The sequence below is a fragment of the Paraburkholderia sediminicola genome (assembly GCF_046030555.1).
GTDB classification, from domain to species: domain Bacteria; phylum Pseudomonadota; class Gammaproteobacteria; order Burkholderiales; family Burkholderiaceae; genus Paraburkholderia; species Paraburkholderia sediminicola_E.
In genome coordinates, this window is the sequence record NZ_JAQQCH010000004.1 from 282,818 (window position 1) to 382,258 (window position 99,441).

Here is a 99,441-nt window from a genome sequence, read left to right on the forward strand (position 1 = left end):
CAACGCGCAGTTCGCGCGGCTCCCGCACTACCATGGCCAGCACCCGCGGGTGAGCGGCTGCGCCAGGATGGCGGAAAGCTTCTGTCTTCGACGTCATAGGAGGGTCAGGTAAATTACGACACCTCACATGAGCAACTTCAATGCCATCCGCACGCAATGCATGGAGCGCCAGGCGCAGCAAGCCTGAGCGTGCATCACTCAGCTGCTGCGCGCGAGACATCTGTCGCGCGCGGTGCTACAGGTGTAGTGCATGTGCGGTGCGGATTCAATACGAGTCGACGCCAGTCCCCTGCGCAACGCGATCGCGCCGGTAACGGCACTCGGGCAGCCGCGTGCGCGTTAACTTCCGTGCCGCGTGCCGGCAAGGCCAATTTGCGCGGCGATATCGACAAACCGCGCGACGCACGGATTCAACGTATCGGGACTCCACACCAACGCGACATCGACATAGGGCGCATGCTGCAGCGGCACGAACTTGACGTTATCCGCATGCGTGCTACGCATCGAGCTATGCACGAGCGCAACGCCGAGCTGCTGCGCGACGAGATTCACGATGGTCTGCTGGAAATTGGTCTCGAGGCGGATACGTGGCGTAAACCCCGAGCGACGGCAGTGCTCGACGATCGTGTTGTAGATGAACGGTGACGCCGCATGCGGCGAGATGATGAACCATTCGTCGCGCAACTCGGCAATCGAAATCTCCGCTCGCGTGGCGAGCCGGTGTCCTTCGGGCAGCACCGCGACCAGTTGCTCGCTGAAGATCGTGCGGGTCTCGAGTTCCACCGCCGAATCGGATGGATACATGATGCCGACGTCGGCCTTGCCGGCGCGGATCTCGGCCACCAGTAACGTTGGGATGCTTTCGCTCAGCTTCAGTTCGACGCGTGGAAACGCCGACGCATACGCACGTGTCAGCGCCGGCACGATGCTGTACGCGGCGGCGAACATGAAGCCTGCCATTAGCGTGCCCTCTTCGCCGAGATCGGCGGCGCGCGCATGGCCGCGTGCCTGGTCGACGGTGGCCATCACCGTCTTGGCATCGCGATAGAAGCGATGCCCCGCTGCCGAGAGCCGCACGCTGCGGCGCGTGCGATCCAGCAGCACAACACCCAGTTCCGCTTCGAGCAACGCGATCTGCCGCGACAACGGCGGCTGCGAAATATTAAGGAGCGCCGCCGCTCGTCCGAAGTGCAAGGTCTCCGCCAGCACGACGAAATAGCGTAATTGCCTCAGCTCCATGCCTGCCCCTGAGTGTGCAAATAGAAGTCCGACTTATACCTTATCGGTATCAGTCGACGCATCATAATGTATTGGAGACTATTAATGAATCGCACTATGCTTGGTTTCGGAGACAAACCGCTGGCAGCTTTTTCGATTCGCCGGGCCACAAGCCGGGCCGATCCTGCCAATCAAATAGACAAAGAGAGATGCCATGACCGCCCACGACCCGTTGGACCGCGCCCGTGCAGACTCATCTCGCTCATCCGGGCTACCGCTTAGCCGACTATGTGGCGACGATCCGACGATGCTGGCCACGCTCTCGCGTGCCCGCCTGCTCATCGACCGGCAACTTCCCATTCTCATCCTTGGTGAAACCGGCACCGGTAAGGAATATCTCGCTCGTGCGTTGCACAACTACAGTAGCCGCCGGCAGGCCGCGCTGGTGTCGGTGAATTGCGGCTCGATTCCCGAGAATCTGATTGAGAGCGAACTCTTCGGCTATGCACGCGGCGCGTTCTCCGGCGCGCTCTCGACCGGCATGAAAGGCAAGGTCGTGCTCGCCCATCGCGGCACCCTGTTCCTCGACGAAATCGGCGATATGCCCGCCGCGCAGCAAACCCGCTTGCTGCGCGCGCTGTCCGAACGCGAAGTGACACCGATCGGTTCGGCCGCACCGATCGCGGTCGATCTGCAATTGATCTGTGCAACGCATCAGAACATCGAATCGCATGTCGAGGCGGGGACCTTCCGTGAAGATCTCTATTACCGCATCGCCGTGGGCATCGTGCACCTGCCGCCCGTGCGCGAACGGCACGACCGCGAATGGCTTTTGCAATCGATCCTCGAATGCGAAGCGCCGGGCATGACACTCGACGCCAACGTCGACCGCGAAGCCCGTGAGATTCTGCTCCACTGCAAATGGCCGGGCAATCTGCGGCAAATGCGTGCGGCACTTCAGTATGCGTGCGCGGTGAAGAGCGGTGAGCTGATCCGCGCCGGCGATCTGCCGGCCAACGTGCATCCGGGTAAAGGCGTAGGCGCACAAGCGAGTTCGCGCTCGACGCTTCATGCAGCGTTGGAGACGGCGCCGCATCCGTATGCCGCGTCACATGACACCCGATACGCGCCCATGCATGACGCCATGAGCGGCGCACCGCACGCTGCGCGTCATGCTGAAGCGTCCCGCTTGCCGGTCGCGCCGCCGAGCGAGCGCGACAACATTCTGCGGGCGCTGTCCGCGAGCCGCTGGAATATCTCTGCCGCGTCGCGTGACCTCGGTATTTGCCGCGCGTCGCTGTATCGCAAGCTCAGGCAGTTTCGCATTCCGCACGTACGCGACCTTGGCAGCAATATGTTGATGGCGGATCACGGCTGAGTTCTTTTTTCAAACGCGGTGACGTGCTTGCCAGGACACGTGCCTCGTCGGTACCGATATCCATCGAGGCTGACTTATTCATGCACCGTGGCCGCTGACGCCGGCCGGCGTGTCTTCCGCTGGCGCTCAAACGCCTCGCGAACGCCTCGCGCATGGCGAGACGTCGTCGCGGCCGGTACACGGCGTCACGCAACCCGAAGCGTCAGCGGCTGCTCACTATCCCCTCCGTCGTAACTACCTCTTGCGGCCCAACCAGCAACGCCCTGATATCTTTCTTGACGATCTTGCCGTAAGCGGACTTTGGCAACGCGTCCCAGAACACGCAGCGTTTCGGCCACTTGTAGCGCGCGAGATGCGGTTCGAGATGCGTGAGTAAGGCTTCCTCCTCCAGCGCCCAGCCTTCGCGTCGTACCACCACCGCGACACCGATTTCGCCCCACTTCGGATCGGGCATGCCGACCACCGCGACTTCCTGCACGGCCTTGTGCGTGAGAATCGCTTCTTCGACTTCGCGCGGGTAGACGTTCGAGCCGCCGGAGATGTACATGTCCGACGAACGCCCGGTGATGTACAGAAAGCCCTGTTCGTCGAGGTGGCCCAGATCGCCGGTATGGAACCAGCCGTGACGGAAAGCCTTCTCGTTCGCCTCGACGTTGTTGAAATAGCCGATGAACACCGCCGGTCCGCGCACGCAAATTTCGCCGCTCGCGCCCGCCGCGAGGCGATGGCCTTCGTCGTCGAGAATACCGATTTCGATGCCGGTGCGCGCATAGCCGCAGGTGCCGACGCGACTGTTGGCGGCCTCGTCGTCGGCGGTGTGCAGCGCGGGCGGCAGCACCGTGATGTTGCCGGTCACTTCGCCCAGGCCGTAGTACTGCACCAGCACGTTGCCGAGCTTGCGCAGCGCATGTTTCTGATCCTCGCGATACATCGGCGCGCCGGCGTAGATCACATACTTCAGCGAACTGTGATCGTAACGGTCGACCGATTCATGCTCGGTCAGCATTTTGACGATCGTCGGCACGGTGAACATATTGTCGACGCGATATTTTTGCACCAGCGCCCACGCTTCTTCCGCATCGAGCTTCTCCGAGGCTGGCAGGATGCTGGCCGCCGCACGCGCCACATTGACCATCGCGTGAATACCCGCGCCGTGCGAGAGCGGCGCCACCACGAGCGAGCGCGATTCGTGCGTCAAACCGGGCATCAGATCGGCAATGTGGTTGGTCAGCACGAAGGCCATTTGCCCATGCGTGAGCACGCCGGCTTTCGGGCGCCCGGTAGTGCCGGACGTATAGAAGAACCACAGCGGATCGTCGCGGTCCACGTCCACTGCAGCGAACGGCGGCGCGTCCATCTGCTGCGCGAGTGTTTCGTAGGCGAGTTCGCCCACCCGTGGCTTGCCGATTGCGATCACATGCTGCAATGCGGGCGACGCCGCGCGCACCGCGTCGACGTGGGCGTCGAAGCCGGCCTCGTAGATCATCGCCTTCGCACCGCTCGATTCGCCGAGATACGCAGCTTCCGCTGCGGTAATCCGGCAGTTGGTCGGCACCCACACCGCACCGAGTTTGAAGGCGACCCACGCACTTTCGAAGAGCGGCAGGTTGTTGCGTGAATGCACGAGAATCTTGTCACCCTTGCCAATGCCGAGCCGGCTCAAACCGTGCGCGACTGCGTCGACACGCGCGTTGATGTTGCGCCAGCTCGTGCTGCGCTCGGCGTGGATGAAGCCGGGGCGATCGGCGTGGCGTCGGGCTGCATCGGTCAGCAGATTCCCGAGGTTCATGACGGTGGTCAGCATAAGCAAGTGCTTTGAAGAAAGAGAAATGAAGAGACGCGCATCGTGGGTCCGGGCTAATTGATGTCTCTCAGCGGCGTGCCTCGAGAATGCTCAGGTAGTTGGTCACGGCCGCGCCGCCCATGTTGAAGACGCCAGCCGTGCGCGCATTCGGAATCTGCATCGCGCCCGCCTGGCCGCTCACCTGCATCGCCGCCATCACGTGCATCGACACGCCGGTCGCGCCGACCGGATGTCCCTTCGCCTTCAGGCCGCCCGATGCATTGACCGGCAAACGCCCCTCTTTTGTGGTCACACCGTCGAGAATCACGCGTGCACCCTGTCCCGGTTCGGCCAGACCCATTGCTTCGTATTCGATCAGCTCGGCAATCGTGAAACAGTCATGCGTTTCGACCAGCGACAGATCGTCGAGCGTCATGCCTGCTTGCGCCAGGCCTTGCTTCCACGCGAGCCGCGCGCCGTCGAACGCGATCGGATCGCGCCGCGACAGCGGCAGGTAGTCGCTCACCTGCACCGTCGCGCGAAAGTCGACCGCGTGACGCGCGCGCCGCGCGATGTCCGGCGATGCAATGATCAACGCGGCCGCGCCGTCCGAGATCATCGAGCAGTCGGTGCGCTTGAGCGGCCCGGCGACGAACGGATTTTTCTCCGATGGCGTGCGGCAGAAGTCATAGCCAAAATCTCGCCGCATATGCGCATACGGATTCGACACGCCGTTGTGATGATTCTTCGCGGCAATCGCCGCCAATGCGTCCGACTGATCGCCATAGCGGTCGAAATACGTTTGCGCGAGCTGGCCGAAAATTCCCGCGAAGCCGCCCGGCACGTCCGCCTCTTCGACCGCGTACGAGCACTTTTGCAGCACCTTGCCGACTTCGGCGGTCGGCAGGCTCGTCATCTTTTCGTAGCCGATCACCAGCGCGCAGGCCGAGCGGCCCGAGCGGACTGCGTCGAGTGCGGAATACACCGCGGCCGAACCGGTCGAGCATGCGTTTTCGCAACGCACGGTCGAGGTGAAGCGCAATTCAGGAATCGCGTTGAAGACCAGTGCCGACGGAAAGTCCTGATAGACAAAACCGCCGTTGAAGGTGCCCACGTGAATCGAATCGATCTGACTGGCTTCGACGCCGGCGTGATCGAGCGCGCCGAGCGCGGTATCGGCAATCATGCGTTCAATGTCTAACGCGTCGAGTTTGCCGAACGGGATATGGCTCCATCCGATGATGCTGGGTTGCATTGCGATCGACTCCTTGGCGTGGTGATGGCAGCTCTCTATGCAAGAGCCAGGCCAATCGATCACGGCCACGATGCAGCGGGCTCGCCGCGTTTGCCGCAGCGCGCCGCACCAACGCTCGCCAGGCAAGGCGACAGCGTGCAAGGCCGTTCGCGCATGGCGCGTGAGCACATCGCTCGCCGCCGCCAACGCGTGCGACACAAAGCATGCGACAGGTGTCGCATTCGCTCGACACCTGCACGGCTTATGCCGCCTGGCAATAACCCTCATTCACTGCGCCAACGCCAACGCCCGCGCGGCTCGCCCCAAATGGCATCCAATTTGCTTTTAGCTGGGCGCCGGCCTTCGATACGGCAAACATAAAACTCAGGAGACAAACGATGAGCGTTACCACCCGGCGCGACTTTCTTAAATGTGCCTCTCTTGCCGCCGCCGCGTCGTTTGCCGGCTTGCATGGCCGCTCTGCGCGCGCTGCCGAATTCACTCTCAAGTACGCGAACAACCTGCCCGCCACCCATCCGATGAATATCCGCGCGAAAGAAGCTGCCGCGTGTATCGCATCGGAAAGCAAAGGACGGGTCGACTTCCAGGTGTATTCGAACAACCAGTTGGGCAGCGACACCGACATGCTGTCGCAGGTCCGCTCGGGTGCAATCGACTACTTCACGCTGTCGCCGCTGATTCTCGGCACGCTCGTGCCGGCCGCGCAGATTACCGGCGTCGGCTTCGCGTTCAAGGATTACGACCAGGTGTGGGGCGCGCTCGACGGCGCACTCGGGGCGCGCGTGCGCCAGGAGATCGCAAAGACCTCGGTGTTCGCATTCGAGAAAATCTGGGACAACGGCTACCGCCAAACCACCACCAGCACCAGGGCGATCCACGTGCCGGGCGACCTGAAAGGTATCAAGCTGCGCGTGCCGATGAGTCCGATCTGGACGTCGATGTTCCAGGCGCTCGGTGCGTCGCCGGCAAGCATCAATTTCTCCGAGGTGTATTCATCACTGCAAACGCGCGTGGTCGAAGGCCAGGAGAATCCGCTCGCCACCATTACCGCGGCCAAGCTTTACGAAGTGCAGAAGTTTTGCTCGCTGACCAATCACATGTGGGACGGCTTCTGGTTCCTCGCGAACAAGCAATCGTTCGCGCGTCTGCCGAAGGACCTGCAGACCATCGTGCAGAACGCCGTCAACGATGCCGCCGTGCAGGAACGCGTGGACGTCGCGAAGTTGAATGCGTCACTGATGCCGGAGCTGAAAACGAAGGGCCTGCAATTCAACGACGTCGATATCAATGCGTTCCGCCACCAGCTGACCACGACGGGCTTCTACGCCGACTGGCACAAAAAGTTCGGCGACGACGCATGGAGCGCCCTCGAAAAATACACCGGCAAACTCGCCTGACGCGCCATGCATCTAACCTTGACGAAGAAACTGGAAAACGACGGCTGGCTCGCGCGCGGTCTGACCACGGCCGTCGATTGGGTCATGCACGGCGTAGGCGCGATGGCGGCCTGCCTTGTGGTTGCAGAAACGGTGATCCTGCTATGCGGCGTGATCTTTCGTTATGGGTTAGACCAGCCGCTGATCTGGTCAGACGAACTCGCGTCGATCCTGTTCAGCTGGCTGGCGATGCTGGGCGCCGTGCTCGCCTTGCATCGCGGCGCGCATATGCGTCTCACCGCGATCGTCACGCGCTTGCCGGAGAAATGGCGCGGCTGGCTGGAAGCAGTCAGCGCGCTCACCGTCTGTACCTTCGTTGCGCTGATCATCACGCCGGCCATCGAGCACATGAACCTGCAGATGCCGGTCAGTACGCCCGCGTTGCAGTTGCCGGACGGCTGGCGTTGCGCTGCGTTGCCCGTCGGCGCGGCCTTGATGCTGATGGCGGCGCTCGCCCGCATCGCGCGTGAGGTGAGCCCGGGACAGTTCGTCGGCGCCTTGCTCACCGCAGGGGCGATCGCTGCCGCATTGTGGATCGCACAACCTTATCTGCTCGCGCTCGGCAACCTGAACCTGATCGTGTTCTTCGTCGTGCTGGTGGGATTGTGCGTGGCGGGCGGCGTGCCGATTGCGTTCAGCTTCGGCACCGCCACGCTCGCCTATCTGGTGCTGATGACGCATGCGCCGCTCGGCATCGTCGTGAGCCGGATGGATGAAGGGATGGCGAATCTGGTGTTGCTGTCGGTGCCGCTGTTCGTTCTGCTCGGTGCATTGCTGGAATTGAGCGGGCTTGCACGTTGCCTGATCGACTTCATGGCTGCGCTGCTTGGCCACGTGCGCGGCGGTCTGCAGTATGTGCTGCTCGGCGCGATGTTTCTGGTGTCGGGCATCTCCGGCGCGAAAGCCGCCGACATGGCGGCGATAGCGCCCGCGCTCTTTCCTGAAATGCAGCGGCGCGGCGCGAAGCCCGAGGAACTGGTCGCACTGCTCTCATCAACCGGCGCGATGACCGAAACGATTCCGCCGAGTCTTGTGCTGATCACGATCGGTGCGGTGTGCGGCGTGTCGATCACCGCGCTGTTCGTCGGCGGGATCATGCCGGCCGTGGTCGCGACGATCGCGATCGGTTTCGTCTGCTGGCGGCGCGCGCGGCACGAACCGCCGAGCAACAGCACGCGCGCGCCATTGCGCACTATCCTGCGCACCTTTGTGATCGCACTGCCCGCGCTCGCGTTGCCGATGCTGATTCGCGCGGTGGTGATCGAAGGCGCGGCCACCGCCACCGAAGTGTCGACTATCGGTATCGCGTACACGCTGATTGCGGGCGTGTTGCTGCATCTGTGCGGACGCCGGATCGAATGGCGCCGCTTCTATTCGCTGCTGCTCGACACCGCAAGTCTGTCGGGCGCAATTCTGCTGATCATCGGTTTGGCCACCGCGATGGCGTGGGCGCTCACGCAATCGGGTTTCTCCGCGTCGTTGGTGTCGGCGATGGAACAGATACCCGGCGGTCCGCGCGCGTTTCTGTGCGTGTCGATCGTGTTGTTCGTGGTGCTCGGCAGTGTGCTCGAAGGCATCCCCGCGATCGTGCTGTTCGGCCCACTGCTGTTTCCCGTGGCCCGGGCGCTCGGCATTCATGACGTGCACTACGCGATGGTCGTGATCCTGTCGATGGGCCTGGGTCTGTTCGCGCCGCCCATGGGCGTCGGCTTCTATGCCGCGTGCGCGATCGGCAAGGTGTCTCCGGATCGGGTTGTGAGCCGCGTGTGGGGTTATCTCGGCGCGCTGTTCATCGCGCTGCTGGTGGTCGCGTTCGTGCCGTGGCTGTCGATCGGTTTCTTGAAGTGAATGCGTTTTGACGCCTGCGCTTTGAAGTCTTTTTTCAAACCCGTTTCTTTCCGCTGTTTCCAATCATTCGAGAGTTCGCAGTGAATCTGATTACTGAAACTTCCCGCCGTAGCCAGTCTTCCCTCACTCATCCGCGCGTCGCGCTCGTCACCGGCGGCGGCGCCGGCATCGGTGCGGCCATTTCGCAGCAGCTTGCTGAATCCGGGCACATCGTCTTCATTGGCGACATCAACGGGCATGCTGCGAACGATCTCGCCGGCTCACTGTGCGCAGCCGGGCACGAAGCGTATGCCATGCAGCTTGACGTGTCGGCGCCAGCGTCGATCGATGCGGCGTTTAGCACGATCGAGAGCCAGTTCGGCCGCTGCGACATCCTGGTGAACAATGCCGGCATCGCGAAGACATTTCCGTTTCTCGACTATCCGGTCGAACATTGGCGCAAGGTCTTCGAGGTGAACGTCACTGGGCCGATGCTGTGCGGCCAGCACGCTGCGCGGCTGATGCGCAAGAACGGCTGGGGACGGATTGTGAATATCGCGTCCGTCAGCGGACTGCGGGCGAGTTCGGGACGCACCGCCTACGGCACGTCGAAGGCCGCGGTGGTCGGCCTGACGCGACAGATGGCGATCGAGCTCGCCGAATACGGCATCACGACCAACGGCGTCGCGCCGGGGCCGATCGACACGCCGATGACCCTCGATCTGCATTCGCAAGTCGCGCGCGACAATTACACGCGCGCGGTGCCAGCGAAGCGCTATGGCGTCCCTGCGGAAATCGCCGCGGTGGTCCAATTCCTGTGCTCCGAACAGGCGTCGTATGTGAATGGCCAGACGGTGCCGGTGGATGGTGGCTTCATGGCGGCCGGGGTATTGGAGATCTAAGGGGCCGCCATCACCGGCGGCAAACACACGCCAACCGGTGATGGACTATCCGTCATAGCGTGGATCGCAACGGAGGCGGCAGCCCAGCCAGCCGCAAATGTTCGACACCCTCCGCAAGCGCAAGCGTCGACTGCTGCCCGTCGCGCATACGGATGCTGATCGTCCGGTCGCGCTCATCGCGCGAACCTACCGCCACAAAAATCGGCACCTGCTTTTCGCGTGCGTCGACGATCTTCTTCTCCAATCGTTCCGGTCGACCGTCGAGTAGCACTCTGATGCCGGCGTCGTCGAGCGCTTGCATCACTTCTTGCGCGTAGGCCGCGTTCGCATCGCTGATCGTCGCCACCGCGACCTGCTCGGGCGCGAGCCAGACCGGCAACCATCCTTCGTGGTGTTCGAGCAGCATCGCGATGAAACGCTCCATACTGCCGAGCACGGCGTGATGAATCATCACGCCGTGCTCGCGTTCGTTGCGCTCGTTGACGAACTCCGCGTCGAGCCGCTCGGGCAGCACAAAATCGAGCTGGATCGTGCCGCATTGCCAACTGCGTTCGCGGCTGTCCTTCAGATGAAACTCCAGTTTCGGGCCGTAAAAAGCGCCCTCGCCTTCGAGTACGTCGAATTCGAGGCCCGCCGCACGCGCAGCATTGGCGAGCGCCTCTTCCGCGCGATCCCACGTTTGATCGTTGCCCGCGCGCATCGCGGGCCGCGTGGCGAGCGCTACTTTGAAGTCAGGGAAACCGAGGTCCGCATAGACAGCACGCAACAGCGAACAGAAGCGGCCAACTTCGGCCTCGATATGCGCCTCCGTGCAGAACACATGCGCATCGTCCTGCACGAACGCACGCGTACGCTTGAGCCCTTCAAGCGACCCGGAAGGTTCATCACGATGACATGCGCCAAACTCGCTATAGCGAACTGGTAACTCGCGATACGACCGCACGCGCTGGTTGAACACTTGCACGTGACACGGACAACTCATCGGCTTCAGACACAACACGCGCCCCTCTTCCGTATCGCATGGTTCCGCGGCGCCTTGTTCCACCGGGCCTTGTTGCGCGTCGGCAAACGAATACATCGCCGCACCGAACTTCTCCCAATGGCCGCTTTTCTCCCACAACGAGCGCGCCAGCAATTGCGGCGTACGGATCTCGCGAAAACCCGCGCGCCGCATGCGGGCGCGAATATAGTCTTCCAGCAAGCGGTACAGCTCCCAGCCGCGTGGGTGCCAGAAAACCATGCCGGGACCTTCTTCCTGCTGATGGAAGAGGTCGAGTTTATTGCCCAGTACACGATGATCGATGTCGTTCACAGTCACGCTCCGTTTGGTTTGATGTTGCAAATGCTGCAGATCGATGCCGCAAACGGAGGTCCAGAAACGCCAAAGGCCCCGTCCGTTTCCGGCGGGGCCTTTGGTGGTCTGCCACTGCTTCGTACTTCTAGCGTGCGCAACCTCCAGACGACCCGCCGGTGAAGGTGGTCGTCGTGGTGGTGACGGCAGCGAAGGGAATCGAGTGGAAGTCCATGGATCGACAGTAAACGATTTTGCGAGGGGACGTCAATCGTAATTTCGACGAACGAATGTGCGCGCTGTTATTGCTGGCCGCAGCCGATATCGCCTTCTACGCAGTGCAATTGTTCGTCTAGTAGTTTGGTTTGTGCTTCTGTGAGGCGACTCAGGCAATATGCATGAATCATCGGCTGGGCGCTGTACGGTGTCGACGACGAAGTCAGGAACTCGCATTGCGCGTCGCGATAGGTAACCCCCTGCCGGCGCTCGCTGGCCTGGGCAGTAGAATAAACGACACGAAGCATGTTTGATCCGATGCGTACGCGTACTCGCCAAACTTCGATCCGCACCATAAACCGACCGAGCACCTCATCTTGACCATCCACATTCGCCCCGCCCACGCACCCGACGCCGCCCTGATTCTCCGCTTCATCACCGAACTCGCGGTGTATGAAAAAGCGGAACACGAAGTTGTGGCTACCGTTAGCGACATCGAAGCGAGCCTGTTCTCCGCCACGTCCGCCGCGAAGGCTTTGATCTGCGAAATAAACGGTGAGCCGATCGGCTTCTGCGTGTACTTCTTTTCCTATTCGACGTGGCTCGGCAAACAAGGGCTTTATCTGGAAGACCTGTATATATCGCCGACATCGCGTGGCAGCGGCGCCGGCAAACAGATGCTTCGCCACCTCGCGCAAATTGCATGCGAAACAGGCTGTGGGCGCTTCGAATGGAGCGTGCTCGACTGGAACGAGCCGGCAATCGGCTTCTACGAATCAATCGGCGCGAGCGCGCAAAGCGAATGGGTCCGCTACCGGCTGGCGGGCGATGCGCTCACGGCGTTTGCCGATGGGAATACGTGAGACGCGTTTGCCCCCGAACGGAAACCTGGCCAGGTAGTCAGTGATGCGCGCTTTGTTTGTCTGTAGCAAGAACCGCCTGCGCAGCCCGACGGCCGAGCAGGTATTCGCTGCCTGGCCCAACGTCGAAACCGATTCGGCCGGACTCGGTGCGGATGCCGACGTGCCGCTTTCGTCCGAGCAGCTTCGCTGGGCCGACGTCGTCTTCGTCATGGAGAAAGCGCATCGAGCGCGGCTATCGGCGAAATTCCGTGCGTGTCTGAATGGCAAAAAAGTGATTTGCCTCGACATCCCCGACGACTATGCGTTCATGCAGCCCGAACTCGTCGCGCTGCTGGAACAGAAAGCCGGTAAATTTCTGCGACAGAAATAGCGGGCGTAGCGAGTGGGTGCAGCGGGCACCCGCAACATGCTGGCGCGCCGCCACAGACCTATTAATCTGCCGCGCCGTTCACTACCGGGTCAACCTCAAACGCGTCGCCGGTGGCGAAGAACGTCCCGCCCGCCACGTAGTGGCACGTGCGCAGATCAGGGTCGTCGCCGAAGTGCCAGCGATTGTTCGAATACACGCGGCTGTCCGCGTAGGCCGCGACCACTTCGCCGATGATCAGATCGTGCCGTTGGCTATCGTCCGGAATGACCTTGCATTCCATCCACGTGATGCAGCCGGCTAGCATTGGCACATCGATTTCTTGTGCGGGGAACGTCTCGAGGTCGAAGGCCGAAAACTTGTCGATTTCGGCGCCTGCGTTCGAGCCCACCGCCAGCGTCTGCGCGGCGAACCCGCGGCTCGGCAATTGGAGCCCGAACACGCCGCTCGCTTCGATCAGTTGCCGCGTGAGCGTGCGGCTGTCTACCACCACAACGACTTTCGGCGGGGTGAAATCGAGCGGCATCGCCCACGATGCCGCCATCACGTTCGAGCGGCCGCCATGCGCGCTGGTGATGATCGTGACCGGCCCATGATTCAGTAACTGCGTTGCCCGCGACAAGGCCACGGGTTCTCGTGTGACTTTCATACGTGCTTTTCCGCTTCGAATGGATCAGGCAGATTGTAGCGGGGACGCGCAAGCCGCCGCACATACCACCGCAGAGGTCGAGGGTCGTCAAGTGGGATTTGCTGCCGGTAGGCCAACATGGCGTATCGACAATACTGGCAGAGATCGCTGGGCGGCAGCGGGTAAGCCGCCGCCCAGGCATTCAGTCAGTCAATGTGGGGCTTTGCCGTTCGGGATGGCGTCCAGCGGTTTGTGCTGTTCCTCGCCGAGCCCTGGGAAAAATGCGTTCCATGCGGCGCGCACGCCCTGAGCGGCGGTGGCCTCCGCGGCGATCGATTCGGTCTCGCCTTCGGCAGCCTTCGCTGGATCGGCGGACAGGCCACGCCAGTGTGTGAAGACCAGCAGCGGTTTCTCAGTCCATATCCCGTCGCCGTACTTCGCAAATGCCGTGTCCCCGCTCGTCAACTGCACTTCGTACCAGCCTTCACGGACAGGCGTGTGAGCGGCGAGCTCAAACCACGCAGTCGGTTCGATTTCCTTCATGTCGTCTCCGGTCGGATAGATCGTCATAGATAACCACAACAAAGGCATTCTTCATGCCCGAACTCGATAGCGGCCCGGCGGGCGAACGCCGCACGTCACGCGATGTTGCACGCCTGCAGGCTGGGCATGACCTGCGGGCGATTCGTCGATATCGCGTACTTCCAAATCGCCGCGCATAAATGACACGATAGCGCGACATGGGTCACGCGGACAAACGTAAAAACTTACACGGCGCGTCTGGCGGCCGCCAGCCTTACCGACCGCTGCCCGACTCGCACGCCATCTCGCGCACCAGCTCGGCCAGAACGCGGACAGCGAGCGTCAGTTGCTCGGCCGGCGTGCTGCCGTAGCCGATCACCAGGCCGTTCGCCTCCTCGCGCTGCTGCAACGCAAAACCCGAAAGCGCACGCGGGTTCAGCCGCCTGGCAAGCGCGCGTTCAGCGAGGGTCCGATCGGAAATGTGCGGCGGCAAGCGAAGCGTCAGATGCATGCCGCAATTGCCGCCCAGAATCTGCGACGGCGCGAAATGTGCGGCGAGCGCATCGCGCAACGCTTGCTGGCGCTCACGATACAAACGCCGCATGCGACCCAGATGCCGTCCAAACTCGCCGTTGTCGATGAAATGCGCCAGCGCCAACTGCTCCAGCCGATGCCCGCCGCGCAGCATTTCCTGCATCGCAACTGCCGTGTGCGCCGCGATGACGCGCGGCAGCACCACGAAACCGATGCGCAGCGCCGGAAACATCGTTTTGCTGAATGAGCCGACGTACAACACCGGCGCATCCTCCACCAAGCCTTGCATGCTGGCGATCGGCTCGCCGGTATGACGGAATTCGCCGTCGTAGTCGTCTTCGATCAGCCAGGCGCCGCAGCGCCGCGCCTGCGCGATCAGCTCCAGGCGGCGCGCCACCGACAACACCGAACCGGTCGGATACTGATGCGCGGGGGAGGTGTAGATCAGCTTCGGCGTATGCGTCTGCCACGCGTCGGGCGGTACGGCGATACCCTCGGGATCGACCGGTATCGGCACCATGGTCAAGTCGCCAAGATTGAACGCGGCCTTGGCGCCGCGATAGCCCGGATCTTCGACCCAGGCGATGTCGCCAGGATTCGTGAACAGCCGCACGCACAGGTTCAGCGCTTCCTGGGCGCCTTCGGTGATCACGACCTGCGAGCCCTCGCAGCGCACGCCGCGCGCCATCCGCAGATGCGCGGCGATCGCGTCGCGCAACGCCGGTTCGCCCGTCGGTGCGCCGTAGCCAAGCGCGAGGGGCAACGCGTGTTCCATCGAACGTTCTAGCGCGCGCCGCCAGGCGGCCAGCGGAAAGCGGTCCAGCGCGGGCGTGCCCGGTGTGAGCGGCAAGGTGTCGTCGGCGTGGGTGCGCGTCGCCGCAAACTGCTCGACGCGCGCCGCGTAGGCAACCTCTGGCGCGGCCGACGGCGTCTGCGGCTCACCCCGTGCGGCGGGGCTGGAGAGCGGACTCACGCGCGTGCCCTTTTTTTCGGCCACCACATAGCCGACCGCGGCCAGATGCTCGTAAGCGATCACCACCGTGTTTCGTGATACGCCCATCTCGGCAGCCAGCAAGCGCGACGAAGGCAGCAGCGAGCCTGCCGGCAAACGGCCTGCGAGAATCGCCTGCTGCAAACGCTCGATCAGTTGTTTTTGCAGCGGCGCGGACTTTTCGCCGTTCCTGGCAGCAGCCGCGGCGGCCGGGGTGGTAAGGGGGCCAATGATCTCGATCATGTCGGCTGGACCTATCAAATACTCTTCCCGTGGATCTTTTTAACATACCACGTTTGCCGTATTGTTCTCCATAACCGACGATCGTCCACGACTAACAGGAGAGCAGGCATGGAACCCAGACGCAACGCATTCGAGCAGCCGATCGGCGCTCCCGTCCCGGGCTGGAAAGGCGCCCAGGCACCCGGCCGCGAGCCGCTGGTGGGCAGCTATTGCCGGATCGAACCGGTGGATGTCGAACGCCATGCGGCCGACCTGTACGAAGCCTACAGTTCGGCGCCCGATGGCCGCGACTGGACCTACCTGAACGTCGGGCCGTTCGAGAGCCTCGCCGCATATCGCGAGCATCTGACGCGCATGGCCGCGTCGCCTGATCCGTTGCACCACGCGGTGATCGATCTGGCGACCGGCAAGGCAGTCGGCACGCTGGCGTTGATGCGCATCGACCGCACGAACGGCGTGATCGAAGTCGGGCACGTCACCTATTCGCCGCGCCTGAAGCGCACGCGCATCGCCACCGAAGCGATGTTCCTGCTGATGAACCACGTGTTCGACGACCTCGGCTATCGCCGCTTCGAATGGAAGTGCGATTCGCTGAATGGACCGTCACGCACAGCAGCATTGCGCTATGGCTTTACGTTCGAGGGGATCTTCCGGCAAGCGATCGTGTATCACGACCGCAATCGCGATACCGCGTGGTTTTCGATCATCGACAGCGAATGGCCCGCGCTACGTCCGAGCTATGTGCGCTGGCTCGATGCTGGCAACTTCGACGCGCAGGGCAAGCAGGTTGAGCGGCTGGTGGACCTGATCGCACGGCAGCGGGCGGCGGCGAGCGAGAGCGGTCAATAAGGCAGCCGGGGTGCGCGGGTCGGTTGCAGGTTGGTGCGCGGGTCGGTTGCATGCCGGCGAGCGGGCCAGCCTGCAACCGGCTCGACAATTTCGAGGCTTCGCAGGCTGACGAGACTTAAGCGACTTAAGCGACTTCAGATGACGACGTGCCGCGCGGCGAATCAGGCAACGCTTGCCGCTCGCCGCAGCACGATGGTCGGCTTGCCTTTGTATGTCGTGCGGTGCTGTTCGCGGTAACCGCACTTGTGCGCGACATTCAGTGACGGCTGGTTTTCCGGCGCGATGATGCAGGCGGTGTCGCCGTACGGCCAATGCGCATCGGCCCAAATGAGTGCGGCGCGCACCGCTTCGGTCGCATAGCCGCGGTTGTGCATGGCGGGGTCCAGTGCCCAGCCGATTTCTGGTGTATCCATCAACGAAGGCTCGATCTCACGGTGATAGTCGGCGAAGCCGACTTCGCCCAGGAAGCGGCCGCTATCCTTTTCCCGTACCACCCAGTAACCGTATCCCAGCATCGCCCAATGTCCGGCGTAGCGCAGCAGGCGCGCCCAGACTTCTTCGCGCGTGAACGGCTTGCCGCCGATATAGCGGATCACCTCGGGATCGGACCACATCGCATAGCTCTCGAGGAAATCGTCGCGCGTATGTGGACGCATGATCAGGCGGTCGGTGGTGAGGAGCGTGGGGTGGGTGGGCATAGGCGGGCTGATGGTTGGCGCAAACGCTTGGGGTTAAGAGGCGTCGAAGCGTGCCTGGGATGATCGCAGATTTTTTGCGCGCCAGGTTCGATGCCAAAATCCTGGCGGCGCTCGCGCCGCGCATCAATGCTTCCCCCCTCACGCCAGCTCAAGAAACCGCGCCAGACACGGGTTACGATTCGCCGGCGACCACGCCAGCACCTGCTCGATCAGCGGCGCATCGATCAGCGGCCGGAACACCACACCCGCGAGTTGTGCCTTGCGCATTGAGGCCGGCACCAGCGCCACCCCCACGTCTTCATCGACAAGACTGAGCACGGTCTGCTGCAACTGCACTTCGAAGCGGATATCCGGTTCGAAGCCGCCCGAACGGCAATGCTCAAGGATCGTCGCGCGCAACGTGGGAGCGACTTCTTCGGACGCCAGCACGAACGGCTCGCCCGCCAGTTGCGCGATCTTCAACCGCCGCGCGCGTGCACGCGGATGGCTGCGCGACAACGCAACACACAGCGGTTCGCGCAGGATTGTCCGCGTCGCGATGCCCTTGTCGGGCACGTTCGGAAACATGATCGCCGCGTCGATCTGGCCGGCCAGCAGTTGCGCGGCCAGGTCGTTCGAGACGACCTCGCGCAGATTCAATGCGACCTCGGGAAACACGGCGCCGAAAACACGCGCATAGCCGGGCACGACGTTGTACGCGGCACACATCGTGAAGCCGATAGTGAGCTTGCCGGCATCTCCGTGCGCGGCGGCTCGCGCGTTGCTGACCGCCTGCTCCACCGACGCGAGGATGGCCTTCGCATCGACGTAAAAGCGCTCGCCTGCCGCGGTCAGCGTGACGCTGCGTGGACTGCGTTCGAGCAACGTCACGCCCAGGCTCGCCTCCAGTGCCGCCAGTTGCCGGCTCAACGGCGGCTGCGATAGATTCAGGCGTGCCGCCGCGCGGCCAAAATGGCGCATCTCGGCGAGTGTCACGAAGTAGCGTAGCGGCTTGATATCGATCACGACGCCCTCAGGCTGAATGATGATGCAAAAAAGGTATTGTTGAAGGCGAAAAACAGTATTGGATTGTATCAACGCGAGCCACTACGCTGGCGCATTGCTCTGTCCGCCCACGCCTTTTGCACCGATGTTAGCCACTCTTGAGATTCTGCTTCCCGTATTCGGCCTGATTGTCGCGGGCTTTGCATGCCGCCGGCGCGGCGTGCTCGGACCGAACTGCGCGTCCGAGCTGAACCGCTTCGTGGTCTGGCTGGCGCTGCCGGCCCTGCTGTTCGACACGATGGCGCATGCCACGTGGCAGCAGCTCTATCAGCCGGCCTTCGTCGCGGCATTTTCGATCGGGTGCATCGGCGTGTTTCTGCCGATTCTCGTCGTACGCATGATGAGCGGCCGGCATCTGGCCGATGCGAGCGTCGACGCGATTGCGGCCTCGTATCCGAACACCGGCTACATCGGTTTTCCGCTTGGCGTGATCGCGTTTGGCTCAGCCAGCCTGACGCCGACCACGATCGCCACGATCCTCGTCGCGTGCGTGCTGTTTGCGCTTGCCATTGTGCTGATCGAAGTCGGCTTACAGACCGAACGCACGCCGCACAAGCTGGGTTTGAAAGTGCTGGGTTCGCTGGCGCGCAATCCGCTGATCGTGTCGCCGATCGCGGGCGTGCTGTTCGCGAGCACCCACGTCGCGTTGCCGCACAGTGCGGAGACCTTTCTGAAACTGTTGAGCGGCGCCGCGAGTCCCTGCGCACTGGTGAGCCTCGGTTTGTTCCTCGCGGAAAAGCGTCCATCCGAAGCCGGCGCGCACGGCATCTCGTTGCTGCTGACCGGCGTCAAGCTGCTGGCGCAGCCGGCGCTGACCTGGTGGCTCGCGGCGCGCGTGTTCGGGCTCTCTCCCGCGCTGGTCGAGATGGCCGTCGTGCTGGCCGCGCTGCCCACCGGCACCGGCCCGTTCATGCTGGCTGAGTTTTACCAGCGTGAGGCGCACATCACGTCGCGCACGATTTTGCTGTCGACGGTCGGGTCGGTGGTGACCCTGTCGTTACTGCTGATGGTGATGGGACATCGCACGTAAGCGGGCCGGGGCACCGTGCCCCTAAACACCCTCAGCGCTGTTGCACGCACCTGAGCCGGCGTCGCCGCCGCCCGGCAGCCGACCGCTCATCCGGTTGCGGAACGTGGCAATATCCACCGCCCCACGCCTCGCGCTATGCTTTGCACACGGACCGCCAAGGTCCGCAATCTCCATGCGCGACCGCGAACAGCGAGCCGAACCGCCGTGCCCAAAGCCCGCCCACCCGAACTCCACGACGACGACAACGCCCGCTCGCTCGCGCGGCGCTACCCGCGTGGGCTGCGCATCGACCCGCATTCGCATACGTGGGCGCAAGTGCTGTATGCGGTATCGGGCGTGATGTGGGTAGAAACCGGCCGCGAAGCGCTGGTCGTGCCGCCTCAGCGTGCGGTCTGGCTTCCAGCCGGCACGGTCCACTCTATCCACATGATGAGCGAAGTGGAGATGCGCAATATCTATCTCCACGAGCGCAACGTCGGCCATCTGAGCCGGCGCAGCGACGTGTTCGAGATCAACGGCCTGCTGCGCGAACTCATCACATCGATTGCGGAATACGAGCACACCCATGCTCGCGACGAAACCTATCTCGAAGCCGCGTATCGCCTCGCGATGCTGGAGCTGGCGCACGCGCCGCGCTCGTCGCTACGCATCGCGCTGCCCGATGCGTCGGACCGGCGGCTCGATGCACTGTGTCGTGCGGTGATCGACAACCCATCGAACGCGATCAGCTTCGAGCAGCATGCAGCATCGGTCGGCGCCAGCGTGCGCACACTGGCGCGTCTCTTCACGCGGGAGTTGGGCGTCGGCTTTGCCGAATGGCGGCGCCAGGTGCAACTGGCGGTGGCCGTGTCCGGCCTCGCCGAAGGACGCCCGGTCAGCAACATCGCGCACTCGCTCGGTTTCCGGCCGAGCAGCTTCAGCGACATGTTCAGGCGCGAGTTAGGGGCGGCGCCAAGCGGCTTCGACCCGAGCGCGACCCTCAACGAGGCAGTTTCCGAAGCTTCGCTGGAGCAGGCGCAAGACAAACTGCACCCTGAAAGGTGAGCCCTTCGCGCTGACGGCCAAACGGCGACTGGCGCGGTCGGTAAGCTAACCCACAGCACGTTTTGTCCGAAATTCGAAAGTCTTTGTCTCAACGCCTTCGTACCCGCCATCTAGACTACGGTCATTGGCTGCACGACGCAGCGAACGACCCGACAGGAGTGACACGCAATGAAAGCGATCCAGTTCAAGACTTTTGGCAATCCCGACGTGCTCGAGTACATCGATCTGCCGACGCCCCAAGCCGACGCGGACAGCGCCGTCGTGCAGGTCAAGGCGGCTTCGGTGAATCCGAGCGACGTCAAGAACGTGGCCGGCCACTTCGACCATACGGCACTGCCGCGCACGCCTGGCCGCGACTTCAGCGGCGTCGTGGTGGACGGCCCACAGGCATGGCTCGGCGCCGAAGTCTGGGGCACCGGCGGCGACATCGGCTTCACACGCGACGGCACGCACGCCGGGTTCATCAAGATTCCGCTCGCCGCCCTGTCGCGCAAACCGGCCACGCTCAGTCATGCCGAAGCCTCCGCGATCGGCGTGAACTTCGTGGTCGCGTGGCTCGGCACAATCGAGTACGCGCACCTGCAAGCGGGCGAAACGATTGCTGTGATTGGTGCAGGCGGTGGCGTCGGCGGCGCGGTGGTGCAGATCGCGAAAGCGCGGGGCGCTCGCGTGATCGCCATCGACCGTCATCCGCTTTCTGCCGATACGCCCGCGGGCCGCCTGATCGACGACTACGTTCCCTTCGACGAAAACGTCACCGCGCGCCTGAAGGCATTGACCGGCGGCGCCGGCGCGGACGTGGTGTACGACTCGGTCGGCGGCGTCGCGTTCGAGACCGCGCTGAGCCTCGCCAAACGCCGTGGCCGGGTGCTGGAAATCAGCGCCACGGCTAAGCGCCGCGTGGAATTCGACCTGATCGACTTCTATCACAACGAAACGCAACTGCTCGGCGTGGACAGCGCCAAGCTGGGCGTCGCCGAATCGGCACCGTTGATGACGGCGCTAGTGGAAGGCTTCGAAAGCGGCAAGCTGCAAGCGCCGGCCATCGCGCAGGCATTCCCGCTCGAACGGGCACGCGAAGCCTACGAGGCGGTGGCCGCCGGCACGCGCGGCCGCGTCGTCATCACGATGTAATTGCCGAAACGACCGGCGGGCGTGGCAGCCCGCATTTCAGATGGGTAGGACAAACATGAAAGCGTATTTGATCTCGCTCGTTGCCGGCGTCGTGGTCGGTTTGGTCTACAGCGTGATGCAGGTGAAATCGCCCGCGCCGCCGACGGTTGCTCTGGTCGGGTTGCTCGGCATGCTCGCCGGCGAGCACGTGATCCCGTTCGTACGGACATGGCTGGCCGCAGGCATTCATTGACGTCGCTCGTTGGCGTCTCCTCCCGCGATACCTTTTCCATCACCGGGCACCTCACGCTAAGATTGAGCCCGCCGGGCCGGCGCCCCGCGTAAGCAGCGCTGCCCGCGCATGTGTCGTCATCATGCGCGCCGCCCGAAAGACCACAAGAAAAGCTTCGCTCGGAGAATCAGATGTCTGAAGAATATGAAGTGCATGGTCCGCACGACCATGCGGTTGAACACGCCGGCCACCACGACGCCGATCCCTTTGCGAGCCGCATGGCCGTGATGACGGCGATCCTCGCGACGATCGGCGCGCTGTGCGCCTACCAGAGCGGCAACAGCGAAAATCTGGCGCTGTACTACAAGAACGAAGCCGCCATCAAGAAGACCGAGGCGTCCAATCAATGGAACTACTACCAGGCCAAGGGCGAGAAAGAAAATCTCGCGGAACTCGGCGCTGCGCTGTCGCTCGGCAATGCCGATGCACATGCAAAATTCCTCGCCGACGTCGACAAATACAAGCAGCAAAAAGAGCCGATCCGCACGAAGGCTGAAGCAATCGAAAAGGACGTCGTGGACAACGACGCTAAAAGTGAAGCGCTGCTGCACGGCCATCATCGCTGGGCGCAGGCCACGACCTTGATTCAGGTTGCGATCGCCTTGTCCGCGATCACATTGCTGACCCGCAAGAAATGGCTGCGCAATCTCTCGTTCGGTATTGCGGCGGCGGGCGTGGTCACTGCGGCTGTGGCGTTCTTTTCGGCTTGATCGTCGAGTTGGGCAGGCATAGATGAATCGGCAGGTCTTTTATCTCGGATACGCTTCGCGTCGCTCCTAAAACCCTCCGCCCGCCACCTTGTCGTAGATCAAAGACACACGGATTGGATGCTCGCCAGTCCAACTTTCATGACATTAATTAAGGACGTCGCGACCTCACGTCGCGCATCCGCGCCGCTGCATCTGGCGCAACCTGTCATGGAAGATTCAACATGAATGCATCCCCGGACGCAGCAGGCGAGCTCGTCGCCAATCTCGACGAAAGTGTTCTGCTTCCGCAACTCGCCTGCCCGTCAGGCGAGATCGGCGTGGCAGTCGGCGACATGCTCGAGCGCACAAACCTGGCTATCATCGACGCGTCTTTCGACCTGCTCGACCTGCACGCGAATGAGCGGATTCTCGAGATCGGCCTGGGCAACGGCGGTCATATCGCATCGGTATTGGATCAGGCGGCAGGGCTCCGCTACACCGGCATCGATCTATCGCCGACCATGATCGCCGAAGCGCGCCGCCGCAACGCGGCCTTCGTCCGCGATGGCCGCGCGTGGCTCGAAACGGCCGACGTCATGTCCTTGCCCTTCGCCGCCGGCTTATTCGACAAAGCCATTGCGATCAACACGACGTATTTTTGGCCCGATCTGATCGCCAGCCTGAAGGAAACGCGTCGCGTGTTGCGCGCGGGCGGCGTGCTGGTGATCGCGGCCGTCACACCCGAGGCCGCCGCAGAGATGCCGTTCGCCAAATATGGCTTCACCGTCGACAATGCCGCCGCACTGGAAGCGGCCTGCATCGCCGCCGGCTTCGGGCAGGTAGGCATCACGCGTTACGTCGAGCCGTTGCTCGATCCGCCGCAAGAGTTCGGCGCACGCGAGTTTTATCTGCTGTGGGCCTGCGCCGACTGAGGCGGCGCTAAACCGCGCAGAGTCGGCGTCCGGCAGCCCTCAATGTGCAATGCCGCGAGCGGCACGCTCGAGCAACAGCTCGCGCTCGCGCGCGTTGCGCGTCATGGCGGCCGCGCGTTCGAATTCGGCGCGCGCCTCTTCCACGCGGCCTAGTTTCTCCAACAGATCGCCGCGCACGCTCGGCAACCAGTGATAATTGGCGAGCGCGGCATCGGCTGCTAGCGCGTCGACGATTTCCAGACCGGCGGCCGGTCCGAATGCCATGCCGACTGCCACGGCCCGGTTCAGCTCGACCACCGGCGAAGGCGCCACCTGCGCCAGCGCGTCGTACAAGGCGACGATCTGCGCCCAGTCGGTCTCTTCAGCGCGGCGAGCGCGCGCATGACACGCGGCCAGCGCCGCCTGCAATGCATACGCGCCGCTCGCGCCGCCCAACGCATGCGAGGCGCCGAGCGCGGCCAGCCCGCGGCGGATCAGCAGCGGGTCCCAGCGGCTGCGGTCCTGATCGAGCAGCAGCACCGGCCTGCCTTCGGCATCCGTGCGCGCATGCGTGCGCGACGCCTGGATTTCCATCAACGCGACGAGACCATGCACTTCGCTTTCGTCAGGCACGAGCCCGCTCAGCACGCGTCCAAGCCGCAGCGCTTCCTCACACAATGCCGGGCGCATCCAGTCGTCGCCGCCGGTGGCCGAATAGCCTTCGTTGAAAATCAGATAGATCACCTGCAGCACCGATGCGAGCCGCGGCGCACGCGCATCCGCTTGCGGCACCTCGAACGGCACCTTGGCCGCCGACAGCGTGCGCTTGGCCCGCACGATGCGCTGCGCGATGGTCGGCTCGGGCACGAGAAACGCGCGGGCGATTTCGTCCGTGGTGAGGCCACCGAGCAAACGTAGCGTCAGCGCGACGCGTGCGTCGGTGGACAGCACCGGATGGCACGCCGTGAACACCAGCCGCAGCAGATCGTCGCCGATATCGTCGGCACGCGCGGCATCGAGGGTATCGACGAAATCCGGCACGAGGTGCGCCTCCTGTGCGTCGAGATCGTGGCCTAGTTCCTCGCGCTTGCGGGCATGCAACGCTTCCTGGCGCAAGCGGTCGAGGGCACGGTTCTTCGCGGTCGCCATCAGCCACGCTCCCGGATTGTCGGGTACGCCCGCGTCCGGCCAATGTTCCAGCGCCGACACCAGCGCGTCCTGCGCCAGTTCTTCGGCGAGCCCCACGTCGCGCACGATCCGTGCGACGTGGGCGATGACCTTGGCGGATTCGATCCGCCAGACTGCCTCGATGGCACGATGGATGGCCGGTGTCGTCACGGGATCAGCCCGCTGCCTTGGCGTTCGGATCCATGTAGATCAGCTCCCAGATGTGTCCGTCGATATCTTCGAAGCCGTGTCCGTACATGAAGCCGTAGTCCTGGGGCGCGCGCGGCACCGTGCCGCCGGCGGCAAGCGCCTTCGCCACCAGCGCATCCACCTCGCCCCGGCTCTCGCACGACAGGCCCAACAGCGCCTCCGTGCTTTCCTTCGGATTGCAGAGCGACTTGCGCGTGAAGGATTTGAACAGGTCCTTGACCAGCAGCATCGCGAACAGATTCTCGCCGAGGACCAGACACGCGGCCTGCTCGTTGGTAAATTGCGGCTCGAAGCTGAAACCGATCGTGCTGAAGAATGCCTTCGACCGTTCGAGATTGTCGACCGCGAGATTGACGTAGATCTGCTTATGCATGACGAAATCCATTGATCCAGTTGTCTGCTCGCTGGGGCAGCGCATTGCGTCGCGATGTGCCGCCCTGGCAGCGATCCAGCGTGCTCAGTTCGCCTCGGCAAGCGTCTTCAGATTGCTCAGGCCATCTTCAAAATCCTTGCCGACCATCTTGTCCATGCTGACGAACACCTGCATCAGCTTCGACAGAAACGGCGCGGGCCCATGCATCGCCCACGTGACTTGCGTTGCGCCCGCCTCCGGCTTCAACTCGAATTCGGCCATGTTATGCGCTTCGAACGGCTTGAGGAAATCGAGCTTCATCGTCACGCTCGACGGCGCCGTCGTATCCACGATCTCCATTTGCCCCACGCCGATCTTTTCGCTTTGCCATCCATAACGCGCGCCCTTCCCGCTTGGCGCGCCGCTATAGGTGCCTTGCGTCGCCGGATCTTTGCGCAGGAATGGATTCCAGCGATTGAATTGATGCATGTCGTCGATCAACGCGTAGACCCGCTCCGGCGGCGCCGCGATGCGCACGCTGCGTTCAATGCGAAAGTTGTCGGGCCGCGTCGCCGCATAGATGAGCAGCAGCGCTACCGCCGCGACGACGGTAATCAGAATGGTTTTGAGCATGACAAGTCCTTTCGATGTAGCCGGATCGACGCCTCGTTCGGCGTTCGGGTCGGCCTCGGGATCAATGTTTGGCCGCGGTCAGTTTATGGGAACGGTCCAGTTCCCCGCCCGGCTCGAAGTCCTCGAGTTCATAGAGTTGCCGCACTTCGATTTCGCCGTCGACCTGCTCGCCGAACGGAGACGGAAACCGTCGCGCCCATTCCATGGCTTCTTCGCGGGAGCGAACCTGAATCAGCGTGTAGCCGGCGATCAGCTCCTTGGTTTCCGCGAACGGACCGTCGAGCACCGTGCGCTTGTCGCCGCTGTAGTGGATGCGCCAGCCTTTCGAACTCGGTTGCAAGCCGGTTGCGTCGAGTAGCACGCCGGCCTTGGCCAGTTCTTCGTGGTAGGTGCCCATCGTAGCCATCAGGGCGTCGTCCGGCCGGCCGCCGGCTTCACTGGCGGCAGTCGCCTTCACTATGATCATGAATCGCATCGCGATCGCTCCTTGGGTGGTGTGGTAGGCGGCGAGCCGTTCTCTGTTTGCTGGCTCCTTACTCACACGACGAGCGATACGCGACCGGATCGACATACTTGTTGTTGGTCCAGGGAAAACCCTAGGCAAATAGTCCCGACGGGGCGAACCCGCTTACAGGAAACACGGTCCGAGCTTGCGGACTTCGACGGTGCACCACGTGGCCGCCGGGCAGGTTTGCGCGATCGCCACCGCTTCTTCACGGGTTTCGCAATCGAGCAGATAGAAGCCGCCGATCATTTCCTTGGCTTCGGCGAACGGGCCGTCGAGCAGTTTCGGCTGTCCGTCGCGCACCTGCACGCGCACAGCGTCACTGGAGGAGGTCAGCGCTTCGGCGGCGACCAGCTTACCGCGCTCCTTGAGGTCGGCTGCGAAACGCAGCATCTGGTCGTAGACCTCGCGCCCGGCCTGTTCGCCGCGTTCGATGCGCTGATTCGGGGGTTCGACGATAAGCAGCATATAGGACATGACGTCTCCGATTTATCGCGCCGTGGACGTGAACGCCAGGCGGGCGTACGACGGCAAAAACGCGCTGACAGTTAGGTAGCGAAAGGCAGTCTAGCAAGCGCGGATGAGTCCAGCAAACCCGTTTCACCGCCCCGGCGCCGATGGCGCGCAAGCCCTACGGACACTCGTAATACAAGCGTGGCATATGGATTGCTCCTCCGCTTGTATGGACACACATCCGAGGTGACATCATGCGAAATCGATCTGGTCTGGGCATCATCGCAATGTTATTGACGCTACTGACATTGACAGCCGGGTGCACGCTTGGCGGCGCGGCGGCGGGCGGCGTTATCGGCAACGAGGCGACCGATCACAGCGCGGTCGGCACGGTGGGCGGCGCGGTAGCCGGCGGGATTATCGGGCACGAATTGGGCAAGTAACTGAAGCGCTGAACTGCTTCCTGACACGCGACACGAAACCGCCGCTTTAAAGTATTCCCCGAGCGCGCTAAAGCTCGTCATGAATTTGCTGTGTATCGATTAATCGCAGTAGATAATCCGGGTTCAATCCGGCGATACTGCGCGGCACACTGAGCCAGGCTCATGGCATAGTTTGCCGGCATAACAAGCGAATCATATAAACAGAGCATCGGGGAAATTCATGCATCGATCTTTAGTGCGCACCGGCGTCGCGGCTGCCGTGGCCTGTGCCTTGATTCAGCTGAGCGGTTGCGGCGGCGGCAGTTCCGGCTCGACGTCATCGAGCACGCCGGCTGTCACGGCCACCTCGGTGAATGGCACCGTCGCCGCCGGTACCGCCGTGGTGGGCGCGAGCGTTACGCTGACCGACGCGACCGGCGCTCAGGCCACCGCAACCACTGATACTCAGGGCGCGTACACGATTTCGGTAAAGGGCATGACCCTGCCGTTCCTGATCGTCGCCGCGGATGCCAGCGGCGTCTCCGGCCCGCTCGTTTCCGTGCTCGCCAGGCTGCCGGGCGGCACGGCACCGGCTGTCGCGAACGTCACGACGCTGACCACCGCGATTGCCGCCATGCTGACGGCCTCGGGCAATCCGATCGACCTCGCGTCCACCACGGCACTGTCCAAGGTGACGCTGCCGTCCGTGCAGATCGCCACCATCACGCTCGACACGATGCTGGCAAAAATCCTCGCGCAGAACGGCATCCAGACGGCGGGCTTCGATCCCATCGGCATGGCCTTTACGCCGAACCACACCGGCGCCGATGCGGTAATCGACGCGGTGTCGGTGGTGTCGGCGGCCAACGGTGGCTTGTTGCTGGTGTCGAACGCGGCGCCAGGCACGACCGTCGCGCTGAACAACCAGACTGCCCAGTCGGTCACACTGGCCGCACCGTCCGCCGCGGCGAATTATCTGGAACCGCTTGCGTCCCTGCTGACTGCCTGCGCGGCGAGTGGCACGCTTAACACGTCATGCTCGCCGGCAATCGACACGACGTTCCTCGAAAACGGTTCGTCCGATCTGGCCGTTGGCCACGGTCTGACCGATGCGAACTTGAGTGGCGCCGTGTTCGGTTCGCCGAAGACGCTCGCGTTCTTCACGCGCAATGGCAAGCAGCTTGCGCTCGTACAGTTGCCGGTCACGCTGGCGAGCGGCGCAGCAGCGGGTGTGCTCTACACTATCGCGCAACAGCTCCCCACGCCCGTCACGCTCACCAACGGCACGCAGCTCGGCTGGGATCTGATCGGCAATCAGTCGCAATTTGCTGTTTCGATCATGTCGCAAATCCAGCGTCGCACCTTCCTCGACACGAAGCTGAACGATGTGAACCGTTACGAGTCGGGTCTCACGATTGCGATTCCGACCGCTTCGAATCCAACGGTATATTCGGCTTCCGTCACGGGACCCGGACTTGCTGCGCCGGTCTGGCTGATGCAGCGAAATGCGCTCGGCAGCAGCACGCTGGGCTTGTCGGATCTGACGATGAGCGCGGCACCGGTCTCGCCCGCTATCACCAATAGCAACACGTCGCTGTATCGCTGGTCATGGCAATCGTTGTCGTCGACCGCGAACTTCACGCCGACGGCTTCGAGCGGCGACTACTCGGCGCAGTCGATCGACGCCAGCACCGTGCCGCTCTACGCGACCTATACCGTGACGTTCTACGACAAGACCGGCGCACAGCTTGGCCAGTCATCGATCATCAATCCGGGCAGCCCGTTGAACGCGGCGGCGGGCAGCACGGTCGCATGGCCGACGTTGCTGCCGGACTTCGCGACGCAATTCCTGACACCGGGCGGCTCGCTGGCGAGCGCGCAGTACGCGATGAGCGTGACGTGGTCGAGCCTCGTGAACGGACAGAATCTCGCCTATCCGGTCACGTCCGTACAGATTCAGGCTTACCCCGGAACTGCCACCGGTTCGACGACGGAAGTGGATGGGTTCTCGACCGGCGCACCGAACAACACCACGTTTGGTCAGTATCAAACGACGGTCTATGCGGGCGTCAATGCCCTGGGCGTGCAGACTTGCGCGAACTGCCCGTTCCCGGCGTTGACGTCGGGTGGTTCGCGGCTCGTGCAGTTGAGTGGTGGGCGTAATGGGACCGCGTACTTCGATATTACGAAGTACAACGATTAGAACCAGGTAAACGGATATTTGACCATGTCGCACGCATCCAGATCTGAAAAACAACCTGTCATTCTCACCGGAGATCGCACCACCGGCCCGCTTCACCTGGGCCATTACATCGGCTCGTTGCGCTCGCGCGTGCAACTCCAGCACGAAGCGCAGCAATTCCTCCTGCTTGCCGACGCGCAGGCCATGACCGATAACGTCGGTCGGCACCAGAAGGTCACTGAAAACGTCATCGAGGTGGCGCTCGACTATCTCGCGGTCGGCATCGATCCGGCGAAATCGACCATCTTTATCCAGTCGCAAGTGCCGGAGCTGGCGGAACTGACTCAGTATCTGCTCAACCTTGTGACGGTCGCGCGCCTCGAACGCAACCCGACTATCAAGGCGGAAATCGTGCTTCGCGGTTTCGAGCGGGATATCCCCGCCGGCTTCCTGATGTATCCGGTCAGCCAGGCCGCCGACATCACTGCGTTCAAGGCGACCCGCGTACCTGTTGGTGACGACCAGTTGCCGATGATTGAACAAACCAATGAACTGGTGCGCCGTTTCAACTACACGGTCGACAAGCAGGTGCTGGTGGAATGCGAAGCGGTGCTCTCGCACGTGGCGCGGCTGCCCGGCATCGATGGCAAAACCAAGATGAGCAAGTCACTGGGCAACGCTATTACGCTGGGCGCGAGCCCGGACGACATCACCAAGGCGGTGAACAACATGTACACCGACCCTAAGCATCTGCGCGTCAGCGACCCAGGCCAGGTCGAAGGCAACGTTGTGTTCGCGTTTCTCGACGCGTTCGAGCCGGACGTGCCGATGGTCGACGAACTCAAAGCGCACTATCGCCGCGGTGGTCTTGGCGACAGCGTGGTCAAGCGCGCGCTCAACGACCGTCTGCAGGCGATGCTCGCACCCATTCGCACACGCCGCCTCGAGTTGGCCACTGATCGTGCGGAGGTACTGAATGTTTTGCGTCGCGGGACCCTGCGCGCGCGGGAAGTAGCAGGTGCGACGGTATCGGAGGTGAAAGGTGCGCTCGGTTTGAACTACTTTCAAGACTGAGCGGCCGGTAGTCTTCGGCGCTTCCTGACACCATGGTGCTGATGGAAAATTTCATTGCATCTTTCTGGATGCTCGCAATAACACTTGCGCCCAGTGTAGGTGTTCGCGGACTCGCTCCCTGTCCGGAGCGTATGTCATCCGGAGGCAGGGGACCCTCTGGCTCGCCAAAGCGTGCCGCAGCGCCTTTCACCTTGCAGGCAAAAGCGACCGTGCCTGCTCAAGAAGCGCGTGCGAGGCCAGAAATTCGTTACGCCCCGCCATCGTAAGCGCAGCCTGCGCAGTAAGAGCGAACAGCTCGTCATTCGACACCGCGACCGCCTCCAAACCAGAACCAACCTGGTCGTATCGGCGAAAGAACGCGAGCATTTCGAACGCGTCGAACCGGCGGTCCTGCGGACCGGCCTTGGCTAAAAGCTCGGCCGCAGCGGCCAGTTGTCGAGCCGCCGCGAGGAAATCAGAGGGCTCCATGACATCAACCTCCTTATAAATCACCATCGCCGTATGTTCGTGGAGTTTAGCCCAGGTCTTTGACAGCGCCGGAGATGCAGCGCGCGGGCACTAAAGGGATGCGGTTCGGCCGGATTAGTGGTTCATGACGCCGGTGCCGCCGAAAAACATCAACTTCGATTTCCCGATGAGTGACGCCATGCACAAGCTCTATGTGTCACCGAACCACAAGGCTTTCGATTAAGGAAATGAACACTGAAATAGCAAAACGCCCCATGCGGGGCGTTTTTCGTTTCAGCGTGCTCGCGTAGATTTGCGCGTTCCCGACATGAAAAACAGACGTGGGTTTTAAACCACCGCTTCGACGATCGCTTGCGTATGGGCAGATCTCATCAGCCCTTCGATCATCTTCGCTTCCGCGTTCGCGATCTCGCTCAACGACGCGACGGATAGTTGCCCATCCAGAATCGCCAGCCCTGTGCAAAGGCGGGCGTATTCGCTGTCCTCGAGAATCCAGCCGCCGTCGTGATGCTCACGCGCGTCGAGCTGCACCATCGCCGCATGGGCGCTTTCGATATCGGCAAGAACGTCTTCGCCAAGACCGAGACGCGCCAACTCTTGCGACACCAGCAAATGCCGGCTCAGAGTTAGGTGCAAATCCCGTGAGCCTTGCCGGCGCCGGAATGCATCGAGGGCGGTGTAGCACTGCAGGAGCATCGCCGCGGTGACCGGCTCGTGGGCGGTGCGGCTAAAGGTCAGCGCCCGCAATAGCGGGGACATGGCCGGCTGGGTGTGCTTGCGGACTCGCGATTTACTGGACATATCGATTCAACCTCCTTCGCTAACTCTCGGCTTTGCCACCGAATGCTGTGCTCTCCGGTGGCAAACGCCGCCGATGTGCCGGCGGCTTGACAGGCCCCTAACGTGAGTCTGTATAACCATCATGGCAAGCAACTATTAAGACAGACTTAAACGAACCAAAGTCTCGATTGCGGGGCATCTCGCCATGCCCGAGCAGATTTTCCGCTAGGGCGCACCCGACATGCAACGCTGCCATATAAGTTCGGACCGGCTAAATACAAGTCGCATTTGCCGCACTAACGAAAAAAAACCCTGTTCCCGCGAGGGAACAGGGCCAGACAGGATGGAAGAGCCGTACAGGCGCGTGGATGCTTGCCGGCCTTATAACCATCACAAACTAATAAAGCTGTTGCTACCTGAACTGCTACTGCCTTACAGCTCGGTCCCTCGTATTCAACCTCACCTCGCTGCAACCCCTGCTGATTCGCGCGCATAGTTGCTTTGATCGCGCGCTATGTATTGCTTCGACTTCCTACTGCTTTACCGCCCTGCCACGTCGGACAACCGCGGCAAACTGCCATCAACGGTACGGTTCAAAACAACGCGGGGGAAGACCGCGTCGATGGGCGCGGTGACTTGTCGCTCCATGGAAAACAGTTTATGTGAGCGCGCCCAAATGCAATTGCGCGAAAGGAGGGGAATTGGCAGCCCAGTTCGCTGAATCAGCCCAGCGGGGCGATTTCGTCAGATGTGAGCCGGGAAAAGATACGCGCGGCCACACGTCATCCGGCCCGATTACTCCGTCTCATAGCGTCCACGCGTGCGTCGAGCAATGCAGTTGAGAGGCCAGCGCACAGGCGCGTGGTAAAAAAGCGCTGCAGCCGCGACAATTCACGACCATTCTTACTAACCACCCGCGCACTGGAAAAGCTACCAGCATGTCTGCTCAAGAACCTTCCCTTACCCTGCGTCCGGTGCTAGCCGCGGACGAGCCCTTTCTGTTCGAATTGCGCAAAGCCACCATGACGGAGCACCTGACGCGTGTCGGCGAATCCGCTGACGATGCCGAGCATCGCGCGCGTCTGCTGCATCGTTACGACGCGGCACAGGTGATTTGTATCGATGGTGCGCCGGCCGGTTTGCTGAAAGCGCATCGTACCGAGAACGAATGGGTCGTCGTGCAATTGCAGATTGCGCCGACGCATCAAGGGCGTGGCATCGGCGAGCGGGCCCTGCGGACGGTCTTGCTGGCCGCGCAGGCCGAGGCGTTGCCGGTTACGCTCAAGGTGCTCAAAGGCAACCCCGCCAGGCGCCTGTACGAACGCCTCGGCTTCAAGACCGTCGGCGAAGATGAAATACAGTTTCACATGAGATGCGCGCCGAGCGCGGCGGCGGAAATTCAAGCAGAATGAACGACTGATACAGAGCGACACGCAATGGACCCTGTTATGACCTTTCGCGACACCTCAGCGATCGAAAGCTGGCACGCTCACGTTTATTTCGATTCAGGCAGTCGCGACGCCGCGTGGGCCTTTCGCGAGCAAATCGAAGCGCATTGGAACGGCAAACTGCAAATGGGCCGCTTCCACGAGCGTCCAGTCGGGCCGCATCCAATGTGGTCGTATCAACTCGCCTTCACGCAGGAGCAATTCGCCGACCTCGTCGGCTGGCTCACGCTGAATCACGGCGCGCTCGATATTTTTCTCCATCCGAATACCGGTGATGCCTTGCGCGACCACCGCGACGCAGCGGTGTGGATTGGCCACTCGCACGACCTCGTGCTGAGCGCCTTGAACTGATCCATACCGGCGCGCGGCCGCGTGCCCGGTCAGATATTCGAATACGAACTGCACCAGCCGCGCGCCGCGACCTGCTTGTCGCCGAACAACGTACAGCCGCCGTAGGCGTCGGTGGTCTTGCCCTGGAACAGCGAGCAGTTGCCGCAGGTTTGTCCGGCGGCGTAATCGGGGAATTTCGCCTTGTCGACACCGGATGCGTCCTCTTTGTAGCCGACGGCTTGCGCCTTCGGATCGGCTTCGCTCAGTTTGTTCGCGGTGTCGGCGGCGAACACGGCGCGGGGCAGCAGGAGTGATGAGCTCACGCCCACGCTGAGCATCAGGAAATTGCGGCGCGAAGTTTTCATGGTGGTCCGATGGGGAATAGTGACGCTCGTCAATCGATAAACCGCGCGAACCGTTCAACCGGTTCCCGGTCGGTCCGCAGCGTGTTGACCTGTGCGTTTTCGTCGGCGAAACCGAGCGACATGCCGCACACCAGTTGCTCCTCGCCCGGCAGCCCAAGATGCTCGGCAATCACGCGATGAAACGGCGTGAACGCAGCTTGCGGACAGGTATCGAGGCCACGGCCGCGCGCCGCCGTCATGATCGCTTGCAGGAACATGCCGTAATCGAGCCAGCTGCCGCGCTCCATCACCCGCTCGATCGTAAAGAACAAGCCGACCGGTGCGCCGAAGAACCGGTAGTTCTGCGCATGCTGTTCGTGCATACGCGCCTTGTCGCCTTTCTGGATACCCAACAGGCCGTACAGATCCCAGCCGATCTTGCGGCGGCGGTCGATATAGGGCGACACCCATTCATGCGGGTAATAGCGATATTCTTCCTGATACAGCGTGTCGCGCTGCGGGTCGTCATACGCCGCGACCAGAGCCTGCGACAGGCGCGCCAGCGACTCGCCCGTCACCACGTACACTTTCCACGGCTGAGTATTGGTGCCGGAGGGCGCCCGGCTAGCGGCTTCGAGAATCGCTTCGATATCGGTGCGCGCAACCGGCGTGGGCAGAAAGGCGCGAATCGAACGCCGCGACATCAGCGCGGCGTCGACTTGGTTGACAGGTGTGGTCATCAGCGAAATCCCGGCAGAGCCAACAGTTTGGCGGTCTGCGAAGATTCTAGCGCGAGCGGTGGGTTTTCCGCTTGCAGGCTTGCAGGCTTGCAGGCTTGCAGCGCGGTTTTAAATCAACCCCATGCAGACGGCGGCGACGATCGACCCTATCACCAGCACCGCGCCAACCGTCTTGCGTGTGTTCAGTTCCGTCCAAAGCGGCTCCCCGCTCGACACTTTGAGCGGCCCGCCCCGATGATTCAGGAAAAAGCCCGTGGGGCCGAGCAGCAAACCCAGCGCCGCGCCCCACAAGCCGATCCAGCCGTGCACTTGGCGCAACCACTTGACGAAGGTCGCGCGGCGCGAGCGCTGCTGCCGTGCTTTCAGTTCACTGCGGTCGAGCCGATACGGTTCGCTCGCCGCGACGTCGATTGCCGCAGCCGGACGCGCTTCAATAGCCTCGGGTACGCTCACGTTTCGCTCCAGGTACGCAACAGGTTGTGATAGCAGCCGACCAGACTGCGGCGCGCAGCGTCGTCGGCATGTGTGGCGTTCAGACGTTGAATCGCCGTGTCCATATCGAATAGCAAAGCGCGCTGCGTGTCGCTGCGCACGAGGCTTTGCACCCAGAAGAAACTGGCAAGACGCGCGCCGCGTGTGACCGGCGTGACCTGATGCAGACTGGTGGCCGGATAGACAATCATGTCGCCCGCCGGCAGCTTGACCTGTTGCACGCCGTAAGTGTCTTCGATAACGAGTTCGCCGCCGTCGTATTCGTTCGGTTCGGAGATGAACAGCGTCACTGAGACATCCGTGCGCAGCTTCACGCCGTTGGGCAGCACACGCACCGCACCGTCGACGTGACTGCCGAATTCCATGCCGCCTTCGTAACGATTGAAGAGCGGCGGGTACACCTGATTCGGCAACACCGCGCTAATGAATAACGGGTTGCGTTCGATCGACGCGAGAATCACGTCGCCGATCTCTCGCACGAGCGGCGAATGCTCGGCGATCTGCTGATTGCGTTTGACCGGCGCGCCCTGGTAACCGGCGGTCGCACGGCCGTCAACCCATGCTTCGCCGGCGCTGTCGAGCCGCTCGCGCACGAAGCGCAACTGCTCGGCGTTCAGTACATTCGGAATGTGCAGCAACATGTTGGGTTTCCTTAGCGTGCTTCCTGGGCGCGGCGTCCGGTCGAACGCGACATCAGAAGCGGTAGTCGAGTGTCGCCAGCAGCGTGCGTCCAATGCCCGGCACTGAACGGCCACCGTCCGAGGGAATCAGCGCGTCGTAGTACTGCTTGTTGGTGAGGTTCAGCAGATTCAGACGGACGTCGTATTGCTTCGCGTGATACGCGGCGGTCGCGTCCCAGCGCGTGTAGCCCGGCACCTGCACGTAGTTCGCATTCGACGCGTAGCGTGGCGACATATAGGTCGGACCGCCGCCGATTTCCCAGTGCGGTGTGATCGCGTAGGTGGTCCAGAGCGTCAGCGTGTTGCGCGGCGTGTTGGCCGGCACATGTCCCTGGGTTCCGTCGAGTGCCTTCAGGATCACGGCGTCCATATACGTATAGCCGCCGAACACCTGCCACTTGTCGGTGATGTGTCCAGTGACACCGGACTGGAAACCATCGACGCGAACGTCGCCGTCGAGTTCATACTCGGTCGGCGAAACTTGCGTGCGGGCGTTGGTCATCTCTTCGCGGAAGAACGCGGAGTTCACCGAAATATTGCCGCCGAACAGATCCCATTTGCCGCCTACTTCATACGATCGAGTCGACTCCGGCGCGAGGTTCTGCGTCAGGTTGGTGACCGTCAACGCTTCAAGCGAAGGATCGAACGAGGTGCCGTACGACACGTAGTACGACTGCCAGTCGGTCGGCTGGTAAATCACGCCGGCGCGCACACTGGTAAAGAAGTTGGTCTGACTCGCGTAATTCGGCAGGCTGATCGAGTTGTGGATCTGCGCCTGGAAGCGGTCCCAACGCAAACCGCCGATCACCTTCCAGTGTTGACCGAGCGACACGGTGTCGTTGAGGTAGGCCGCGATTTCGTTCGACCCGGAATCCGCGTAGTTGCCGACTGTCGTGGTCACACCCGCGGGCGACGACAGATAAGCCGGATTCACCATCGAAACAACCGGCAAATTGTTGCGCGTGTATGCCTGGTTCGAATAACTGTCGTGGCCGAGTTCGATGCCAGCGATCAGGTCATGCTTGACCGGGCCGGTGTCGAACTTGTATTCGAGCATCGTGTCGTTGTACAGCGAATGGTTTTCGATCACACGGTCGTGACTCTGCAACTTGATGAACAGTTGCGACGGCGACAGCGTCGTGTAATTGCCGTTGGTGAGCGCCGTGCTGGTGGCGAGCGGGCCCGTCAACACGGACTGCGGCGCGGTTTCGCGCGCATCGGTCAGTGAATGCGAAAACTGCGTCTGGTTGCTCAGCGTGAGACTGTCGGAGAACCTGTGTTTGATCGCGGCGGTGAAGGTTTGCACGTCCTGGATCGTACGGTCGGTGGTCAGACCGTAAAAGGTGTTCTTCGGCACGGGCGAAGGATGTCCGTTCAACGCCTGCACGCCGTAGTCAGGCATGTCGTAGTTGTGCTGAATCAGCGCGGAGATCGTCACTTCGGTCGGCGTACCAATGCCGAAGCGCACTTCCGGTGCGACGCCGTAGTCCTTGTTCTTCATCACATCGCGCGTCGAACCCAGACTTTGGCCGAACGCGCTCAGGCGAATCGCCGAGGTATCCGTCAGCTTATGGTTCACGTCGACAGTGGTGCGATAGCGGTCGTCGGTACCGACCATGGTCGAGACTTCCGCTGAATCTTTCAGGTTCGCTTTCTTGCTGACCTGGTTGATCACGCCGCCGGTCGAGCCACGGCCGAACAGCATCGACGACGGACCGTACAGCACGTCGAGTTCCTCGAGGTCGAAGGTGTCGCGATAGTACTGGTTGCGATCGCGGAAGCCGTCCAGATAGATGTCGTTCTGTGCGGTAAAGCCACGCAGGTTGATGTTGTTGCCGATCTGACCGCCTTCGGCCGCGCCGATCGTCACGCCCGGCGCATTGCGCAATGCATCCTGGAACGACGTGGCGCCTTGCGAGGCCAGCACGGATTTATTGATGACTGTGACGGTCTGCGGAATGTCGCGCAACGCCGTGGGCGTCTTCGCGCCGACGCTCGAGCGTTCTGCCTGGAAGTCCTGTTGTTCGGCTTGCCCCGCGACGCCGATGGTCGGCAAGGTCGCGTTGTCGGCTGCTGCGCCCGTCGCCGCGTTTTGAGCCGACGACTGCGACGCGGATTGCGGAGCGGTCTGCGCTTCGGCGGGCGTGGCGAATGGAACGGCAAAAGCTAACGCTAACGCAGTCGCAAGCGGCGTGTGATTGAACATGGGAAATCCCGTCGGAAGTGCGTTTGTCAGCTCCGCATGCTCGACATGGGATCGATGACAAAGTCGCATTTGGCTGGCTGCCTGTCTCCTGCTTGGCGCGAAGACGACGGGATGGCTGGCTGGTGGTTAAATGAGAATCGCTATCATTCCACACGCATAAAGTCGCATCAATCGCGCCAAACCTTACCGGGCGTAATCGAATTATTTCCGTTTTTTACTAACGTATGGAATATGTAATTCCACTGTTCCATCGTTAGCTATACATTACAAATTTGTAATATCCAGCCGCACCTTGCAGGACGATTGTGGCTATTCGTTAGATGAATAAACCGGCAGGCGTATGTCTGAGATAAGCGCGTCAACTTCTGCCAATTGATGATGGAGTCGACGTCCCGCCCCAAGCAATGGGGCCCCAGCGGCGAGGGCATTGCCACTCGCGCCTATCAATTGAGCAGCAGGACAAACTTTCTAAATGCTGACGGTTTGTCAACCCTGAATGCGCCGGCGGCCAAACACGAAATCGCCACACCGTTTATCCTTTTTGCAACACCGCATACCGCAACTGTTCCGTCCATCTTCGGAGTTGACCATGCAATACCGCAAATTCGGCCGCACCGGCCTGACCGTCTCGCGCCTGTGTCTGGGGACGATGACCTTCGGCCTACAGACTGAAGAAGACGTTTCGCATCGCATTCTCGACACGGCGGCGGATGCCGGCGTGAACTTCATCGACACCGCCAATGTTTACCCGCTCGGCGGCGGCGAGAGCATTGCCGGGCGCACGGAGGAGATCGTCGGACGGTGGCTGAAGGGCAAACGCGACCGCTTCATTCTGGCGACGAAGGCGGTGGGCAAGATGGGGCCGTCGGCATGGGACCAAGGCGCATCGCGCAAGCATCTGCTGGATGCGGTCGATGCCTCCCTACGGCGGCTCGGCACGGATTACGTGGACCTGTACCAACTCCATTCCGATGATGCGAATACCCCGCTCGATGAGACGCTGGAGGCACTGGACGTGATCGTCCGATCTGGCAAGGCGCGCTATATCGGCGTGTCGAATTTCCTCGCCTATCGGCTGGCGCGGGCATTGGGTCGCGCTGACGTATTGCGCGTGTCGCGGTTCGTATCCGTGCAGCCGCGGTATAACTTGTTGTTCCGGCAGATCGAGCGTGAGTTGTTACCTTTGGCGGCCGAAGAGCAATTAGCCGTGATGCCCTATAACCCGCTGGCGGGAGGCTTGCTGACGGGTAAGCATCGGATGGATGCCGCGCCGGCGTCCGGGCGATTTACCGATGTCGTCGGGAAGGCCGGGGCGATGTACCAGGAACGGTATTGGCATAAGCGCGAGTTCGAAACGATCGAGAAGTTGAAGGCGATCGCTGCGCCGACTGGCGAGTCGTTGACTCGGGTTTCTCTTGCGTGGGTGTTGGCGAATCCGCTGATTACATCGGCGATTATCGGCGCCAGTCGCGCTGAGCAGTTGAGCGACACGCTCGCGGCTTCAGAGCTTGTGCTCGACGCGCAAGTCAAGGCGCAGCTTGATGAAGTAACTTTTGAATATCGATGGGGTGACGCAGCCAGGTAATGTGCTGCCTTTAAGTGCCGTCTTTAAGTGCTGCCTTTGACGGCGGCCGCGGTTAGCCGGCCGCCGCCGCAAAGGCGGAACAATCACCGTCCGTATCGCAGCACCGTGCTGGTCGCAGCAAGCACATGATCCTTCATTGCTGCCAGCAACGCGTCCCGTGTCAGTCCTGCCGGCAATGCGTCGGGCGGTAAATCAAGCGCATAAATCTGCGCGACATAATGATGCGGCACCTCGCCGACCGGCGGGCATGGCCCGTAATATCCGGGGCCGCCAGTCCGGTTCGTGCCGCCCACGCTGCCGGCCGGCGGCGTAGCACCGGCACCCAGCCCGGTCGCCGAAGGCGCAACGCCATATACCACCCAGTGCACGATCCCCAGTCCCTTGGCGCCGTCCGGATCGAAAATAGTAATCGCGTAACTCTTCGTGCCGGCTGGCGCATTTCGCCATTGCAGAGCGGGCGACACATTCCCGCCACCGCAGTTATTCGCGCTCGCCGCGTGGCTCGAATCCAGCGTGCCGCCGTCAGCCAACCCCGGCGACGACAGCGCGAATGCATCCGCCGCGCGGGCTGCAGCCGCAGAAAAAGTCAGCACGGCACACAAGCCGACACATAACAGGCCCCGTGCAACCCCAGCGTTTTCGCTTCGAGTCATTGTGAGTCGCCCCCGGCTATAAGTTAGCTAACCTGAAAAAAGGCCGTAGCGCAGCAAACACGCGCCACGGTCGTTAATGGCAAACGTATCGACCGAGTGCTTTATTCCGCCGACGAGCAACAAATCCATCGGCGAATCACATATCACTTGAACGGGCCGGTCCGCTTATTGGCTTCCGGCAACTGCCGCGTCTCACGCAAAGACTTCGGATGCCACAGGCGTGCGCCGCCTTCAATCCCCGCATCGTTCGATACCGTCGCGACGTTCGCGGGCAACTTGATCGTCAGCCGCGCCGCGTTGCCACCGCCAATCCACAGCTTGTCGTAGTTCACCAGCGAATCAAGAATCCCGATCACCTTCTGGACCCGGCGATTCCAGCGCTTATTTCCTGCCTTGTCGCGTGCCGCGTCGCCGATGTACTCGTCATACGCCACCCCCTTCTTGCTGACCGGATGATGCGCAAGCTCGAGGTGGGGCATCAACTCGCCATCGCGGAACAGCGCCGTGCCCGCGCCCGTGCCGAGCGTCAGCACGAGTTCGATTCCATGGCCCTGGATGGCGGCAAAGCCCTGCATCTCCGCATCGTTGATCATCCGCACCGGCAAACCACCGAGGCGCTGCGCCAGCGAATCCGCTAGCGGAACGTCGTGCCAGCCTTCAACGCCAAAGTGCGGCGCCGTGAGAATGCGGTTGTTGCGCACCACGCCAGGAAAACCGATCGACATGAGCGTGGGCGGCTCCTTTTCGACAAGCGGCTCGACCAGCTTCACCAACGCATCCACCAGTTGATCCGGCGTGCACGGATGCGGCGTCGCCACACGCAAACGCTCGGTTTTCATCTGTCCGTCTGCATCGATGATCGCGGCTTTCAAGCCTGTGCCACCGACATCGATCGCCAGAATCCGCTCGGTACTGCTTTTTACTTTCGTCTTACGTGTGGCCACGGTGTCCCCCGATTGTGTTGGTGCATCTCATGGAGTTACTTCTTTTCGACGGCATTCTTTTGCAAAGGCCGCCACGCGTGGCCGTTGCGTGCAAGCAGTGCATCCGCTTCCGCAGGGCCTTCGCTACCGGCGGCGTAACCGCGTACCGGCATCGCGCCGCCGGTCTTCGGATGCAGTACGTCATCTACTGCGGCCCAGCTCGTTTCAATGCTGTCCGCTCGCTGGAACAGTGTCTCGTCGCCGAGCATGCAGTCGTACAGCAAAGTCTCGTAGCCAACGTTGGCCTGTTCCGCGAAGAAGTCCGCATAGTCGAATGACGATTGCACCGCGCCGATCTGCATCACCGGCCCTGGCGTTTTGACATTGAAGTCGAAACTCGTGCCGTGCGCGGGATCAATGCGCAAAGTCAGCACATTCGGCGTCAGTGCGTCGACCGGTGTGTCGCGGAACAGGCGGAACGGCACCGGCTTCAGTTGCACCGAGATCTCCGTGCGGCGCGCAGCCAGCCGCTTACCGGTGCGCAGATAGAACGGCACACCTGCCCAACGCCAGTTCTCGACGTGCACGCGTGCGGCGGCGTAGGTTTCGGTCGTGCTGCCCGGCGCGACGTCCGGTTCCTCGCGATAACCGATGCCCGCCGGACCCTTTTCGTATTGACCGAAGACGACGTCGTCAGCGGTCAGCGGCTGGATCGCGTCGAAGATTTCAGCCTTCTTGTCGCGCACGGCTTCGGCATCGAACGAATTGGGCGGTTCCATCGCGACCATGCCGAGCAACTGGAACAGGTGGTTCGGCAGCATGTCGCGGAACGCGCCGGTCTGCTCATAGAACTTGCCGCGCCCCTCCACGCCGATCGTTTCGGCCGCGGTGATCTGCACGCTATCGATATATTCGCGCCGCCAGATCGGTTCGAATAAGGCATTCGCAAAACGCACCGCGAGAATGCTCTGCACGGTGTCCTTACCGAGGAAGTGATCGATGCGATACACCTGCGACTCGTCCGCGTAGGACAGAATATGCGCGTTCAGATCGCGCGCTGACGCGAGATCGGTGCCGAACGGCTTCTCGATCACGATGCGGCGGAATCCGCCACTGTCACCCTCGCCTTCTTTCAGCAAGCCTGCTTTACCCAGATGCTCGACGATCGGTTTGAAAAAGCGCGAGCTGACCGCCAGGTAAAAAATAACGTTACCGCCCGGCGATTGATCGAGCTTCTGCTTGAGCTTCGTGAAGGTGTCGTCGGTTTCAAACTCGCCGGCCATGTATTCGAGCCGTTGTGCGACCCAGTCCCACGCTTTGTCGTCGAGCTTGCCGGCGTGGAAGGTGCTGGCTTTGTCGGCGGCGAACTGTTGCAGCGACTTGTGCAAGTCGTCACGCCATTCGCTCGTCTCGCGCTCGCCGTGATTCACGCCAATGATCTTCATGCCACCGTCGAGCAGGCCATCCACAGCAAGGTTGTAGAGCGCCGGCATCAGTAGCCGTTTAGTCAGGTCGCCGCCCGCACCGAAGATCACCAGCGTGCAAGGTGGCGCAGGCCGCTTGCCGGCCGGCGACGGCGGCGCATCATGCGGGCTCGCGCTGACTTTGCAACTGGGTTCGGGGCTGGCGGACGTTGAGGTGTTCGGAGTAGTCGACATGGGATTCGCTTAAGGAAGCCAATGGAACGGACGTGGCGGTACATGAAAGACCACGCTTGAACCCACACAGTTCAAAAACGGGCACTAAACCTGCCCTCCGCGCTGTATGGCTTATGTAACCTCGCGCGGGTAAGTCGCTACTGACTGCCTGGTCACGGCTCGCTACTTGCTCACCGTCGCTGTCAGCGCCGGCGCAGGTTCGGACGCGGACTCGGGTGGACACGCTGGCGCGGGCGCTGGCGCGGAAGTCGCCGCAGGCATGGGCGCCCGGTCCGGCTCGCCTGCCAGCGGCACATTCCCCGATGCTGCCATCGCCCTCGGTTGCAGGAGCAACGCCACCAGCCCGGTCCAGCCGGTTTGATGCGATGCGCCCACACCACGCCCGTTGTCGCCATGAAAATACTCATGAAACAGCACGAGATCGCGCGAACGTGGGTCGGCCTGCAATAGCGGATACGCACCCATCACCGGACGTTCGCCGTTTTTGTCCTTCAGGAACAGCGTGGTTGCCCGGCGCGCCAGGTCGTCGCCGATTTCTCTGAGCGAGAGCTTCTGCCCCGAGCCGGTCGGATACTCGACGCGGAAATCGTCGCCGTAATAGCGATGAAATTCGTACAGCGATTCGATCAGCAGATAGTTCACCGGCATCCACACCGGACCGCGCCAGTTCGAATTGCCGCCGAACACGCGTGTGTCGGACTCGGCCGGCAGATACTTGACGGTAACGCTGGTGCCGTTGTGGTTGAACACGAACGGGTTGTCGCGATGGAATCGTGACAGCGCCCGCACGCCGTGATCGGAGAGAAATTCGCTTTCGTCGAGCGCACGGCGCAGCAACGCTTTCATCCGATGCCCACGCAACAGCGAGAGCAGAAGCGCATTGCCCTTGCCGGGCTCATTCCAGCGCGACACCAGCTTCGCCAGATCGGGCCGATGTTCGAGGAACCAGACGAGCCGCTCGCGCAGACCGGGCAAGCTGCCATGCAAACGTTCTTCGAGAACATGCACGGCGAACAGCGGAATCAGGCCGACGATCGAGCGCAGGCGCATCGGGATATTGCTGCCGTCGGGCAAGCGCAGTTTGTCGTAGAAGAACTCGTCTTCGGTATCCCATAGGCCGGTATCGCAATCGTCGTCGCAACTCACAGCCTCGGCGATATACAGGAAGTGCTCGAAAAACTTCACGCCGATATCGACGAACACGTGGTTTGCATACGCGAGTTCGAGCGCGATCCGCATCAGGTCGAGCGCGTATGCGGCCATCCATGCGGTACCGTCGGCCTGATCGATATGACCGCCGGTCGGCAGCGGCGACGAGCGGTCGAAGATGCCGACGTTGTCCAGCCCAAGAAAACCGCCCTGAAAAACGTTGCGGCCGTCCGCATCCTTGCGGTTCACCCACCACGTGAAATTCAACAGCAGCTTGTGGAAGACGAGTTCCAGAAAATCGCGGTCCGCGTTGCCGGTCAGCGCACGGTCGATTTCATAGACGCGCCACGCAGCCCAGGCATGCACAGGCGGGTTCGCGTCGCCGAGCGCCCATTCATAGGCGGGCAGCTGGCCGTTGGGATGCTGATAACGGTCCTTCACCAATAGCAGCAATTGACGTTTGGCAAACGTTGGATCGATCAGCGCGAACGCGGTTGCGTGAAACGCCAGGTCCCATGACGCGTACCACGGGTATTCCCACTTGTCGGGCATCGACACGATGTCCGCGTTGCACAGATGCCGCCACTCCGAATTGCGGCCGCGTTTGCGCGACTCGGGCGGCTTGGGTTGCAGCGGATCGCCTTCGAGCCAGCGCTGCACGTCGTACTGGTAGTACTGCTTGGACCACAGCATGCCGGCGAGCGCCTGACGCTGCACGAGGCGGGCGTCGGGATCGGCAATCTCGTGCTGCAGTGCGCCATAGAATTCATCGGCCTCAGCGATACGGTGAGCGAACACCGCATCGGCGTCGAGTTGCGCGTCATCGGGGCTCGACTGCGGACGCCAGCGCATGTACACCACGGCGCGGCCATACGGACCGAGTTCAATCGCCGCGTGCGCGGCCGCCTTGGTGCCGGCGTCGCGGCGTACCGCCTGTTCGTCGCCGTGTACGAGATAATCGTTGAAGCCGTCCTTGAACGGCCCGGTGCCATCCATGTTGAACAGGCGCTTGACGTTGGTGTCGTTTTCGCAAAACAGCCACGTGATCTGCGGCGTGTCTTTCGACCACGCCGTCACGACGATCGGCTCATGGCCGTGCTGCCGCCCCACCACCTGGGCTTCACCGTTGCGGTCTTTGCCGGCGACGAGCGATGGCTTGTCCTTGTTCTCCTTCCACGACCATGAATTGCGCGCCCAGATCTGCGGCAGCACATCGAGCGAGGCCGCCTGGTCCGCGCGATTCTCGATCGTTACGCGCATCAGGATGTCGTCGGGCGCATGTTTCGCGTATTCGACCTGCACGTCGAAGTAACGCAAATCGTCGAACACGCCGGTATCGAGGATCTCGTATTCAGGCATGTCGCCGCCGCGCCGCCCGTTTTCCTGCACCAGGTCGTCGTACGGAAAGGCGGCATGCGGGTATTTGTAGAGCATCCGCATGTACGAATGCGTAGGCGTACCGTCGACGTAGAAATACAGCTCCTTCACGTCCTCGCCATGATTGCCCTGCGCGTTGGTAACACCGAACAGGCGCTCCTTCAGGATCGCGTCTTTGCGATTCCACAGCGCGAGCGACACGCACCAGCTGAGTTTGTCGTCGCCGAAACCGGCAATGCCGTCTTCGCCCCAACGGTAGGCGCGGCTGCGCGCATGGTCGTGTGGAAAGTTGTCCCAGGCGGTGCCGTCCGGGCTGTAATCCTCGCGCACCGTGCCCCACTGACGCTCGCTGAGATGCGGCCCCCAGCGCTGCCAATGGGCGCAATCGGCGGAATGCAGGCGTGAACCTTCAATAGTGGCGAGCAGATTGGCAGCGCGCAGCGGTGGCATGACTACGTCCTTGCGTCGGGCCTGGCGGCGGGACTCACATCGTAGCGCGGTTTAAGCGGCGACGGACTCCAACCGGGCAAGCAGGTTTTCAATGCGTAGCAACTCCCCCAGCGACCACGCCTGAAACGGCGTGCCGGCGGGCGTGTGCGGCGCATCGCCATCGGCTATCTCGGAGAGATGGTCGAGGCCGGCGTGATCGAGATGCGCGTACAGAGGGTCGAGGAAGCGCGCTTTGGCTTGTGCATGGGCGTCCGCTTCGGCGCCGTGAACCCGTAGCCATGCTTCGACGAACGGACCTAACAGCCATGGCCAGACCGTACCCTGATGATAGGCGCCATCGCGCTCCAGCGGCGGACCGCCGTAGTGCCCGCGGTAGGCCGGATCAGACGGGGCGAGTGTTCGGAGGCCGAGTGGCGTGAGCAACTGCGCTTCGACCTGATCGACCACCGCGCGCGCCGCCGCGCCTTCGAGTAACGGAAACGGCAGGCCGCCTACGGCAAAGATCTGATTCGGGCGGATCGACCGGTCCACTGCGCCTTTGACGAAATCCACGTCGACGTTGTCGACGAGCGCTTGTGTCGACGGATCGGTAAAGCGGTCATGAAACGCTCGCGACGCGCGTTCCGCAGGCTGCTGCCATTGCGGGTTCCACGTTGCTGCAATGCGCAATGCGTTGATCCAGAGCGCCTGCACTTCCACGGGCTTGCCGATGCGCGGCGTGACCACCCAGTCGCCGACCTTTGCATCCATCCACGTCAGTTGCACGCCGGAGGTGCCGGCGCTCAGGAGGCCGTCGTCGATGGATGCCTTGATATTGAAGCGCGTGCCGTTCGTGTAGCCGGTGAGAATGGCTTCGGCTGCCTGCTGCAGGCGCGTTCGGGTGTCGGCCTTCGGGTGGTTCGTCGCCAGATAGTCGTGGACGGCGATGATGAACCATAACGATGCATCGACGGAGTTGAATTCCGGGGTGTCGCCGTAGTCGGGGAAGCGGTTCGGCAGCATGCCTTCGGATAACGTACCCGACCATTCGAGCAGGATCGCTTCGGCTTCAGCAAGGCGGCCCGTTGCAATCAGCAAGCCGCGCATGGCGATGAACGTGTCGCGACCCCAATCGGTGAACCATGGGAAGCCGGCGAGAATCGTGCGGCCTTCGTTACGCACTGCGACGTAGGCGTCGGCGGAACGCTGCAGGCGTGCGCCGAGCGCGCTGCGGCGCTGCTGTTCGATGCGCGCGAGTTCAGTTGCGTGGGCGGCGGGTTGTCTGCTTGTCGAGGCCGTTGCCCGAGCCGCGGCGGCGTTCGCGTCTGCCGGCTTCGTTGGAAGGGCGGCGGTGCCTGTTGAGTCAGCTGCATAGGAGGCTGTCTTCGTTCCGGCCCGGTCTGTCGCCGAAGCCGATGCCGATGCCGATGCCGATGCCGAAACCGAAACCGAAACCGAAACCGATGCTGATGCTGATGCTGATGCTGATGCCGACGCTGATGATGCGATCGATGCACTAAGGATCATCACCGCTTCGCCATCGGCCAGATTGAAATTGAACACACCGGGCGTGGCGAGGTCTTCGCTGAAATCGAGGCCACGCTCGCGCTCGCGAACGTAGCAGAAGTTTCGGTACCAATCAGGCGCGTGCGTGTAGATGCCATTGGTCGCCGCATTGATGACCGGCAGATCGCCGTAGGGCTGCCAGCTCACACAGGCCTGATTGCCGCTTGTCTGCGCGTTGAAGTTGAACGCGGGGTTTTCGTGGTGCAGCGCGTGATAGTCACGACCGGAAAGCAACGGCCTCACCTTCAGGATGAACGCGCCCGCGCCAGATGCCGCTTCTGAATCTTCCAGCCGCCAACGCAGAACCGTTTCGCGCGTCGCCTTGCTCACGAACACATCGGCCGTCAGTGTCTTCTGCGAATCGAGCTGGAGACGCCACGTCGGCCATGGCTCCGTGGTGAACGCGAGAAGATTCGCGGTCAGATCCGGATAGATCACGTCCGGCATGTATCGCTGCATGCTCAATGGATAACGCTTGCCGTCGGCTTCGAGCCAGGCCTCGACGCCGTTGACGAGCACCACACGCCCGCCAGGTGCGCGCGTGGCGCTGAGCAGCAACGCGTGGTACCGGCGCGTGCGCAGCGTGCCGACGGTTCCCGATGCGAAACCGCCAAAGCCGTCTGCTTCGAGCCATTCGTCTTCGAGACGCGTGATGTCGAAAGGTCTTTCGATGCGTGTCATGAACTTACCGCAGTACGCAAAGCCGCAAATCTTTCGGTGTGCCTGGGCTTCAACCGTATGGCACTAACGTGACCATTCTCCTGCTTACTGCTTTCCATTTCCTTTCTAACAACTGACATTGCGACGCAAGTTTAAACACTCGCAAACGTTTCACAATTATTTCTTGAAAGGACTGGAGACTGCATCCGCCATCACGAAACTGGATGCGGACATGAAAAGAGATGCACGCCTGGCTACCCTCGTTTTTGTTGCACTCGCAACTTTCGCGTTGAGCGGTTGTGGCGCGGACGACTCCGCGTCAATATCCTCGTCGCCGAGCGCGGCCAATAGCGATACCGCGCAAAACTCAGCCATCAATCCGGCGTCCGACATGCTCAACGCATCAGCGCCACTCGCAGCCGGCCCTGCGGCAGCGTCCGACGCGATCACACAAAACGTGCAAGCCAGCCTGGCCGCCGACAACCAGCAAGTCGCGCCCGTGATGCATTACGCACCGGGCGACAACGCCAATAGCAACTGACCTGATTCCACCGGCGCGCGAGGCGCGCTATTCTTCCCCACCCGCAGAAGGTGATATTCGATGACATCAAATAGCCGTCGCCGTTTCCTGCAGACTGTGGCTTCATCAGCCGGCGCTGCTGCCGCGCTGACCGCGCTGCCCGAGTCGATTCGTAATGCACTCGCCGTGCCCGCGTTTTCGCGCACCGGCACGATCCGCGATGTCGAGCACATCGTCGTGTTCATGCAGGAGAACCGTTCGTTCGACCACTACTTCGGCCACCTGCGTGGCGTGCGTGGTTACAACGACCGCTTCCCGATTCCGCTGCCGGGCGGCAAGCCGGTGTGGTATCAACCGTCGAAGGAAGACCCGACCAAGCCGGTGCTGCCGTTCCATCTGAACACGGCGACGACCAGCGCGCAATGCGTCGGCGATCTTGACCATACCTGGTACAAGACCCATGCCGCGATCGACGGCGGCCGCTACGACCAGTGGCCCGCGAACAAGACCGACATGACGATGGGCTATCACCTGCGCAGCGACATTCCGTTCCATTACGCGCTGGCCGATGCATTCACCATCTGCGACGCCTACTTCTGCTCGCTGCCGGGACCGACGCACCCGAACCGTTCGTATCTGATGACCGGCATGGTCGATCCGACCGGCACGCTGGGCGGCCCGCTGCTCGACAACAACGATTTCGTCGACGGCGACGGTCCGCCGAATTATCAATTGCTTTCGTGGACCACGTACCCGGAACGTCTGCAAGCCGCGGGTATCTCGTGGCAGGTGTATCAGCAGGGTCTGACGGGCGCCGATCCGTTGAACGGCAACTACGGCACCAACGTCCTGCAGAACTTCACGAACTTCATCAATGCGCAGCCGGGTTCGCCGTTGTATGAACGCGCGCAAACCGTACGCACTATCGACGACCTGAAGGCCGATGTGCTGGCCAACAAGTTGCCGCAGGTGTCGTGGTTGTGCCCGCCGGCTGCGTACTCCGAGCACCCGAGCTATACGCCCGCATACGGCGCGGAATACACGTCGCAGATTCTCGATGCGTTGACGTCGAATCCCGAAGTGTGGAGCAAGACCGTGTTGTTCATCATGTACGACGAGAACGACGGTTTCTTCGATCACCTCGTGCCGCCGCAACCGGCGACGACGCCCGCACAAGGCCAGTCGACGGTTAGCACCGACGGCGAAATTCACAACGTGGTGAATCCGGCGCGCGGCGGCAGCTATACCGCGGACGGCTTGCCGTATGGCCTCGGTCCGCGCGTGCCGATGACGATCGTGTCGCCGTGGAGCAAGGGCGGTTTCGTGTGCTCACAAGTGTTCGATCACACGTCGGTGATTCGCTTCATCGAAACACGCTTTGGCGTGTACGAGCCGAACATCACGCAATGGCGTCGTGCGGTGTGTGGTGACTTGACGACAGCGTTTGATTTCCGCACGCCGGACTCGAAGGTGCCGCCGCTGCCGGACACGAGCAACTACAAGAGCATCGCCGACAATCAATGCGCGACGCAGCCGAAGCCGACTGTGCCCACAACACCGGGCGTGATCGATCCGCAGGAAAGTGGCATTCGTTTCGCACGCGCGTTGCCGTATGAGTTGCACGTGAACGGTCACGCGGATGTGAAGAAGAACACGTTTGAGATCGAGATCGCCAATACGGGCGACCAGGGCGCACATTTCTATGTGTACTCGACGAATCGCACGGATGGTCCGTGGCGTTATACCGTCGAGGCGGGTAAGTCGCTTCGTGAGACATTCGATCTGTCGTCGACGAACGGGGTGTATGCGTTCGAAGTGTTTGGGCCGAATGGTTTCGTGCGCAAGTTTGCGGGGGATACGCAGCAGGCGGCGGAGCAAACGGCGCAGGCTTCGGGTTGGCATGGCCACGCTAAGCCGGCGCTGCCGGAAGCCAAGGTGCAATACGATGTTGCGAACGGAAATGTGTTTTTGAAGTTCAGCAACAAGGGCGGCGGTGTTGCGCGGTTGACGGTGACCGATAACGCGTATGGGGCGCGGACGCGTCCGGTGTTGGTGCCGGCAGACGCGCATATCGAAGAGGCTTGGGTGCTGGCATCGAGTCATCACTGGTATGACTTGACGGTGACCAGTAACGATGACGCCAGCTTCTCGCGTCGTCTGGCTGGGCATGTGGAGAATGGACGGCCGAGTATTAGTGATCCGGCGGCGGTGGCGCCGGTGTTGGTGGTGAATTAAGGGCGGGGGATGGTGGCTGGGCTTCGGTTGGGTGGCTGCTTCATTTGGGGTGCTTGATCGAAGCTCAGAGGTGCGATGTCATTGCGCTGATGGAATGTTGGATCAGCCCTAGGCCGAATGGCCAAAGTTAGATAGTTTGCCTAACAAAATTAATTTTAAGAAAGTGGCGCACTTATAATTTTGGCTGCTGTTGAAGCAATTTCGACGGCCGGGTTTGACAGCCTGAATACTAATTCCCGCGCAACCTTTCCGCAGGCCATGCGCGAGCTTCTGCACGCCTTTCTAATGGGCGGGCCGTGGCGAGGGAACCGTAAGGTTCGCCGGTTTTGGAATTAGCGCCGGCCTGTCAACCTCGTTACATGCCCGCCCACCCGTTTGCAGCGAGTGTCGGGCGATTTCGAGAATCAACCGGAAATCGCGCCATGAGAAAACCCGCTGAAGCTCCATTTATGAACCCTCGTCTTTCGGTGAAACCCGCTGAATATAAGCGTCTGGCTGGAGTCCAGTGGCCGGTGAGTTGAGCGCGACGCGTTCTGACATGGAACGGGAACTAACCGACTTCGAGAAATCGTTTATCCGTGGCGTAGCTGCGCGACTTGCTCCCGCAGATGAAGCGAGGCTCCTAGATGACCTGGAGAAGGCTCGTGCCGAATCCACGCTGGATGACAGCTCGTTAACCTTATTTCATATCTATGGTCACGAGCGATCCATGGAGCGAGGCCAACATACCTACCCGCATGAAGGCACCTTGAGAGATGCTGATGGCGCGGTGGTCGACGTTCTTTTGTTTGCTGATCCTTCGGATCGCCTGTTCCAGTTGGAATTCCTACGCTGGGGAGATGGACCTTTGCAGGAGCCAGATTGGACGGCGCTAAAGATTGTGCACATCAGCGAAAAGGGAAGGTCGAGCTAAATATTCGTACCTTTGATTTGTTCCACTAGTCGGCGGGAAGCAGCCACTAGGCTGCCCCCTCCTCCCACACCACCCGGCATGACACGTAAGCATTGAGCGGTTCGAGAGGTTGGAGTTATAAGAGACGACGGACTCCAGTTGGTCGAACCACGTCATCGTGAGTTGCTGTTCAAAAGTTTGCCGCTTAGTGCCGTCAGCGGCGCTGTTGACCGCCGCCCGCTGCACGACCGCCGGTTTGGCTCCAAGTGCAGATGGTGCGCGACAGATGGCCGGTCCGCGCTCCATTGCTTGAACTGAATTATCCGCGGCCGATGGAGTAACACTCGTCCAGCGCTCGCCTGAACTTTCACGCCCCCAACAAAACCCCAGTCCGAAACGCTCGGGTGCCAGTCACCCGCCCCAGCGGCGCCCCAGCCGTCACAAACCGAATTGCACGCCGCATATAAAACACCCCTTCGGTGTTACTAACGAGCGTAGTCGTCTCATCCGTCAACGGATCGACGATATCGAACAATGCCTGTCCGACGCGAATCGTGTCTCCGATCTTCGCGCGATGAATCAGAATTCCGCTAACAGGCGCATAGAATTGTTCACTGCCAGCGAGCGGCGTCGCGGGCGCCAAAAGGTCGGGCAGCGGCTTAACAGCATCGACCCGAATCGCCTTCCGCCAACCAAGATAATCCACGATCGCGTTGGCATCCTCCTGCGCGACTTCATAAGAAACATCCCGCTGCCCACGGCACTCCACAGTCACAGCAATCGCGCCATTAGGCACCGGCTTATCAGCAGGCATTTCCTGCTGCAACTTCCACCACAACAGGCTATGCGTCTCATCAAACGACTCACCGCCAGAGTTAGTCGCGAGCAACGAAGCCTGCGCGCCCAGATACCGCGACAAAGGCTCGAACTCAGGCCACGCCGCCTCACTGGTATAGAGATGCATCGCCGCTTCCAACGAGCAATGCAAATCGACCACCACATCCGCATCGAAGGAAAGCTTCAGCAACGCTAACTGCAAAGATTCGAACTCAGTCAACGGTTTCTGTTCAGCCAGTTCAGCAGCAATCAGCTCACGAACAATCCGCCGATTCTCCGCAGCGTCCGAACCCAAAGCCTCCTTAGCCCGCGCCACCAACTTCGAAAACTGCATGAAATGTCGATTGAAGTTCTTGCCACTGCCCAGATCGAAGCGCCCAAGAAACTGCCCGAGTACGTACTGCCCAAGCCCAACCGGATTCGCCACCGGCACCAGCACGATTTCCGCGTTCAGCGCACCCTGCTTCTCCAGTTCGAGCAATCGACGCTTAAGCAAAACCGTCGTCAGCATCGCCGGCGTTTCATCAGCATGCAGCGACGACTGGATGTAGATCTTTTGACCACTATCCACAGGGCCAAAATGAAACGACACCAGTTCGCGGTACGTGCCGATAGCTGGCGATAGAAGCGGAATCGATTGCTTGTTCATGAGAGCGAGAGGTCTGTAAAAGAGAAGTAAAACGGAAAATCAATTGCCGTACGGATCGAAGTCAAAGTACTTCTTCGCGATCTGCGCGTAGGTACCGTCCTTGAGCATCGAAGCAATCGCCCCGTTAATGGACGCCTGTACCGTAGTCTCATCCTTGCGCAGACCGATGCCCACGCCACGATCACCCATCGAAAGCGGCTCGCCGACAAACGCAAACCCCTTCCCCGCCGGTGTGCGCAAAAAGCCGTAGTCGGCCTCAACGGAACCGAGCAGCGCGCCATCAAGACGGCCGTTCTGCAAGTCAGCGAACACCTCATCCTGACTCTTGTACGCAACCACATGCACGCCAAGCGGCGCCCAATTCTTCAACGCATAGCCTTCGAACTGCGTCCCCGATTGCACGCCGATCTGCTTGCCGGCCAACGCATTCATACCGCCCGCGAGCGCTGAACCTTGACGCGCGATCAGCCGCGATTTGAACTGGAACAGTTTCGACGAGAACAGGATCTGTTGCTCACGCTTCTCCGTGACCGCCATCGACGAAAGGATCGCATCGATCTTGCGCGCCTGCAGCGCGGGAATCATCCCCGAGAACTCGAGTTCGACCCACTGGCAACGCGCATGGATGCGTCGGCAGATTTCGTTGCCAAGATCGACGTCGAAACCTTTGAAGCTGCCATCGGGCGCCTTGGAGTCCATCGGCGGATAAGTCGGATCGATACCGAGGCGCAGCGTGGCGGGGTCGGCGGCAAACGCACCACTGCTAAAAGCCAGCGCGGTGCTCAAGATCATCAGCGAGATTTTCATGGGAGGCGGGTGTGGGTTGGGCGGATTACTACAGAGCGATCCTATGCCTCCGCAGCGCCTCAAAGAAGTCCCGAAAGTAATATCATGATCACTTTTACTGATCACCGAAATTCCTTATGGCGTTGACGATCTCCCAGCTGCGTGCGTTTACCGCCATTGCCGAGCACGGCAGCATCCGCGCGGCGTCGCGGGCGCTTGGCATCGCCCAGAGCGGCGTCACGCAGCAGCTGCAGAACCTCGAATCGATGCTGGGCGCGACCTTATTCACCCGCACGAACCGCGGCATCACGTTGACCGCGCTCGGCCAGCGCCTGTTGCAGCGCGCTGGCGCGATTCTCGGGGAATGCGAGCGGGCCGAGCAGGAAGTGCGGCAACTGCGTGGCGAATACGCGGGCGAGGTCACGTTCGGCATGACCACCGAGCCGCTTGTCGACGCCTTCGCACCGGTGCTAATGGAATTCCGCGCGCGCTTTGAGCGGGTCGCGGTGCATGTGCGCACCGGCACCTCGCGGATGATGATTTCGTGGATTCGCGAAGGCACGCTCGATTTCGCCGTCGCGCTGGTGTCGAAACATACCGACACGGCCGATCTGTCCGTGACGCCGCTCTATCCGTCCGATCCCGTGATCGTCTGCCGCCGGGGCCATCCGAAAGCTGGCGCGACCTCGCTTGCCGAACTCGTCGATTGCACATGGGTGGCGACGCCCTCGCCGAATCTCACTGACGATCCGCAACTCAACCGTCTGAATCATCTGTTCCAGAGCCACGGCTTGCCACCGCCGAAAATCATCGCGACAGTCGAAGGCCTGTACGAGACGCTGCATCTGGTCGGTGCGACGGACTGCCTGTCACTGGAGGCATCGATCGTCGCGAAGCGCGGGCCGTTTGCGAGCACGCTTGCGTCGATCAATGTGCGCGAGCGAGCGGTCGAACAGAATGTGTGTTTGTTGCAGCGCGCGGCGATTCCCGTCACACCCGCCGCGCAGGAACTGGCGACGATGATTGCGTCGTACACGCGCACGGTGCGGGCGCGATAAACGCTGGGGCATAAGGAGCCCGACGAAGGCAGCTTTAGTGTCGAACGTGCATTCGCAATGCACAACGCTTGCGGCGGATTGCGTTGCCGGTATTGCCGGCTTGGCATACGGCCGAGGGTTCGCAGCGACCACGCTCGACAGAGTCAATTCGGCGTTTCAAGCGCGATCAACTCCTCGATAGTCTGCCGACGCCGGATCAACCGCGGCTTGCCGTTCTCCAGCAGCACCTCGGGCGCCAGCGGCCGGCTGTTGTAGTTCGATGACATTGAAGCGCCGTACGCCCCTGCGTCGTGAAACACGATGAAGTCCCCCACTTCCGGCGTCTGCATGGAGCGGCTCGTGACGACACCTGCCGCCGCCTGAGTAAACACATCGCCCGCTTCGCACAACGGCCCGGCCACCGCGAAAGCGCCAAGCGGCGCTTCGCTCGGCGTGCCATTGCCTTTCACCACCGTCATCTCATGATGGCTGCCGTAGAACGACGGTCTCACCAGATCATTGAAACCCGCATCAACCAGGGCGAACTGCCGGTTTGGCCGCTGGTTCAGCGCGTGCACCTCGGCAACCAGCACACCGGCTTCGGCAACCAGAAAGCGCCCCGGCTCGATCTCCAGTCTCACGCGATGTCCAAGATGCGCTTCGATCTGCTGCCGCGCTGCGTCCCAAAGACGAAAGTAATGCTCGACGTCAATCCGCGGTTCGTCTTCGCTGTACGGCACGGAAAGACCGCCGCCAGCCGAAATCGCTTCGATATCGTGGCCTAAGCCTTGCACGGCTTCGACCATCGCATCGCACACGCGCGACAGATGTGTGTAATCGACGCCAGAGCCGATATGCATGTGCAATCCGACCAACTTCAGGCCGTAACGGCGCACGATGGCTATCGCCAGCGGCACGTCGTCGAGCCAGATACCGTGCTTGCTATGCTCGCCGCCCGTGTTGGTCTTGTTGCTGTGTCCGTGACCGAAACCGGGATTGATCCGCAGCCACATACGGTGACCTTCAGGCGCATGCTGCCCCACGCGTTCAAGCATATCGAGCGAACCAGCATTGACCGTGATGCGATGCTCGATCACGGCGGCGAGCGTCGCGTGATCGACAAGATCCGCCGTGAAAACCACGCCCTCGGGATCGCCATCCGGCGTGAAGCCCGCCGCGAGACTACGCGTGATTTCGCCCAAAGACACGGCATCGACCATCGCCCCTTCGTCGCGCATCAACTTCAGGATATGCGTGTTCGAACACGCCTTCTGCGCATAGCGAATCACGTCGAAGCTGCGTAATTCGGCGATACGGTGGCGGATCGCGTCGGCGTCGTAGACCCAAAGGGGCGTGCCGTGCTGTTGCGCGAGTTCGACGAGTTGTTGTGGATTGAAAGTGGTCACGATTCGCGGTTCTCTCGGTATCGAAGCATAGGTGTTGACCACATCATGCTGAAAACCGCTCATTCAGTAAAATACCTATTCTTTGCCAATCCATTCATTCCTGATATAGGCATCATGGCGCTCACTCATCGACATATCGAAGTCTTTCGCGCGCTGATGACGGCAGGTAGCGTCACCAAAGCGGCCGAGATGCTCTTCACCTCGCAACCCACTGTGAGCCGCGAACTTGCGCGTATGGAACAGAGCATCGGTTTTGCCTTGTTCGAACGTGTGCAGGGTCGATTGCGCCCAACCATGTCCGCGTTGACGTTGTTCGATGAAATCAAGCGCGCGTACATCGGGCTCGAACGGGTGGCGTCCACGGCGGCAAGCCTGCGCGAATTCCAGGGCGGCCAGCTTTCCATCATCGCGTTGCCCGCGTTTTCGCACTCGATCCTGCCGGGCGCATCGAAACGCTTTCACGATGTCCAGCCCGGCGTAAGCCTCTCGATCGCGACGCAGGAATCGCCGTTTCTCGAAGAGTGGCTGACCGCGCAGCGCTATGACCTCGGCCTGACCGAACACGGTGCGCCACCCGCCGGAACACGTCTCACGCCCTTGCTCGAAGTCGACGAAGTCTGCGTGCTGCCGGATGGGCATCCGCTGCTTGCAAAGCGCGTGATCGAGTTGAAGGATTTCGCGAATCAGCCATTCATCAGCCTGTCGTCGAACGATCCGTATCGGATTCAGATCGACGAAGCCTTCACGCAAGCGGGCATCGCGCGCCGCCAGATCATCGAGACACCCACCGCCGTCTCCGTTTGCAGTTTCGTGCGGCAAGGCCTCGGCGTGGCCATTGTCAATCCGCTTACCGCGTTGGATTTCGCGGGTCGCAATCTCCATATCCGGCCGCTCGGCTTGTCGCTGCCGTTTCGGGTGAGCGTGGTTCATCCGGAGCATCGTCCGAGCCATCCACTGGCCGGTGCGTTCGTTGAAGCGCTGCAAAGCGAAGCCGACGCGCTACGACTACAATTAAAAACCCACACAAGACGTAAGCAGCATTAAGGGCGCTGTTCGACGATCAGTCCGCGCCACGTTGGCCCATCAACAGGAGTTTCCCAAATGATGAACCGAGACAACCCCGTCTGGCTGATTACAGGCTGTTCGACCGGCTTCGGCCGCGAACTGGCGAAGCTGGTGCTGGAGCGCGGCTGGCGCGCAGTGGTCACCGCACGCGATCCGTCGAAAGTGAAAGATATCGCCGAAGCGCACGGCGATCGCGCACTGGTTCTGCCGCTCGATGTGACGAACCGCAATCAGATCGAAGACGTTGTCACGCAAGCCAAACAGCGTTTCGGACGCATCGACGCGCTCGTCAATAACGCGGGTTACGGCTATCTGGCCGCGATCGAAGAGGGCGAAGACGACGAAGTGCGCGCCATGTTCGAGACCAACGTGTTTGGCCTGGTCGACATAACGAAGGCCGTGCTGCCGATCATGCGTGAGCAGCACAACGGCTTGATCGTGAATGTGTCGTCGATTGGCGGCATTACCAGTTTCGCCGCGACCGGCTACTACCACGCCACCAAATACGCGGTGGAAGGCTTGTCCGAATCGCTCGCGGCGGAGGTGAAGCCGCTCGGCATCGACGTATTGATCGTCGAGCCCGGCCCGTTCCGCACAAACTGGGCAGGTCCGTCGATCAAACAATCGGCAACGGTGATCGACGACTATGCGGGCACGGCTGGCGAGCGCCGCAAGCAGACCGAGGCACGTAGCGGCAAGCAGGCGGGCGATCCGGTGCGCGCCGCGCAAGCCATCATCGACGCCGCGCTGTCGGACCAGCCGCCGCTGCGTTTGCTGCTCGGCAAGGCCGCGCTCGAACTGGCGCGCAAGAAGCTGGACTTCATGCGCGGCGACTTCGATGGCTGGGAAGCCACGACGGTCGGTGCGGATTTTCCGGCTTAAAACTCGACCAGCGCAAAATCTTCCTTGCCCACGTCACACAGTGGGCAGCGCCAGTCGGCCGGGACATCCGCCCAGCGGGTGCCCGGCGTAATACCTTCTTCCGGCAAGCCGGCGGCTTCATCGTAGATCCAGCCGCAGATCACGCAGACCCATTGTTTGAAGTCGTCCGCAGACACGGTGCTTTCCAGCGCCGCATGCGGTGCAGCGACCGCTTGCGGCGCGGGCGTCGCATCAAGGCTTACCACCAACGGCGCAGCCGTCCCCACACTGCTTTCAGCCAGGCGTGCCTGCAGGCTTTCCAACAACCGTTGCGCCTCGACCCGCGTCAAATCGATCCAGTACGGATCGCCGGCGCCGTCATTGAGCCGCTCAGGAGAGAACTGGATTTCTACGGCTACGCCCTTCTTGTACATGGCAAATCGGAATATCGATGAAGCCGGCAGCGCGCGCCGGCATAGGGTCGGATGCTTGAAGCGAGGGCTTCCCGGCAGGGTTAGGCGAACTGGTTCAGCACGATGGCTGCGATCAGTCCGGCGGCGCCGATGAGGCCCAGCAATTGCAGCAAAGTGAGGGATTTACGGGATGCGGAGGGGAGTTGTTGCGTAGTCACAGGGTGTTCTTAAAGATCGGAAAAAGCGAAATGGTACACGGGAGTGAGGCCGGCGCATCTCGATTGGCGCAAACCTGCGTGTGTTAGAGGCCATTATCGCTGCTCGATCGGCCTGGATTCCCTACCAGGTGGAGATGGATTAATTCCCCACCGGGCGGAAAATCAGGTATTCGACAAGGGATTGCCATGGCGCGAATCCCAGAAACGGATCACCGCGCCGCCGCCGGTGCCGGCGCCCACCACCTGATCCGGCGCACCGCTATCGCGCAGCAAGGCGCGCAGTTCATTGATGACCGGAAACACCTCGTGATTCCAGTCCGCGCCCTGCGAATCGTGCGCGCGCTGTTCGGCTTCGACGATCTCGCGGTCTTCCTTGAAGATGCGTTCGGTGAACCACACGAGCAGCGGCCAGGCGAGATTCAGCACGCCCGGAATTCCCGGTTTGCGAATCGACAGCAGGCCAAACGTGCGGTTGGTGCGCTGCTCGCGATCGAGCGGCACGTAGACAATCCACAAATCCATCACCAGGGTCTGCTCGGACGTGCGGATCTGCAGCGTCTGATACGGATACTCGGTGCGGATCGTCATCACGTCCTTGTCGTTGTCCCCACCGGTCTTGCGGCTCTGGCCGAACACGATCGCTTCGCCGATTGGCTGCTGGCCGGCCATGCGCGCAAACGTGTAATCGACTTCGACCCAGCCTTCGCCGCGCCGCCGGCCCAGTGATCGCGCACGCATCTGCCCCATCTGCCGGCGATGCAGGAACTGATGGTTCATATCCATCAGGTTCTCGTGCATGAACGAATAATGGCAATTCACCGGGCGGCCGAAACGGCGCGTCTTGTACTTCTTGTCGGCTACGGAACCGAACGCGGGCAGCGGCCGTTCTTCCGCCAAAGCGGCATCGCCGGGAAACACGAAAATCAGGCCTTCGACTTCGCGGCACGGATAAGAACGTACGCCGTTCGGCAGACGATCGCGGCCCAGATACGGCACGTCGATACACGTGCCTGAACAGTCGTAGGTCCAGCCGTGATAGCCGCAACGGATCGATTCGCCGTCCACCACGCCCTGATGCAACGGCACCTGACGATGCGCGCAACGATCTTCCAGCGCGAACACCTTGCCGGACTCCGTACGCGCCAGCACGATCGGGTCGCCCGCGAACGTCACACCATGCGTCTTGCCCCGCTTCACTTCATGCGACCACGCCAGCGGATACCAGTAATCAGGGTGAATACCGACGCGGCGCAGATCGCGCACCGGGGCGCCGTTGGCGGCCTGATCCGGCGCGTGTGCATGCGCCGCTGTTGGGGCGTGGGTTTGCGCGGCTGCATGAGCAGGTGACGCATCGACCGGCGCATCGACGGTGTCTTGTTCGAGCGGGGGAACAGCATGCATAGGTGAAGCCTCCGTGCACGAGCGGATAGAAGGTGGGCGCCCTGCATTTTGCAGGCCGACATCGTTGCACAGTCTACTCGAACCTGCAGCGGCATGGTTCCATCCGCCGCACGCCATCCCCCGTTGCGCCGCCCATGGGCGCAATCGCGCCTGCCTCACACCCTGCGCGCGAAAAAAGGCGCCGGTCGCTAGTTTTCGTCGCGCGCCACGAGCCCGGAGCGGCGTTGCACGCCCCACGAGCGTCCACCACGCAGGAAATGCAGCCAGCCAAGCAGTGCGCCGACATGACGCACCAACTGAAACGTAAACGGCTCGGTGATCGCGGCGAGCATCGCCATCCACAAACTGGCGCGGGTACGCTCGCCGGTCCAGCGGCGGTACAGATGGATACACCAGAGATAAAACACGAGATCGATCGCTGTTTTGAGGCCGATCACGCTGAAAATCGACACGACGATCGCGCCATGTCCGCCGAACAGAAAACCGAGCAGCAGTGCGAAGGCGGTCAGTCCGTAGATCGGCTGCATCGTATCGACGGCCTTGACCGGCAGCATCAGCATGCCCATCGTGCCGTAACGCGGGTTGCCGGTCATGTCGCGGTTCCAGTATTGGGTTTGCAGGAAACCCGCAAACCAGCGCCGGCGCTGCCGCAAGAAACTGCCGAGGTTGTCCGGTGCATCGGTATGTGCATGGGCATTGCCCACCACGCGCACGTCCCAGCCGAGACCGTGGTCGACCGAATAGCGGCGCAGCCGATGAATCAGTTCGTAGTCTTCGACCAGACACTGCGGATCAAAGCCGCCCACGTCCACCAGTGCGTCGCGCTTGAACGACGCGAAGGCGCCTGAAATCAGCAGCAGACTGTCGGCGCGCATCCACGCGAAGCGGGCGATGAAGTTGCGCATGTACTCGTAGGTCTGGAACCACTGGAACACGCGGCCGGACACCGATTTGCCGCAAACCGGCACCAGAATGCCGGCCGCCGCGACCAGCTTCGGCTCGCTCGCGAAGGCGGCGCGCATCGCATAGGTGGCGTCGTCGTCGAGCAGCGTGTCGGCGTCGACGGTCATGACGGTCTCGGTAGTCATGATCGTGATGGCTGCATTCAGCGCACGGGCCTTGCCGCCATGCGGCACGCGCAGCCAGTACAGATTCGGATAGAGCGAACTCGGTGCGCTCAGCACGCCGTCGGCTGCGGCAACCAGGCCGAAGCGTTCGGTGAGCAGTGCGTGGGTGGTATCGGTGGAACCGTCGTCGGCGATCACAATCTGCGCCGGACCATGGGTCTGGCGCAGCAGCGCCGCGAGCGTAACCGGCAACACCGCCGCCTCGTTATGCGACGCAACGATCACACCCATGCTCGGCAAATTGCGCGCATCGAAGTCAGGCTCGAGCGGCGGTGTGGGCCGCATCAGCGGCAACGTCTTCCACGTGACGAAGGCAAGCAGCAATGTGTCATACACCACGTACGCAATACCCGTCGACCACGCCACCACGCCTTGCAGAAAGAATGCGCGCGCGAACAGCAGCAACCACAGCACGACGACGCTGAAATGAATCAGCGTGCTCAGCAGCGTAGTGGGACGCGGCAGAATGCGTGGGGATGCAAGGGCGAGCGCCTGTTCCAGAGTTTTCTTCAAAATGACTGCCGAGTCCGTCGATGGTGCGGTTATTAGATGGAAAGTAGCGTGGCCGTCCTTACGGCACCATGCGTTTCAGAACCGACTTGCGATCGATCCACTGATGCTTCAACGCGCCGCCGATATGCATTGCCAGCAACGCATACAGCGCGTAGCCGAGCCATGTATGCAAGGCGCCGAAGCGGTCGTGCAAGGTTTCCTTGAGCGCCGGATCGAGATTCATCACGTAGCCGATGCGCGGCCAGGGGAACAGGTTGAACAGGCTCATCGGATGCGTGGCCGCATCTTTCCACGCGGAATCGTGCAACCAGCCGGACAGCGGCAGCGCAATCATCAGCAGATACAGCAGGAAATGGGCGACATGCGCGGCGATCTTCTCCCACGACGGAAACTCGCGCGGCAACGGCGGCGGCTTGTGCGACACACGCCACAAGATGCGCATCAGCGCGAGACCGAGCACCGTGATGCCGATCGACTTATGGGTATCGACGACCGGACGCACCCAGTCATCGGGCCATGATTCCGCGGTCAGGCCGAGTACGACGTTGACGATCATCAGCAGCGCGATCAGCCAGTGCAGCGTCATCGCCGTGCGGGTATAGCGCGACGGCAGCGGCGTGCCGGTCGCATCGGTCAGGGAGTCGGCGTGAGTGTTCATCGATCGTTCCGTCTGCAAATGGGTTTCTCGCGAAAGCTAATTGAAAATGCAGCCATACCGCAGCGATGCTCGCGCCGACTGTATGAGGCAAACGCATTAGTGTGACGTTTTATTCCACTGGGCGCTGAGCGATGTGTTTCAGATTATTTCGACAGCCCGTGGCGGGCATCGCCCGATATGCGCTGAGTGGGCATGCCGCCTGGCGCCGCGCGATCAACGCTACCGACCCGGTCCGCCCGTCGAACCGGCACGACGCGAGGTGGAATCACGCCCGGAGTGCCGCGACAACCCGAGTTCGCAAAGTCGGCAACACCTCCGCTTCGAACCACGGATTGCGTTTGAACCAGGCGATATTGCGCGGCGATGGATGCGGAAGCGGCATCACGTTGGGGCCATATTCCTGCCAGCGCAGCAGCGTATCGGTTAGCGTCGGCCCGAATGCATCACCGAGACCAAAACGCTGTGCGTATTGACCAATCAGCAACGTGAGGCGCACTTCACGCAACTGGGCGAGCAGAGCCTTATGCCAGTGCGCGGCACATTCGGGCCGCGGCGGCAGATCGCCACTCGCGCCTTTGCCCGGAAAGCAGAAACCCATCGGCACGACGGCAAATTTCGAGGCGTCGTAGAACGTCTCGTCGGAAACCGCGAGCCAGTTGCGCAAACGTGCACCACTCGCATCGCTCCATGGGATGCCCGAAGCATGCACGCGCGCGCCGGGTGCCTGGCCGATGATCAGAATGCGCGAGTCAGCAGACGCCACCACGACCGGTCGCGGCGCATGCGGCAGCACCGGCGCGCACACCGTACAGGCGCGAATGTCGCGCAATAGCGTGTTCAGTAAAATGGGTTTCCTTACGTTCATACCATGGCGCGGGTCAGGATTCAGTTTAGCGCTTCACAAACCGATAGTGTCCCACGCCCCACTCATTCCCATTCGCGTAGCCGAACAACTCGGCCACGGCCATATAGAACATTCGCCACCGCTGTAACCACACAGCCGCATCGCGCGCGCCATAGGTATCGATGAACATCGGCATCACGCGATCACGCGCCGCATCGAGAGCGGCGAGCCACTGGTTCGCCGTGCGCTCGTAATGCGTGCCGCTCACCCACCACTGGCGCTCCATGCGCAGATCGTCCTGGAAGTTCAGCAGGAGCGCTTCTGACGGCATCGTGCCGCCCGTAAAAAAATACTTCGACATCCAGTCGCTGCCGTCCTGTACCTGAAAGTGATACGCAAGCGTGCGATGCACGAAGATATGCACGAACAGCTTCGCCTCGTCGCGCATCCAGCGCGAAATCTTGGCGAGCAGCAGCCCATAGTTCTTCATATGCTCGAACATCTCGATCGACACCACGCGATCAAAGCCGCCGCCAAGCTGCGCTTCGTCGAATTCGAAATCGACGACATTGCCTGTGACCACAGACAGGTTCTGCAAACCGACCTCCGCCGCACGCGCTTCGATGAACGCGCGCTGCCCATGCGAGTTCGATAGCGCGACGATCTGCGCACGCGGATAACGCGCTGCCAGCCACAACGACAACGAACCCCACCCACAGCCGAGATCGAGAATCCGCTGACCGTCGGCCAGTTCCGCGTGTTCGGCATAGCGTTCGAGCATCGCCACTTCGGCTTGTGCGAGCGTCTCGTTGCCGGTCGGATACAGGCAGCATGAATATTTCAGATGCGGTCCGAGATGCGCATGGAAGAACGATGCCGGCACCTCGTAATGCTGCGTATTGGCAGCCTGCGTTTCGATGGCGATCGGACTCGCGCGCAAGTCGTCCAGCAGACGGTTGAGCCGTTGCGCGCGCAACTCACCGTTGTCGAGTGCTTCGTCACGCAAACGCTGGCGCATCAGTTGACGCATGCCGAAACGGATGAGGCTGTCGGGCAGCCAGCCGCGTTCGCAGCGCTGGATCAGCCAGCCGTCGTGGGGCTCGGCGGGCGACGACGGCGGCATCGTATGGTCGGTAGTGGAAAGGCTCATGAGACTGACTCCCTATCGTTTCTTCTGGACTTTCTGAACATTCGCACGCGTCGCGACTGGCTCATCTCAACGCCGCGGCGGCCACGGAATCAGCGCGCTGGTGGTGCGCATGTAATCGGCGTAACCAGCACGTCTTTTCGCCATGCTTTCTTCGAGCAGTGGAATGCCGGAAAGCTTTAACAGCAGAAACGCCATCAGCAGCGGTGGCAATAACGTGAACCAAGCCCAGGGCGTGCCGATCGACAGCGCGATGTAAGCAAGCCAATGCACGCATTCAAAGAAGTAGTTCGGATGCCTCGAATAACGCCACAAGCCGACGCGACACACGATGTCGTGATTGGCCGGATCCTGCGCGAAGCGTTTGAGTTGCCTGTCCGCGATACCTTCGCCGACTACCGAGACGATCCACACCGCGACTGCGAGCACGATCCATCCGATCGCCGGTGGGCTGCTCCGGTACGACGGCACCAGGAATGCGATCGACAGCAGCATCGACACCACGACTTGCGCCTGGAAAAACCAGAACATCTTGCTGGCCGCCCTGTTGCCCCATTCTTCACGGAAGCGGCGATAGCGCGCGTCTTCGGGCTTGCCATAGTTGCGTTTCCACAGATGCGTGCCGAGCCGCACGCCCCAAACCAGCCCCCCCAGCGCAGTCAGTGCGCGCGGCACCGCCTCGCCTGCGCTGAGCACGGCGTAGAGCACCGCGACCAGGCCGAGCGAATAGGCCCAGACCGGGTCGACCATGCCGGCGTTCGCGGTCTTCAACTGCCATGCCCAGACGGCGCTGAAGATCACGACGAGCCCAATCAGGGCGATCACGGCGGCGGCAAGTGGCGGCATGGGGGCCCCGTTCAATGGCGATGCGAGTTATACGCTGTAAGGGCGCGATCGGATGCGCGCGGGCGCGGCACCCGATCGCGCCCGCCGTTAGTCCTTGCCACCCGGTGAGGCGAAGCCTTCTTTGCCGAGCTGGCCGGGATGCTGCGGCACGCGCCTGAAACGCGACGTGTCGTAGCCCATCGCATTGAGCCGCTTAAGCAGCGCCCGGTAGGTGTCGTCGCTCATGTCGGGTTCACGCGAAAAAATCCAGCCGAGGTTTTTGCCGGGGTAACCCAGAATCGTGTGGTGATAATCGGGGTCGACGTAGAGCGTCAGTTGCGTCACGTGAACCGGCCAGAACAGTTGCACGCTCCACTCGCCGCCTTCTTTGCCAGGCACCGGTGTGTCGAGGAACTGATAGTGCTTTTCCGGCGCGTCGAAGCTTTTCTTGCGAGCGTAATACGAATCGTCGATCTTGCCGTCCGGCCGCAATTTCCATTCTGCGCGGCTGCCCACCATGTCGCGCTCGGCGAAATACGGGATGTTCGCGATGATGTACCAGGTCCCCATGTAACGAGGCAGATCGACAGGCACCGTCGCGAGCGGTTCGCTGGCGCGTGGGTTGGGATTGGGCGGCTCGTTGGAACACCCCGTGAGGGACAGCAGCAGAACAGTCGCGACGGTAGCGGCGGCACAGACAAAAAGGCGCATGGCGATGGCCTCGAACGTGGCGGTAGTAAGCGTATTACGTTCGACGGGACCAGATGGATGCGCGCGAGCGGGTTTTCCGGCCCCGACAGCTGTTCAGCGAAGGTAGGCGTCCGCGGCCCGATAGCGGTATCGTGTCGGCAACGCCCGCATCCATCGAATTTCCCGCTCATGCCTACCCGCTTCAACGCCGCTTTCACCGCCCTGCTCGCCGCCGCCCTGTTCGGCGCGACCACCCCGCTCGCCAAGGCGCTGCTCGGCTCGCTGTCGCCGTTTCTGCTGGCTGGACTGTTCTACCTCGGCAGCGGCGTCGGCCTCGGCGCCGTGATTCTGGCGCGCCGGCTGACAGGCCACGCGCACGGGCAGCCAGCCAATCACAACCACTTCCCGCTGCGCGAAGTACCCTGGCTTGCCGGCGCAATCGTGGCCGGCGGCGTCGTGGGGCCGGCGCTGCTGATGCTCGGTCTGAAGACGACGCCGGCTGCCACCGGTTCGCTGCTGCTGAATCTCGAAGGCGTATTCACCGCCCTGATCGCGTGGATCGTGTTTCGCGAAAACGTCGACATTCAGGTGTTCCTGGGCATGGCCGCGATCGTGGGGGGCGGCGTGGCGTTGTCGTGGATGCCTTCGCAGCCGGGCACGGCTGGCCTGGCACCTGGCACGCTGCTGCTGGTGGGCGCCTGCGCGTGCTGGGCAGTCGACAACAATCTCACGCGCAAAGTGTCGACGCACGATGCCATGTTCATTGCCTGCGTAAAAGGGCTCGTGGCGGGTTCGGTCAACGTGACGCTCGCGCTCACCCTTGGCGCCGCCTGGCCGAAGGCCGCGACTGTCGCGCTCGCCATGCTGACGGGTTTCGCGGGCTACGGCGTGAGCCTCGTACTGTTCGTCGTCGCGCTGCGCAACCTCGGCACCGCGCGTACCGGCGCCTATTTCTCGGTCGCGCCGCTATTTGGCGTGACTTTGTCGTGGCTGCTTTGGCCGGAAATGCCACCACTGCTGTTCTGGGTGGCCGCTGCCCTGATGACACTAGGTGTCTGGCTGCACATTCGCGAACGTCACGAGCACCCCCACACGCACGCCCCGCTGGATCACACGCATCGTCACCGGCACGACGCGCATCACCAGCACGAGCACGATTTCGCGTGGAACGGGGACGAGCCGCACACGCATCCGCATGCCCATGCGCCGATCACGCATGCGCACGCGCATTTCCCAGATATTCATCATCGGCATACACATTGATTTCTCGCGCCACCGCGCACTGCGGGCGTTTGCCGCAGCGCAAGACAAAAATCTCTGTGGAACGGTTCATGCGATAGATCGATTCAATTGGCATCGTGGCGAATCGCATCCTGTAATGGAACTCCTGTCGTGCGTGCCTGTTCCTTGCAATCCCCTACCCACCCCGCGTTCCCCGGAGAGATCCATGTCCCAACCCGAGCCTAATGTCGACGAAGTGGTGAGAAGCATCGCAGAGGAAACCGACACGCCCACGGAAACGGTTTCGAAGATGTATGCAGACACACTCGCCGACTACCGGCACGAAGCCCGTGTATTCGATTACGTGCCGCTGTTTGCCGCCAAGAAAGTACGCGACAAGCTGCGCCATCCGTCGAAGCACCAACATTGATACGGCGGCGCGCGGAGACCACCGCCTGTCCTGCAGCACGATGAATCGACCCCGCTGGCTCGCGCGGCGATTCGCTAGAACACGTACCGGTTTATTTTTCCCGCTGCTAGACTCTGACCCGGATACATCGACTCGGGGGAAGATCGCATGCGGGTGACAATCGTAGGCGCGGGCATTGCCGGCTTGAGCACCGCGTGGTCGCTCGTCAAACTCGGACACGACATCACGCTGATCGAGCAGGGCTCGATTCCCAATCCACTCGCCGCTTCGGGCGACCGTCATCGAATGATCCGTCGTGCTTATGGAAATGCCGACGGCTACGCACGCAACATTGGCGAGGCGTTCGATAGTTGGGATCTGCTGTGGAATGATCTGGGTGTATCCCACTACGCGAACTGCGGCGTGCTCGGCATCTCGCAGCGCGCAGGCGATGGCGCCGAACGCTTCCGCGCCGGCCTCGACCGGATGAAGTTCGAATATGAACGACTCGACCCGCGCGAAGCGGCCGGCCGTTATCCGTTTCTCGACCCCGCCACGTTTCGCTACGCCTACCTCGATCACGATGGCGGCGCGCTATTTAGCGAACGCATTGCACGCGACATGAAAGCGTGGCTCAAAATGCGCGGCGCCGAGATTCGCACGCAGACCAAGGTACTCGCAGTCGATGCGCGCGCGGGCTCCGTGCGGCTCGAAGACGACACCCTTATTGCCGCCGATCAGCTCGTGGTCACCGCCGGCGCGTGGACGCTGCAACTGTTCCCCGCGCTCGCCGAAGACCTGATGACTTATCGAAACGTGGTCGCGTATATGGAGCCGCCGGCCGATCTGGAGGACGCGTGGTCGACTGCGCCCGCGATCGTCGATATCGGCGGCGATAGCGACGGTTACGTGTTGCCGCCGGTTGATGGCGTCGGCCTGAAGTTCGGCGCCGGTGTGCACAGATCCAGTGCGCCTGATCCTGACGCCAATCTCGTCGCGGCGCCCGAAGAAGGCGACAGTCTGCGCCGGCTGTTTTCACCGCCGTTCAGCCGCATCGACGAATATACGGTGACCGAAGTCAAAACCTGCGCCTACACGTTCACTGCGGACAAACGCTTCTTTTCGAAGCGTATCGGCAACACACTGGTGGTGTCGGCATGCTCGGGCCACGGCTATAAATTCGGCGCGGCTGTCGGACGCCGGGTCGCGCAGGCGCTGGATAGCGATGACGATGCCATGCTTGAGCGTTGGCTCAGGGCGGAAACGGTCTAACCCTGCCCACGCACCACGGCCGCGAGCCGCGCCACCAGCGCGTCGGCTTCGTGCGGTTTGACACCCGCGTAGCCAAGCATGAAGCCGTTGTAGCGCGCGGCATCTTTAGCAGGTGACTCACAAAAAGCGCTTAACGCGGCGATACCCAACCCATGCTCGCGCGTCGCTGCGCTCACGTCCTGGTCGCGCAGCGGCACATCGAGCCGCATCGTCAGATGCATGCCGCCGCCGTCGGACGAGACCGTCACGAGGTCGCCCATGTGCCGCTCAATCGCGGTCACCAGTGCCGCGCGGCGCTGGTGATAGAGCCGCCGCATGCGCCGCAGATGCCGCGCATATTTCCCGCTGTCGATGAAATCCGCCAAGGCGATCTGTTCAGCGACGCGCCCTTGCCGCGCGATTTCGCTGAGCGCCTCGTCGATGTCGGCGACGAGATGCGCCGGCACGACCATGAAGCCCATGCGCAGCGCCGGAAACATCGTCTTGCTGAAAGTGCCGAGGTAAATCACCGGCGTGTCGGCCGCGAGGCCCTGGATCGACGGCAACGGCGGACCGCGGTGGCGCAGTTCGCTGTCATAGTCGTCCTCGATGATCCATGCGCCGCGCGCCATCGCGTTCTCGATGATCGACCAGCGCCGCTCCAGACTCAGCACGCTACCGAGCGGATATTGATGCGAGGGCGTGATGTACATCAGGCGTGGCGGCGTCCGCTCCCAGTGATCGGGCGTCGGCGCCATGCCGGCGGCATCGACGGGAATCGACACCAGATGCAAACCAGCGGCCTGAAACGCGGCCTTCGCGCCGTGATAGCCGGGGTCCTCGACCCAGACGCTGTCACCCGGGTCGGCCAGCATACAGGCGCATAGATCGAGACTCGCCTGCGTGCCCGAGGTGACGAACACCTGCTCAGCGGAACATCGCACGCCACGCGACACGCGCACGTATTCGGCGATCGAGCGGCGCAATGCGGGGTGCCCGGCGTTATTGCCGTAGCCGAGTTCGCTCGGCTCGAGCGAGCGCCATGCGCGCTCCATTGAGGCGCGCCATTGTGCAAGCGGGAATTCGTCGAGTGCGGGCACGCCGGGGCGAAACGGCGTGGGGTCGTCGGGGCTCGTGCGTTCACGCGGCAGATCGGCGACGCGCCGCGACAGGCGGTTTTCAGGCGTCTGCACACTACTACTCGCGGTGGAAATCGAAGCGCCCGAACCGCTCACCGTACTGACAATGGAACCATGCCGGCTCGCCGTGATGAAACCCTCTTCGGTGAGCCGTTCGTATGCGTAAAGCACCGAATTGCGCGCAATTCCCAATTGTTCGGCAAGCGCTCGCGTGGCGAGAAGACGGCTGCCATGGCGGATATCGCCATCGAGAATCGCGCGGCGCAAACTCTCGTAGAGCAGATCCTGCTGCGTGAGCTTGCGCCCACCCATCGCACGCTCGACGTTCGACATCAACAGGCCGTAGTCCAAATTCGTGGCTCCAAATTCTGGTCGCATTGTGGAGCTAACAATGGTGCCACAAATTTCTTATGCTAACGGTTCCAGAGTCGCATTCAGCGCCGCCGTCTACGCTTGCTCGGCTCAGCCCTAACCCTAGCGGCGGTGATCCATTCGCCCGCAACCCTAACCAACAAGGAGCCACACCCATGTCCGATCCGATTCAAATCCGCCCCGTCACGCCGGCCGACTTCGATGCCTGGCTGCCGCTGTGGGACGCCTACAACGCGTTCTACGGCCGCTCGGGCGATACGGCATTGCCGCGCGAGATCACGCAGGTTACGTGGGGGCGGTTCTTCGACGGCTACGAGCCGATGCACGCGCTGGTCGCCGAACGCAACGGCCAGTTGCTCGGCCTCGTACACTTCCTGTACCACCGTCACACCACCATGGTGGCGCCGACCTGCTATCTGCAAGACCTCTACACGCTGGAGTCGGAGCGCGGTAAAGGCGTCGGCCGTGCACTGATTGAAGCGGTGTATGCGAGAGCCAAGGCCGACGGTTTGCAGCGGGTCTATTGGCAGACGCATGAGACGAATCACACGGCGATGAAGCTGTACGACAAGGTCGCGGAGCACTCCGGCTTCGTGGTGTACCGCAAGGCGTTGTAACGTCGCACTACGTGCCCGCCTGGCAGGCGGTTCGACTCCCCTTCTCGCGCCGCCAGCCACGGGCGGCGCGCAGCATTCGTATGCCCGGCCGCCTGTCCAGCCGCCATGCCGGTCGCATCTCTTGCACCGATTCGGTTCGCAGCCGCTCCCCTCGCCGCTCAAGTTTGCATGCAACCTGCCGTTATCGCCATTGGACGGCGCTACACCTGGCTCCCCACGCGACCTTGGGCGATCTCTTCACGGAGGGGCGCAAAACGAATCGGAAACTGTACATGCCTTCGATCATCGGCATCGATCTTGGAACCACGCATAGTCTTGCCGCGCTCTGGCATGACAACAAGGCTGTCCTCATCCCGAATGCCTTGGGCGATGTGCTGACGCCGTCGTGTGTCTCTATCGACGACGACGGCTCGATCCTCGTCGGCCGCCCTGCTCACGATCGCTTGCATACGCATCCTGAACGCACTGCCGCCAACTTCAAACGCTACATGGGCACGAATCGCAACGTGTCGCTCGGCGTGCAGACATTGCGTCCGGAAGAATTGTCTTCGCTGGTGCTCAAATCGTTGAAAGCAGATGCCGAGGCATTTCTCGGCGAAACGGTGCACGACGTCGTGATCGCCGTGCCCGCCTATTTCAGCGACGCGCAACGTAAAGCCACGCGTATCGCCGGGGAACTGGCCGGCCTCAACGTGCTGCGCCTCGTCAACGAACCGACTGCGGCTTCGCTCGCGTACGGCGTGCATCAGCGCGACCGTGAACGCAAGTTCCTGATCTTCGATCTGGGCGGCGGCACGTTCGACGTCTCGGTGCTCGACTGCTTCGAAGGTGTCATGGAAGTGCGCGCCAGCACCGGCGACAATCTTCTGGGTGGCGAAGATTTCACCGAAGCGCTCGTCGAGTTGTTCTGCCAGCGCAATAGCCTTCGAGTCAAATCGCTCACGCCGATTGCCGCGCAACGTCTGCATCAGCAGGCTGAACGTGCGAAACGTCTGCTCACGCAAAACAGCGCTGGGAGCGTCACGCTCAAGCTCACGGTCGGCGATGAAGAGCACGCCCTCGAACTTGACGCGGCCACCGCGGAGCGGACCTGCGAACCTCTGTTGCAACGGCTGCGTAACCCGGTCGAACGCGTGTTGCGCGATTCGAAGATCGCCCTCGACGCACTCGACGAGATCATCCTCGTCGGCGGCGCCTCGCGTATGCCGATGGTCCGCAAGCTGGTCTCGAAGATGTTCGGCCGCTTGCCCGCCACTCATTTGAATCCGGACGAAGTCGTGGCGCTCGGCGCCGCCGTGCAGGCGGGGCTCGTCACACGGGACGCCGGGCTCGAGGAAATGGTGCTGACCGACGTCGCGCCGTACAGCCTTGGCATCGATACCGCGATGCAGGTTGGTACCCTTCAATATGTGCCGGGGCACTTTCTGCCGATCATTGAGCGCAACACGATCGTGCCGGTGAGTCGCATGCAGCGCATTTTCACCGTGAGCGACCGTCAGCAGATGCTGAGCATCAAGGTGTTCCAGGGCGAAGCACGTTTGACCGTTGACAACGTGCCGCTCGGCGAATTCTCGCTCGACGTACCCGTGAAGCCCGCAGGGCAGGCCGGCGCGGATGTCCGGTTTACCTACGATATCAACGGCGTCCTGGAAGTGGAAGCCACGTCCTTCCCCGGCGGCGTGAAACGGACGATGGTGATCGAAGAAAATCCCGGCGTGCTGACACCGGAGGAAATCAGCGCACGGCTCGCCGCGTTGGCTGCGCTGAAGATCCATCCGCGCGACCAACTCGAGAATGGCACGCTGCTCGCGCGCGCGGATCGTGTCTACGAGGAAACGCTCGGCGATCATCGGCAGTACGTGGCCACGCATATCGCGCGGTTCCAGTCATTGCTCGAGCGGCAAAACGCCGAGGAAATCGCGCATGTGCGCGGCGAACTGAGCGCGCTGCTGGATCGCTTCGATGTGCATGTGACGTACTGATCGGCCATGGATACGACTTCTGCTTATCACTGGCCTTGGGACGTGCTCGGCATTGCGGCGAACGCCGACGAGCGCACCGTGCGCCGCGCTTATGCGCGTCTCCTGAAACAGCAACGCCCGGATGAGGACGCCGAGGCGTTTCAGCGGCTGCGGTACGCGTATGAGTCTGCTTTGCAGATGGCGAGCGCGAGCACCGAGACCGCCGTCGAACCCGTGCCAGGCGCGGAAACGCTGCAGGCTTCGCGTGCGACACCTGCAGCGCAACAGACGCCACAACCATCCGGCTTTACACCAGCGCAGCCCGAAGTGCACCCTCGCGAACCCGACGCCTTCGAAAACGCGGTGCAGTTGTGGCAGGACTTCGTCGCGCGACGAGACCAGCTCGAGTCGCGCCGTTCCCTGCAGGATCTGTTCGCCGCCGTCATCAACATTCAGACGCGCGACGAGCTTGAATGGCAAGCGCTGGTTCATTGCCTGAAGGAGGATGCGCCGGCCACGCTGCGCATGAACCTGAGCGCGCTCCTGGGATGGCGAGACAATGCCGCCCATCTGCGTCGCCGCAACGCGGCCATCGCGACCCTCGCACTGGACCGTGTGTTCGCCGACGAAGACTACAACGCGCTGCGCCTGCGCTTCGCGAATGCCATGGCACTTCTCGAAGGGCCGCAGCCGCCGCTGGCAACCGGTGCACACGCCCTGCTTCGCGCAGGCGTGCGTACCGGGATGGAACAGTTGCTGACTTCGCTCAGTCGCTATCATCCCAATGTCGTGCGCCTGCGGCTCGACAGCGAGAAGGTCGAATTCTGGACGACTGTGCTGCTGTCCGAACCGCAGCAACAGCAACTGCGGGCGCTACGCTCGATGGGCTGGCTGCGTTATGGCTGGGTTCCGGTTTGGCTTGGTGCGACTGCCGCTTCGTTGTGCGACGACGGCAGCGGACGCTTGACCTCGATCGCAATGGACACGCTCGGCATCTGCACGATGTGGGCCGCGTTGATCTGCGGATGGCCGCGTATCAAGCAGCTCGTGATACTGGCCACCATCGGCGCGATCGGATTTGGCTTCGCCGGCCATTGGCTCGCCACCGATCCTCGCGCATGGCCGATGCCGTTCGCGCACGGCGTGCTGTTCGCTTTTTTCTTCTCTTTTGCGCAACAGGAGTGGCACGGCTGGCTCGCACGTCGGCCGCGCCTCGCGTGCTTTGGGGTCGCGATGTGGTTTGCGGGTTTCGCCGCGTTGATCGTTCTGCTGTTGCAACGGGACGAGCGTTCGACGCAGTTCGCGTGGGCGCTCTTTACGGTCATGGCCGCGGCGGGTGGTGTATTGGCGACGATGCGTTGGAATGATCTGCGCCGGGCCGTGCCGGGGTTTTTCCGTGGCTATGTCCATCTCGCCTGGTTCGCGTTTGCACTCTCCAAGCCGGACATCATCGCTTGCGTGAGCGCGGGGCTGATGAGTGTCTGGATTATTGAGGAACTGAAGCAACGTCGGCTATCACCGCGAACGGCACCGTAAGGTCGCATCTAAAGATACCGTCAAAAAACAAAGGGCGCACCACCCAGTGCGCCCCTCGCCTTCCTGCCATTGCGGTACTACATCAACCGCCCACCAAACTACTCACACCCTCAAAAGCATCAAGCCTCAAGCTGCTCCAGCACCTTCCCCTTGGTTTCGATCCCAAGAAAGTGCACCGCAATCGCCGCAATGAACGGCACCGCCGCGAGGATATAAAACGCGACTTGCAGATTGCCGCCGATCATCGTCTTCGACACGATTGCCGGCGCGAAGATCGCCGCCACCTTCAACCACGCGCCGCCCACACCGCAGCCCATCGCACGGATGCTGGTCGGATACAGCTCTGGCGTATACACATAAGCTGTGATGAAGCCGCAAGCGAGGAATCCGAGCGCGAACGCGCAACACGTCGCCACCACATATACCGACGAATTGTGGAACACGCCTGCCAGCAACAACGATAGCGCACACATCACGAACGACAAATTGATGATTGGCTTACGCCCCACCTTGTCGACCAGCAGTGCACAAGTCAACGAACCCACCACGCCGAGTACCGAAGCCGCCACCGCCAGATTCAAGGCCAGTTGCAGCGGCGCGTGATACACCGTGCGATAGATCGTCGGCAACCAGGTCGACAGGCCGTACTGAATGAAGCCGCACGTAATCCACAACATCGCCACAGCCATCGTGCGCTTCAGATAGGCCGGTCCGAACAGATCGCTCATACGACGCTTCGGATGGCGATTAGCCATCGCTTCGAACTCGGCCGAATTGGCAACCGGCGGCAGCGGACCTTTCACAGCGCGCTCGAAAGCATGCACGGCTACGTCGGCGTCGGCCATCCGTTCGCGTTCAGCAAGCCAGCGCGGCGATTCCGGCACCAGTTTGCGCAGCACGAAGAACAGAATCAACGGCATGCCACCGATGAAGTACATCGCTTGCCAGCCGAAGCGCGGCACGATCCATGCGCCCAGCGCGTTCGAAGCCAGCAAACCCACCGGAAAAACGATCTCATACAGCAGCACGAAACGACCACGCCCATGCGCACGGCTGATCTCGTTGATGTAGGTCGCGGCCACCGGCAATTCGCCGCCGAGCCCCAAGCCCTGAATCACACGCAGCACGACGAACGCCGCGAAGGTCGGCGCAAAACCGCACGCAATGCTCGTAATACCGATGATTCCCGAGCTCAACGCAATCGCCTGCACGCGTCCTTTGCGCTCCGCGTACCACGGGAAGACGAACGCGCCGATCAACTGCCCGACCGAACCGGAGCCGATCAGGAAGCCGATTTCCCACGGCGTCAGATGCCACTTCGCAATCAGGATCGGCAGCGTGGCCGCGATCGCGATCACGTCGAAGCCGTCGAAGAATGTTGCGAGGCCGATCAGTATGCGCGCGCGCACCTGCATCGTATTCTTCGGCAAGCGCTCGAGCCGCGCGATGATCGAACCCCGGGTCACGGGGCCTGAGACACCGGCGCTGCTGCGGTCCCCCATGGTGTTGTCGATGGTTCTCATGCCGTGGTGCCGTCCATAGGTGGGGTTAGGCAAGCGCCGTTGAGGCGTCGGTCAGGGTGGCAAGGTCGATCGTCCGGCCCTGGTTCATCCATTTGCGCGAGAGTTTCAGCTCGCGTGGCGTGTTGATGGAGATCACGCCGCGAATCGCGCCATCTTCCAGATGGAAAAGCGTGGCGCGTTTGCCCGGCAAATCACCGCGTACAGCAAGTTGCGCATCGCCCGGAATGTCGCCAAGGATTTGCAGATTGATGTCGTATTGGTCGGACCAGAACCACGGAATGTCCGCGTACGGCTCGAAGGTGCCGAGCAAGGCTTTCGCCACCGAGATCGCCTGGTTCTGCGCGTTAGCCCACGATTCGAGCCGCACGCGGCGCTTCAACCACGCGCTCGGATGATTCGCGACGTCACCGCACGCGAAGATGCGCGGGTCGCCAGTCGCGCCGAAATGGTCGACGACAATGCCGTCCTCCACCTTGATGCCCGCGGCTTCTGCCAGTGCGGTGTGCGGCGTGAGCCCAATGCCGGCGACGGCGAAGTCGGCGTCCAGAGTGGAACCGTCAGCGAACGTCGCGCGAATACGGTTGGCGTCGTTCGGATGATCCACAATCGACACGAGCGATGCGTTCAAACGCACGTCCACGCCATTCGCACGATGCAGTTGCAACAGGAAATCCGACACCATCGGCGGTAACGAGCGTGCGCAAAGGCGCGGCGCGCCCTCCACTACAGCAGCTTCGACGCCAAGCTTGCGAGCGGTAGCCGCGACTTCGAGACCGATCCAGCCGCCACCCACCACCAGCACGCGCTTGCTCGCGCGCAGCCGTTCGCCCAGCGCGACGGCTTCGTCGAGCGTACGCAGATAGGCAATGTGCGAGGTCTTCACCAGGGCATCCGGCAAGCGGCGCGCGGCGCCACCCGTGGCGATCACGAGACGGTCGTATTGCACTTCACGACCGGACTGCGTGCGCACAATGCGCTGTTCGCGATCGATCGACGTCGCACAATCTGGCTGCCATGCTTCCACGTTCAGCGCGTCGAAATCGTCCGGCTTCACGAGCCGCACGGTTTCGATATCCGCTTCGCCAGCCAGCACGGCCTTCGACAGCGGCGGGCGCTCATACGGCAAATGAATCTCATCGGCGATCATCACGAGACGGCCGTCGAAGCCTTCCTTACGCAATGTCTTCACGACCCAAGCCGCGGCCTGGCCGCCGCCGATCACGACGATCGTGCGTGGCGCTTCGAGTCCGGCATGCGCGGCTTGTGCCTTTTCAGCAGCAGCGTCAGTCATTTTTCCGCTCCGTCATGAACTTGCCTTCCGGCGCCTTCGCGTTTTTCTGCCGACGCGTATTGCCGTCGATACCGCCGTCGATCGCCCATTCGGCGAATACGGTCGGACCGGGTTCGAAATCACGCGGCTGCCAGTCGGGCGTGAGTTGGTCTTCGTCGGCGTAGTACTCGATCAGGCCACCCGCCGGATTCTGGAAGTACCAGAAGTACGCCGACGACACCGGATGACGTCCCGGACCGAGTTGTGTATCCCAACCGCAACGGCTGATATGCATGCCGCCGCCGAACACTTCGTGAATATCGCGCACGGTGAACGCGACGTGATTCAGGCCGCGCTTACCGCCGGGCAATGCCAGCAGGAAAATGTCGTGGTGGCCGCCGTGCGGCGCGCAGCGCATGAACGCGCCGCGGCCCGGATAGCGGTCCGACATTTCGAAGCCAAGCAGTTCCTGGTAAAACTTTTCCTGTTCTGCGAGTTGATTCGTGAAGAACACGACATGACCCACTTCAACCGGTTCAGCACGCTCGTAAATCGGCGACGGTTGATCGACGCGCAGCGTTTGACCCCACACGTTCGACGGCGAACCGTGGATATCCAAAGCACGCTTGCGCGTCACTTCCACGCGAATCGCCATGCCGTTCGGATCGATACAGCCCACCGCATCTTCGGTTTCGAAGTGGCCCGGCTGGCCGGCAAAGCGACCGCGCAGTTCGTCGAGTTCCGCTTTCGTTGCCACACCCCACGTCACTTCACGCAACGTCGGACCTTCTTCGAAAGCGGGCGGCAGCGACGGGTCGCTCGCATCGACAGCGAGAATCGTGCAGCCGTTCAGCGTTTCGAAGCGCGCGTGCTTGTCGTCGTGCTCCGTCTCTTTCAGGCCCCAATCCGCGAAAAACGTGCGGCAGGCGGCGAGATCCGTCACGCCGTAAATAATCTGTTCAATGCCGAGAATCGTCATCACGTGCCTCTTGCGTATTAGTTCGCCCACGCCAGCGGCGCGTCGTTCAAGCCCCAGTAGAGGCTCTTCTGCTGCATGTATTCGCGGATGCCGAGGCGGCCTTTCTCGCGTCCCAGGCCGCTCTCTTTCCAGCCGCTGAACGGCGTCGAGATCGAGAACAGCTTGTAGGTGTTGATCCACACGGTGCCAGTCTCGAGCGCGCGGGCGATCCGGTAGGCGCGTTTGTAGTCGCGCGTCCAGATGCCGGCGGCGAGGCCGAACACACTGTTGTTAGCTTCTTTCAGCAGCGAGGCTTCGTCGTCGAACGGCATCGCGACCAGCACGGGGCCGAAGATTTCTTCCTGGCAAATGCGCGCGTCGTTCGTGAGACCTTCGAGTATCGTCGGCTGGAAGTAGGTGCCTGCTTCGCGGCCGTCGCCAACCGGACGCTCGCCACCGCACAGCAGGCGGCCGCCTTCTTCCAGACCCAATGCGACGTAACGTTCGACGGTTTCCCGATGTGCCGCGGTGATCAGCGGACCCATCTGCGTCTCAGCACGCGACGGGTCGCCGACGCGCAGTTTGCGAGCGCCTTCAGCAAGACGCTTCATGAACGCGTCGTAGATCGAGCGCTGCACGAACAGACGCGAACCCGCGATGCACGCCTCGCCCGACGAACTGAAAATGCCGTACAGCACGCCGTTCACCGCGTGATCGAGATCGGCATCGTCGAACACAATGGTCGGCGATTTGCCGCCAAGTTCGAGCGAGACCGGCATCAGCTTGTCCGCTGCAATGCGCGCGATACCGCGGCCGACTTCGGTACCGCCCGTGAACGACACTTTCTTCACCAGCGGATGGCGCACCAGCACGTCGCCGATCACCGAGCCTTTGCCGGGCAAAACGCTAATGACACCCTTCGGCACACCGGCTTCTTCGCAGATACGAGCCAATGCAAGCGACACCAACGGCGTGACCTCAGCGGGCTTCAACACCACTGCGTTACCGCCTGCCAGTGCCGGAGCCAGTTTCTGTGCGTCCGATGCAATCGGCGAATTCCACGGCGTAATGGCTGCAATCACACCAATCGGCTCGTAAATGCTCATCGTCAGATAATCACCGCGCGACGGCGTGACTTCTTCGTCGAGCGTTTCGAGGCAGGCCGCGAAATAGCGAAACGTGTTCGCAGCGCTCGCCACCAGCACCCGCGTTTCGCTGATCGGCTTGCCGTTGTCGCGACGCTGCAATTGCGCAAGGGCTTCATGACGCGACATGATCAGATCGGCAATGCGATACAGAATCAGCGCGCGCTGATGCGGCTTCAGACCCGACCAATCCGCGCGGCGCCAGGCGATATCCGCGGCTTCCACGGCTTCGCGGGCGTCGTCGGCATTGGCCGTCGAGATTTCCATATTGACCGACTGATCTGCCGGATACAGGCTTTTGTACGGGTTGCCACGCCCTTGCCGCCATTCGCCGCCGATGAAAATATCGCCGGTGGGCACGAGGCTGGTATCGAAGTGAGTCATGTCGGTCGTTCCGGTTTGCTTCAGCTAATCAGCTAATGTCTTAAATCACGCAGCGTGCCGCGCGATTGCGTAGCGCACGGATCGCGCTGTATGCGGTCAGTGCGGACGTCTTGGGGTTATCCGGCAGCGGTTTGCCGCACATTTCCAGCGACATCTCGCCGAAAGCGCCGCGCGCCACGATTCGATGCACATTGCGCGACACGTTGGGGTCGGCGATCAGGCGTACCGTGGTGTGATCCAGACCGAGGCCGGCCAGCGCGATCGTCGCGGCGACATTGGCGTTCTTCGGATACAAACGCGCCGCTTCGCGCGCGCTGCCTTCAAAGATCACGCGCTCTTCGGTCAACCCGTGCAGATCGCACATCTGTTCCGCGGGCGTGCCGAGCCAGCCGGTGGGCGGTTTGCGGCCCGTGTACAGAACTTCGTCGAGGCCGCCGAGCTTCGCTGCAGCCAACGCGTCCACACCGCCGATCGCGCCCGAGAGCAGCGTCAACGTCGCATCGCCTTCATCGGCGGCTGCGGACAACGCGTCGAGCAGCATCATGTCGGACAGCGCGCCGATCGACGCGACCGCGCAATCCGTACCGGCTTTCAGCAAGGGCACCACGTGATCCACCAGGGCGCTGTGCCCCGCGCATTCCAGTGCGAAATGCGGGTGACTGCTCAACGCGGACACCGACGAAACCACGTCGACCGACGCGCCCACCACTTCACGCACCGACGCCATATGACGTTCCGGCACGATCACGTGCGACACGCGCACCGTCGGATCCGACTCGACCGAGCGATACACCGCCTGGCCGATCGCGCCGAAGCCGATCATCGCAACGTCGACGGGCGCGTGATGTCCCGCGTAGCCGGCCTCATGCATGTTCCGGCTCCTTTTCCTTGACCGGCGGCCCTGCGAATGCGGTGGCGAACGAGCCGACCGACAGCATGTCTACTTCGACCAGCACCGGGCCGGTTTTCGCCATGCCTTCGCGGATGATTTCCTCGGCCTGGTCGAGCGATTTGATGCGATAGTGCGTGAGTTTCAGGCTCTCGCAGAACTGCGCGAAATCCGGTTGATGCAGATCGACGTAGCAGCGTCGGCCGCCGTATTGCGCGTCCTGAATGTTGCGGATCACGCCGTAGCATTGGTCGTTCATCAACACGATCATCACGTTGGCGTTTTCCTGCACGGCCGTTGCAAGTTCGCCGACGTTCACCATCAAGCCGCCGTCGCCGACCAGACACACGGTCTTCGCGGCATTGCCAGCAAGCGCTGCGCCGATACCCATCTGCATGCCCTGGCCGATACCGCCACCGAGTGCATGAACCCCCGCGCGCGGCGAGAAGATCTTCAGCATGCGGTTGCCCCACGTACTGTTCGAGATCGTGACGTCGCGCACCCAGTTGTAATCGCGGCCCACCGCCTCTTGCAGGGCGTCGACGAGGCGCTTGTAGGGGCCGAGGCCCTTGCCTACATCGGCGACTGCGCTTTCGCGTGCGGCGGCCAGGTCCTGGGCAAACGTCGGATCGACCTTCAGGCGGCCTTCGAGCAGCGTCGCGAGTTCTTCAAGCACTGACGATGCATCGCCGTGAATGAACATGTCGTTGCGATAGCCGCGGTTGTCGGCAAGCGCGTCGGCATCGATGCGATACAGCGGTTGCGGCAGCGCCAGCTTGTACTTCAGCGTTTCATTGCCACGCAGACGCGAACCGACCACCACCAGCGCATCGCACGTCTTGTAGAAACTTTCGACAGCGGCGTGCACGTTGAACGCGCCGAGCGTCGCCGGATGATCTTCCGGCAGCACGCCGCGTCCTTGCACGCTGGTCACGACGCCGAAGCCCAACGCCACCAGGCGCTCAACCGCGGCACGCGCGTGGCGCGTACCGCCACCCAGCCACAACAGCGGGCGCTTTGCGCCTGCCAGTTGCTCTGCCAGCTGCGCGACGCGTTTACTGCAATGCGTGAGCGTGGTGACGTGCGGCGCGGCCAGATCGGCAGGCCATTCGATCTCGGCAGCCTGAATGTCGATCGGAATTTCGACACTGACCGGACCACTCGGCGCGGTTTGCGCGACACGTACGGCTTCGCGGATCGTCGGCAACGCGGTTTCGACCGAGCGCACGCGGAACGCAGCCTTCGAGATCGACGACAGCATCGACAATTGATCCGGCGCTTCGTGGATATACGCGAGGTCCTGATCGAGGTATTCGGTTTCGATCTGGCCAGTGATATGCAGCAACGCGGTGCCTGCCGTCAGTGCTTCGACCATCGCGCCCGCTGCGTTACCCGCTGCGGTGCCCGTGCTGGTGAATGCAACGCCAAGGCCGCCGGAGACACGCGCCAGGCCATCGGCCATGTTCACCGCACCCGCTTCGCCCCGTGCGCCGACGTAGCGAATCTTGCCGCGGTTGTGGATCGCGTCGAGGATCGGCATGTTGTGGATCGAGATCACGCCGAACGCGGTTTGAACGCCGCATTGCTCGAGAAAAGCGGCGATCAGTTCGCCAACGGTGGTTGTGTTAGACATGTCGTGCAACGCCTCCAGAAACATCGATGTGACTGCCCGTCGTATAGGACGACAGCGTCGTAGCCAGATAAAAGAGCGCTTGAGCGGCTTCTTCGGGTTTGCCGAAGCGGCCTAGCGGAATGTTTTTCTTGCGCGCCAGTTCGGCGGTCCAGTCTTCCCAGCGCTGGCCCGGCTGCGCTTCTTTCGCGTAACGGCGGCGCCATTGCCCCGATTCGACGATGCCGATCAGAATCGAATTCACACGGATGCGTTGCGGCGCGAGTTCGGCCGCGAGCGATTTGATCAGGCTCAGCACGCCGGCACGTGCCGACGAGGTCGCCACCATGTGCGGCTCGGGTTGCAGCGCGAGCAGCGAGTTCACGCAGACCACGGCCGGGTTTGCAGCGTCGCGCAGCATCGGCAGGAACGCGCGGGTCGGGCGGATCACGCTGAAGTACTTCAGGTCGAGTTCTTCGCGCCAGGCGTCGTCGGTGGTGTCGGCGAAGGTCGACACGCGGCCTTGGCCCGCGTTGTTCACCAGCATGTCGGTGCGGCCGAAGCGTGTTTGCACCGCTTGCGCGAAGGCTGCGACTTCGTCCGCATCGAGCACGTCGCAGGTTTGCGCGAGCAATTGCGCATCAGGAAACTGCGCCTTCAACGCGGCTTCCGCTTGCGCGAGACGTTCGCTGTCACGCCCGCAGATCGCGACCGAAGCGCCTGCACGCAGAAACAGTTCGGCAGTCGCAAGGCCGATGCCGGACGAACCGCCCGTCACCACCGCTACCTGTCCAGTCAAGTCGATTTGAATCATTTGAGCCCCAATGCCTTCATGTATTTCGTGCCTGCGTCCGGACCACTCTTCGGCCGATAGTTGAGTCGCTGCGAGAGTTCGTCGGCCGCGCGGCGGACCTTGTCGATCAGACCGCTGTCAAGCAGCGAGGCGTCGATCTCATGGCGCGGAATCGTCGTCGTGATCACGGCGACGATGCGGCCCGTGTCGTTACGCACCGGCGCACTGACCACCGAAATGCCGCGCTCGAACGACGACTCGCTGATCGCGAAACCGCGCTTGGCGTCGTCGCGAATGCGTTCGTACAGGTCGTCGATGGTGGCGGGCGTTTGTTTCGTGAAGCGCTCGAGTTCCGGCTCGGGATAGAGCTTCTTCAAGTCGTCGAGCGTCATGTCGCCCATCAACACCTGACCGTGCGTCGTTGCGTAGGCCGGCAGGCGCGTACCGACATTCACTTTCACCGAGCTGAAAATCGGCGCATGGCTTTGCGCCTTGGCGACGAATACGACATCACGTCCGTCGCGAATCACAATGTGACTCGTCAAACCGGTATCGTCGCGTAGCGCTTCGATAATCGGCAAACCGAGGTCGGTCAATTCGAGCGAACTCAGATATTCGAAACCGAGCCGTAGCACCGCGACGCCGAGGCGATAGTTGCGGTCTTTATCGGCGCGCTCGAGAAAGCCGAGCGATTCGAGTGTTTGCAGCAGACGGAACACCGTCGTGCGGGGAATCTTCAGGCGCTTCGATAATTCCGGTGCGCCGAGAACCGGCTCGCGTGGCGAGAACTCCGTCAGAATCTTCAGACCGCGTTCCAGACCCGGCACGCGATAGCTGATATCGCTGCTGGTGCCGTTGCGGTCGTCGTCCGCGTCGCGCTCGGCGTTAACGGTGTCGGGCGTCATTCATTGGCTCCGTTGTCCGTCGCTTGCGCGGCAGAACGTGTCGATGATCGCGGTGTACGCGGCAGGTGCTTCGATATAGCCGGCGTGCCCCGCGCATGGCACGACCTGCAATTGGGTGCCGGCGGCGAGTGCAAGTCGTTCGCAGGCTTCGGGCGTCGTAATCGTGTCATCGGCGCCCACGGCTACATTGACGCGACCTTGATGACGCGCGAGGTCGCTAGCGAGATCGGCGTTGGCTAGAAGATGTGTCGCTTGCGCGTAGCCATGCGGGAGCACGCGCGACATGTTCCAGCGCACCCATGCGCGCGCCTCGTCGCTTGCGTGTGTGGACACCATATTGGTGCTGCGTTTTTCGGCGAGACCTTGCGGGCCCAACTCTTTCAGCATGGCAAGACGTTGATCGCGTTTCGTTTCGCGCACTTCCGCCGATGCCGCGCCGTAACCGCCAGCAGGCGACAACAACAGCAATCCGGCCACGCGCTGTGAATGGGCAACAGCAAAAGCGCCCGCGATGATCGCGCCAAGCGAATGACCCAGCAGCACGCAACGTTCAATGCCGAGCGCGTCGAGCCATTCCTTCAAAACAATCGCGTAGTCGCTTGCAGCGGGCGAATCGGCTTCTACGGGTGTTGATGCGCCATACCCCGGCGCGTCCCACGCCAACACGCGGCGCGTCCCACCCAGCACTTCAAACTGCTGCACCCACGAAGCCGCGCCCGAACCGATGCCGTGCAACAGCACGAGCGGCAGTGCTTCGCGTTCGGCGCTATCCACCTCGCGATAGCTCACCGCGCGTTGCGATGCCAGCCAGATCTGCTGCGTGGGAAAGCGTGCAAGGCGCGCTTCGAGCGTAGCGTTCTGATCGGCGATGGCGGACGGGACTGCGGACATGATTTCCTTCATGGGTGTTTTCGAAACGGCGCTAATATCTGAAGGCTTAGCGCTTGAGCTTGGTCAAAGGCGAATCGGGCGGATAGGTCGGCGTAACCGGCTTGGCTGCGCCCAGCATCACGCACATCAACGCGTCTTCTTCGCCGATGTTCACTTCCGTGCGATACACGCCCGGCGGCACCGAAATCAGATCGCGCTCGCCCAGTACGGCTTCCCACGTTTCGCCGTCTTTCTCGCAGATCACTTTCATCTTGCCGCGCAGCACGAAGAAAATTTCTTCGACATCCATATGGATATGACTCGGGCCGATGTTGCCGGCCGGGATCACCATCGTCGAGAACGTGAAGCCGCCCGCGGGCACCGTGTTCATGTCTTTCGCGACACCCGTGCCGCCCGTGCCGACATAGCGCATTTGCGCACGGCGATATTTCGGGTCGTAGTCGGCCTGGAACTTCAACGCGTCCCAGTCATAGCGACGCGTCTCCAGGCGTGCCACCCGGGTGTCCAACCATTGTGCAAAGCTCGCGCCCGCGGGTTGTTCCCACGATTTGCGTTCGATATCGGCGTCCGCCATCTCTTTCTCCTTACGATTCGACAAGATCAATTCATCACGAAGCCGCCGTTGACCGGCAGCAATTGGCCAGTCACGAAGCGCGCAGCATCAGACAACAGGAACAGCACCGGCCCGGTGACGTCGTCGGGCACTTGTGCGCGCGTGAGCGCGCGGCCTTGCAGGTAATACTGGTGACGCTCGGCGGGCACGTAGGCGGTGGCCTCGACTTCGGTGAGCCCTGGCGCGATCGCGTTGACCGTCACGCCGTGGGCGCCAAATTCACGCGCCAGCGAGCGGGTCATCGAGATCACGGCGCCCTTGCTTGCGACATATGCAAGCAACTTCGGCGCGCCCCACATCGCCGTATCCGACGCGATGTTGACGATGCTGCCGCGCCCGGAGTCGCGCAGATACGGCAATGCGGCGGTGCTCATCAGCCACGTACCGCGCACGTTGACGTTCATCACGGCGTCCCACGTCTCGACCGACAACTCGTCGGCGAACTTGCCGCCCGAGTTGGTGATCGCCGCGTTGTTGATCAGCGCATCGAAGCCGCCGAGTTGCGCTGCGGCCTGATCGGCGAATTGCTTGATGCTGGCGGGGTCGGCGAGATCGAGCGGCAGATAGGTCACCGCATGACCTTGCTCGACCAGCGATGCAGCCAGCGCACGGCCTTCGTCATGCAGCACGTCGCCGAACACGACTTGCGCACCGGCTTGCACCAGCGAGCGGACGAACGCTGCGCCGAGACCGCGTGCGCCACCGGTCACGAGGACGCGCCGGCCTTTAAGTACTGACGATGCCGAAGGGGCTTCGTTATGCATGGCTGTGGCCTGCTGCGTCCGTTTGCGTGGCGCCGGCCTGAGCGGCTTCGGCGCGATGCGCTTCCAGATCGGCAAAATGCTGCTGCGCGCGCTGACGGAACATACGGCGCACACGCGTCATGCCGACATCGTGCTGATAGAGGAATTCGTGCTCGCGTGCATTCGGCGCCATGCTTTCGAGAACATAGCGGTCCTGTTCCAGCACAGCCCAGTGCAACGCTTCCAGCCGGTTGCGATACATGAAGCGCCATGCGTCGCGCTGCCAGCCCGACACTTTGCGCGTGCGCCAGAAGTAAACCTGACAGTTGTTTTCGTCGACGGGCGTAGCAAAGCCGATGATCCCGAAGTTGCCGCCCGGGCCGAACTTCTTCTTGTACGGAATCGCGAGGCGCATCCACAGCGCGCCGGTTTCACCGAGTTCGACCCAGTCGAAATTCACGTCACGCTGGCCAACCTTTTCGAACATCAGGCCGGTTTCGGTTTTGCGCACGCGCATGTCTGCCTGCTTGTCGCCTTCGGCCATTGAGTGCGACGTCGCGTGCAGATACGCGCCGTGCATCGGGTCCATCACGTTGTCGATCGCGTACTGGTAATTGCACTTCCAGTTCGACATGCACAGGAAGTTCGCGTATTCCTCGCCGACCAGTTCTTCCGGCAACACGAGCGGCGTGGGTTCTTTATGAGCGTCATCGCCGAACCACAGGAAGATCGCACCGGCGTGCTCTTCGACCGGATACGACTTCACGCATTTCTGGCCTTCCAGCGGGCAGTTCGAGACTGCCGGGACTTTCGTAACCGTGCCGCCGCCGTCGATTTCAATGCCGTGATACCAGCACGCGACGCTGCCGCCGAGATTCCAGCCGAGCGACAGGCGCGCGCCGCGGTGCGGGCACCGGTCTTCGAGCGCGCGGACTTTGCCTTCCTTGTCGCGCCACAGCACGATCTGGTCGCCGAGGCGCGTAACGCCGACCGGCGCATCGCCGACTTGCCAGCTCGGTGCAACGGGATACCAGTAATTACGCAGACCCTGGTTCAGATACGACTGGATCGGGTCGGCCGCGGCTTGTGTCGTTGTGTTGGGGGACGTCATGAAAAGACTCCGGATACGAAAGCGATGAGACGTGTTCGGGAAAGCGCGCTTATTCGGCGAGCAGGCGGAATTCAGCGGCGAGACGGTCGGCGTCCCACGCATTGCCTTCCGGGGTGCGGAAGCCCACGCGGTTCAAACCGTCGACGACTTCCTGCAACTCGTTCGCACCGGCTTCGAACACTTTTTCGAGTGCATCGCCGAAGTCGTTTTCGTACTGGGTCGGCTCAGCCTTGCGCGTTTGCCAGATGAAGTTTTCGGTCTCGCCCGGCTTTTCGATCACGCCCTTGCCGGCGACGTTGTTCGGCTGCGGCGCGAGCCACGGCTTCAGGAAGGGATTGAAGTTCACGGTTTGCTCTCGCATGTCATTCCACCTTGATCTGGATTTCTTCGCCGGCGAGACGTACCGAGTACATCTTCAGGTCGCGGCCGCCGGGCTCTTTCAAGCATTTGCCGGTCGGGATATGGAACACGGCTTCGTGCAACGGACATTCGACGGTGTCGCCGTCGACAAAGCCCTGCGTCAGCAGCGCGTACGCATGGGGGCAGACGTTTTCCAGCGCGTACAGCGCATCGCCCACCTTGTAGATACCGATTTCGGTGCCGTCGAGTTTGAACTCGAGCGGCGCGTCTTCGGACAGGTCGCCGGCATGGCCGGCGCAGCGCCATTGTTCAGTCATTTCTCGCCTTCTCCTGAAGCTCTATGTTCCACATAAGGAACATCAGTTCGTGTATGGATAATTATAGGAGTGCCTTCGACTGGAGAAAATAAAAATCTGGGCTGGTAGGGGAAAACACCGACTGTGGCGTTCACAACACAGCTTTGCGTGAACTGACATGAAAGGCGATATCGGCCATGGAGCCTTTTCTGGCTTGGGTTTGCCCATAATTCTCAGACAAATGGCGAAGCCCTCATGCGGGTTTGTACGGGGTCCGAAAATTTATTTTGACCACTTCCAGACTCACTATACTTTTCCATAGGCGATACAGACGCCCATAGGTGGAACATTAAGCGGGGCAGTTTTGGCGCATAAACCCGAAGCTGCATTCAACCAAAGCAAGGATCAGGGACGACGAAATCGGCGCGAGCTATCCGTCGTGTGATCAGGAGAACCAACGGTGAAGCACATCATTGCGGCGGCCGGCTTGACGGCAATCTGCGCAACGACTGGCGCGTGGGCACAAAGCAGTGTGACGCTATACGGCAGTCTGGATGCCGGTGTCGCGTATATCAGCAATGCGGGCGGCAGTTCGAAGTGGATCGAAGAACAAGGCAACATGCAGCCGGACCGCTGGGGCCTGAAGGGCGTCGAGGATCTGGGCGGTGGTCTGAAGACGATTTTCCAGCTGGAGAACGGCTTCTATACGAACACCGGGGCATTCGCCAAAGCGGGCACCCTGTTCAATCGTCAGGCATTCGTGGGCTTAAGTTCGGACCAGATCGGCACGGTGACGCTCGGTCATCAGACGCCGTTCAGCTTCGACGTGCTGGATCCGTTGAGCACGGCTTATCTGGCCGCGAGCTGGTATGCGTTCCACCCCGGCAATATCGACGAACTCGCCGACACCGGCGTGGTGCCGTTCGACAACTCGATCAAGTTCCGCTCGGCGAGTTTCGGCGGCTTCTCGGTCGGCGCGATGATGGGTCTCGGTAACACGACCAACTTCTCGACCGGCAAGACACTGAGCTTTGCGCTTAGCTATGCGAACGGTCCGTTCAAGGCAGGCGCTACGTACGCGAACGAGCACAACCGCACGCCTTCGATCGTGACGACGGGCATCACCACCTTCCAGGGCGTCGCCGCGGCGACCTATACGGCGGACAAGGTCGAGAACATGGGCGCGGGCGCGTCTTACCAGTTCGGCAAGCTGCTGGTGCATGGCCTGTACACACGCGTGAAGCTGGAGTCGTCGGGCCATTCGGACACATATCAGAGCTACGACGTGGGCGCGAATTATCAGTTCACGCCGTTCAACACCGTCGCGGGCGGCGCCGCAACGACGACGATGGCCGGCCATCGCTGGACGCAATTCGAGATCGGCGATATCTACGCGCTGTCCAAGTCGACGCAGTTGTATGTGAATGCGCTGTATGAGCGCGCGGGCTCCAATACGGACGCCGCGTTCTTTACGGCGGGGGTGTCGAGCGGCCGGAACCAGACTATTTTCCTGACGGGTATCCACCACTCGTTCTGATGTCAGTCATGTCGGCATGGATGTCGACGTCGGCGCTGTAAAGCAAACGGCCCGGCTGCTTATGCAACCGGGCCGTTTTACATGAGCAAAAACAGAAACCGGATCAGTTCGCCGCAACCGGCCTGCGACGCGCTTGAGCCGCAGTCGGATCATCCGGTCGCGGACGATAGCTGAGACGTTCGGATAATTCGAGCGCCGCCTGGCAAACCGCGACGATGAGCGGCTCGCGTTCTTCCGCTTCGCCGATATCGGAACGCGGAATGGTGACCGTCAACGCGGCTGCGATCTTGCCGCTTTGGTCGCGCACCGGCGCGCTCACTACCGAGATCCCTCTTTCAAAAGACGCTTCGCTCAACGCGTAGCCGAGCGCCGCGCTTTCGCGCACTCTTCCATACAGTTCTTCGACAGTTGCCGGCGTGCGTTCGGTGAAACGTTCGAGTTGCGGCTCGGGGTACAACTGACGCAATTCGTCGAAACTCAAATCGCCCATCAGCACCTGGCCGTGCACGGTGGCATGCGCGGGCAGACGCGTCCCGACATGCACTTTCACCGAACTGAACATTGGCTCATGGGTTTGCGCTTTGGCGACGAACACCACGTCGCGCTGATCGCGGATCAGCAGATGCGTGCTGAGGCCGGTTGCGTCGCGCAAACGTTCGAGAATCGGCGTGCCGACGTCGGTCAGTTCGAGCGAACTCAAGTATTCGAAACCGAGCCGCAGCACCGCGACGCTCAAGCGGAAATAGCGGTCGCCGTTCACGCGCTCGAGAAAACCTAACGCTTCGAGCGTTTGCAGTAGACGAAATGTGGTGGTGCGCGGAATGCCAATGCGCTTCGACAATTCGGGCGCACCCAGAATCGGCTCGCGCGCGCTGAATTCGGCAAGGATGCGCAGGCCCCGCTCCAGCCCAGGCACGAGATAAGTCGATCCGCCGGTGCTTTCTTCGTCGGTGGAATCGGTTGAATCGGTGCCCTCTGCGTGGGACGACGCCGCATCGCCCTGCGGCGTCGTGGCCAATGCGCCGCGTGGCCTCGCGTGCTTGCGTCCCGCTCCTGTCTGCTCTTCTTTTGCCATCTTGGCTGCCGTCTTTGCCGTTGTCTCTGCTGTTCATCGGGTACAGATCAGCATGATAGCGCGAAGCACACGGCGGTCATTTTCGTTTCGCGCGGTGCTATGCTTTGACCCGGTTCATTGCGCGAGGTCCCGATACCGCGCTTTCGCTCCCGCCAGGCGTCCGGAGGACACGTTCATGCCCGAATCCGTCCAGGTTCAAGTTGCCGACTCGCATCTTTATCCGGGCTGCGCGGTGCATATCGCGCATCTGCCTGAGCCGGCCCGCGAGGTGGCGGCCATAGTCGAATTCGCGGACGGCTCCGGCGCGCATGCCACGTGCCATCGGCGGACTTTCGACGAACTCGAATTGACCGTTGACGGCTACGCTACGCAGAGGCGTCATCCCGTCGATGCGAAGCACTGGCTTCTGCTCGCCGTCGACTCGACGCACAACAGTTGGCGCGTCAAGCGGCGATTACCTTAGCTTTGCCGGAACCTTCCGGCCACTTCGTATCTGAACCCGGTGCCGCGCGCACGCTGCCCCGAGCGGCAGCTAAAAGCTGTTAAGCGCCCGTCACGCTAAATCGAAACCTACCGATGACAGACAACGACTCCACCCTGCCGCCGAACCCCGACAATGCCCCCGACGATCCCGAGCGCCGTCGTGTCCTGACCGGGCTCGCGGCCGTCGGCATCGGACTCGCGCTGACCGGTTGCAAGACCGAGCAAAGTACCGCGAGCGACGCGGCGCCGCGCAGTGCCGCCGACTTGCGGCTCGACGCCGCGCTACGCGACCAGGTCAAGCACATCGTGGTGATCTACGCCGAGAACCGCAGCTTCGCGAACCTGTACGGCAACTTTCCCGGCGTCCAGCATCCACTCGATGCGGTGAGCGCCGAGCGCTATCTGCAACTCGACCGCGACGGCAAGACGCCGCTGCCGCGCCTGCCCGCAATCTGGGGTGGCCTCGTGCCGCAGGCGCAGGAAGTGGACGGCAAGCGCTACATGATCGGTCAGAAGGACATCGGCAGCCTTCGCAACGGGCCCTTCCATATCGCCGATGCGCAGGGCGCACCGTTGCCGACCGGCGTGATCACGCGCGACCTGGTGCATCGCTTCTATCAGAACCAGATGCAGATCAACGCCGGGCGCAATAACCAGTTCGCCGCGTGGGGCGACTCCGGCGGCCTGGTGATGGGGCATTACCGTAATTCCGCCGACACGCTGCGTCTGTGGAATCTCGCGCAGCAATACACGCTGTGCGACAACTTCTTCATGGCGGCCTTCGGCGGTTCGTGGATGAACCACATCTTTCTGATCTCGGCGCAGCCGCCGTTCTATCCCGACATTCACAACAGTCCGGCAAAGAAGATGGTCTCGGTCGTCGAAGGCGATGATCCGGCCGGCACGCGGCTGAAACAGGCCGCCGACTCGCCCGCGTCCGCGCTCGACGGTCCGCCGAAGTTCGTCAACGACGGCGCGTTTACCGCCGACGGTTACGCTGTCAACACCATGGCGCCGCCGTATCAGCCGAGCAATGTGCGTCCGGCCGAAGGCGGCAATCCCGCTTTCGCCGACCTATCGAATCCGCGCGTGCTGCCGCCGCAAAACTACGCGACGATCGGCGACCGTCTGACAGACAAGGGCGTCGACTGGGCGTGGTACAGCGGCGCATGGCAGTACGCGCTGGAGCATCAGGATACGGGCGCGGTGCCCGACTTCCAGTACCACCATCAGCCGTTCAACTACTTCACCAATTACGCACCGGGCACTGCCGCGCGGCGCAAGTATCTGCGCGATGCGGGGCTCGGTAACGACGCGTCCACCAATCGTCTGATTGCCGATATCGATGCGGGGCGTTTGCCGGCGGTCACGTTCTACAAACCGCAGGGCGACCTGAACATGCACGCGGGGTATGCGGACGTCGCATCGGGCGACCGTCACATCTCGAATGTGATCGAGCATATTCAGCGCGGCCCGCAGTGGGCCAATACGGTCGTGGTCGTCACGGTCGATGAGAACGGCGGCTGGTGGGATCCAGTCTCACCGCCGAAGGGCGATCGCTGGGGGCCAGGATCGCGGATTCCCGCGTTGGTGATTTCGCCGTTGGCAAAGAAGGGGTATGTCGACCATACGGTGTACGACACCAACTCGATTCTTCGCCTGATTAGCCGGGTGCATGGGCTGGCGCCGCTGGATGGGGTGGTCGCGCGAGACCGGGCTTTTGCGCAGAATGGCCTGGCGCCGCTTGGGGATTTGACCGGTACGCTGGATCTGGCCTGAGCCGCGCGCAAGTTTTTTCGTGCCGGATCGTCGTACCTTTTGCCTTGCATAACACGCGTCGCGGCATAGACTGATAAAGCGTTACTTCGCAATTTGCACGGAACTGCCATGCGCCTGACCATCCTCATCAACGGTTCCGATCCCACCGTCAGTCACGATTACGCTGTCTTATGGCTCGACACCGAAGAACACCGGTGGTCGAGGGAAGCGCATCAAGGGATCGATCTGCCCCCATGGGGCGAGCTACACGACGACAATGGCGTGACCACGCTCTGTGCGCCGAGCGCGGATGCGCCGCTGTGCACGCTGCGCGGATTGCACGTCGATCGCAAACAACGCGTAAGCGCGGCACAAGGCGCCGCCGCATGGACAGCCTTGCCCACGCGCGCGCCGACCAGCGGCTTCTGGCGCCTGCAAGCCGTCGACCGTCAGAACGTACACGCCGAAAATAGCGTTTTCGGCAATTAGGTTCTGGCGCTTTTTCGTCGGTCGAAATTTCTACTCATCTGAACCGCGCCGCCGCCTGCGTGGGCGCGGGTGCGCTCGGGTGCGGATTCGATCTTCAAGGCGTGCCCCGCATTCAGCGTTGTGCGTTTAAGCCCGTCTTAAGTTTGCGTGCGTAGAGTTTGAATTCCACGCATTAGGGTCGCTGCAAAGCGGCCCGTTTTTTTGGTGCAGGGCTTTTGCTGTGCGCCACGCGCTTCTTCCGCTTCTTCCGCTTCTTCCGCTTCTTCCGCTTCTTCCGCTTCTTCCGCTTCTTCCGCTTCTTCCGCTTCTTCCGCTTCTTCCGCTTCTTCCGCTTCTTCCGCTTCTTCCGCTCGCAGTATTTTCATCGCCGTGGGTGCCGTGCAGAAGCCATTTTCGCCTCTGTGATTTCCTGCATTCCGCGTCGCTCGATATGGGTCCGCGACGCTATACTTGCGCCCCCATCCCTCGACTGACTCACACATGAAGAAGTGGTTTGCCTGTCTGTTGTTCGCCGTTGCCGCTCACGCGAGCGCGGCGCCTTCCTGCACCCAGTTCACCCCGAATGCGCAATGGCCGGTTCTGACCAATCAGAAGATGGCGCCGAAAACGCGCATGCTGTGCTACAGCGATTTCGCGGTGCTGCACTCGGGTATCACGCATGGTCCGCTGTGGTCCGCCGAGCATCTGACGCGCGACCATATCGATGCCGCCAAAGACATGGTGCGCACCAACAAATTCTTCGAAGACGCGCGTTTGCCCGACGGCGAAGGCGCGACACTCGCGGACTATAAGCGCAGCGGCTTCGACCGCGGTCACATGAGTCCGGCGGGCAATCGCTGGAATCAGGAAGCGATGGCACAATCGTTTTCGCTGGCGAACGTCGTGCCGCAAAATCGCGAGAACAACCAGCGCTTGTGGGCACGTATCGAAACGTCGGTGCGAAAGATCGCGATGTCGTACGACGATACCTATGTGGTCACCGGGCCGATTTTCAGCGGCCAGCAATTGCAGACCATCGGACCGACACGCGTCTTCGTGCCGACGCAATTGTTCAAGGTAGTCTACGTGCCGTCCCGGCAGATGGCGTTCGCGGTAGTCGTGGACAACGTCTCGACCAACCGTTACGACATCAGGACGATTCACGAACTCGAGGCGGCATCGGGCATCCGTTTTCCGGGTATTCCGGAGAACCTCAAAGATCAGCGACCGGGAGGACTGAAAGGTGTTTAAACCCTATTCGAACGATGACGACGTACTCAACATCCAGGGCGACGCACTCACCATCAGCAACGGCACCACGCGCGTGGTGCTGAACGGCACGCTGGAATTGACTCAGGACCAGCGCGGGCTGAAGGCTGCGCTCGCGCTGAAGGAAGCGATCGATGCGGTGGTGGCTGCGCTGCAGGCACAGACCAATTTACCGGCGAAGGTGAAGGATGAGCCGGATGCGAAACCGGGCGTCGTGGAGAATCCGTTTCAATAGCGCGTTCATGATGCATGGCGAACGTGAAAAGCGTCAGGATTCCGACGACGCGTCGCACCCATGCTATGCGGCGAAGAACGCGCATCCGGTTCATGGCAGACTTCGTCCGAGTATCAGACAGGGTTCCAGAGGTATTCGGCCAGGCGAGCCAACATTGCATCGCAGCGGGTCAGTTGCTCAAGGGTAATAAATTCGTCAGGCTTGTGTCCTTGATCCATGCTTCCCGGCCCGCAGACCACGGTGTGAACGCCCACCTGGTCAAACAGTCCACCTTCTGTGCCGAAGGCCACCGTACCGAACTCGGTGGAACCGCTCAGCAGTACCAACAGGCGTGCCGCTTCGCTGTCAGGCGAGGTGGCCAATCCCGGGTAAGCACTCAGCGGCTGCAAGCGAATGTCAGTATCAGGTTGCACCGAACGCATCTTCGGCAGCAGCTCGGCCTCGGCGTAGGTCTGCAACTCATCCGCTACTTGATGAGCATGGAAGCCCGGCAGGGCGCGTACCTCGAAATCGAATTCGCATTCAGCCGGCACGATGTTCAGCGCACGCCCCCCTTTGATGACGCCGGTTTGCACAGTCGAGAACGGCGGATCAAAGCGCGAATCGTGATGTTCAGGCTGTGCCAACTGCGCACCGATCTCTCCCAACCGGCCGATCAGTCGCGCCGCGTATTCGATAGCGTTGACCCCATAGGGTGCGTAGGCCGAGTGGCAAGCAGCCCCTTTCACCTGGCAGCGCATCGCCAGCTTGCCCTTATGGCCCAGCACCGGTTTCAACTCGGTAGGTTCGCCGATCAGGCACAGACGCGGCTTGTGCGGACGCTTTTCCAATTCCGCCAACATCGGTCGCACACCCAGGCATCCCACTTCCTCGTCATAGGAGAAGGCAAGGTGTACCGGCAGCTTCAGCGGCCGCTTGAGAAAGACCGGTACCGCCGCCAGCACCGAGGCGATGAAGCCCTTCATGTCCGCCGTGCCGCGACCGTACAACCGCCCCTCTCTCTCGGTGAGACGGAACGGCTCCACCGTCCAGGCCTGCCCGTCCACCGGCACCACATCCGTATGGCCGGAAAGCACAACGCCACCCCGGTCACGAGGGCCGATGGTGGCGAACAGGTTGGCCTTGGTGCGCTCCGGGTTGTAGAACAGCTCGCTCTCCACGCCGAGTTCCGCCAGGTAATGTTGGATGAAAGCGATCAGTTCCAGGTTGGAGTCCCGACTGACGGTAGCGAAACCGATCAGTCGTTCGAGCAGCTCACGGCTGGACACCTCACTCATCGCCCGGCACCCCGTAGCTGGGCGCCGCGGTCGGATTCAACGCACGCGCCAGGTAGTCCTGCATCTGCGGCCGATAGGCCTGCCACAGCGCGCCCAATTGGCCGATTGGATCTTCCTCCGCCCAGTCGACGCGCAGATCGACGATCGGCCAACTCACCTCGCCCACGACCTTGAGCGCCGCCGAGTGCACGGGCCCTGCCTCGCCACCGGCCGCCATCGCGGCATGCATGGCCACCAGCAGGCGGTCGGCAAGCATCCCTGGTGCGTTCTCGAACGCCTGAACCATAGCCTCGATGACCTGGACACCCGCCAATAAGTTGCCGGCGGCTACGCACTGCTCACCCGCCACAGCGTTGTGCAAACCCAGTGCTTCTTTACCGCTGAAGAACGCGGTATGGCCCTGGCCGTCGACCACCGTCACCTGTCGATACTCGCTCCAGCCGTTGGCGCCAAGCGCCCGGTCCAAGGCCACGGCAGGCTCGATCGGCTGGTTTTCGAGGAGGTCGAGAATCTGCGGGCCGAGGGCAGGCAGGGTGACGTTCTGGGTCGCCACCGCACCCACCCCCGCACGTACCCAGGGGCATCGCGCACCCACCGCGATACTGGAAGAGCTGATGGCGATCCCGAGTTGCCCGGTCTGCGCGCAACGTCCGACGATAGAGAAAGTCATGTCCTGCTCCTTAGGCCTGAGCCGGCTTCCAGCCATCCGGGATCACCGCGATCACATCGATCTCCATCAGCCACTGCGGTTGGCCGAGCGCGCTCACCACCAGGCCGGTAGAAATGGGGAACACGCCCTTGAGCCACTTGCCGACCTCCTGGTACACCGGCTCGCGATAGCGAGGGTCGATCAGGTAGGTCGTGGTCTTGACGATGTGGGACATATCGCTTCCCGCCTCTTCCAGCAGTTGCTTGACGTTCTGCATCGCCTGCCGGGCCTGGGCGCCGGGGTCGCCGAGCCCGACCAGACGGCCTTCGAAATCGGTGCCCACCTGACCGCGCACATAGACGGTGTTACCGGCGCGCACGGCCTGACAGAGATCGTTATCCAGCGTCTGGTTCGGGTAGGTATCCTTGGTGTTGAACATGCGGATGCGGGTGTGGGTAGGCTTGCTCATTAATGCACCTCAGTACTCGGAAGAAATTTTGCTGCGTAGATCTCGCGACCGTCTTCTGCCTGGCGTTCCGAGGCATCACGGTAGGAGAGATATTTGCGCTGCGTGACGATATGGTCGGCAATATGCTTCGCATCGTGCCAGACGCCCCAGATGAAAGCGGAGCCACGACGCGACAGCCACGGCAGACCCAGGAAATAAACGCCAGGCTCAATCGACACGCCGCGCTGATGCTTCGGCTTACCGTTTGCGTCGAAGGCGTTGACATGCAGCCAGTTGTAATCGACTGCATAGCCGGTTGCCCAAACGATCGAAGTCACGCCGGCCCCGGCCAGATCGAGTTCAGGAATGGGATGGGTCACGCATTCCGGATCCGGGAGCATATGGCGGGCTTCGGGTTCTTCCGGAAGGTCGAGACCATTGCGGGCGATATAGGCGTCAGCGGCATTCAGCAACGACAGATAGTTCTCGTCGCCGCGAGCGAGGTTGTCTGCCAGATCCGATTCGAAGGTCACCACACCGTCATTGAATGATTTCGTCAAACCAACGAGCGTGATTCCCTGATTGGCAAGCCGCCGGAAGTCAACCGTATGGCCACCACGAGCACCGCTTACGGCAATGGTCACATGTTCCTTGCCCGGTCTCATGACCTCCGCATCCCATTCGCCGAGAACGCCTAGCCACCAGCAAAAGTCACGACTGCGATAGGCGCGTGGAGGACGATCGTGCGCGCCAACCGAGAGGTAAACCTGCTTGCCGGCACGCTGCAGTTCATCCGCGATCTGCACCCCCGACGACCCGGCGCCGACCACCAGAACTCCACCCTTGGGCAGTTGCTCTGGATTACGATATTCGGCGGAGTGGATTTGTGTGAACTTCCCGGCTTCAGGCGCGATCGGCGGAATAACCGGGCGCTGAAAAGGCCCGGTCGTGACAACCACGCGGTTGGCCTCGATCACGCCTTTCGTGGTTTCAACGGTGAAGCCCGGTCGGCCGGCATTGCGTACCACCTTCGTCACTTCCACACCCGTGCGGATGGGTGCGTTGAACTTCCTGGCATAGGCTTCAAAATAATCCGCCACCCGATCTTTCGAGGCGAAGGCATCAGGGTCCAGATCGTCGAACTCCATGCCCGGGAATCGATCGTGCCAGGCCGGACCGTTGGCAACCAGAGAATCCCACCGTCCCGTGCGCCAGCGCTCGGCGATACGATCGCGCTCCAGAACGAGGTGCGGTACCCCGAGTTTGCTCAGGTGTTCACTCATGGCCACGCCGGCTTGGCCGGCGCCGACCACAAGCGTATCGATTGACGTTCTTTCAACTGTCACGGCTATCTCCTTGCAAGATCCACTGATGAAAGAAATCTACGCGGATAGATCACATCTGAAAAACATATTTAAAAAATGCAAAACATTTGTTTTAGCTATGCAGAGCGCGAGATAATCAGCGTGGAATCGAGACGCCCTGCGCGGCGTCTCCTGAATGATTTTTTTCATGGGAACAGGTCAATGGAAAACCCTCTGCTTCGGTATTCGCTGCGCCAGTTGCGATACTTTGTCGTGACGGCAGAAGCGCTGTCGTTTACCGGCGCGTCAAAAGTCCTGCACATTTCGCAGCCTTCGATTTCTACGGCGATTGCAGAGCTGGAGGAATCTTTTGGTGTGCAACTGTTCATCCGTCACCACGCCTCCGGGCTTTCCCTGACCCAGGCAGGGCGCGAGATGCTCGGCAAGACACGTGACCTGCTAAAGAATGCGGAAGAACTGCAGGTTGCGGCACGCGGAATGGACACCGGCATCTCGGGCGGGATTGCGCTCGGCTGCCTGGTCTCGCTTGCGCCGCCGTTGCTGCCCGGCCTCATTAGCCACTTTGTGGCCCAACATGCCGGCGTCGTATTCCAGACGCTTGAAGCGCATCAGGAAGATTTGTTCACGGGCCTGCACGACGGATCGCTCGACCTCGCGCTGACCTACAGCATTGACCTGACCGACGACATTGAATTCCTGCCGATGCTGACGCTGCCGCCGTACGTCATCCTCCCGAAAACGCACCATCTGGCCCAGCATCGCTCGATCGCGCTCGCGAATCTGGTGGGGGAACCCTACGTGATGCTCGACTTGCCCCACAGTCGGGAATATTTCGCAGGACTGTTCGACGCGGTAGGCGAGCGTCCGGTCCCGGCGTTCAAGTCCGCGCAGCCCGAGGTGGTGCGCGGAATGGTGGCGAACGGACTGGGGTACAGCATCCTGAACTTTCCGCTCAAATCGACCCATACCGTGGACGGTGAGGATTTCGTCGTCAAACGGTTCAAGGACGACGTGGCAGCCGCCACGTTGGGCATTGCGCAGTCGCGCAACATGAAGCCGAGACAGGTTGTGCGGCATTTCACGTCTTTCTGTGAAGCGCAGATAAAGAAGCAGCACGCGAAGCGCTGAACTTTCGCGTCAGGTGCCCGACGACGCTGCCGACGGGCACCTCACTCCGACGCAAGGCG

96 protein-coding genes and 2 pseudogenes (1 of these 98 running past the window's edge) are annotated in these 99,441 nt (G+C 61.8%); 39 read left to right on the plus strand and 59 right to left on the minus strand.

Going from position 1 to position 99,441, the window contains the following annotated elements:
- Both PQQ52_RS08915 and PQQ52_RS08920 read right to left on the minus strand, forming a co-directional pair.
- On the minus strand, nucleotides 1–97 hold the 5' portion of the coding sequence (locus tag PQQ52_RS08915) for a PCC domain-containing protein (RefSeq protein WP_408209296.1). Its footprint begins 437 nt before the window's first position; only the first 97 of its 534 coding nucleotides appear in the window; it begins with the start codon at nucleotides 95–97; its stop codon lies off the left edge, out of view.
- A 242-nt stretch (nucleotides 98–339) separates the two neighbouring features.
- Nucleotides 340–1,239: a LysR family transcriptional regulator gene (locus tag PQQ52_RS08920; protein ID WP_408209299.1), complete on the minus strand. Its 900-nt coding sequence runs from the start codon at nucleotides 1,237–1,239 to the stop codon at nucleotides 340–342.
- Between the two features lie 193 nt (nucleotides 1,240–1,432).
- Between PQQ52_RS08920 and PQQ52_RS08925 the strand changes: the two genes are divergently transcribed.
- Nucleotides 1,433–2,596 carry a sigma-54-dependent Fis family transcriptional regulator gene (locus PQQ52_RS08925; RefSeq protein WP_408209302.1) on the plus strand — a complete coding sequence of 388 codons (1,164 nt, stop codon included), beginning with the start codon at nucleotides 1,433–1,435 and terminating at the stop codon, nucleotides 2,594–2,596.
- 202 nt (nucleotides 2,597–2,798) lie between these two features.
- Here PQQ52_RS08925 and PQQ52_RS08930 read toward each other — a convergent pair whose 3' ends face one another.
- The gene (locus PQQ52_RS08930; RefSeq protein ID WP_408209304.1) at nucleotides 2,799–4,400 is read right to left on the minus strand and encodes an acyl-CoA synthetase; all 1,602 of its coding nucleotides are present in this window, start codon (nucleotides 4,398–4,400) and stop codon (nucleotides 2,799–2,801) included.
- A gap of 67 nt (nucleotides 4,401–4,467) precedes the next feature.
- Nucleotides 4,468–5,634 (minus strand): acetyl-CoA acetyltransferase, encoded by a 1,167-nt coding sequence (locus PQQ52_RS08935; RefSeq protein ID WP_408209306.1) that lies wholly within the window; start codon nucleotides 5,632–5,634, stop codon nucleotides 4,468–4,470.
- A gap of 377 nt (nucleotides 5,635–6,011) precedes the next feature.
- On the opposite strand from PQQ52_RS08935, the gene PQQ52_RS08940 reads away from it, so the two are divergent.
- The 3 genes from PQQ52_RS08940 (at nucleotide 6,012) to PQQ52_RS08950 (ending at nucleotide 9,799) form a co-directional block, all read left to right on the plus strand.
- Complete coding sequence (locus PQQ52_RS08940) at nucleotides 6,012–7,031, plus strand: TRAP transporter substrate-binding protein (RefSeq protein WP_408209309.1); 1,020 nt, start codon at nucleotides 6,012–6,014, stop codon at nucleotides 7,029–7,031.
- 6 nt (nucleotides 7,032–7,037) lie between these two features.
- Complete coding sequence (locus PQQ52_RS08945) at nucleotides 7,038–8,918, plus strand: TRAP transporter large permease (protein WP_408209312.1); 1,881 nt, start codon at nucleotides 7,038–7,040, stop codon at nucleotides 8,916–8,918.
- Between the two features lie 80 nt (nucleotides 8,919–8,998).
- Nucleotides 8,999–9,799: an SDR family NAD(P)-dependent oxidoreductase gene (locus PQQ52_RS08950; protein ID WP_408209315.1), complete on the plus strand. Its 801-nt coding sequence runs from the start codon at nucleotides 8,999–9,001 to the stop codon at nucleotides 9,797–9,799.
- Between the two features lie 52 nt (nucleotides 9,800–9,851).
- Here the strand turns inward: PQQ52_RS08950 and thrS are convergent, their stop codons facing one another.
- Nucleotides 9,852–11,141 carry a threonine--tRNA ligase gene (thrS, locus tag PQQ52_RS08955; RefSeq protein WP_408209316.1) on the minus strand — a complete coding sequence of 430 codons (1,290 nt, stop codon included), beginning with the start codon at nucleotides 11,139–11,141 and terminating at the stop codon, nucleotides 9,852–9,854.
- Between the two features lie 542 nt (nucleotides 11,142–11,683).
- Here thrS and PQQ52_RS08960 point away from each other — a divergent pair.
- Both PQQ52_RS08960 and PQQ52_RS08965 read left to right on the plus strand, forming a co-directional pair.
- Nucleotides 11,684–12,169 (plus strand): GNAT family N-acetyltransferase, encoded by a 486-nt coding sequence (locus tag PQQ52_RS08960; protein ID WP_408209318.1) that lies wholly within the window; start codon nucleotides 11,684–11,686, stop codon nucleotides 12,167–12,169.
- Between the two features lie 43 nt (nucleotides 12,170–12,212).
- Complete coding sequence (locus PQQ52_RS08965; protein WP_408209321.1) at nucleotides 12,213–12,539, plus strand: low molecular weight protein tyrosine phosphatase family protein; 327 nt, start codon at nucleotides 12,213–12,215, stop codon at nucleotides 12,537–12,539.
- A gap of 61 nt (nucleotides 12,540–12,600) precedes the next feature.
- Here PQQ52_RS08965 and PQQ52_RS08970 read toward each other — a convergent pair whose 3' ends face one another.
- The 3 genes from PQQ52_RS08970 to pdxR (PQQ52_RS08980) form a co-directional block, all read right to left on the minus strand.
- Nucleotides 12,601–13,185 (minus strand): flavin reductase family protein, encoded by a 585-nt coding sequence (locus PQQ52_RS08970; RefSeq protein ID WP_408209323.1) that lies wholly within the window; start codon nucleotides 13,183–13,185, stop codon nucleotides 12,601–12,603.
- A 189-nt stretch (nucleotides 13,186–13,374) separates the two neighbouring features.
- On the minus strand, nucleotides 13,375–13,707 hold the full coding sequence (locus PQQ52_RS08975; protein WP_408209325.1) for a hypothetical protein: 333 nt from the start codon (nucleotides 13,705–13,707) through the stop codon (nucleotides 13,375–13,377).
- A gap of 253 nt (nucleotides 13,708–13,960) precedes the next feature.
- Entirely contained in the window at nucleotides 13,961–15,454 is a 1,494-nt protein-coding gene (gene pdxR / locus PQQ52_RS08980) for a MocR-like pyridoxine biosynthesis transcription factor PdxR (protein WP_408209328.1), read from the minus strand.
- Between the two features lie 108 nt (nucleotides 15,455–15,562).
- Between pdxR (PQQ52_RS08980) and PQQ52_RS08985 the strand changes: the two genes are divergently transcribed.
- The gene (locus PQQ52_RS08985; RefSeq protein ID WP_408209331.1) at nucleotides 15,563–16,303 is read left to right on the plus strand and encodes a GNAT family N-acetyltransferase; all 741 of its coding nucleotides are present in this window, start codon (nucleotides 15,563–15,565) and stop codon (nucleotides 16,301–16,303) included.
- Nucleotides 16,304–16,464: 161 nt separating this feature from the next.
- On the opposite strand, the gene PQQ52_RS08990 is transcribed toward PQQ52_RS08985, so the two are convergent.
- Both PQQ52_RS08990 and PQQ52_RS08995 read right to left on the minus strand, forming a co-directional pair.
- Complete coding sequence (locus PQQ52_RS08990; protein WP_408209334.1) at nucleotides 16,465–17,001, minus strand: GNAT family N-acetyltransferase; 537 nt, start codon at nucleotides 16,999–17,001, stop codon at nucleotides 16,465–16,467.
- Between the two features lie 138 nt (nucleotides 17,002–17,139).
- On the minus strand, nucleotides 17,140–18,006 hold the full coding sequence (locus PQQ52_RS08995) for a LysR family transcriptional regulator (RefSeq protein WP_408209336.1): 867 nt from the start codon (nucleotides 18,004–18,006) through the stop codon (nucleotides 17,140–17,142).
- Between the two features lie 124 nt (nucleotides 18,007–18,130).
- On the opposite strand from PQQ52_RS08995, the gene PQQ52_RS09000 reads away from it, so the two are divergent.
- The 6 genes from PQQ52_RS09000 to PQQ52_RS09025 all read left to right on the plus strand — a co-directional run bounded on the left by PQQ52_RS09000 (nucleotide 18,131) and on the right by PQQ52_RS09025 (nucleotide 23,145).
- Nucleotides 18,131–19,075 (plus strand): AEC family transporter, encoded by a 945-nt coding sequence (locus tag PQQ52_RS09000; protein WP_408209339.1) that lies wholly within the window; start codon nucleotides 18,131–18,133, stop codon nucleotides 19,073–19,075.
- Between the two features lie 204 nt (nucleotides 19,076–19,279).
- Complete coding sequence (locus PQQ52_RS09005) at nucleotides 19,280–20,119, plus strand: AraC family transcriptional regulator (RefSeq protein ID WP_408209342.1); 840 nt, start codon at nucleotides 19,280–19,282, stop codon at nucleotides 20,117–20,119.
- 168 nt (nucleotides 20,120–20,287) lie between these two features.
- Nucleotides 20,288–21,253: a quinone oxidoreductase family protein gene (locus PQQ52_RS09010; RefSeq protein ID WP_408209345.1), complete on the plus strand. Its 966-nt coding sequence runs from the start codon at nucleotides 20,288–20,290 to the stop codon at nucleotides 21,251–21,253.
- Nucleotides 21,254–21,308: 55 nt separating this feature from the next.
- Nucleotides 21,309–21,485, plus strand: coding sequence for a DUF1427 family protein (locus PQQ52_RS09015; RefSeq protein WP_408209348.1), 177 nt, complete (start codon nucleotides 21,309–21,311; stop codon nucleotides 21,483–21,485).
- Between the two features lie 170 nt (nucleotides 21,486–21,655).
- Complete coding sequence (locus PQQ52_RS09020) at nucleotides 21,656–22,234, plus strand: DUF4337 domain-containing protein (protein ID WP_408209351.1); 579 nt, start codon at nucleotides 21,656–21,658, stop codon at nucleotides 22,232–22,234.
- A gap of 221 nt (nucleotides 22,235–22,455) precedes the next feature.
- A complete protein-coding gene (locus tag PQQ52_RS09025) occupies nucleotides 22,456–23,145 on the plus strand; it encodes a class I SAM-dependent methyltransferase (RefSeq protein WP_408209354.1) in 690 nt (229 codons plus the stop codon).
- Between the two features lie 39 nt (nucleotides 23,146–23,184).
- Here PQQ52_RS09025 and PQQ52_RS09030 read toward each other — a convergent pair whose 3' ends face one another.
- The 5 genes from PQQ52_RS09030 to PQQ52_RS09050 all read right to left on the minus strand — a co-directional run bounded on the left by PQQ52_RS09030 (nucleotide 23,185) and on the right by PQQ52_RS09050 (nucleotide 26,468).
- Nucleotides 23,185–24,462: an RNA polymerase sigma factor gene (locus tag PQQ52_RS09030; RefSeq protein ID WP_408209357.1), complete on the minus strand. Its 1,278-nt coding sequence runs from the start codon at nucleotides 24,460–24,462 to the stop codon at nucleotides 23,185–23,187.
- Nucleotides 24,463–24,466: 4 nt separating this feature from the next.
- Entirely contained in the window at nucleotides 24,467–24,874 is a 408-nt protein-coding gene (locus tag PQQ52_RS09035) for a VOC family protein (protein WP_408209360.1), read from the minus strand.
- 84 nt (nucleotides 24,875–24,958) lie between these two features.
- Nucleotides 24,959–25,486: an SRPBCC family protein gene (locus tag PQQ52_RS09040; RefSeq protein ID WP_408209362.1), complete on the minus strand. Its 528-nt coding sequence runs from the start codon at nucleotides 25,484–25,486 to the stop codon at nucleotides 24,959–24,961.
- A 61-nt stretch (nucleotides 25,487–25,547) separates the two neighbouring features.
- Nucleotides 25,548–25,961 (minus strand): YciI family protein, encoded by a 414-nt coding sequence (locus PQQ52_RS09045; protein WP_408209364.1) that lies wholly within the window; start codon nucleotides 25,959–25,961, stop codon nucleotides 25,548–25,550.
- A gap of 153 nt (nucleotides 25,962–26,114) precedes the next feature.
- Nucleotides 26,115–26,468, minus strand: a complete 354-nt coding sequence (locus PQQ52_RS09050) for a YciI family protein (RefSeq protein ID WP_408209367.1) — start codon at nucleotides 26,466–26,468, stop codon at nucleotides 26,115–26,117.
- 263 nt (nucleotides 26,469–26,731) lie between these two features.
- Between PQQ52_RS09050 and PQQ52_RS09055 the strand changes: the two genes are divergently transcribed.
- From PQQ52_RS09055 to trpS, 3 genes are all read left to right on the plus strand, one after another.
- Nucleotides 26,732–26,887 (plus strand): glycine zipper 2TM domain-containing protein, encoded by a 156-nt coding sequence (locus tag PQQ52_RS09055; protein ID WP_408209605.1) that lies wholly within the window; start codon nucleotides 26,732–26,734, stop codon nucleotides 26,885–26,887.
- 220 nt (nucleotides 26,888–27,107) lie between these two features.
- Nucleotides 27,108–29,069 (plus strand): hypothetical protein, encoded by a 1,962-nt coding sequence (locus tag PQQ52_RS09060; RefSeq protein WP_408209370.1) that lies wholly within the window; start codon nucleotides 27,108–27,110, stop codon nucleotides 29,067–29,069.
- 24 nt (nucleotides 29,070–29,093) lie between these two features.
- Nucleotides 29,094–30,122 (plus strand): tryptophan--tRNA ligase, encoded by a 1,029-nt coding sequence (gene trpS / locus PQQ52_RS09065; RefSeq protein ID WP_408209373.1) that lies wholly within the window; start codon nucleotides 29,094–29,096, stop codon nucleotides 30,120–30,122.
- A gap of 186 nt (nucleotides 30,123–30,308) precedes the next feature.
- Here trpS and PQQ52_RS09070 read toward each other — a convergent pair whose 3' ends face one another.
- Nucleotides 30,309–30,617, minus strand: a complete 309-nt coding sequence (locus PQQ52_RS09070) for a hypothetical protein (RefSeq protein WP_408209376.1) — start codon at nucleotides 30,615–30,617, stop codon at nucleotides 30,309–30,311.
- Nucleotides 30,618–30,708: 91 nt separating this feature from the next.
- Here PQQ52_RS09070 and PQQ52_RS09075 point away from each other — a divergent pair.
- Nucleotides 30,709–30,813: pseudogene (locus PQQ52_RS09075) on the plus strand (amino acid ABC transporter substrate-binding protein); the annotation flags it as partial.
- A 104-nt stretch (nucleotides 30,814–30,917) separates the two neighbouring features.
- Here PQQ52_RS09075 and PQQ52_RS09080 read toward each other — a convergent pair.
- On the minus strand, nucleotides 30,918–31,391 hold the full coding sequence (locus PQQ52_RS09080; RefSeq protein WP_408209378.1) for a hypothetical protein: 474 nt from the start codon (nucleotides 31,389–31,391) through the stop codon (nucleotides 30,918–30,920).
- A 917-nt stretch (nucleotides 31,392–32,308) separates the two neighbouring features.
- Between PQQ52_RS09080 and PQQ52_RS09085 the strand changes: the two genes are divergently transcribed.
- Complete coding sequence (locus tag PQQ52_RS09085) at nucleotides 32,309–32,782, plus strand: GNAT family N-acetyltransferase (RefSeq protein ID WP_408209381.1); 474 nt, start codon at nucleotides 32,309–32,311, stop codon at nucleotides 32,780–32,782.
- A gap of 36 nt (nucleotides 32,783–32,818) precedes the next feature.
- Nucleotides 32,819–33,169 carry a DOPA 4,5-dioxygenase family protein gene (locus PQQ52_RS09090; protein WP_408209383.1) on the plus strand — a complete coding sequence of 117 codons (351 nt, stop codon included), beginning with the start codon at nucleotides 32,819–32,821 and terminating at the stop codon, nucleotides 33,167–33,169.
- Between the two features lie 29 nt (nucleotides 33,170–33,198).
- Here PQQ52_RS09090 and PQQ52_RS09095 read toward each other — a convergent pair whose 3' ends face one another.
- The 5 genes and pseudogenes from PQQ52_RS09095 to PQQ52_RS09115 form a co-directional block, all read right to left on the minus strand.
- Nucleotides 33,199–33,513: a high-potential iron-sulfur protein gene (locus tag PQQ52_RS09095; RefSeq protein ID WP_408209386.1), complete on the minus strand. Its 315-nt coding sequence runs from the start codon at nucleotides 33,511–33,513 to the stop codon at nucleotides 33,199–33,201.
- A gap of 29 nt (nucleotides 33,514–33,542) precedes the next feature.
- A complete protein-coding gene (locus tag PQQ52_RS09100; RefSeq protein ID WP_408209388.1) occupies nucleotides 33,543–34,232 on the minus strand; it encodes a nitroreductase in 690 nt (229 codons plus the stop codon).
- Between the two features lie 198 nt (nucleotides 34,233–34,430).
- Nucleotides 34,431–34,685, minus strand: a pseudogene (locus tag PQQ52_RS09105) (PepSY-associated TM helix domain-containing protein); the annotation flags it as partial.
- Nucleotides 34,682–35,365 (minus strand): Fe2+-dependent dioxygenase, encoded by a 684-nt coding sequence (locus tag PQQ52_RS09110; RefSeq protein ID WP_408209391.1) that lies wholly within the window; start codon nucleotides 35,363–35,365, stop codon nucleotides 34,682–34,684. The gene PQQ52_RS09110 and the pseudogene PQQ52_RS09105, both read right to left, overlap by 4 nt.
- A gap of 52 nt (nucleotides 35,366–35,417) precedes the next feature.
- Complete coding sequence (locus PQQ52_RS09115; protein ID WP_408209393.1) at nucleotides 35,418–37,610, minus strand: TonB-dependent receptor; 2,193 nt, start codon at nucleotides 37,608–37,610, stop codon at nucleotides 35,418–35,420.
- Nucleotides 37,611–38,199: 589 nt separating this feature from the next.
- Here PQQ52_RS09115 and PQQ52_RS09120 point away from each other — a divergent pair.
- Nucleotides 38,200–39,195, plus strand: a complete 996-nt coding sequence (locus PQQ52_RS09120; protein WP_408209396.1) for an aldo/keto reductase — start codon at nucleotides 38,200–38,202, stop codon at nucleotides 39,193–39,195.
- Nucleotides 39,196–39,278: 83 nt separating this feature from the next.
- Here the strand turns inward: PQQ52_RS09120 and PQQ52_RS09125 are convergent, their stop codons facing one another.
- The 5 genes from PQQ52_RS09125 to PQQ52_RS09145 all read right to left on the minus strand — a co-directional run bounded on the left by PQQ52_RS09125 (nucleotide 39,279) and on the right by PQQ52_RS09145 (nucleotide 47,631).
- Nucleotides 39,279–39,848 carry a YbhB/YbcL family Raf kinase inhibitor-like protein gene (locus tag PQQ52_RS09125; RefSeq protein ID WP_408209398.1) on the minus strand — a complete coding sequence of 190 codons (570 nt, stop codon included), beginning with the start codon at nucleotides 39,846–39,848 and terminating at the stop codon, nucleotides 39,279–39,281.
- Nucleotides 39,849–39,991: 143 nt separating this feature from the next.
- Nucleotides 39,992–40,792, minus strand: a complete 801-nt coding sequence (locus PQQ52_RS09130; RefSeq protein ID WP_408209400.1) for an ROK family protein — start codon at nucleotides 40,790–40,792, stop codon at nucleotides 39,992–39,994.
- A gap of 35 nt (nucleotides 40,793–40,827) precedes the next feature.
- Entirely contained in the window at nucleotides 40,828–42,429 is a 1,602-nt protein-coding gene (zwf, locus tag PQQ52_RS09135) for a glucose-6-phosphate dehydrogenase (protein WP_408209403.1), read from the minus strand.
- Nucleotides 42,430–42,591: 162 nt separating this feature from the next.
- On the minus strand, nucleotides 42,592–45,405 hold the full coding sequence (locus PQQ52_RS09140) for an MGH1-like glycoside hydrolase domain-containing protein (protein ID WP_408209406.1): 2,814 nt from the start codon (nucleotides 45,403–45,405) through the stop codon (nucleotides 42,592–42,594).
- 51 nt (nucleotides 45,406–45,456) lie between these two features.
- On the minus strand, nucleotides 45,457–47,631 hold the full coding sequence (locus tag PQQ52_RS09145) for an amylo-alpha-1,6-glucosidase (protein ID WP_408209408.1): 2,175 nt from the start codon (nucleotides 47,629–47,631) through the stop codon (nucleotides 45,457–45,459).
- A 211-nt stretch (nucleotides 47,632–47,842) separates the two neighbouring features.
- On the opposite strand from PQQ52_RS09145, the gene PQQ52_RS09150 reads away from it, so the two are divergent.
- From PQQ52_RS09150 to PQQ52_RS09160, 3 genes are all read left to right on the plus strand, one after another.
- Complete coding sequence (locus tag PQQ52_RS09150; protein ID WP_408209410.1) at nucleotides 47,843–48,151, plus strand: hypothetical protein; 309 nt, start codon at nucleotides 47,843–47,845, stop codon at nucleotides 48,149–48,151.
- Nucleotides 48,152–48,211: 60 nt separating this feature from the next.
- On the plus strand, nucleotides 48,212–50,365 hold the full coding sequence (locus PQQ52_RS09155) for a phosphocholine-specific phospholipase C (protein ID WP_408209413.1): 2,154 nt from the start codon (nucleotides 48,212–48,214) through the stop codon (nucleotides 50,363–50,365).
- A 538-nt stretch (nucleotides 50,366–50,903) separates the two neighbouring features.
- The gene (locus PQQ52_RS09160; RefSeq protein WP_408209416.1) at nucleotides 50,904–51,278 is read left to right on the plus strand and encodes a DUF6984 family protein; all 375 of its coding nucleotides are present in this window, start codon (nucleotides 50,904–50,906) and stop codon (nucleotides 51,276–51,278) included.
- 346 nt (nucleotides 51,279–51,624) lie between these two features.
- Here the strand turns inward: PQQ52_RS09160 and PQQ52_RS09165 are convergent, their stop codons facing one another.
- Nucleotides 51,625–52,743: a succinylglutamate desuccinylase/aspartoacylase family protein gene (locus PQQ52_RS09165; RefSeq protein WP_408209418.1), complete on the minus strand. Its 1,119-nt coding sequence runs from the start codon at nucleotides 52,741–52,743 to the stop codon at nucleotides 51,625–51,627.
- Between the two features lie 39 nt (nucleotides 52,744–52,782).
- A complete protein-coding gene (locus PQQ52_RS09170) occupies nucleotides 52,783–53,550 on the minus strand; it encodes a transporter substrate-binding domain-containing protein (RefSeq protein WP_408209420.1) in 768 nt (255 codons plus the stop codon).
- 116 nt (nucleotides 53,551–53,666) lie between these two features.
- On the opposite strand from PQQ52_RS09170, the gene PQQ52_RS09175 reads away from it, so the two are divergent.
- Entirely contained in the window at nucleotides 53,667–54,587 is a 921-nt protein-coding gene (locus PQQ52_RS09175; RefSeq protein WP_408209423.1) for a LysR substrate-binding domain-containing protein, read from the plus strand.
- Nucleotides 54,588–54,730: 143 nt separating this feature from the next.
- On the opposite strand, the gene lysA is transcribed toward PQQ52_RS09175, so the two are convergent.
- Nucleotides 54,731–55,972, minus strand: coding sequence for a diaminopimelate decarboxylase (lysA, locus tag PQQ52_RS09180; RefSeq protein ID WP_408209426.1), 1,242 nt, complete (start codon nucleotides 55,970–55,972; stop codon nucleotides 54,731–54,733).
- A 114-nt stretch (nucleotides 55,973–56,086) separates the two neighbouring features.
- Here lysA and PQQ52_RS09185 point away from each other — a divergent pair, with 114 nt between their 5' ends.
- Both PQQ52_RS09185 and PQQ52_RS09190 read left to right on the plus strand, forming a co-directional pair.
- Entirely contained in the window at nucleotides 56,087–57,016 is a 930-nt protein-coding gene (locus PQQ52_RS09185; RefSeq protein WP_408209429.1) for a LysR family transcriptional regulator, read from the plus strand.
- A 57-nt stretch (nucleotides 57,017–57,073) separates the two neighbouring features.
- Complete coding sequence (locus PQQ52_RS09190) at nucleotides 57,074–57,919, plus strand: oxidoreductase (RefSeq protein WP_408209432.1); 846 nt, start codon at nucleotides 57,074–57,076, stop codon at nucleotides 57,917–57,919.
- On the opposite strand, the gene PQQ52_RS09195 is transcribed toward PQQ52_RS09190, so the two are convergent.
- The 8 genes from PQQ52_RS09195 to PQQ52_RS09230 form a co-directional block, all read right to left on the minus strand.
- On the minus strand, nucleotides 57,916–58,332 hold the full coding sequence (locus tag PQQ52_RS09195) for a rubredoxin (protein ID WP_408209435.1): 417 nt from the start codon (nucleotides 58,330–58,332) through the stop codon (nucleotides 57,916–57,918). The genes PQQ52_RS09190 and PQQ52_RS09195 overlap by 4 nt on opposite strands.
- A gap of 359 nt (nucleotides 58,333–58,691) precedes the next feature.
- Complete coding sequence (locus PQQ52_RS09200) at nucleotides 58,692–59,930, minus strand: Rieske 2Fe-2S domain-containing protein (protein WP_408209438.1); 1,239 nt, start codon at nucleotides 59,928–59,930, stop codon at nucleotides 58,692–58,694.
- A gap of 188 nt (nucleotides 59,931–60,118) precedes the next feature.
- Nucleotides 60,119–61,570, minus strand: coding sequence for a glycosyltransferase family 2 protein (locus tag PQQ52_RS09205; protein ID WP_408209441.1), 1,452 nt, complete (start codon nucleotides 61,568–61,570; stop codon nucleotides 60,119–60,121).
- A gap of 58 nt (nucleotides 61,571–61,628) precedes the next feature.
- Nucleotides 61,629–62,228: a cytochrome b gene (locus tag PQQ52_RS09210; RefSeq protein WP_408209443.1), complete on the minus strand. Its 600-nt coding sequence runs from the start codon at nucleotides 62,226–62,228 to the stop codon at nucleotides 61,629–61,631.
- 265 nt (nucleotides 62,229–62,493) lie between these two features.
- Nucleotides 62,494–63,093 carry a uracil-DNA glycosylase family protein gene (locus PQQ52_RS09215; RefSeq protein ID WP_408209446.1) on the minus strand — a complete coding sequence of 200 codons (600 nt, stop codon included), beginning with the start codon at nucleotides 63,091–63,093 and terminating at the stop codon, nucleotides 62,494–62,496.
- Nucleotides 63,094–63,118: 25 nt separating this feature from the next.
- Nucleotides 63,119–64,222: an SAM-dependent methyltransferase gene (locus PQQ52_RS09220; protein ID WP_408209448.1), complete on the minus strand. Its 1,104-nt coding sequence runs from the start codon at nucleotides 64,220–64,222 to the stop codon at nucleotides 63,119–63,121.
- Between the two features lie 66 nt (nucleotides 64,223–64,288).
- The gene (locus PQQ52_RS09225) at nucleotides 64,289–65,065 is read right to left on the minus strand and encodes a DUF1295 domain-containing protein (protein ID WP_408209450.1); all 777 of its coding nucleotides are present in this window, start codon (nucleotides 65,063–65,065) and stop codon (nucleotides 64,289–64,291) included.
- Nucleotides 65,066–65,152: 87 nt separating this feature from the next.
- On the minus strand, nucleotides 65,153–65,755 hold the full coding sequence (locus tag PQQ52_RS09230; RefSeq protein ID WP_408209453.1) for a lipocalin family protein: 603 nt from the start codon (nucleotides 65,753–65,755) through the stop codon (nucleotides 65,153–65,155).
- Nucleotides 65,756–65,923: 168 nt separating this feature from the next.
- Between PQQ52_RS09230 and PQQ52_RS09235 the strand changes: the two genes are divergently transcribed.
- From PQQ52_RS09235 to PQQ52_RS09245, 3 genes are all read left to right on the plus strand, one after another.
- The gene (locus PQQ52_RS09235) at nucleotides 65,924–66,997 is read left to right on the plus strand and encodes a DMT family transporter (RefSeq protein WP_408209456.1); all 1,074 of its coding nucleotides are present in this window, start codon (nucleotides 65,924–65,926) and stop codon (nucleotides 66,995–66,997) included.
- A 184-nt stretch (nucleotides 66,998–67,181) separates the two neighbouring features.
- The gene (locus PQQ52_RS09240; RefSeq protein ID WP_325047140.1) at nucleotides 67,182–67,385 is read left to right on the plus strand and encodes a DUF3562 domain-containing protein; all 204 of its coding nucleotides are present in this window, start codon (nucleotides 67,182–67,184) and stop codon (nucleotides 67,383–67,385) included.
- A gap of 147 nt (nucleotides 67,386–67,532) precedes the next feature.
- A complete protein-coding gene (locus tag PQQ52_RS09245) occupies nucleotides 67,533–68,636 on the plus strand; it encodes an NAD(P)/FAD-dependent oxidoreductase (protein WP_408209460.1) in 1,104 nt (367 codons plus the stop codon).
- Here PQQ52_RS09245 and pdxR (PQQ52_RS09250) read toward each other — a convergent pair.
- Complete coding sequence (pdxR, locus tag PQQ52_RS09250) at nucleotides 68,633–70,105, minus strand: MocR-like pyridoxine biosynthesis transcription factor PdxR (protein WP_408209463.1); 1,473 nt, start codon at nucleotides 70,103–70,105, stop codon at nucleotides 68,633–68,635. The genes PQQ52_RS09245 and pdxR (PQQ52_RS09250) overlap by 4 nt on opposite strands.
- Nucleotides 70,106–70,281: 176 nt before the next feature.
- Here pdxR (PQQ52_RS09250) and PQQ52_RS09255 point away from each other — a divergent pair, with 176 nt between their 5' ends.
- From PQQ52_RS09255 to PQQ52_RS09265, 3 genes are all read left to right on the plus strand, one after another.
- The gene (locus PQQ52_RS09255; protein ID WP_408209466.1) at nucleotides 70,282–70,743 is read left to right on the plus strand and encodes a GNAT family N-acetyltransferase; all 462 of its coding nucleotides are present in this window, start codon (nucleotides 70,282–70,284) and stop codon (nucleotides 70,741–70,743) included.
- Nucleotides 70,744–71,015: 272 nt separating this feature from the next.
- Entirely contained in the window at nucleotides 71,016–72,725 is a 1,710-nt protein-coding gene (locus PQQ52_RS09260) for a molecular chaperone HscC (RefSeq protein ID WP_408209469.1), read from the plus strand.
- 6 nt (nucleotides 72,726–72,731) lie between these two features.
- Nucleotides 72,732–74,240 (plus strand): J domain-containing protein, encoded by a 1,509-nt coding sequence (locus PQQ52_RS09265; protein WP_408209472.1) that lies wholly within the window; start codon nucleotides 72,732–72,734, stop codon nucleotides 74,238–74,240.
- A 119-nt stretch (nucleotides 74,241–74,359) separates the two neighbouring features.
- On the opposite strand, the gene PQQ52_RS09270 is transcribed toward PQQ52_RS09265, so the two are convergent.
- From PQQ52_RS09270 to PQQ52_RS09335, 14 genes are read right to left on the minus strand one after another with little or no spacing between them, the layout of a single operon-like run.
- On the minus strand, nucleotides 74,360–75,763 hold the full coding sequence (locus tag PQQ52_RS09270; RefSeq protein ID WP_408209475.1) for an MFS transporter: 1,404 nt from the start codon (nucleotides 75,761–75,763) through the stop codon (nucleotides 74,360–74,362).
- A gap of 25 nt (nucleotides 75,764–75,788) precedes the next feature.
- Nucleotides 75,789–77,054 (minus strand): NAD(P)/FAD-dependent oxidoreductase, encoded by a 1,266-nt coding sequence (locus PQQ52_RS09275; protein WP_408209478.1) that lies wholly within the window; start codon nucleotides 77,052–77,054, stop codon nucleotides 75,789–75,791.
- Nucleotides 77,047–78,012 (minus strand): VOC family protein, encoded by a 966-nt coding sequence (locus PQQ52_RS09280; RefSeq protein WP_408209480.1) that lies wholly within the window; start codon nucleotides 78,010–78,012, stop codon nucleotides 77,047–77,049. The genes PQQ52_RS09275 and PQQ52_RS09280 overlap by 8 nt, the downstream gene beginning before the upstream one ends.
- Before the next feature lie 17 nt (nucleotides 78,013–78,029).
- Complete coding sequence (locus PQQ52_RS09285; protein ID WP_408209483.1) at nucleotides 78,030–79,520, minus strand: aldehyde dehydrogenase; 1,491 nt, start codon at nucleotides 79,518–79,520, stop codon at nucleotides 78,030–78,032.
- A gap of 40 nt (nucleotides 79,521–79,560) precedes the next feature.
- The gene (locus PQQ52_RS09290) at nucleotides 79,561–80,391 is read right to left on the minus strand and encodes an aspartate dehydrogenase (protein WP_408209486.1); all 831 of its coding nucleotides are present in this window, start codon (nucleotides 80,389–80,391) and stop codon (nucleotides 79,561–79,563) included.
- A complete protein-coding gene (locus PQQ52_RS09295) occupies nucleotides 80,384–82,042 on the minus strand; it encodes a thiamine pyrophosphate-binding protein (RefSeq protein ID WP_408209488.1) in 1,659 nt (552 codons plus the stop codon). The genes PQQ52_RS09290 and PQQ52_RS09295 overlap by 8 nt, the downstream gene beginning before the upstream one ends.
- A complete protein-coding gene (locus tag PQQ52_RS09300; protein ID WP_408209491.1) occupies nucleotides 82,035–82,832 on the minus strand; it encodes an SDR family oxidoreductase in 798 nt (265 codons plus the stop codon). Before PQQ52_RS09300 ends, PQQ52_RS09295 begins: the two co-directional genes overlap by 8 nt.
- Nucleotides 82,829–83,716 (minus strand): IclR family transcriptional regulator, encoded by an 888-nt coding sequence (locus PQQ52_RS09305; protein WP_408209493.1) that lies wholly within the window; start codon nucleotides 83,714–83,716, stop codon nucleotides 82,829–82,831. The genes PQQ52_RS09300 and PQQ52_RS09305 overlap by 4 nt, the downstream gene beginning before the upstream one ends.
- Nucleotides 83,717–84,607, minus strand: coding sequence for an alpha/beta fold hydrolase (locus tag PQQ52_RS09310; RefSeq protein ID WP_408209496.1), 891 nt, complete (start codon nucleotides 84,605–84,607; stop codon nucleotides 83,717–83,719). It abuts the gene before it with no gap.
- 46 nt (nucleotides 84,608–84,653) lie between these two features.
- Nucleotides 84,654–85,181, minus strand: coding sequence for a cupin domain-containing protein (locus PQQ52_RS09315; RefSeq protein ID WP_408209499.1), 528 nt, complete (start codon nucleotides 85,179–85,181; stop codon nucleotides 84,654–84,656).
- 26 nt (nucleotides 85,182–85,207) lie between these two features.
- The gene (locus tag PQQ52_RS09320; RefSeq protein ID WP_408209501.1) at nucleotides 85,208–85,984 is read right to left on the minus strand and encodes an SDR family oxidoreductase; all 777 of its coding nucleotides are present in this window, start codon (nucleotides 85,982–85,984) and stop codon (nucleotides 85,208–85,210) included.
- Nucleotides 85,977–87,074 (minus strand): aromatic ring-hydroxylating dioxygenase subunit alpha, encoded by a 1,098-nt coding sequence (locus PQQ52_RS09325; RefSeq protein WP_408209504.1) that lies wholly within the window; start codon nucleotides 87,072–87,074, stop codon nucleotides 85,977–85,979. Before PQQ52_RS09325 ends, PQQ52_RS09320 begins: the two co-directional genes overlap by 8 nt.
- Nucleotides 87,075–87,123: 49 nt before the next feature.
- Complete coding sequence (locus PQQ52_RS09330; RefSeq protein ID WP_154562984.1) at nucleotides 87,124–87,435, minus strand: recombinase-like helix-turn-helix domain-containing protein; 312 nt, start codon at nucleotides 87,433–87,435, stop codon at nucleotides 87,124–87,126.
- A 1-nt stretch (nucleotide 87,436) separates the two neighbouring features.
- Nucleotides 87,437–87,751, minus strand: a complete 315-nt coding sequence (locus PQQ52_RS09335; protein WP_020068683.1) for a non-heme iron oxygenase ferredoxin subunit — start codon at nucleotides 87,749–87,751, stop codon at nucleotides 87,437–87,439.
- Nucleotides 87,752–88,190: 439 nt separating this feature from the next.
- On the opposite strand from PQQ52_RS09335, the gene PQQ52_RS09340 reads away from it, so the two are divergent.
- A complete protein-coding gene (locus tag PQQ52_RS09340) occupies nucleotides 88,191–89,267 on the plus strand; it encodes a porin (protein ID WP_408209508.1) in 1,077 nt (358 codons plus the stop codon).
- Between the two features lie 103 nt (nucleotides 89,268–89,370).
- Here the strand turns inward: PQQ52_RS09340 and PQQ52_RS09345 are convergent, their stop codons facing one another.
- Nucleotides 89,371–90,342, minus strand: coding sequence for an IclR family transcriptional regulator (locus PQQ52_RS09345; protein ID WP_408209511.1), 972 nt, complete (start codon nucleotides 90,340–90,342; stop codon nucleotides 89,371–89,373).
- A 175-nt stretch (nucleotides 90,343–90,517) separates the two neighbouring features.
- Here PQQ52_RS09345 and PQQ52_RS09350 point away from each other — a divergent pair, with 175 nt between their 5' ends.
- The 3 genes from PQQ52_RS09350 to PQQ52_RS09360 all read left to right on the plus strand — a co-directional run bounded on the left by PQQ52_RS09350 (nucleotide 90,518) and on the right by PQQ52_RS09360 (nucleotide 93,072).
- Nucleotides 90,518–90,805 carry a hypothetical protein gene (locus PQQ52_RS09350; RefSeq protein WP_408209514.1) on the plus strand — a complete coding sequence of 96 codons (288 nt, stop codon included), beginning with the start codon at nucleotides 90,518–90,520 and terminating at the stop codon, nucleotides 90,803–90,805.
- A 113-nt stretch (nucleotides 90,806–90,918) separates the two neighbouring features.
- Complete coding sequence (locus tag PQQ52_RS09355) at nucleotides 90,919–92,604, plus strand: acid phosphatase (RefSeq protein WP_408209517.1); 1,686 nt, start codon at nucleotides 90,919–90,921, stop codon at nucleotides 92,602–92,604.
- Nucleotides 92,605–92,712: 108 nt separating this feature from the next.
- Nucleotides 92,713–93,072 carry a DUF3564 domain-containing protein gene (locus PQQ52_RS09360; RefSeq protein ID WP_408209520.1) on the plus strand — a complete coding sequence of 120 codons (360 nt, stop codon included), beginning with the start codon at nucleotides 92,713–92,715 and terminating at the stop codon, nucleotides 93,070–93,072.
- 137 nt (nucleotides 93,073–93,209) lie between these two features.
- Here the strand turns inward: PQQ52_RS09360 and PQQ52_RS09365 are convergent, their stop codons facing one another.
- On the minus strand, nucleotides 93,210–93,437 hold the full coding sequence (locus PQQ52_RS09365; protein ID WP_408209523.1) for a hypothetical protein: 228 nt from the start codon (nucleotides 93,435–93,437) through the stop codon (nucleotides 93,210–93,212).
- A gap of 115 nt (nucleotides 93,438–93,552) precedes the next feature.
- Here PQQ52_RS09365 and PQQ52_RS09370 point away from each other — a divergent pair, with 115 nt between their 5' ends.
- Together PQQ52_RS09370 and PQQ52_RS09375 are read left to right on the plus strand one after the other, a co-directional pair.
- A complete protein-coding gene (locus PQQ52_RS09370) occupies nucleotides 93,553–94,302 on the plus strand; it encodes a DNA/RNA non-specific endonuclease (RefSeq protein ID WP_408209526.1) in 750 nt (249 codons plus the stop codon).
- Complete coding sequence (locus tag PQQ52_RS09375) at nucleotides 94,295–94,555, plus strand: hypothetical protein (protein WP_408209528.1); 261 nt, start codon at nucleotides 94,295–94,297, stop codon at nucleotides 94,553–94,555. Before PQQ52_RS09370 ends, PQQ52_RS09375 begins: the two co-directional genes overlap by 8 nt.
- A 113-nt stretch (nucleotides 94,556–94,668) precedes the next feature.
- On the opposite strand, the gene argE is transcribed toward PQQ52_RS09375, so the two are convergent.
- From argE to PQQ52_RS09395, 4 genes are read right to left on the minus strand one after another with little or no spacing between them, the layout of a single operon-like run.
- A complete protein-coding gene (argE, locus tag PQQ52_RS09380; protein ID WP_408209530.1) occupies nucleotides 94,669–95,832 on the minus strand; it encodes an acetylornithine deacetylase in 1,164 nt (387 codons plus the stop codon).
- A complete protein-coding gene (locus tag PQQ52_RS09385; protein ID WP_408209533.1) occupies nucleotides 95,825–96,502 on the minus strand; it encodes a DUF1028 domain-containing protein in 678 nt (225 codons plus the stop codon). The genes argE and PQQ52_RS09385 overlap by 8 nt, the downstream gene beginning before the upstream one ends.
- A 10-nt stretch (nucleotides 96,503–96,512) precedes the next feature.
- Nucleotides 96,513–96,950 (minus strand): RidA family protein, encoded by a 438-nt coding sequence (locus PQQ52_RS09390; protein WP_408209535.1) that lies wholly within the window; start codon nucleotides 96,948–96,950, stop codon nucleotides 96,513–96,515.
- On the minus strand, nucleotides 96,950–98,275 hold the full coding sequence (locus PQQ52_RS09395) for a flavin-containing monooxygenase (RefSeq protein WP_408209538.1): 1,326 nt from the start codon (nucleotides 98,273–98,275) through the stop codon (nucleotides 96,950–96,952). The genes PQQ52_RS09390 and PQQ52_RS09395 overlap by 1 nt, the downstream gene beginning before the upstream one ends.
- A 180-nt stretch (nucleotides 98,276–98,455) precedes the next feature.
- On the opposite strand from PQQ52_RS09395, the gene PQQ52_RS09400 reads away from it, so the two are divergent.
- On the plus strand, nucleotides 98,456–99,382 hold the full coding sequence (locus PQQ52_RS09400; RefSeq protein WP_408209608.1) for a LysR family transcriptional regulator: 927 nt from the start codon (nucleotides 98,456–98,458) through the stop codon (nucleotides 99,380–99,382).
- Nucleotides 99,383–99,441: the final 59 nt, after the last annotated feature.

Bases quoted from the DNA above. Each gene is read 5' to 3' on its own strand.
- PQQ52_RS09125 (WP_408209398.1), bottom strand. From the start codon at position 39,848: ATGACTCGAAGCGAAAACGCTGGGGTTGCACGGGGCCTGTTATGTGTC.
- PQQ52_RS09345 (WP_408209511.1), bottom strand. From the start codon at position 90,342: ATGGCAAAAGAAGAGCAGACAGGAGCGGGACGCAAGCACGCGAGGCCA.
- PQQ52_RS08945 (WP_408209312.1), top strand. From the start codon at position 7,038: ATGCATCTAACCTTGACGAAGAAACTGGAAAACGACGGCTGGCTCGCG.
- PQQ52_RS09190 (WP_408209432.1), top strand. From the start codon at position 57,074: ATGATGAACCGAGACAACCCCGTCTGGCTGATTACAGGCTGTTCGACC.
- PQQ52_RS08990 (WP_408209334.1), bottom strand. From the start codon at position 17,001: ATGCCCACCCACCCCACGCTCCTCACCACCGACCGCCTGATCATGCGT.
- PQQ52_RS09195 (WP_408209435.1), bottom strand. From the start codon at position 58,332: ATGTACAAGAAGGGCGTAGCCGTAGAAATCCAGTTCTCTCCTGAGCGG.
- PQQ52_RS09080 (WP_408209378.1), bottom strand. From the start codon at position 31,391: ATGTCCAGTAAATCGCGAGTCCGCAAGCACACCCAGCCGGCCATGTCC.
- PQQ52_RS09015 (WP_408209348.1), top strand. From the start codon at position 21,309: ATGAAAGCGTATTTGATCTCGCTCGTTGCCGGCGTCGTGGTCGGTTTG.
- pdxR (WP_408209328.1), bottom strand. From the start codon at position 15,454: ATGATCGAGATCATTGGCCCCCTTACCACCCCGGCCGCCGCGGCTGCT.
- PQQ52_RS09360 (WP_408209520.1), top strand. From the start codon at position 92,713: ATGCGCCTGACCATCCTCATCAACGGTTCCGATCCCACCGTCAGTCAC.
- PQQ52_RS09085 (WP_408209381.1), top strand. From the start codon at position 32,309: ATGTCTGCTCAAGAACCTTCCCTTACCCTGCGTCCGGTGCTAGCCGCG.
- PQQ52_RS08930 (WP_408209304.1), bottom strand. From the start codon at position 4,400: ATGCTGACCACCGTCATGAACCTCGGGAATCTGCTGACCGATGCAGCC.
- PQQ52_RS09275 (WP_408209478.1), bottom strand. From the start codon at position 77,054: ATGACTGACGCTGCTGCTGAAAAGGCACAAGCCGCGCATGCCGGACTC.
- PQQ52_RS09070 (WP_408209376.1), bottom strand. From the start codon at position 30,617: ATGGTGATTTATAAGGAGGTTGATGTCATGGAGCCCTCTGATTTCCTC.
- PQQ52_RS09265 (WP_408209472.1), top strand. From the start codon at position 72,732: ATGGATACGACTTCTGCTTATCACTGGCCTTGGGACGTGCTCGGCATT.
- PQQ52_RS08975 (WP_408209325.1), bottom strand. From the start codon at position 13,707: ATGAAGGAAATCGAACCGACTGCGTGGTTTGAGCTCGCCGCTCACACG.
- PQQ52_RS09090 (WP_408209383.1), top strand. From the start codon at position 32,819: ATGACCTTTCGCGACACCTCAGCGATCGAAAGCTGGCACGCTCACGTT.
- PQQ52_RS09045 (WP_408209364.1), bottom strand. From the start codon at position 25,961: ATGCGATTCATGATCATAGTGAAGGCGACTGCCGCCAGTGAAGCCGGC.
- PQQ52_RS08920 (WP_408209299.1), bottom strand. From the start codon at position 1,239: ATGGAGCTGAGGCAATTACGCTATTTCGTCGTGCTGGCGGAGACCTTG.
- PQQ52_RS09025 (WP_408209354.1), top strand. From the start codon at position 22,456: ATGAATGCATCCCCGGACGCAGCAGGCGAGCTCGTCGCCAATCTCGAC.
- PQQ52_RS09255 (WP_408209466.1), top strand. From the start codon at position 70,282: ATGTCCGATCCGATTCAAATCCGCCCCGTCACGCCGGCCGACTTCGAT.
- argE (WP_408209530.1), bottom strand. From the start codon at position 95,832: ATGAGTGAGGTGTCCAGCCGTGAGCTGCTCGAACGACTGATCGGTTTC.
- trpS (WP_408209373.1), top strand. From the start codon at position 29,094: ATGTCGCACGCATCCAGATCTGAAAAACAACCTGTCATTCTCACCGGA.
- PQQ52_RS09390 (WP_408209535.1), bottom strand. From the start codon at position 96,950: ATGAGCAAGCCTACCCACACCCGCATCCGCATGTTCAACACCAAGGAT.
- PQQ52_RS09355 (WP_408209517.1), top strand. From the start codon at position 90,919: ATGACAGACAACGACTCCACCCTGCCGCCGAACCCCGACAATGCCCCC.
- PQQ52_RS08970 (WP_408209323.1), bottom strand. From the start codon at position 13,185: ATGAAAGTCACACGAGAACCCGTGGCCTTGTCGCGGGCAACGCAGTTA.
- PQQ52_RS09295 (WP_408209488.1), bottom strand. From the start codon at position 82,042: ATGTCTAACACAACCACCGTTGGCGAACTGATCGCCGCTTTTCTCGAG.
- PQQ52_RS09300 (WP_408209491.1), bottom strand. From the start codon at position 82,832: ATGATTCAAATCGACTTGACTGGACAGGTAGCGGTGGTGACGGGCGGT.
- PQQ52_RS09050 (WP_408209367.1), bottom strand. From the start codon at position 26,468: ATGTCCTATATGCTGCTTATCGTCGAACCCCCGAATCAGCGCATCGAA.
- PQQ52_RS09115 (WP_408209393.1), bottom strand. From the start codon at position 37,610: ATGTTCAATCACACGCCGCTTGCGACTGCGTTAGCGTTAGCTTTTGCC.
- PQQ52_RS08985 (WP_408209331.1), top strand. From the start codon at position 15,563: ATGGAACCCAGACGCAACGCATTCGAGCAGCCGATCGGCGCTCCCGTC.
- PQQ52_RS09325 (WP_408209504.1), bottom strand. From the start codon at position 87,074: ATGACGTCCCCCAACACAACGACACAAGCCGCGGCCGACCCGATCCAG.
- PQQ52_RS09305 (WP_408209493.1), bottom strand. From the start codon at position 83,716: ATGACGCCCGACACCGTTAACGCCGAGCGCGACGCGGACGACGACCGC.
- PQQ52_RS09120 (WP_408209396.1), top strand. From the start codon at position 38,200: ATGCAATACCGCAAATTCGGCCGCACCGGCCTGACCGTCTCGCGCCTG.
- PQQ52_RS09200 (WP_408209438.1), bottom strand. From the start codon at position 59,930: ATGCATGCTGTTCCCCCGCTCGAACAAGACACCGTCGATGCGCCGGTC.
- PQQ52_RS09235 (WP_408209456.1), top strand. From the start codon at position 65,924: ATGCCTACCCGCTTCAACGCCGCTTTCACCGCCCTGCTCGCCGCCGCC.
- zwf (WP_408209403.1), bottom strand. From the start codon at position 42,429: ATGTCGACTACTCCGAACACCTCAACGTCCGCCAGCCCCGAACCCAGT.
- PQQ52_RS09245 (WP_408209460.1), top strand. From the start codon at position 67,533: ATGCGGGTGACAATCGTAGGCGCGGGCATTGCCGGCTTGAGCACCGCG.
- PQQ52_RS08940 (WP_408209309.1), top strand. From the start codon at position 6,012: ATGAGCGTTACCACCCGGCGCGACTTTCTTAAATGTGCCTCTCTTGCC.
- PQQ52_RS09320 (WP_408209501.1), bottom strand. From the start codon at position 85,984: ATGCATAACGAAGCCCCTTCGGCATCGTCAGTACTTAAAGGCCGGCGC.
- PQQ52_RS09215 (WP_408209446.1), bottom strand. From the start codon at position 63,093: ATGAACGTAAGGAAACCCATTTTACTGAACACGCTATTGCGCGACATT.
- PQQ52_RS09285 (WP_408209483.1), bottom strand. From the start codon at position 79,520: ATGACTCACTTCGATACCAGCCTCGTGCCCACCGGCGATATTTTCATC.
- PQQ52_RS09155 (WP_408209413.1), top strand. From the start codon at position 48,212: ATGACATCAAATAGCCGTCGCCGTTTCCTGCAGACTGTGGCTTCATCA.
- PQQ52_RS09170 (WP_408209420.1), bottom strand. From the start codon at position 53,550: ATGAAAATCTCGCTGATGATCTTGAGCACCGCGCTGGCTTTTAGCAGT.
- PQQ52_RS09175 (WP_408209423.1), top strand. From the start codon at position 53,667: ATGGCGTTGACGATCTCCCAGCTGCGTGCGTTTACCGCCATTGCCGAG.
- PQQ52_RS09350 (WP_408209514.1), top strand. From the start codon at position 90,518: ATGCCCGAATCCGTCCAGGTTCAAGTTGCCGACTCGCATCTTTATCCG.
- PQQ52_RS09280 (WP_408209480.1), bottom strand. From the start codon at position 78,012: ATGACGATTCTCGGCATTGAACAGATTATTTACGGCGTGACGGATCTC.
- PQQ52_RS08925 (WP_408209302.1), top strand. From the start codon at position 1,433: ATGACCGCCCACGACCCGTTGGACCGCGCCCGTGCAGACTCATCTCGC.
- PQQ52_RS09335 (WP_020068683.1), bottom strand. From the start codon at position 87,751: ATGACTGAACAATGGCGCTGCGCCGGCCATGCCGGCGACCTGTCCGAA.
- PQQ52_RS08965 (WP_408209321.1), top strand. From the start codon at position 12,213: ATGCGCGCTTTGTTTGTCTGTAGCAAGAACCGCCTGCGCAGCCCGACG.
- PQQ52_RS09055 (WP_408209605.1), top strand. From the start codon at position 26,732: ATGTTATTGACGCTACTGACATTGACAGCCGGGTGCACGCTTGGCGGC.
- PQQ52_RS09000 (WP_408209339.1), top strand. From the start codon at position 18,131: ATGTTAGCCACTCTTGAGATTCTGCTTCCCGTATTCGGCCTGATTGTC.
- PQQ52_RS09330 (WP_154562984.1), bottom strand. From the start codon at position 87,435: ATGCGAGAGCAAACCGTGAACTTCAATCCCTTCCTGAAGCCGTGGCTC.
- PQQ52_RS09020 (WP_408209351.1), top strand. From the start codon at position 21,656: ATGTCTGAAGAATATGAAGTGCATGGTCCGCACGACCATGCGGTTGAA.
- PQQ52_RS09260 (WP_408209469.1), top strand. From the start codon at position 71,016: ATGCCTTCGATCATCGGCATCGATCTTGGAACCACGCATAGTCTTGCC.
- PQQ52_RS09230 (WP_408209453.1), bottom strand. From the start codon at position 65,755: ATGCGCCTTTTTGTCTGTGCCGCCGCTACCGTCGCGACTGTTCTGCTG.
- PQQ52_RS09225 (WP_408209450.1), bottom strand. From the start codon at position 65,065: ATGCCGCCACTTGCCGCCGCCGTGATCGCCCTGATTGGGCTCGTCGTG.
- PQQ52_RS09140 (WP_408209406.1), bottom strand. From the start codon at position 45,405: ATGCCACCGCTGCGCGCTGCCAATCTGCTCGCCACTATTGAAGGTTCA.
- PQQ52_RS09310 (WP_408209496.1), bottom strand. From the start codon at position 84,607: ATGTCCGCAGTCCCGTCCGCCATCGCCGATCAGAACGCTACGCTCGAA.
- PQQ52_RS09365 (WP_408209523.1), bottom strand. From the start codon at position 93,437: ATGAAAATACTGCGAGCGGAAGAAGCGGAAGAAGCGGAAGAAGCGGAA.
- PQQ52_RS09385 (WP_408209533.1), bottom strand. From the start codon at position 96,502: ATGACTTTCTCTATCGTCGGACGTTGCGCGCAGACCGGGCAACTCGGG.
- PQQ52_RS09270 (WP_408209475.1), bottom strand. From the start codon at position 75,763: ATGAGAACCATCGACAACACCATGGGGGACCGCAGCAGCGCCGGTGTC.
- PQQ52_RS09010 (WP_408209345.1), top strand. From the start codon at position 20,288: ATGAAAGCGATCCAGTTCAAGACTTTTGGCAATCCCGACGTGCTCGAG.
- PQQ52_RS09095 (WP_408209386.1), bottom strand. From the start codon at position 33,513: ATGAAAACTTCGCGCCGCAATTTCCTGATGCTCAGCGTGGGCGTGAGC.
- PQQ52_RS09240 (WP_325047140.1), top strand. From the start codon at position 67,182: ATGTCCCAACCCGAGCCTAATGTCGACGAAGTGGTGAGAAGCATCGCA.
- PQQ52_RS09185 (WP_408209429.1), top strand. From the start codon at position 56,087: ATGGCGCTCACTCATCGACATATCGAAGTCTTTCGCGCGCTGATGACG.
- PQQ52_RS08935 (WP_408209306.1), bottom strand. From the start codon at position 5,634: ATGCAACCCAGCATCATCGGATGGAGCCATATCCCGTTCGGCAAACTC.
- PQQ52_RS09165 (WP_408209418.1), bottom strand. From the start codon at position 52,743: ATGAACAAGCAATCGATTCCGCTTCTATCGCCAGCTATCGGCACGTAC.
- PQQ52_RS09110 (WP_408209391.1), bottom strand. From the start codon at position 35,365: ATGTTGCTGCACATTCCGAATGTACTGAACGCCGAGCAGTTGCGCTTC.
- PQQ52_RS09160 (WP_408209416.1), top strand. From the start codon at position 50,904: ATGGAACGGGAACTAACCGACTTCGAGAAATCGTTTATCCGTGGCGTA.
- PQQ52_RS09060 (WP_408209370.1), top strand. From the start codon at position 27,108: ATGCATCGATCTTTAGTGCGCACCGGCGTCGCGGCTGCCGTGGCCTGT.
- PQQ52_RS09290 (WP_408209486.1), bottom strand. From the start codon at position 80,391: ATGCATGAGGCCGGCTACGCGGGACATCACGCGCCCGTCGACGTTGCG.
- PQQ52_RS09210 (WP_408209443.1), bottom strand. From the start codon at position 62,228: ATGAACACTCACGCCGACTCCCTGACCGATGCGACCGGCACGCCGCTG.
- PQQ52_RS09150 (WP_408209410.1), top strand. From the start codon at position 47,843: ATGAAAAGAGATGCACGCCTGGCTACCCTCGTTTTTGTTGCACTCGCA.
- PQQ52_RS09220 (WP_408209448.1), bottom strand. From the start codon at position 64,222: ATGAGCCTTTCCACTACCGACCATACGATGCCGCCGTCGTCGCCCGCC.
- PQQ52_RS09035 (WP_408209360.1), bottom strand. From the start codon at position 24,874: ATGCATAAGCAGATCTACGTCAATCTCGCGGTCGACAATCTCGAACGG.
- PQQ52_RS09040 (WP_408209362.1), bottom strand. From the start codon at position 25,486: ATGCTCAAAACCATTCTGATTACCGTCGTCGCGGCGGTAGCGCTGCTG.
- PQQ52_RS09370 (WP_408209526.1), top strand. From the start codon at position 93,553: ATGAAGAAGTGGTTTGCCTGTCTGTTGTTCGCCGTTGCCGCTCACGCG.
- PQQ52_RS09315 (WP_408209499.1), bottom strand. From the start codon at position 85,181: ATGGCGGACGCCGATATCGAACGCAAATCGTGGGAACAACCCGCGGGC.
- PQQ52_RS09100 (WP_408209388.1), bottom strand. From the start codon at position 34,232: ATGACCACACCTGTCAACCAAGTCGACGCCGCGCTGATGTCGCGGCGT.
- PQQ52_RS09400 (WP_408209608.1), top strand. From the start codon at position 98,456: ATGGAAAACCCTCTGCTTCGGTATTCGCTGCGCCAGTTGCGATACTTT.
- PQQ52_RS09145 (WP_408209408.1), bottom strand. From the start codon at position 47,631: ATGACACGCATCGAAAGACCTTTCGACATCACGCGTCTCGAAGACGAA.